Here is an 89,925-nt window from a genome sequence, read left to right as displayed (position 1 = left end):
CTGGACCGGCCACCCCCTCGACCGCACCCGAACCACCCACCTCCAACGCCTCAACTTCACCCTCGCCGCATAACCCCACCGAATAAACCAACAGGGTCTCCGCAGGCTACAAGCCGCGTCCCGTGGTGATCTCGCGCGCGACCGCTTCCCTCCGGCGCCGGCCGCGCGTCCCGGCTCGTGCCACTCGCCGCGCGACACCGCTCCCACCCCGGACCGTTGCGCGCCTCCGCGCGGCCGGCTGGTTCCTGGGGGTGTCTCCGGCTGCTTGAGGCACCCCCGCGAACCAGCCCGCGATCGTGAGCTGGTTGTCAGGGGTGACTCCGGCCCGCGGCGGCGTCTGTCAGGGCGTGGAGGAGCCGGGTGGTTCTCGACTGGTCGGCGGGGGTGCCGAACGGGGTGGCCATGAATTCCGTGACGCCGGATTCCTCGAGGCGCTGCAGCTGGCGGGTGATCGCGGCCTCGTCGCCGACGATCGCCACGTCGCCCGCGCCGGTGGCGTTCTCCAGGGCCAGGACAGCCTGGTACTCCGGGACCTGGGCGGCCATCGCGTACCGGGTCGCGATCTGCGCCCGGACACCCGGCTCGTCGTGGGTCACGCAGATCGGCAGGCCGGCCACCACCTGGGGCGCGGGTCGCCCGGCGGCTTCGGCGGCGGCCGTGATCAGTGGGACCACGTGCGTGCTGAGGGCTCGTGGGCCGGTCATCCAGGTGACGGTTCCGGCGGTGGCCTCGCCGGCGAGCTGGAGCATCTTCGGGCCGAGGGCGGCGAGCAGCACCGGTGGAGCCTCGGCGCCGGGGATCGCGGCGCTGCCGATCGCGGTCAGCATCTCACCGTGGTGCTCGACCGATTCCCCGCGCAGCAGCGGGTGCAGGACGGCGAGGTATTCGCGCAGGTAGCGGGCCGGGCGGTCGGCGGGCAGGCCATACATGCCGGTCAGCATGGCGCCGATGCCGGCGCCGATGCCCAGGGTGAGCCGGTTGCCGGTGGCGGCCTGCACGCTCAGCGCCTGCCCGGCCAACACGAGTGGGTGCCGCTGCCGCACCGGAACCACGGCGGTCCCGAGCCGGCTCGTGGCTGTCCGGGCGCCGACGAGGGTGAGGGTGATCAGGGCGTCCCAGCCGGACACCTGCGCGGACCACGTGGTGGCCAGGCCTTCCGCGGCGGTGGCCTGTGCGGCCAGGTCGGAGGCGGTGGCCGGGCCGCGGACTTCGCCGATCATGATGCCGATGCGCATGACTTCCCCTTCCGGAGAGGTTCTCCGTTTGATGGACGGTAATATACGGAGAGCTTCTCCATTTATCTACCCGGGGGTCCGGATGCGCAGCGACGCTCAGCAGAACCGCGATCGGGTGCTCGCCGCAGCGCGGGTGGAGCTCGCCGCTCAGGGCGCGGGCGCCTCGCTGAACCGGATCGCCCAGCGCGCCGGTGTCGGCCCCGGCACGCTCTACCGGCATTTCCCGTCGGTGCAGGCCCTGCTGGTAGCGATCATCTCGGACGAGGTGGCGGCGCTCTGCACGCGCGGCGAGGAGCTGCTCGAAGCGCCCGACCCGGGACTGGCCCTGCGCGCCTGGCTGCGCGCGGTAGCGGTACACGCGGCGGCGATGCGCGGCTTCGTCGCCGTCGAGTTGCTCGGCGCCGCGGAGAGCCCGGCACTCTCCGGCTGCCACGACGCCATCCGGGACGTCGGATCCCGGCTGCTGCACCGGGCCTCGGTGGAGGACGCCGTCGACGACGTGCTCGCGGCGGTCAACGCGATGGCCTGGGCGAGCGAGCAGCTCCCGGCCGACCCCGCCCGCCTCGACCGCCTGCTGACCCTGATCACCCGCGGCCTCCCACACTGACCCCGTGCGAGCGTGCCTCGCACCCAAACTCCCCACGCAAGCCCGAAACAGCAGCTGTGTGTGAAGTTAGGGTGCGCGGCGCACCGAAAGTCCCCACGCAAGCCCGAAACAGCAGCTGTGTGTGAAGTTCGGGTGCGCTGCGCACCGAAAGTCCCCACGCAAGTCCGGCACGGCGGCTGTGTGTGAAGTTCGGGTGCGTTGCGCACCGAAAGTCCCCACGTAAGTCCGGCACGGCGGCTGTGTGTGAAGTTCGGGTGCGTTGCGCACCGAAAGTCCCCACGCAAGTCCGGCGCGGCGGTCCGGGGTGGGAGCGGTGTCGCGCGGTGAGTGGCGCGGGCCGGGGGCGCGGCCGGGGTCGGAAACGGACGCGGCCGGGCGCGAGATCACCACGGGACGTGGCTTGTAGCCTGCGGACGTGCGCTCCCTGTTCGTACCGAAAAGGGGTTTCAGAACAGGGCGGTTTGGCCTGGGGTGGGGTCGCGGCGACCGGACATCGCGCCGTGCAGGACGCGTGGTTTGGGCGCGACCCAGGCAGGTTCCGGTTCCGGGGTGTCGACCGCCTCGGCCGGGGGGTTGCCGCCGGTCAGGGGCCAGAGGGAGGGGCCGAGGTTGATGCCGTGTTCGCGGAGGGCCTGGCGCATGGTGAGGCGGTCCAGCGGCAGGCGGGCCGACTCGGGGCTGGGGATCGGGAGGTCGCGGCGCATGGCCATCAGGCGACGGTTGCGGTCGACGATGTCCCGGGCCGCGGGATCGGTCAGGCTTGTCGCGGCGAGGTCACCGACGATTTTTCGTACGGCGTCGACGCCGGCCAGCCACGCCTGATCGACCGAGCCGAACGCTTCCAGCAGCCGCGCCGCGGTGCGCGCCCCGAACCGCCGCACGCCGGGCAGGTTGTCGGACGGGTCGCCGCGCAGTGCCGCGAAGTCCATGTACTGCCACGGGTGCACGCCGTAGAGCGCGGGCAGCGACTCGTGGTCGACGAGCACCGAGCGGTCGAAGCCGCCGTTGCGCACGCGGAGCACCGAGGTGGCGTCGTCGATCAGCGCGAACGCGTCCCGGTCGCTGGTCATCAGCACCGAGCGCCAGCCCAGCTCGCGGGCCCGGGTGGCGCAGCTGGCCAGGATGTCGTCCGCCTCGTACGCCGGTGGGACGACGGTGCTGACCCCGGCGGCGCGCAACAGGTCCGGGGCGATCTCCAGCTGGCGGGTCAGCTCGGCCGGTTTCGCCGGGCGGTGCGCCTTGTAGTCCGGATGGTCGACGCGCCGGGCGGAGTCCTTCGGGCAGTCGAAACCGACCATGACGGCGTCGGGGCGCAGGTGCCCGGCCGCCCGGGCGAGATACCCGAACAGGCCACGCAGCGCGGGCGACGGCTCCGGGGAACCGTCGCTGGCGTGGTACGCCCGATGCAGCAGGCTGTTGCCGTCCAGGACCAGCAACAACCCACCCGTGTGCGACACCCGACGAGCTTAGCGGCTCAGATCGTGCCGGCGGTGGGTGAGCTTCTCCACCACCCGTGCGGGGACGAGCCGGCGCAGGGTGAAGACGACTGGGGCGTTGCTGCCCACCGCGTACCGTTGCCGGGGTTTCTCCGCCTCGGCCGCGGTGACGATGGTGGCCGCGACGCGCTCGGCGGTGATCCCGGCCTTCTCGTTGCGATCCAGCGCGGTCAGCATCCGCTCGAAGTCGGCGCGGTGCGGGGAGTCGGCGGCGAGGTACTTGGTGCGCCGCTCGCTGATCCCGGTGTTGATCGAGCCGGGTTCGACGGTGGTCAGCCACACGCCGTACGGCGAGTACTCGTGCCGGGCCCCGTTCGCGAAGCCCTTGATCGCGGCCTTGGTGGCGACGTAGGACGAGCGGTAGGCGAGCGGGAACGACGCCAGCATCGACCCCACCATGATCACCCGGCCGTGGCCGCGGGTGCGCATGCCGGGCAGGGCGAGCTGGGCCAGCCGGACCGGGCCGAGCACGTTGACCTGGAAGAGCCGGCGCAGCGCGTCCATCGGCAGTTCCTCGAAGGGGCCGGACTGGCTCTCGCCGGCGTTGTTGACCAGCAGGTCGACGGTGGCCAGGGTGTCGGCGAGGGCCTCGATCGACTCATCCGAGGTGAGGTCGAGGGGGAGGTATTCGACGCCGTCGACGCGCTGTTTGATCGTCGCGGGGTCGCGGCTGGTGCCGAGGACGCGGTAACCGCGGGCGACCAGGGCGGCGGCGGTGGCCAGACCGATGCCGGAGGATGCGCCGGTGACCAGGGCGGTGCGCTTCATCCGTGCACGATACCGGGTGCACCAAGATCCACGAGCGGGATACAGTGCCGTCGCTCGATATCTGCTCGCGGGGGAAAAGCCACACGTGAATATCATGAAATCAGTCGTCGCCACGGCGGCCATCAGCGCCGCACTGCTCGCCGGATGCGCCTCGGAAACGCCGGAACCTGTCGCACCGTCCACACCGGCCGACAATGGGGTGGCCGCCCTGGCCGTGCCGGAGATCCTGGAGCGGGCCGAGCAGGCGCTCACCGCGGCGAAGTCCTATCACCTGGCCGGCCAGGTGATCCAGGACGGCCAGCCATCCCCGGTCGACCTCAAGAAGTCCGGCGGAAACACGCTCCTGTCCACGTCGCGATCCGGGATGACGCTGCAGCTGCTCACGGTCGACGGCCAGACCTACTTCCGCGCCGACGAGAAGCTGCTCGCGTCGCTGATCGGCCCCGAACTCGCCGAGCGTTCCGGCGCGATCATGGCCAAGTCGTGGATGAAGCCGCCCGCCGGCGACCGGACCTGGGCGGACCTGGCGAGCGAATTCCGCGCCGAGGCGATGCTGGCCTCGCTCAAGGGCTTCACCAAGGGCGGGACCAAGGTCTCCAACGGCCACCCGGTCGTGGTGCTGCAGGACCCGGCGAAGAAGGGGATCCTCTACGTCGCCACCACCGGCGAACCGTACCCGCTGAAGATGGGCGCCGAGCAGGGCGTCGGCAGCCTGCTCTTCACCGAGTTCGGCGCTGACTTCCCGGAGATCAAGGCCCCGGCCGCCAACGAGATCCTGCAGCTGCCGGCAAGGAAGAAGTGAGCCTGCGCGGGCCGGTCGCGGCGATGACGGCCGTCGCCGTGCTGCTCGCCGGTTGCGACGCGGGGGAGCCGGGTGGCGACGTCACCACGCTCTCCGCCCCGGACGTCCTCGAGCGGGCCACGGCCGCGCTCGCCGCCGCCGGCTCGTTCCGGGTGCGCGGCATGCTGCAAGAGGGGACCCTCGCGGTCGGCTATGACCTCAAACGGTCCGGTGCCGACTCGCTGGGCGTCTTCGAGGACGGCGAGACCGAGTTCGCCCGGCTGGTCATCGACGGCCAGGAGTATTTCCGCCTCGGCGAGGAGTTCCTGGCCACCAAGATCGGCGTGGCTGAGGCGCACGGTTACGCCGACCGGTTGCCGGACAGCTGGGTCAGGTACGACTCCCACCGCGACGACGGCCTGGCGAAGGCGTCGTCGGTCTTCGACGTCGAACGCTGGTTCACCAACGGTGGCAGGCTCACCAAGAGTGATCCGCCGGCCGTCGGTCAGCAACAGGTGATCAAGCTGTACGGCGTCGGTGATGTCGCCGACGGCGGGACACTCGCCGTCGCGATCGAGGGCGAACCGCTTCCGCAGGAGCTGATTCCGGCACGCGGCGGCCATCTGTGGTTCAGCGAGTTCGGCGCGGACTTCCCGGAGGTCACCGCGCCGGGCGCCGACGAGATCATCGAGATCCCGGTCTGACGAGACCGTGGGCCGGCGCGAGGTTCGCGCCGGCCCTTTTTTGTACGGCTACAGCGTCACCACCTTGCCGCCGATCGTCACCACCAGCGTGCCGGTGGACGAGAAGGACCAGGCCAGCGCGCCGCTGTAGGTTGCGCAGCGCGAGCCGTTCGTGCCCGCGTAGAACTGGTTCGAGCTGTCCGAGTTCCCGATGATCCGGTCGTTCGTCCCGCCGCTGAAGAAGCAGGATGTGTTGTTGCGGAACACCGACGTACCCGCGTCGAAGTTGAAGTTGCGTTCGCCGTTGTCGATGCTCAGGTTGTTCGAGATGGTCAGCGAGCCCGGGTTGCTGTTGTAGGTGAAACCGTGCTTGCCGTTCTGGTAGGCGATGCTGCGCCGCACGATGTGGTTCACCGCGATGTCCTCGCCGCCCAGCTTGTAGCCGTTGCGGTCACCGGCGCCGGCCTGGGAGCCGTCGGTGAGCGTGCCGTTGTCGTACGAAAGGGAATCCTCGATCGTCACCGGCCCGATCGCGCCGGTGTCGGTCTTGGTGTAGAGGTCCCAGCCGTCGTCGATGTTGTTGTGTGACACGGCGTAGCGGAAGACGTTCCCGGTGCCGACGGTCAGCTTGGCCGCGAAACCGTCCGCGTCCTCCCCGTCGGAGTCCGCGTTGTCGTGCGATTCGGAGCTCAGGATCAGGTTGTTCGCCGGCCACTGCGCGGTCGGGGTGTTCGACGCGATCCGGGAGATCTGCAGGCCGCTGTCGCGGTTGAACCTGGTCACCGTGCGTTCGACGGTGTTGTTGCTGCCACCGATGAAGATGCCGTTGTCGCCGGCGCGCTCGACGACCAGGCCGTAGACGCGCCAGAAGTTGCCGTTCAGCGCCAGGCCGCGCGCCGCGGTGTCCTCGGCTTGCGCCGAGAAATTCAAGACCGGAACTTCTCCGGGGTACGCCGACAGCGTCTTGAGCGCACCCGCCGTGCCGTTGTTCCCCGCCGCGACGGTGACTGTCTGTGCGTACGAATAGGTCCCGCCGCGCAGGTAGATCGTGCCGCCCGCGGCGATCCGGGTGATCGCGGAGGTGAGCGTGGTCGGCGCGGATTGCGTGCCGGCCGCGCTGTCCGAGCCGGTGGGGGAGACGTAGAGGGCGCCGGTCGCCGGACTCGTCGAGGGCGTCGGCGATGTCGAGGGCGACGGCGACGGCGACGTCGAGGGGGATGTCGACGAGGTCGGGCTGCTCGTGGGCGTCGTGGTGCCGCTGTCATCCACCACCACGTCGTCGAAGCGACCGGCCGCGTACTCGGTGAGCAGCCCGATCCGCCCGCTCGCGATCGACGTGTCGGTGGCCGTGCCGACCGTCGTACCGTTGACGCTGCCGCTGATCGTGCTGCCGTTCACGGTCAGCTTGAGCGTGTAGAACGTGCTGGTCGAGATGGTCTGGGCGAGGCCGGCCAGCACCGTGACGGCGCTGCCGTTCATCGCTTCCAGCTGCACCCGGCCGGCGCCGGTCAGCGACAGCCGGTACATCTTGGTGGCGCTGCTCGCGCGGGCGGTCAGCGCGACCACGCCACTGGTGGAGCCGAACGCGGTGGCCTTCACCCGCGCCTGCGCCGAGTAGTTCGTCCAAGTACTGGTGCCGCCGAACTCGCGGGCCCGGGCGCTGCTGGTGTCGGACTGCTGCAGCACCTGGCTGCCGTCGGTGACGATCGACCAGGTGCCGCCCGATTTCGACCACGCGCTTGTCGAGCCGGACTCGAAGTCGGCGCTGAACACGGTCGCCGCTTCGGCGGTGGCCACTGTGGCGGCGAGTCCGACAACGACCAGTGTGGCGAGTGCGCCGGCACCGGCCAGCCGGCGCCTGCGTACGGATGGTGACATGGGTTTTCTCCCTGTCGGAAAAGTGATCCCGCCGGCATTTATCGCCGTTGTCAAAAGGGCCGGCTTATCTGCGGCGCCTTTCGCGCAGCCCAGCTCTGACCTGGGCCGTTCCGGGGATGGAATGGGGTGCCGAGATCGAATCTCCCACCGTTGTCGCGGGCCCGTCAACGATTCTCATTTGCAGGTTTGTTGCAGGATCATCAGCCGGTCCGAGATCTGACTCTCCAGTGCCGATGAATCGGCTTATGGTGGGCGTGATTGGCGCTGGTCTATGCACCGAGAGCGCCTGCCGTCACGGGGAAGGGGAAACCATGCCACGCCTGCTGCACGGACGGATCGTCACCGAGGAGGAGCTGAACCGGGCCGCCGGCGACGTCGCGGAGTTCAGTGCCCGCTCGCCGGCCAGATTCGCGTTCACCCCACCGCTGGACTCGCACAGCTTCGACTACCTGTTCCCCTCGCTGCAGGACGACGAGGCGAACCTGCTGCCTGAGGCGGCGAACATGCCCGAGCTGCTGAAGAAGCTCGGCGCGTCGATGGCCCAGGCCGACGTGCCGGCCGGGGACAGCGCGATCCCGGCGGCGTACACGTACCTCGGGCAGTTCATCGATCACGACATCACCCTGGAGGCCGGCTCCGGGGCACTCGCCGATCTGCTCGACCCGGGCATGACGCCGCTGCCGGTGGCCGAGATCCGGCACGTCGTGCGCAACCTGCGGACCGGCGCGCTCGACCTGGACAGCGTCTACGGGCCGCCGGCGCCGCGCGACGGCGCGAAGATGCTGATCGGGAACGTCAGCTCGCTCGGTGGCACGCAACCGCCGATCAAGCGCCCGCCGGGCAAGGGCGACGACAACGACCTGCCGCGCGAGCCCCGCAGCGACGACATCGAGCACGACCGGGCGGCGTTGACCGGCGACCCGCGCAACGACGAGAACCTGATCATCAGTCAGCTGCACGTCGCGTTCCTCAAGGCGCACAACAAGCTGGTCGGCCAGGGGCTGTCGTTCGGCGAGGCGAGCCGGGTGCTGCGCCAGCACTACCAGCACATCGTGGTGCACGACTTCCTCAAGCGGATCGCCGAGCCGGCTATCGTCGACGACATCGTGACCAGCGGCAACCACTGGTTCGACCCGGCCGCCTACCCGTTCCGGATGCCGCTGGAGTTCTCGTTCGCCGGGTACCGGCTCGGCCACACGATGGTCCGGGCCGCGTACAACTTCAACCTGAACTTCAACCTGCACGGCGGGATCCCGGCGAGCCTGGAGCTGCTGTTCACGTTCACCGCGCTCAGTGGCGACCTCAACGACTTCGACACGATCCCGGACAACTGGATCATCGAGTGGGAGAACGTGATCGGCACCGGGCCGAACGTGTCGCACGCCCGCAAGCTCGACACCAACATCGCCAGCGTCAACGACAAGGCCCTCTACAACCTGCACACCCTCACCGGTGCGACCGAGACGCCGGTGGACGCGGCCCGGCTGCCGGTGCGCAACCTGCTGCGTGGCTACCGGCTGCGGCTGCCCACCGGACAGGCGGTCGCCCACCTGCTCGGTGTGCCGGTGCTCAGCAAGGACGAGATCCTCACCGCCGTGAACAGCCCGGCACAGGCCGCCGCGCTGCAGGCGGGTGGCTTCGAGTCCCGTACGCCGTTGTGGTTCTACGTGCTCGCCGAGGCGAACCACTTCCACCAGGGTGAGCGGCTCGGCCCGGTGGGCAGCACCCTGGTTGCCGAGGTGCTGATCGGCCTGGTCCGGCGCAGCGAGGACTCGATCCTGCGGTTGCCGGCCTGGAAGCCGTACCTGCCGTCGGCCCAGGCCGGCACGTTCGAGCTGGCCGACCTGCTGCGCTTCGCCGGGGTGCTCGGTGGCGCGCAGCCGCCGAGGACGTACACGGTGAAGAAGGGTGACACGCTCACCGCCATCGCGAAGTCGCAGCTCGGCGACGGCAACCGGTGGCCGGAGATCTACCTGATGAACCGCGGGACGATCCGCAACCCCAACCAGATCTTCCCGGGGCAGGTGCTGCTGCTGCCGCCGGCACAGCCGACCGGTCCGATCCCGAAGCTCTACACGGTCAAGAAGGGCGACACGCTGAGCGGCATCGCGAAGGCCAAGCTCGGCAACGCGAACCGGTGGCCGGAGATCTTCGCGCTGAACCGGGACGTGATCACCAACCCGGATCGGATCATTACCGGTCAGATCCTGGTGCTGCCCAACTGATCCTCGCTGTTCCCCGCCGCGCCGAGCAGAACCGCTCGGCGCGGTGGTGCGCGTGTGGGGGACCGGAAACCTTGAGGTTTCTTTACAGAAGTCTTGACTTCGTGTTACGACATCTAGTTAGGTCTATGTACCCCCATGTCCCCCTCGCGCCAGTACGTCAGTAGACGTACGGAAGGTGAGCCATGCCCAGAAGACGTCTTATGTCGATGGTGGCTACCGTCAGCGTCGTCGTGGCCGGAGTCGCCGCGGCCCTGCTGCCCATGACGGCGTCGAACGCGGCGGAAGCCTGCGTCGCCGCGTACAGCAGCTCGGCCGTCTACACCGGAAACCAGCGCGCCTCCTACAACAGTCACAACTGGACCGCCAAGTGGTGGACCCAGGGTGAGGCGCCCAGCACCGGCGGCTCCGGTGTGTGGGCCGACAACGGCGCCTGCGGTGGCGGCGGCACGACCACCCCGCCCGGCGGCACGTGCAGCTACCCGAGTTGGGTGGCCGGTCAGTTCTACGCGGCCGGGTCGATCGTGAAGTACACCAACGGGCAGTACTACCAGGCCTCGCACGAGAACCCGGGGTACGACCCGGTGATCAGCACCTGGTACTGGTCGCCGTACACCTGCTCCGGCGGTGGCACCACCACCCCGCCGCCCACCGGGTCCGGGAACTTCCCGGTCAGCGAGGCGCAGTTCAACCAGATGTTCCCGAGCCGGATCGGGTTCTACTCGTACGCCGGCCTGATCGACGCGATCAAGAAGTTCCCGGCGTTCACCACGACCGGCAGCGACACCGTCAAGAAGCAGGAAGCCGCGGCGTTCCTGGCCAACGTCAACCACGAGTCCGGTGGCCTGGTCTACGTCGAGGAGATCAACCAGGCGAACTGGCCGCTGTACTGCGACCGGAGCCAGTCGTACGGCTGCCCGGCCGGCCAGAACGCGTACCACGGCCGCGGGCCGATCCAGCTCAGCTGGAACTTCAACTACAAGGCGGCCGGTGACGCCCTCGGCATCGACCTGCTGAACAACCCGGACCGGGTCAAGAACGAGACCTCGGTGGCCTACCAGACCGCGATCTGGTACTGGATGACCCAGCGCGGACCGGGCACCATGACCCCGCACGACGCCATGGTCAACAGCCGCGGCTTCGGCGAGACGATCCGCAGCATCAACGGCTCCCTGGAGTGCAACGGCGGCAACCCCGCCCAGGTCCAGAGCCGCGTCGACGCCTACAACCGTTTCGCCGGCATCCTCGGCGTCACCCCGGGCGCCAACCTCTACTGCTGACCCCCTGATCTGGGCCCGCGGCACCTGCCGCGGGCCCATTTCCCTGCCCCGGCTGGTTCTCGGGGGTGTCTCGCGGGGTGCGAGGCACCCCCGAGACCCAGCCGACTTCCGCAACGCGCGCCGCTTCCGGACCCGGGCTGGTCCTGAGGGGTGTCTCGCTGTGCTTGAGGCACCCCTGGGAGCCAGCCGACTTCCGGGACGCGCGCCGCTTCCGGGCCCCGGCTGGTGCTGGCGGTTGTGTCAACGGTCGCGAAGCGACCGTGAGCACCAGCCGGGCGCTCGCGGCTACGGGGTGGGTTCGAGGGAGAGGGTGAAGCGGGAGCCGCCGGCCGGGTTGGGAGTGTGGCGGATGTCGCCGTGGTTGGCCTGGGCCAGGCCCCGGACTATGTAGAGGCCCAGGCCGGTGCCCTTGACCGTGGTGGCGTCGCGGTCGGCGCGGGCCAGGCGTTCGAAGAGGTGGGAGCGGAACTCCTCCGGGACGCCCGGGCCGTTGTCCTCGACCGTGATCTCGACACGGTCCGGGATGGCGAGCTGCCCGGCCACGACCGGGACGACCGCTACGTGGACGGCGGTGGCGCCGCCGCCGTACTTGCGGGCGTTGGAGAGCAGGTTGACCAGGATCTGCTGCAGGTGGCCGGCGTGGCAGAGCACGCCGACGTCGGGACCGTGCACCGGGACCGCGTCGGTGGCGTCGACCGCCAGCAGCGCCCGGTTGATCTCCTCGAGGACCATCAGCGGCTGCCGGTCGGCGCGGATCGTGCCGGAGTCGATGGTGACCATGGCGAGGACCTCCTGGACGATCTCGTCCAGGGCGCCGGCCTGCCGGGCGATCGCGCCGATCGCGCGGCCGCGGCGTTCGCCGGAGAGCTCCTGCCAGTGATCGGTGAGGATCTCGGCGTTGCCGCGGATCGAGGTCAGCGGGTTGCCGATCTCGTGGCCGAGCATCCCGATCAGGTCGAGTTTGAGCTGGTTGGCGGCTTCCAGCTCGGTGTTGCGCTCGGCCAGCGCCGCGGACGCCGCGTCCCGGGCCTGCTCGGCGGCGCGCCGGGCGGTGATGTCGGTGACCACGCCGATGACCAGCCGCGGGTAGCCGGACGGGTCGCGGACCAGCGAGATCGCCGCCTCGACCGGCACCCAGTGCCCGTCGGCGTGCGCCAGGCGGGCCTCGGTCGTGTAGGACTCGGTGTCCCCGGCGAACAACCCGGCCATCAGCCGACGGTGGGCGACCAGGTCGTCCGGGTGCAGCAGCTCGTGGTCGTGGCGGCCGGTCAGCTCGTCGTCGGTGCGGCCGAGCATGGCGGCGAAGGCCCGGTTGGCGCTGATCAGGCTGCCGTCCAGCGCCGAGATGCTCTGCCCGACACCGGTGTTGGCGAACTGGGCGCGCAGCCGCTGCTCGCTCTCGGCCAGGGCCCGCTCGGCCTCCCGGGTCGCGGTCACGTCCGAGTTCACCTCGAGGACCTGCGCGTTCTCCGGGTCCGGGTGGTGCAGCACCTGACGGCTCAGGACATTGACGGTACGGCCGTCGGCGGTGACGTGGTCGAGCTGGCCGTTCCAGAACCCGTCCCGGCGCAGCGCCTCCGCCTGGTCTTCGACGCTTCCATCGTACGAAAAAGTGGTGTGCAACAACCGGTGGGACGACTTGCCCGCGGCCGCGGCAAGCGGCCAGCCATAGAGCCGCGTCGCGCCGTCGTTCCACCAGCGGATCGTGCCCTGCAGATCGCGGACGATGACAGCGGCCGGGATCAGCTCGAAGAGCCGTGCGAAGCGGCGCAGCTGCGCGCCGGCCTCCCGGGCCGCGGTGATGTCCTCGATCTGGTTGACCACGTAGTTGGCCTGATCGTTCTCGTCGGTGACCACCGCGACCCGCACCGACACCCAGATGGTGTGCCCGTCCTTGTGCCGGTAGCGGCGTTCGACCGTGAGCGTGTCGATCTCCCGGGCGATCAGCTGGCGGGCGAACTCCCGGGTGCCGGCCACGTCGTCGGGGTGGGTCAGGTCGGCGACCGTCATCGCGGTCAGCTCGTCCTGCGACCAGCCGGTGATCGTGGTCATCGCCGGGTTGGCCTGCAGGTACCGTCCCAAGTCGTGCGGGCGCAGGCTGCACAGGGTGAGGCCGAGCGGCGAGTTGTCGAAGGTGAGCCGGAACCGCTGCTCGCTGATCTCCAGCTCGGACAGCGCGGCCGCGTTGCGGGAGGCGTCGTCGGCGTGCCGCAGCGCCGCGCTGAGACTGTCCGCGAGCAGGGCGAGTTGCTGCTCGTCGGTGTCGTCGAAGACGTTCGGCTGCCCGGCGGAGACCTTCAGGACGCCGATCACGTCCCGGCCGGCGTGCAGGGGCGCGATCAGCATGCTGCCGATCCCGAGCCGCTCGCACATGGCCCGGTTGACCCTCGGGTCGGTGCCGGCGTCCGCGCAGTGCGTCGGCGCGTCGGTGTCCAGCGCGATCCCGCTCAGCGAGCCGGCGCGCGGGATCCGGGTGCCGGTGTACGCGGACAGCGTGCCGGCGGTCGCGACGTACGTCAGGCCGTCGCCCTCGACCAGCTCGACCGCGGCGCCGTCGGCGGCCGGGAACAGGTCGACGGCCCGGGCCGCGACCACCCGTACGGTCGCCTCCCGGTCGGTGGCCGCCTCGGTGACCTCCCGCTGCACCGCCAGGGTGGTCCGCATCCGGCGTACCTGCCGATCGGTCGCCTCCTCGGCGGCCCGCTCGGCGGTGATGTCCTGCATCTGGATCAGTCGCCAGCTCTGCTCGTGCGGGCCGGGTACCAGGGCCAGGCTGATCCGGGCCCAGACCACGGTGCCGTCCGGGCGCAGCAGCCGGTTCGAGTACTGGGCGTGGCCGTGCTCTTCCAGCTCCTGCCGGGCGGCGCGGGTCTTGTGGTGGTCCTCGGGGTGGATCAGGTCCAGGGGTCCGAGATCGATCAGCTCCTCGACGCTGCGGCCGGTGAGCTGCTCGGCAGCCGGGTTGGCCTGCCGGATCCGGGCCTTCTCGTCGGCGATCAGCAGGCCGAGCGAGCTGCCGTCGAACGCGGTGCGGAACTGCGCCTCGCTGCGCGCGAGCGCGGCCCGGGCGGCCCGCTCGGCGCTCACGTCGAGCAGCTGGACGACCGCGTTGACCGGCGCGTTCTCGTCGGCGATCACCGAGGTGTGCGCGGCGACGGTGAGCGGGGTGCCGTCCTTGCGGTACAGCACGATCTCCCGTGCGCCCCGGGTCCGGGTGCCGGCCGCCATGATGTCCAGGTTGCGTTCCAGGTCCTCGGTCGGCCCGCCGATCAGCACCTCGAAGTGCATGCCGACGGCCTCGGCGTCGGTGTAGCCGAAGAGCAGGCAGAACGCCGGGTTCGTCAAGGTGATCCGGCCGCGTTGCTCGGCGCGCAGCCCGACCACGATCCGGGCGATCGGGCTGTTGTCGGCGACCTCGGCGAACTGCCGTTCGCTGCGTTCCAGCCGGGCCATCGCGGCCAGCGTCGCGGCCTGCTCGTGCTCCAGGGCCTGGACCGCGGCGGTGGTGCGCTGCAGCAGGTCCTGCCGGATCGCGGTGTCCTCGGCGTGCCGCAGCGCGCTGCCGACCGCGTCGGCCAGCAGGGTGAGCTGCTGCTCGTCGCTGTCGTCGAACGCGTCCGTCCGGTCGCTGCCGACCATCAGCACCCCGAACGGGCCGGTGCCCGGCGCCCGCAACGGCGCGATCACCATCGAGGCCATCCCGGTGGCCTGGGAGATGTCCCGGTTGATCCGCGGGTCGGTGGCCGTGTCGTCGCAGCGGACCGTGCCGCCGCTGGTGATCGCCACACCGGCCAGGGAGTCGGTGATCGGTACCTGCGTGATCGAGATACCCGACTCGGCCGCCGGGCGCAGCACGCCGGCCGCCACGTCGATGAGGAGCATGGTCGCGCTGGTCCCGGACGGCAGCACCCGCAGCGCCCGGTCAGCGATCATCCGGAGCAGGGCGTTCCGGTCGGCGGCCATCGCACCGATCTCACCCTGCACCCCGATGGTGGTGCGCAGCCGGGTGGCCTCGCGCGCGGCGACCTGCTCGGCGGCGACCAGGCGTTCCCGGTTGTGGTGCTCGACGGTGCGGTTGGTGAGCTGGACGAGCAGCTGCAGCGGGGCACCGGACTCCGAGCGCAGCGGCGTGGCGGTCAGCCGGCACCAGATCACCTGGCCGTCCTTGCCGACGTACCGGGAAAGGCCCGCGAATCCGGGGCTCGCGCCGGTGGCCAGGTCCCGCAGCATCCTCGCGCAGGCCGCGCGGTCGTCCGGATGGGTGACCTCGCCCAGGGTCAGGGCGGCCAGCTCGGGCCCGGTCCAGCCGAGCATCGCCGAGACCGCCGGGTTCACCCGCACCCAGGCGCCGTCGGTGCTCAGCACGGCCATCCCGGTCGGTGACGAGTCGACGAGGGTGCGGAACCGGGCCTCGCTGTTGGCCAGCGCCGGCCGGCTGCTGCTCTCCACGATCTCGGAGACCAGGTGCGGCTGCCCGGCGTCGTCGTGCACCAGCACGTTCTGGCTGACGATCCAGACCCGGGAGCCGTCCCGGCGCACCAGCACCCGCTCGGTGGCCATCACCGGCATCTCGCCGCGGACCATCGCCTCGAACAGCGTGGTGACCGGGGTCAGGCCGTCCTGGTCGAGCACCATCAGGCAGGACTGCCCCACGAGCTGGTCGCGGGCGTAGCCGACCAGCTCGCAGAACGCGTCGTTGACCGCGGTGAACCGGCCGTAGGTGTCCGGTTCCAGGGTGATCACGAGCTTGGGCACCGGGCTGCGGCCGAACGCCTGGGCGAGCAGCTCCGTCGGCTGCCCGTCCAGGCGGTCCCGGGACCCGACGCTCATATCGGTCTGATCGGCCGTTTCTTGTCGTCCGTGAGCGGCTGGCGTCTTTTTTGCCGCGGTTTGACCGGTCCGACCAGCTGTTCTGTGCGGATGATCGCCATCAGGAGATATTTCATACGGTCAATCTAGGAAGCCGCTGGCCCATGGATATAGTCCAGTTCTATGGCAGATCAGTGGGCCAGTTCGGGCCTGGATCTTCATCTGGTGGTGGACCGGGCGCACGGGCTGCGGGCCGGGCTGGAGCGGGCGTTGCGCGACGCGATCCGGGACGGCCGGCTGGCGCCCGGCGACCGGTTGCCGTCGTCACGGGCCCTCGCCGCGTCGCTCGGCGTCGCCCGCGGGACGGTCACCCAGGTGTTCGAGCAGCTCACCGCGGAAGGACACCTGTCCTCCCGGCCCCGCTCCGGAGTACGGGTGGCCCCGCGCCCCGAACCCGCACCCACCCCGAGCCTGGCCCCGGTCTCGCCGTTCCGGCCCCCGGCGGGCGGCTACGACCTGCGGCCGGGCCTGCCGGACCTGTCGATGTTCCCGCGCCGGGAATGGCTGGCCGCGACCCGGCACGTGCTGCAGCGGATGCCGAGCACCGCTTTCGCGTACGGCGACCCGACCGGTGACCCGGAGCTGCGCTCGGCCCTGGCGGACTACCTGGGCCGGGCCCGGGGTGTGCTCGCCACCCCGTCACAGGTCATCGTGTGCGCCGGGTACACGCACGCGCTGCGGGTGATCTGCCAGGCGCTGGACGGGACGATCGGGTTCGAGGAGCCGACGCTGCAGGACTATCCGGCGCTGGCGGCGCGGATGGGCCTCCCGGTCACCCGGATCGCGGTGGACGCCGACGGGATGCGCGTCGGTGATCTCGGGCCGGAGTCGGCGGTGGTGCTGACGCCGGCGCATCAGTTCCCGCTCGGGGTGACGCTCAGCCCGCAGCGGCGCCGGGACCTGCTCGACTGGGCGCGGCGGAGCGGGTCGGTGGTGGTCGAGGACGACTACGACGGCGAGTTCCGGTATGACCGGCAGCCGGTCGGTGCGTTGCAGGGACTCGCCCCGGACCAGGTGATCTACACCGGGACGGTGAGCAAGACGATCGCTCCGGGGCTGCGGATCGCGTGGATGGTGGCGCCGGTGCGGCTCGTGCCGGCGTTGCGGGAGGCGCTGCGGTTCGACGAGGCGTACGTGAATGTGATCGATCAGCTGGTGCTCGCCCACCTGATCCGGCGCGGCGATCTGGACCGGCATCTGCGGCGCTGCCGGATCCGGTACCGGCAGCGGCGGGACCTGCTGGGGCGGGCGGCATCTGCTTCGCTGCCGGGGGCGCGGTTGTCCGGGATCGCGGCGGGGTTGCATGCGGTGGTGCACCTGCCGGGCGGGGGTGATGAGGCCGCCGTGCTGGAGCGGCTGGTGGCGAGGGGCGTGGCTGTGGACGGGCTCAGCCGGTTCTATCGCGTGCCTGCGGAGGCGCCGCTCGGGGTGGTGGTGGGGTATGCGACGCCGCCGGAGCACGCCTTCGCCGGCGCGATCGGGGAGTTGATCGCCGCGCTGCGGTCGTCTTGGTGAAATCGGGCCTTGGGTGATCCACGGCCTGGTGATCCACGGCCTGGTGATCTGCGGCCTGGGTGATCAAAAACTGCTAATCTGCGCGGCGTGACCGACCTGCCGACGCGCCTGCTCGACCTGCTCAACGCGCCGAACCCGTGCCTGATCGCGACCACCAACCCGGACGGCTCGCCGCAGATGACCCAGACCTGGGTCGACACCGACGGCAAACACGTCCTGATCAACACGGTCCAGGGCTTCCGCAAACTGCGGAACATCGAGCGGGACCCGCGGGTGGCGGTCAGCATCCTGGACGGCGCTGACCCGTCGACGTACTACTCGCTCGCCGGCACGGTGATCAGCATGGACACCGAGGGCGCCCGGGAGAGCATCGACCGGATCGCGGAGAAGTACACCGGCAAGCCGTATCAGAACTACGGCGGCGGAGAGCAGGTCCGCGTCCTGCTGACAATCCGCGTGGACCGGATCATCCACGCGCCCTGGCACTGAAAACCAGCGGTTAGCTCACGGTCGCCGATCCCCACGTTCGATCATTTTGGTACGGGCAGGGAATCTGCGGGCGGCCGCTCGACACACTCGAAGTCCGTGCACTCGATCGGGTGAAATCTGGCCCGTCCCCTGCGAGCGCACCTGTCCTGCGATTTCGAACCGATAAGGTCGTGGCCGACTTTTGATCGCGCGACTCGGCTTGAAGGGGCTTCGGAGGGGTGTCAGGCTTCGTCTACATCGCCGAGATTCACATCAGCGAGCCGACCGAACGTAAGATAAACACTAAACACAACGTAACATCGCGCGAAGTTCGAGAAGCGCTTGTCTTGCGCAAGGACGTTGAAGCCGGGTGGGAAGACCACCCGCAGCACGGGCGACGTGTCGTCGCCCTCGGACGGACCGCCGTTGGCCGTCCGATCTTGGCCGTCCTGCAACCGGTTGATCTCTCCGACGGCAGATGGAACCTCAGGACGGCAAGATCGCCGAGATCATGAGGTTTCGGCGAGCGGAAGTGCGAGGCAGGATGGAGTACATGACCGACGAGGGGTATGACTGGGCGGACGACGACGAGCTCGACCTCGCCGCGACGCTCGGGCGCCTCCGTGAGCTCGAGCCCGCACCTGTTGTCACGACGCCTCCTGTGGCGGGCGAGTTGACTGATGCTGACTTTTCCGGCAAACCTGGCTCGTCTCGGCTTCGTCGAGAAGACAGTCAAGTTTTCGTGGAGATGCAGCACAGTATTGAGCGTGCGACTCAACTGGTCACCGAGGAAGCGCTTCACCATCGGCGACTTCAACAGCGATTGCTGGTTTTGATGGCGGCAATCACGGCAGTAGCGGTAGCACTTATCGCCGCTAGACTTTTTGCGCCGGCGGCGTGGGGTTCCGACTTCAGGATAGCCGCGTTTTTTGCCGTTACTACGATCGCGGCATTCTTGGTGGCAGCGACAGGCATAGTCCTTTCCCTCCGCAGGTTGAGTAATGCATTGTTCGCGGAGGCGTTCGAGGAGACCAGACGGCTCCAGTCTGTCTCCATAGCATTGTTGATCGATGATTCCGCTCGCCGAGACGAATTCCTGGAAGACTTGGCAGGGCGTCTTGTCAACCGCACTGAAAGGCTTTCCAGCAGGGGTGAACAGCCGCCCGGATCGCGCAGTCGGGTAGCGGCCAGATAGCGGATCTCCATCCAGATGGATGTGAGACCCCATCCGGCAGAACCCTCAGTGCGTCACGACCGGCGCAATCAGCCGGGATGCCGATCGTGTCCATCTCGGCGTGGGGATTCGGGCGGGTGGAGGTGCGGGTCGGCGTCCAAGGCCAGCGCCCACAGCGCGCTGCGGAGCGCCCCCATCCGCCGGGCGCCCAGCACGGTCTGCCAGTCGGCCTCGATCCGAGCTTCCTCGGCGACGGCGACGGGCATGATGCCCTGGCCGCGTGCTGTCAGCCGGATCAGTCTTGCTCGCCCGTCGGAGTGATCCGGCACCCGCTCCACGTAGCCGGCCGCCTCGAGGCCGTTGACCAGGGCGAGGGCGGTCTGCTTCGGGATCCGGGCGCGCTCGGCGAGGACGACCAGTCTGGTGCCGTCCAGGTCGATGCCGGCCAGCAGCCGGGCCTGTGTCCGGGTGATGTCGGCGTAGCCGGCCTCGGCGAGCGCAGCGATGACGCGATCCTCGGCCGCCCGGAAGCCGATGAACATCAGCCAACCGGATGAGATCTCACGCTCCACCCATCACCCTCCAGGCAGTCCCGATCAAGACCATATTTTAGTACCATAGTCGTACTAGATTCGGTCGGGTGGAGGGATCGAACATCGTGGACGACACCGAAGTCTGGTCGGCCGTCGACCGGCGACGCCGTGCCATCGTGGACCTCCTGACCGGCCTGGCTCCGGACGAGTGGGACACCCCCTCGTTGTGCGACGGGTGGATGGTCAGGGACGTCGCGGCGCACCTGACCATGCCGTTGCTGACCATGCGGCAGTTGGCGCTGCTCGCCATCCGGTATCCGGGCCGCACCAACCGCCTCATCCGGGACGGCTCGATCGATCTCGCCCGACGCCACGACCCCGGCCAGCTCGTCCATCGGCTCGATCTGCTGGTGGGTCGGCACCGCGCGTTCCCGGGTCTGACCTGCCGCGAGTCGCTCATCGACGCCGTCGGGCATACCTTCGACATGGCCATCCCCCTGGGCCGCGAGATCGCTGTCCCCGCCGGCGAGGTGGCCGAAGCGGCCGACCGGTTGGTCTCCTATCGCGGCCGCGGCAACGCGAAAGTCTTCCGTTCGCTGCCGTTGGCGAAGTTCCGGCTCACCGCGACGGACCACGCCTGGCGCACCGGAGACGGCGCGCCGGTGACGGGCACCATGACCGACCTGTTCCTGCTGCTCACCGGCCGCACGGTGCGGATCGGGCAGCTGCACGGAGCCGGGGCAGACGACCTCCGTCGGCTTGCCGCTGTCTGACCCGGCCCAGGGGGTGAGGGATCATTCGCTTCGACATCGAGACATCGGCCTCGCCCGGGCAGGTGCACCGGGCACTGACGGACTTCACCGAAGAGCGGTTGCGCATCTGGAATCGCACTCTCGACCCGACGACGTACGAGTTGCGTGAGCACGGGCACGGGTGGGCCGTGGCGAGGGAAAGCACCCCTCGGTCGCCGTTCTGGGTAGTCGCCCGTTACGACTGGACCGAACCGTCCGTGGTCCGCTGGAGCGTCGTCGAGAGCAGCTACGGCGGCGGTGGTCAGGGCTTCGTCCGGATCGTCCCCCGAGACGGCGGAGGCAGCCGGGTGCACGCCGAGTGGAGCAACACCGAGCCGCGGCGGCAGAAGCTCCTGCTCATTCTGCTGCACCTCGTTCCAGGCCGGATGATCGCGCAGATGTGGGCCGCCGCGCTGGACCGATATGCAATAGCTCAGGACTCCTGAGCTGAACAGGCGCACTCACGAGGTCGCGGCCTGCGGCCGGTCGAGGTCGGCACCGGCACGTGGTCCTGCCGTTGCCGGCAGGCGCCTGGATGCCCGTCGCCGGGAAGATCAACTAGTCCTATAGTGAGCGCCGCACCGTTCTTCGGCAGGGGAAGTCTCCATGGGTAAGGCACGTTCGGCCGCGGCCGCTGTCATCGCCACCACGTTGATCGCCGCGGGTGGCACGCCCGCCTACGCCGACGACCCGGCTCCCCTGGCGGTCACCTCGACCGGCCTCACCGAGGATCAAGCCATCGGGCCCTCGCTGCGCTTCCATCCCGTGTGGTCCGAGGGCGCCACGATCACCAAGGTCGAGGTGTATCGCGACGGCGTGCTCAACTACACGACGACCAACTGGACGGCGGGGCTGCGCCTGCAGCTGTTCGGCAAGCAGGACGCCGTCCCGGTGCTTCTCACCGTCCGTGCCTACGACGCGACGAACGCCTGGGCCGAGGCGAGCACCCACGTCGTCGTCGACGTGACGCCGCCGACCGCGACGATCTCCCCGGTCGGCGGCGACCTGGCGCAGGTCGGCGGCATCCTCACGGTGACCGCGTCCGACGCGTCGGACGACCTCGCCGAAGTGGCGCTGTACGACAACAACCGGGTAGCCGTCGCGTCGGTGACCTCGGCGCCGTGGACGATCACCTACGACACCGTCGGCGGCCCCGGGCACCTCGACGTCCGCGTCACCGACCGGGCCGGCAATGCGCGTCAGTACACCGGCTACCGGATCGACAACCAGCCGCCCACGATCGGAGATCCGACCGGCTTCCTCGGCCGGGCCGGCCGGGTGTCGGGTCCCAGCCGGCTGGAGATCCCGCTCTCCGGCGAGGCCAACCATGTCGAGCTGCGGGTGGACGGCACGCTCGTCAGGTCGTGGGACGGCGGCCACTCGCCCACTTCCTACGGGACCACCACCGGCATGGGGTTCGACTACGACTACGGGAAGACCCCGCGGACAGCGACGGTGACCGTGCTGGTCCGCGACGTCGCCGGCAACGTCGCCACCAGGACGTTCCCCCTGATCGTCGACCCGGCTGGGCCGACCATCACCTCGCTCACCCCGGCGAACGGCGCACTCGTGCGCGGCGCCACGATCTACGCCACGATCCGCGCGACCGACCCCGACGGCGTGGCCTTCCCCGAGGTCAACGGCTGCTACTGCAGCGGCGTCCCGGACAAGCTCTTCGTGGACGCCGGCGCCGACGGCCGCAAGACGCTGGTCTTCCGCGTCTACGACAAGCTCTTCAACGCCACCACCGTCACGCGGACCGTCACCGTCGACAACACCCGGCCCACCCTGGCGATCATCGCGGCGCCCAAGAGCGGCGCCCGGGTCAAGGGCACCGTCAGGGTCAGCGCGAAGGCCACCGACCGCAACGGCGTCGCCCGCGTCGAGCTGCTGATCAACGGCAAGGTCGTCGCCCGGGACGCCACGGCCGGCTACCGCTTCGCCGTCGCCACGAAGAAATACGGCAAGAAGTTCCGCGTCCAGCTGCGCGCCTACGACCGCGCCGGCAACGTCACGACCACCAGCACCCGCACCTGGCACCGCTGACGCGTCGACTTCGTGGATCTGACCGGATGGGAGGACGCCGAGCATTTACTCGTGAAAGTCAACGGTTTCGATTTTCCCTCGTGCCTGCTCCGGCTGGATGTCGCGGCGGACATTTCGAGACCGCCACCAACGACCATCCCGCCACCATGTTCATCTGGCCATGGCCAGCCGCTCATGAGTACGGAAACTAGTCGCGGCCGGCTCACGCCGGCGCAAGGAAGCGCACGCATCGGCGTTACGCCTTCGGCTACCAGGAGACGGTCAGCGTTCGCACCCCGTATTCGACTGCGACCAGCAGCGCCGAGATGGCGACCGTGGTCAGGGCCGCGGTTCGTCCTCGGCGCCCCAGCCAGGCCGAAGCGGCGACGCCCGCGCCCCACGGCAGCCCGTACATCAGTCCGGACTGTCCGAACATGGTCACCGGCTGGAACTCCATCGTGTACGTGGCCAGTGCTGTGGGCAGGCCCAGTGCCACGACCAGCGCCGCCATTAGGTAGCCCGGCCTCGGGGGCCTCAGGGCGCGCCATCCGGCGGTCGGCTCGCGCCACAGCAGCGCTGCGGTGACGCAGCCGGCTACCGCCCCGCAGATCGCCACCACCGCGGCGAGACCAACCACCCAGGCGAGATCGGTCTGCCGCATGCCGGCGCTGGCACCCGCGGTGTTGAACCAGTCCCGCACCGCCACGAGACCGTGCCCGCACACCTGCGCCGCGAGCACCGTCGCGACCACCGCCGCGGGGCGCTTCCACCGCGGCCTGGCCGCCACCGCGATCCCGGCTGCGGCCAGGCCCGGCAACAGCAGCCACAACACCCAGAAGTACTCCCAGAGGTAGTCCCACTCGCCCGGGACGGTGCGAACCCAGCCCGGCACCGCGGCGGCGGCTCCGGCAATGACGGCGCACGCCGTAACCGCCGTACCCGCGACGACCGTCGTCACCGGGCGTGCTGCCAGCACGTCTTCACGTATTGTCACCGCTGCTCCTAGGCCATCGTCGGGGCTTCTGCACAGCAAACGGCTCGCTGACGCCCACGACACGCCGTGGTCTTACTACGTGCTACGGCCACCGACGTCGACCGCAACGATCCGCGTTGCTCGGCCTGCCCGGATTGCGGATCTTCGAAGAGCAGCGGCCCGGTGTCACTGTTGGTTGAGGCTGCACTGACATGCGATGGTGATCGAGGCAAGGAAGCCCTGGGAGTCCTTGACCTCGACACCGATTCTCGTGCTGGCACCGGGTCGGCAGCCGAACTGCACCACTTCACGGTCGTTCAGATTCGAGTTGATCAGGTGGTTGACCCGCCATCGAATCGTGAACGGTCCGGTGCCGCCGCTGTAATGCATGACGCAGAAAGAACCGGGCTGCGCCGGTGTCGCAGTCGAACTCGGTGATCTTGAGCTGTGCGGCCATCGCTGCGACAGCGGGCGGCGGGCTGTGCCTGCGCGGCGGCCGCCGGGCTGAGCAGGCCGACAACGAGCGTTGTCAGGATTACGGCCGCGGTCGACAGCGGGCGGGCTGAGGACGTCAGCCCAGCGCTGCGGCTTTGCGCAACAGGACCGAGCGTTCGCGGTGGTTGGAGCACAAGCGGGCGGCCAGCTCCAGCTCCGCGCGGGCCTCGGGGTGGCGGCCCAGGCGGGTCAGCAGCTCGCCGCGGACCGTGGGGAGCAGGTGGGAGCCCGGGAGCCGGTTCGCGGCGATCAGGTCGTCGACGATCGGCAGGGCGTGCTCCGGGCCGGCGGCCATCGCCACCGCGACCGCGCGGTTCAGCTCGACCACCGGGGACGGGGCGAGGCGGCCCAGGGCCTCGTAGAGCAGGACGATCCGGTCCCAGTCGGTGGCCTCGACCGACGGGGCCGCGGCGTGCACCGCGGCGATCGCGGCCTGCAGGCCGTACGGGCCGAGGCCGTGGGACGACGCCCTGGTCAGGGCGGTCAGGCCGCGGCGGATGGCGGCGTGGTCCCACAGCCGGCGGTCCTGGTCCTCGAGCAGGATCGGGGTGCCGTCCGGGGCGGTACGGGCCGGGAAGCGGGCGGCGGTGAGCTCGCAGAGCGCGAGCAGGCCGTGCACCTCCGGCTCGTCGGGCTGCAGGGCGGCCAGGGCGCGGGCCAGACGGATCGCCTCGTAGGCGACGTCGGTACGCAGCAGGTGATCGCCCGTTGTGGCGGTCGCGCCCTCGGTGAAGATCACGTAGAGGACGCTGAGGACGCCACCCAGGCGGTCGCGGCGTTCAGCGGCCGGGGGCAGCTCGAACGGCACCCCGGCCGCCGCGATCGTCTTCTTGCCCCGGGTGATGCGGGCCTGCACGGTCGGCACCGGCACCAGGAACGCGCGGGCGATCTCCTCGCTGGACAGGCCGGCGACCACGCGCAGGGTCAGCGCCACCCGGGCCTCGCGGGACAGCACCGGGTGACAGCTGATGAACATCAACGCCAGGATGTCGTCGTCGATCGCGTCGGGGTCGATGTCCTGGTCGGCCGGGGCGCAGGCCGGGGGATCCGCGGCCAGCAGCACGTACCGGTCGTGCAGGGCGACCCGGCGGCGGATCGCGTCGATCGCCCGGCGCCGCGCGGTGGCCATCAGCCAGCCGGCCGGGTTGGCCGGAGCGGCCCGAGGCCACGACACCAGGGCCTCGGCCACCGCTTCCTGGGTCGCGTCCTCGGCCAGCCCGGCATCGCCGGTGAACCGGGTCAGCGCGGCGACGATGCGGGCCGACTCGATCCGCCAGACGGCTTCGACATCGGCCGTACCCATCAGATGTTGTTGTCGGTCTCGACGCCCGGCGGCAGTTCGTCTTCGCCGGCCACCCGCCGGACCTCGATCTTGGCGCCGCGGACCGCCGGGACCCGCTTGGCCCAGCCGATCGCGTCCTGCTTCGTGGCGACATCGATCAGGAAGTAGCCGCCGAACAGCTCCTTGGTCTCGCCGTAGGGACCGTCGGTGACCACCGGCGCCTCGCCGCTGAAGTCGACGACGGCGCCCTGCGCGGGGTCGTCGAGACCCTCGGCCGCGATCAGGACGTCGGCCTTCATCATGTCCTCGATGAACTGGTGGGTCGCGGCCATCAGCGCGGTGATGTCGGCCATCATGGCCGCGTTCGACTCGTCGGTGCCCCGCATGATCAGTGCGTATTTCGCCATCGTGTGCTCCTCGTCCGGCGGGGCCGCGGCTCGGCCCTCGCACTCACCCGTCGAACGAGCGATCCGCCGATCGACACGGCCCCGGAGAAACTTTTCCGCGGCTCTCCCGATCCTGTCAGACCGGCCCCGGGGCGAAGGCCGACACGGAGTCCCGGTCGATGATGACGCTGATCAACCGGGTGGCGCTGTTGACCAGGATGCCCTCGCACGAGTTCTGGAACATCGCGACGAATGCCGCGTAGGTCTCCGCGGTGTCGGCTTGCACGTGCGCGTCCATGAGGTTGGACAGGGGGGTGTCAGTCACGGGTGGGACGGTAACGGCCCCGCTGCGGCGGTATCGTGGCGGGACGCATTGACCGGCGTCGGTTCGAGGAGGAGATGACGGTGCACCCGATCTAGCGACGGCCCCAGGACGGGGCTGCGCGGAGCCGGAAGGTGCCCGTTGATGAGCAGAACCGACAAGACCCGGCCCTGGTGGGTGCAGCTGGTCGATGCGCCCGGAACGACCTGCGCGCCCGTGCACGATCACCGCTGGGGGCCGTGCACGCTGCCGCGCGAGATCGAAGCGGTCCGCGCCGTGCCCGGCAACCGCCGCGCCGGTTGCCATTGGTCCGGCACCCCGGCCTACTGGGTGCGGCGGTGCGAGAGCCAGGGCTACCGGGAGTGGAGCGTCCTGCGCCGCGAGGAGCGCCGGCGCAGCCGGCATGACGCCCGTCGTGACCTGCGCGCCGGGAACGACATCGACTGAGCCGGACAGGACGACGCGCTAAGGCATCACACCCGGGTGCCGATACGGACATGGTGAGCGGCGACGTGGCCCGGACCCCCGCGCGCACCGCCGGGTGGGCCGCCGCGTCCTGGATCGTGCTGGGCGCCGGTCTGCTCACCGCCGTGGCCGTCGGCGTCGCGGCGCCGGCCACCGCCACCCGGGTGTACCTGCTCGGCGTGCTGGTCTGCTGCGTCGCGGCGGCCGTCGGCCTGCGGCACAACGTCGCCGCCGGGCATCGCCGCCCGTGGCTGCTGCTGCTGTCCGCGCAGTGCCTCTCGCTCACCGGTGAGAGCGTGCGGCTGCTGGTCACCAGCGTCGACGCGCTGGCGCACACCGCGCTCACGATGATCCCGAACCTGGTGCTGCTGCCCAACTACCTGCTGCTGACCGCCGGTGTCCTTGACCTGCTGCGGCGCAGCCGGGCCGCCGCCGACGACCCGGCCCGGGTGGACACCCTGCTGGTCGGGGTCGGCGCGGCCCTGGTGGTCTGGTCGCTGTGGGTGGAGCCGTGGTTCGCCGCCGACGACCGCCGGTGGCAGAACCTGGTCGCGGCGCTGCTGCCGCTGGCCGCCGCGCTGCTGCTGGTGATCGCGATGCCGGTGCTGCTGCTGACCCGGGTCCGCACCCCGGCGCTGGCGCTGTTCGTGGCCAGCGGGGTGGCGCTGCTGGCCGCCGACATGGTGCTGGCCGTCCGCGGCTGGTTCGTCTCCGGGCCGGGCGCCATCCCGATGCACGTGATGGGCGCGCTGGTCTTCGTCGCCGACACCACGAACGCGGCCTGCATGCTGCATCCCAGCGTGCGGGTGCTGACCGAGCAGGTGCAGGGCCGGTCGCGGTTCCTGACCAAGGGCCGGACCGCGGCGATCACCGCGGCGCTGTGCGTCCCGACCGTGCTGTGGGTCGCGGCGCCGCCGGCCAACAACACCTTCGCTCTGGTACGGGCGGGCCTGTCCCTGGCCCTGATCGGCGTGGTCGTCGCCCGGGTGGTCCGGGCCAACAACTCCCGGGCGCGCGCCGAGCAGGAAACGCGCTGGCAGGCCGAGCACGACGCGCTGACCGGCCTGCCGAACCGGGACACGGTGGCCGCCACCATCGACCGCTGGGTCGCCCGGGGCGACGCGCCGTCCCGGGTCAGTGTGCTGCTGCTCGACCTGGACCGGTTCAAACTGATCAACGACCACTGGGGTCACGAGGTCGGCGACGAATTGCTCCGGGCGGTGGCCGGCCGGATCGCCGCCGCGGTGCGGGCCGAGGACCTGGTCGCCCGGGTCGGCGGGGACGAGTTCATCGTCGCGCTGACCGGACCGGCCGGCGAGCCGGTAGCCGAGCAGCTGGCCACGCGCCTGCTCACCGCGCTGGCCGCGCCGCTGCCCCTGTCGGTCGGCGCGGTCGACGTGACCGCCTCGATCGGGGTCGCCCACGCGGCCCCGCAGCCGCACGCCGCGGCCCCGGGAAACCACGCTTCGACCCCGGGAAGCCACCCCGAGCCCCCGGAGGACCACGCCGCGGGCCGGGAGAGCGCGCTCGACCTGTTCCGGGACGCGGACACCGCGATGTACCGCGCCAAGGACTCCGGCCGCAACCGCTACGCCGTCTTCGACCCGCGCCTGCGCCAGGGCATCCAGCGCCGTGTCGAGCTCGAAGGCGCGCTGCGCGGTGCCCTCGCCAACGGCCAGCTCGCCGTGCACTACCAGCCGCTCGTGCACCTGGTGACCGGCCGGGTCGACGGGTTCGAGGCGCTGATGCGCTGGACCCATCCGGAACTCGGCCCGGTGTCGCCGGTGGAGTTCATCCCGGTCGCCGAGGACACCGGCCTGATCGTCGCATCCGGCGCCTGGCTCCTCGAGGAGGCGGCCGCGCAGACCCAGGCGTGGCGGGCCGGCAGCCCGGTGCACGTCTCGGTCAACCTCGCCGTGCGGCAGCTGCGCGAGCCGGGCCTGGCCGACCAGGTGCGCGAGATCCTGGCCCGCACCGGCCTGCCGGCCGAGGGGCTCTGGCTGGAGATCACCGAGTCCGGGTTCATGGAGGACCCGGACACCTGCCTGCGGACCCTGCACGAGCTGGCGGCGCTCGGCATCACCCTGTGCATCGACGACTTCGGGACCGGCTACTCCTCGCTGAGCTACCTGCAACGACTCCCGGTGGCCATCGTCAAGATCGACCGGGCGTTCGTGACCGGGGTCGGTGACGGCGGCCCGGACGAGCCGATCGTGCGCGCGGTGCTGGCCATGTCGCACGCGCTGGGCCACCGGGTGGTGGCCGAGGGTGTCGAGACCACGGTCCAGCGGGACTGGCTGCGCGCCAACGGCTGCGACTTCGGCCAGGGGTGGTTGTACGGCAAGCCACTGCCGGCCGCGGACCAGACCGCGGCGCTGCGGGAACCCGTCAGCCGGCCATGACGACTTCGGTGCCGGCCCGGCGGATCGCCTCGACACCGGCCGGGTCGGCGCTCGGGTCGGTGACCAGCATCGCCACGTCGGTGATCGGGCAGATCCCGGCCAGGCACACCTTGCCGACCTTGGAACCGTCGGCCACCACGATCACCCGGTCGGCGCGCCGGACCATGGTGGCGTTCGTGTTCGCCTCGATCTCGTCGTGCGTGGTCAACCCGCCGCGCACGCTGATCCCGTCCACGCCGACCACCGCCACCGCCATGTTCAGGCCGCGCAGTGCCTGGTCCGCGATCGGACCCACCAATTCGTACGACTGGGTCCGCGACACCCCGCCCGTCATGATCAGTTTCAGTCGCGGGCGCAGGGACAGCTCGGCGGCGATGTTCAGCGCGTTGGTGACCACGGTCAGGTCGACCCGCTCGGCGAGCAGCCGGGCCAGCAGGTGGGTGGTGGTGCCGCCGGTCAGACCGAGGCTCAGCGGGCCCTTCGGGAGCAGCCCGGCGACCGTCTTGGCGATCAGCGCCTTCTCCTCGCGGTGCTGCCCGGCCCGGAAGCGGACCGGCAGCTCGTACGCCACGTCGACGGCGACCGCGCCGCCGTGGGTACGCGACAGCAGCCGCTGGTCCTCGAGGATCTGCAGGTCCCGGCGGATGGTCGCGGGGGAGACCTGGAACTCGTCGGCGAGCTGACCGGCGTCGACCGAGCCGGTGCCGGTGACGCGTTCCAGGATGGCCGACACGCGGTCGGCGCGGCGCAAGGAGGACATGGCACCTTTCCGGCAGAGAGCACACGCGCGGCAGAAACCCGCAAACGTGCAAGTGGAACCGTTCGTTTGCCCGCGATCCTTGCACGTTCGGCCATCCGCGACCAACAATCCGCGCATGACGGTGATCGCTTTCCTGGGCGCGGGCAGTGTCGTGTTCACCCGCGAGCTGCTGGCCGACATCCTCTCCTTCGACGAACTGACCGGCGTCACCCTGGCCCTGCACGACATCGACGCGGAACGGCTGGAGACGGCCGAGCTGATCGCCCGTCGTACCGCGGAGCAGCTCGGCGCGAAGCCGGCGGTGACCGCCCACCTGGACCGGCGCCGGGCGCTGCAGGGCGCCGACTTCGTGATCAACGCGATCCAGGTCGGCGGCTACCCGGCGACCGTGCGCGACTTCGAGATCCCGGCCAGGTACGGCCTGCGCCAGACGATCGCGGACACCCTCGGCGTCGGCGGCATCTTCCGGGCGCTGCGCACCTTCCCGGTGCTCGACGGGATCGCCGCCGACATGCTGGAGCTCTGCCCGGACGCCTGGCTGCTCAACTACACCAACCCGATGGCGATGAACGTCGCCTACCTGGCCGCCACGGCGCCCCGGCTCAAGGTCGCCGGGCTGTGCCACTCGGTGTTCTGGACCGTGCACGACCTGGCCGCGCTGCTCGGCGTGCCGCTCGACGAGGTCGACTACACCGGTGCCGGGGTGAACCACCAGGCCTGGCTGCTGCGCTTCGAGCACCGCGGCGAGTCGCTCTACCCCCAGCTCGACGCGCTCCTGGACCGGGAGCCCGAGCTGCGACGGCGCGTCCGGATGGACATGTACCGGCGGCTCGGCTGGTTCCCGACCGAGACCAGCGAGCACTCCTCGGAGTACGTGCCCTGGTACCTGCACCACGACAGCGAGGTCGACCGGCTGCGCATCCCGGTCGGCGACTACCTGCAGATCAGCGCGGACAACGTCGCCGAGTACCACACCACCCGCCGCTCCCTGCTGGCCGGCGAGGCCCTGGACCTGACCCGCCCGGCCACCGAGTACGCCCCGCAGGTCATCCACAGCATGGTCACCGGCACCCCGCGCCGGATCCACGCCACCGTCGCCAACACCGGCCTGATCACCAACCTGCCCGACGGGTACGCGGTGGAGGTCCCGTGCGTGGTCGACCGGCAGGGCCTGCGTCCGGAACACGTCGGCGCCCTGCCCCCGCAGTGCGCCGCGCTGAACCGCTCGTTCGTCAGCGTCGGCGAGCTCACCGTCCGCGCGGCCGTCGACGGCGACCCGCGGATGGTCCGGCAGGCCGCGATGGTCGACCCGAACACGGCGGCCACGCTGACCGTGGACGCCATCTGGGCGCTGTGCGACGAGCTGACCGCCGCCCACGGCGACCTGCTGCCGTCGGCGCTCAGATCCTGAAACGCGCAGCCGCGGATGCTCGTTTGCTGCGCGCATCTTGTGAAGCGAGCACAAACGAGCATAATCCACGGACATGAATAACACGTCCGCGGAGATCGCCAGTCAGCCCGCGGTGTGGCGCCGGGCCGCCACGCTCAAGCCGGAGGCGGTCCGGGAGTTGGCCGCGCCGGGGGAGCGGATGCTCGTGCTCGGCTGCGGCACCTCCTGGTTCGTCGCACAGAGCATCGCCGAGCTGCGCGAAGACGCGGGGCTGGGCGAGACCGACGCGGTCTGCGCCTCCGAGTACGTGCCGCGCCGGCACTACGACCGGGTCGTCGCGATCACCCGCTCCGGCACCTCCACCGAGGTCCTGGAAGCGCTGCGCCAGGTTCCGGCCGGCACCCGCCGGATCGCGGTCACCGCGGTCCGCGGGGAGCCGGTCGACGACCTGACCGACGCGCGACTGCTGCTCGACTTCGCCGACGAGCGCAGTGTGGTGCAGACCAGGTTCCCGACCTCCGTGCTCGCTCTCGCGCGTACGGCGTACGGCGTACGGAAAAGATCTTGAATCGGTTGTCGCGGACGGTGACGCCGCGCTGACCGCGCCCCTGCCCGCGGACCCGGCGGACATCGACCACCTGGTGTTTCTCGGCACCGGGTGGACCATCGGCCTGGCACACGAGGCGGCGCTGAAGGTCCGCGAGGCGGCGCAGGCCTACTCGGAGTCCTACCCGGCGCGCGACTTCCGGCACGGACCGGTCGCGGTGGCCGGGCCGCGCAGCCTGATCTGGTCGTTCGGCGACGTGCCCGCCGAACTCGACGACGTGGCCCGGGAGGCCGGCGCCACCGCCTACCGGGACGACCGGGACCCGCTCGCTCAACTCGTCCTCGCCCAGCGTTTCGCCCTCGCCCTGGCCGCCCACCGCGGCCTCGACCCCGATCGCCCCCGCCTGCTCACTAGATCCGTGGTGCTCACCTGAGGAAGAGGTCCCCCGTGATGAGACCTGGCTCGCTCGCCGGCGGCGCGGCCGCCCTGTTGTTGCTGACCACCGCCTGCATGGGCGGCACCGCCGAACCCGGCAAGGACGCGGCCGCGGGTTACGACCCGAACGCGACCGTCGAGATCACCTGGTGGACCGGGCAGACCGAGGAGGCGGAGAAGGTCGCGGAACGTCTCGCGGCCGAATACCACACCGCCCACCCGAACGTCACGATCAAGACCTCGACCGGCGCGCCCACCACCGACGACCTGCTGACCAAGCTGTCCGCCGGTTTCACCGGCGGCACCTATCCGGATATTTCCTACGCTTACGGTAGTTGGGCCGGTGACCTGGGGGCCAGTGGCAAGACCCAGGACCTTTCGGAGTACGTGCAGCAGCCGTCGTTCGGGTGGACCGAGATCCCGGAGGCGGCCCGCCAGACGGCCACCTCGGGCGGCAAGGTGATCGGGGTGCCGGCCCTGGTCGACAACATCGCGCTGATCTACAACACGAAGCTGTTCGATCAGGCCGGGTTGACGTACCCGACCGACGAATGGTCCTGGGACGACTTCCGCAACGCCGCTCGTCGCCTTACTGACGCCAAGACCAACACGTACGGCACTGCCTATTCCGTTTCGGGCAGTGAGGACACCACCTGGCACCTGTGGCCGCTGCTCTGGCAGCACGGCGGGCAGATCCTGGACGGCACGAAACCGGCGTTCAACTCCGACGCCGGGGTGGCCGCGCTGGAGACGCTGCGGCAGATGGCCGTCGACGACAAGTCGATGTACCTGGACCAGACCGACGAACGCTACTGGCGGCTGTTCAACAGCGGCCGGATCGGGATGATGCTCTCCGGGCCGTGGTCGCTGATCGAGCTCAAGGAGGCGAAGCTGTCCTACGGGGTGGCCGACCTGCCCGGCTTCAACGGCGACCACCAGACCGTCTCCGGGCCGGACCTGTGGGTGCTCTTCGACCACGGCGACGCGAACCGGGCCGGCGCCACCCGGGCCTTCACCACGTGGCTGACCAGCGCGGAGACCGACGCGAAGTGGAACCTCGCGGTGGGCAACCTGCCGCTGCGCTCCACCGAGGCGTCGACGCCGGAGTTCGCCGCCTACGTCAAGGAGTACCCGGGCGGGCAGAAGTTCTTCGACAACCTGGCCAACGCCAAGCAGGCCCGGCCGACCGCACCCGGGTACGAGGAGCTGTCCCGCAACGTCGGTGACGCGATCGCCGAGGTGCTGCAAGGGAAGTCCACGCCGAAGCAGGCTCTCGACGCGGCCGCGAAGAAGTCCGCAGACGCGCTGGTGAACTGATGGCGGGTCTGACGTTCGCGCTGCCCCGTACGGTGCCTGCGGTGAAGGTCCGCCGGCGTTTTGATGTGACCGGCTGGGCGTTCGTGGGGCCGGCCACGCTGATCGTTGTCGGACTCTCGCTGTTCCCGGCCGTGTGGGCGTTCTTCATCTCCCGGGCCAAGTGGAACGGGATCTCACCCGGCGTGCCGGTCGGCTGGACCAACTACGCCCGGCTCGCCCAGGACCCGGACATGCTCGCCGCGGCCCGGCACACGCTGCTGCTGGCGGCGCTGTTCGTACCGGCCTCGATCGGGCTGGGCATGCTCGTCGCGGTGGCGCTCAACCAGCGGATCCGGCTGATCGGGTTCTATCGGACGTGCATCTTCGTGCCGTACGTCGCCTCGGCCGCCGCCACCGGCATCCTGGCCTCGTTCGTCTTCAACCCGCAGTTCGGCGCGGCCAATGAAATGCTGCGCACGCTCGGGCTGCCCACCCAGCAGTTCCTGGAGAGCCCGTCGCAGGCGCTCTACGTGATCTGCCTGATCGCGCTCTGGGGCGAGGTCGGCTTCACCACGGTGATCTACCTGGCCGCGCTGCAGGACATCCCGGCCGAGCTGGTCGAGGCGGCCAAGATGGACGGCGCGAGCCGCTGGCGGGTGTTCCGGCACATCACGTTGCCGGAGCTGCGCCCGGTCACGGTCTTCGCCGCGGTCTGGCAGACGATCACGGCGGTGCAGCTGTTCGACCTGATCTACACGACCACCCGCGGCGGGCCGTTGAACAGCACCCAGACCGTCGTCTACTACATCTACGAGCTGGCCTTTCAAACCCAACGCCTCGGGTACGGCGCGGCAGCCGCCTACCTGCTGTTCGCCGTGACGCTGCTGCTCACCCTCGGGATCATCTGGTACAGCCGTCGTCGCGGCTCGGAGGTGTTCTGATGCGTCGTCTTCCGTTCAGTCCCTGGCACCTCCTGCTCATGCCGCTGGCGCTGCTGTTCGTGCTCCCGCTCGTACAAATGGTGCTGACCTCCTTCATGAGCAACGCGGAGATCAACCAGTTCCCGCCGAAGCTCATCCCGAGCAGCCTGCACCTGTCCGGCTGGACCGCGTTGCTCACCGAGACGTCCGCGCTGCGCTGGCTCGGCAACTCGATCGTCGTGTCGGCCGTCTCGGTGGTCGCGCACCTGGCCCTCTGCTCCACCGCCGGGTACGGCTTCGCCCGCCTCAAGTTCGCCGGCCGGGGCGTGGCGTTCCTGGTCGTGGTCGCCACCGTGATGGTCCCGATCCAGCTGCTGATGATCCCGACCTACCTGATGTTCGCCCGGATCGGCATCGTCGACACCCTCGCCGCGGCGTTCGTACCGTGGCTGGCCTCGGCGTTCGGCATCTTCTTGATGCGCCAGTTCTTCCTGTCCCTGCCGGCCGAGCTGGAGGAGGCGGCGCTGATCGACGGATGCGGCCGGTGGCGCACGTTCCGCAGCATCGTGCTGCCACTGGCCCGCCCGGCGCTGGCCACTCTCGCGGTCTTCACCCTGCTGTCCAGCTGGAACGACCTGCTCTGGCCGCTGGTCGCGATCTCCGACGACAGCCGGTTCACCCTGCAGGTGGGCCTGGCGACGTTCCAGGGCACCCGGCACACCGAGTGGTCCCAGCTGATGGCCGGCAACGTGCTGGCCACGATGCCGCTGATCCTGGCATTCTTGGTGGCCCAGAAACGCTTCATCGCCACCATGACCTTCACCGGCCTGAGGGCTGACCGCTGTCAGTGGGCGACAAGGCGTTTCGACGTCTGGGCGTGCTCGCGGCGTCCGTCCTGGGCGGCGCTGATCCTGCCCCTTAGGCAAGTGTCTAGTGCGCTTTACTTGATCTGTCTAGTTGGCTAGGCTAGGCTGCCGTGAAGCGGATCGACCTCATCAAGAAGATCGGCGCGGCAGCGATTGTGGCGGGCAAGGACTTCTCCCTCCTTCGTGAGGGTGGGAGCCATTCCATTTTCCAGTGCGGTGATCTGACTGTTGTCATACCGCGCCACCGGGAGATCAACGAAATCACCGCACGTGGCATCATGCGAGACCTCGATGGGCAACTCGGGGAGGGCTGGTGGAAGTGAAGACCTACTCCGTGACGTGCCAGCGGGTCGGCAGCTGGTGGGCGATCAGCGTGCCGGAGCTCAAGGGTTTGCACACTCAGGCCCGGCGGCTCGACCAGGTTGCCGCGATGGCCCGGGAGGCGATCACGCTGCTGCTCGACGTCGACGCGGCAACGGTGACCGTCGAGGTGCATCCCGAGTTCCCGGACACGGTCACCGAGGCGCTGAGTGCCCGGCAGGCGGCCCGGGACGCCGATGAAAGAGCCGAGCGGGCGACCGAGTCGGCCGTGCGCACGTTGCTGCGCGACGGATACACGGTTCGCGATGCCGGCGCCCTGCTGGGATTGTCGCCCCAGCGCATCTCACAGATCTCCGCACGGCAGAAGGTGACCACCACGCCCACGGCGGCGTGAGAAGCCTGCGGCGACCTCGGCCCGCTGAGGACAATGGGGTGATGAGCTCGCGGGATGACGCCACGGTGACCGAGGACGGCCGGTATCTCGTGGTGGCCGGGCGGCGGTGGCGGGCCACCGATCCGGCTATTCCCGAGGCGCTGCGTCAGGAGTTGGTGAACGAGCTGATGGCGGCGCGCCGGCTCGTGCGCAGCGACCCGGAAGCGGCCCGCCCGCGGGTGCAGGACGCCAAGGTGGCGCTGGGGGAGCGCGGTGATCCCTGGTGGGAACCGACCCTCGCCGGCCGGCGGGTCAGGCTGGCCGCGACGATCCGGGCGCTGCTGCGGCACCGCGACCCCGGCGCCACCATCTGCCCGAGCGACGCGGCCCGGGTCGTCGGCGGCGCGTCGTGGCGGGAGCTGATGGACCCGGCGCGCGAGGTGGCCGCCGGCCTGGCGCGAGACGACGTCATCGTGGTCCGCCAGCACGGCGAGGACGTCGACGTCACCACCGCCACCGGGCCGATCCGCCTCGCCCGCGGCCCCGGCTGGTGAGCCGGGCTTACCGATCGGTTCCGGTCAGCAGGCCGGCCAGACCGTGGGGCGCGCCGGTACCGAAGATCAGGTCGATGGTGTCGCGCGCGGCAACGGCTTCGGCTTCGCCTCGCCGGAACATCACTTTTTCGTACGCGGTGAGAGCCGCCTCGGGGGCACCGGGGTGCGCGGCGAGCGCCTGACCGAGTTCGGCGCCGTCGAGCATCGCGATGTTCGCGCCCTCGCCGCCGGGGACGGTCACGTGCGCGGCGTCGCCGAGCAGTGTCACGCCGGGGGTCCGGGGCCAGCGGTGCCGGTCGGGGAGCTGGTGGATGCTGCGCACGACCGGCGGGGTGTCGCTGTCGGCGATCAAGGAGACGAGTTCGGGTGCCCAGCCCTCGAACTCGGCGGCGATCCGTTCCTTCGTGGTGGGTGCCTCGAACCACGCGAGGGGGTGGTCGAGGATGACGTAGGTGTGGATGGTGGCGCCCGCTTCGCGGTGGGCCAGGAAACCCTTGCCGGGGATGAGGGCGTACATGGCGCCGTCGCCGACGACCTTCGCCGCCGCGGGGTGGCGCTCGTCGACGTCGTGCAGGTAGGTGTCGATGTAGGTCATCCCTGCGTACACCGGAATGTTTTGTGAAAGCAGTGGGCGGACCTTGGACCAAGCGCCGTCCGCGCCCACCAGGATTTCGGTGCCGACGGTCGAGCCGTCGGCGAAGGTCAACTCGTGCCGGCCCTGGTCCAGTGGACGCGCTGCGGTGAGCTTCTTGCCCCATCGCACGGTGCCGGGCGGCAGTGACTCGAGGAGGATGCGGCGGACGTCGCCGCGCAGGGCCTCGGGACGGGTCATGGTGCCGTCGTCGGGGAGTTCGGCGAGCACGGCGCCGTGCCGGTCGAGGACGCGTTGCGCGCCGCCGCCGTGGTGGATGATGCCGCGGTACTCCTCGGTGAGCCCGGCGAGGGCGAGGGCGAACTGGCCGTTGTGCTCGTGCAGGTCGAGCTGGCCGCCCTGGGTGCGGGCGCCCGCCGAGGTCTCCGCGTCGTAGACGGTGACCGTGATGCCGTTGAGGTGCAGGACCCGGGCCAGGGTGAGGCCGCCGAGGGCCGGCGCCGACGATCGTGACGTGCATGGGGCTCTCTTCCGTCGGTTGGACCGGCGGTCCAATGAACCCACTATTGGACCAGTGGTCCAACTCTGTCAAGATGACGTTCATGACCTCCCGACGCACCGACGCGCTCTCCCGGGAGCGGATCGTCGAGGCGACCATTCAGATCCTGGACACCGCGGGCGAGAGCGGCCTGACACTGCGCGCGGTCACCGCCCACCTCGCCACCGGGCGGGGCGCGATCTATCACCACGTCACGAACAAGGACGAGCTCCTGGCCGCGGCGGCGGACGGGGTGATCGGCCAGGTGGTCGCGGCGGCGGCCGGCGGTGATGACCCTCGGGGGTCGATCCGGGCGCTGGCGCTGGGCATCTTCGAGGCGATCGATGCGCGTCCGTGGGTGGGGGTGCAGCTCTCGCGGGAGCCGTTCCAACCCGCGGTCCTGCAGATCTGGAAGGCGGTGGGTGTGTCGCTGAGCGCTCTCGGGGTTGGCGGGACGGCGCTGGCTGACGCGGGTTCGGCGCTGGTGAACTACGTGCTGGGAGCGGCCGGGCAGCATGCCGCGGGGGCTCGGCGGGCGCCGGACGGGGCGGCGCGCAAGGAGTTCCTGGACGGTGTGGCTGCGGAGTGGGCCAGACAGGACTCCGACCCGCTTGTCCAGGAGTCGGCGGCGTTGCTCCGGGAGCACGACGACCGCGCGCAGTTCCTCGCCGGGGTGGATATCTTCCTCGCCGGCATCTTTTCTTCGGAGGCTATTGCTGCTGTTCGGCGAGACGCTTCAGATTGAGCAGCTGCCGCCGGGCCATGACCAGATCGCCGACCGACGCGGCCGGGGCGGCCCAGCGATGGTTCTGCATGACCACCTTGAGCAGCAGGCGCGTCGTGCCGTCCGGTTGCGGATCCAGGACGTAGGACATGAAGGCGCCCATGATGGTCGCGGTGAGGTGACTCCCGGCGTCGACCGCGACGATCCGGCCGGTCTGCCGCCCGCCGGCCGTGGTGAACGGATCCCCGGCACGCGGTTCGGGAAGACTCACGAGCTGCTGAGGCGACCGCCGCCCGAGGTTGTCGATCCAGTCATAGGAGTACGGCGCGAGTCTGATCTGAACGATCCAGGGCCAGACCGCGGTGGCGGGGGCATTCACCTGGACGCCTCGCCACGCTTGCAGCGCAGGCGAGACCACAAAGTCATCACACGGATAAGCCCGAGACACATCGCCGTCGCCCACACCCCACCGGTCCCCGATCATGCACCCATCGTCCCCCAGATCCAGCCGCGCACACATTCCGGAGGGGGCATCACCGGTTGCCGCGCGTCGACCAGGAGGAGCACAGCGTATTACCCTCGTAGTACGCTGGCGGGGTGCCATACGAATGGTCGTTGCGGTGTTCCACACCCGGGCTTCGCCTGGAAGTCATTGGTGCGCGCGACATGACGAATGAGGAGCTGATTGAGTTCAGCCGGTGGGAGGAGACGCTATGAGCCACGACAACGAGATCCCGCAGACAGCTGAACAGCTCGCCGCGTTCATGGGTGGCCTCTCCTTCGAATCCCCGGCCACCCCGCAGGATGAGCAGGCACTGTTGGACTCGCTTCCACCGGCCGGTTCGACCGTCATGGTCGTGCGATCACTTCGCCTGCCGATCGAGCTCGACGAAGCCGTTGCTGCAGCCGCCAGGGTGGCTGAGGTGCCCAAGACGACCTGGATCAGGCAGGCAATCGAGATGGCCTTGGCAGTTCAGGCCGAAGACGACCAGCCCATTTCCCGGGCCGAGGCACTACGCGCCCTGACCCTGCTGCGCCCAGCCCGCCACGTGGCCTGACCGAACAGCTCCCAAGGACAGGCTCAGCTGGTTTCGTCACGACCTCGCTGGAATACGGGCCCCTCGTGCAGCGCGTAGGCCAGGCGATTGAGGACTTCGGCCACGGTGAAGTCCCAGCCGACCAGGCGAGGGCCGGTTCAGTTGATTCCTACTCGGTAGCCCTCCTCGGCGAGGTCGGCGAGGTCCTTGCTCCGCCATTTCTCCAAGGAGACGGAGACGGGGCGCAGGCCGGCGCCCCAGATGTCGGCCGCCCGCTGGGCACGCGCCTGTGACGACCAATAGGGCATCGCCCGCGCGCCGCTGGAGGTCTCCGGTGCGGGGCTGCCTTGGTCGTCACGTACGTACCAAATGGTGTTTTTTTGGGAGATCTCCTGGAAGAATGCCGCGGCCTGGCTGCCACTCTGGCTCACCACCCGACGGTAGCAGCGTCTGATCAACGCCAGCGGTCGCATGCCACTCCGACGCTGTCGCGTTGCTGAGGGTCGCTCGACCTGTTAGACAGGGCCGGTGAGTCGCCGTCCATGCAGTGCATGACGACATCGGCGAGCAGGACAGCATGCGTTCGCTGGTGAACGGCACGGGCGTGGACAGTGAGAGTGGGTCATGGAGAGCAACAGTTCTGCCGCTGCCGTCGGCACCGCCGGCCGGATCCCGCGGACCTATCGAGCGGTCATGGCAGTGGCGGGCCCGATCGTCCGCTGGTGGGGCCGCCTCGAGGTGGAGGGCTTGGACACCCTTCCGATGCGCGGCGCGGTGATCCTCCCGGCCAACCACGACAGTGCGTGGGATCCCGTGGTCATCGCGTTCGCCGCTCGCCGGCGCCGGCAGATCCAGGCCCTCGCCAAAGCGTCGCTCTGGAAGAATCCGCTGCTCCGGCGGGTGCTCGACGGGATGGGGCAGATCCCCGTGCGGCGCGGCGAGGCCGACATGGACGCGCTGGATGCCGCGGTGCAGTGCCTCTCCGCGGGCGGCTGCCTCGGGATCTTCCCGGAGGGCAGTCGTTCACAGGGCCGGCAGTTGCGCGCCCGGAGCGGGGTCGGACGTCTTGCCCAGTCGGTGCCGGAGGCCCGCATCGTCTGCGCGGCGGTCTCCGGGACCGTCGACATCGCCCGGTTCCCTCGGCGCCCCCGGCTGAAGGTGACGTTCTTCGAGCCGACCCCGTCGTCGCCGTCGGAATCCGCGCTGAAGCTGGCCGTACGGCTGACCGCCGAGCTCCGGGCCGTCGCACCGGTCGCCGTGGCGGGACGACCCGAGTAGTCGACGAGCGCGGAACCGCGGTCCCGCGCTCGTACCGATGGGAGTGCCTGCGCGGCGGTGGGCCGGGTTTCTTGATCCGGTTGATCGGGGAGTGATGTTCGTTCAGCCCCGGTAGCTGACGCCGATCTCCAATTGGCCTGATCTGGGATGAGCCCACACGTAGACGAATCCCGGATCGAGGAGAGTGGGCCACTTGCGTTGCTCCGCGGCGAGACCCATTTCACGGGCCAGGTCCTCCGGCGACTGGCCCGCCGCCGGTGCGACGGTGATCTCCCACCAGCATCCACCGGAGGCACACTCTTTGCCCTGCTCGATGACGCTCGCTCCGGGCGGAATGTTCGGGATCCGCGACTTCGGCGGCACTTCGCCCTCACTGAACCAGCTCATCAGCAGCAAAAACCGCAGCACCCACAGGCACGCCAGCGCACCCAGCACGATGCCCACGATGACGAATGCGGTTCTGGCATTTTTCCTCGGCGTAGTGCGCGGCATCATCGCAGCAGCATAGCGATCTCGGTCCAGCGAAGTGCCCTCCATAATCGGAGATGCAATTTCTGTGGCCGATTTTATCGCTTTATCGTACGCAAGGCGGAGTGTGCTTCACCTGATATTCGGCTGTCGGTAGAATAAGCGGGGTGAAGACGTTCCTGATTCTTTTGCGCGGCATCAATGTCGGAGGCAAGAACAAGGTTCCGATGGCTGAACTGAGGAATTGCCTGGAGGGGCTGGGGTTCCTCGACGTCTCAACTTTCATCGCCAGTGGCAACGTGGTCCTGACGTCGGACCGGACAGCCGTCGAGGTGGCTGCTCAGATCGAAGCGGCCCTGCCTGAGGCTTTCAAGCTCGACAGCGAGCTCATCAAAGTCCTGGTCCTCACGCGTGATCAGCTCCAGAGCGTCGTGGACGACAGGCCGGAGGGCTTCGGCGACCAGCCGGACAAATACCACAGCGACGCGATCTTTCTGATGGGTGTCACGTCTGCCGAGGTGATGCCCATCTTCAATCCGCGCGAAGGCGTCGACCGGGTCTGGCCGGGCGATGGCGTCGTCTACGCGGAGCGTCTCAGCGCCCAGCGGACGAGGAGCCGGCTGAGCGCGATGATGGCGTCACCGCTTTACAAGTCGATGACTGTTCGCAGCTGGAAAACGACGGTCAAGTTGCTGGAAATTCTCCGTGCGAGAGGCACGTCGGGGGAGCGGTAGCGTCGCTCGCCACCCATCGCTCCCGCCCGCACCGGACCGGGCCGGGCAGTATCCGCTCCCCGGCGAGGTGATCGATTTCCGGTGAGCGCTGATCCCTGGAGCGAACCCGTCCGGTTTCGCCGCCGGTCAGAGGGGCCATGCGCGGGGCCACGGGGCTCAAGGGTTGCGCCCAGGCGCGATCATGGGCGGGTGCGGGGTGACGGCTTGACGACGCGGAAAGCGTTGCTGGTGTCGGCCGGCTTCTGGACGTTCGGTGTCCTCCTGCTGGTGGGGTCGCTGTACGGCTCGGTCGGCCTGGATCAGTTTCGGCATGCTCCCACCTGCTCGCCGGACCAGGTGTTCACCGCGACGGATTGTCGTGTCACGGTCGACGCGACGTTGACGGCGCTGACGCCCGACCAGGTCGGGATCGACGTCGGCGGCCGGCAGAGCTCGATCGAGGCGAATCTTCACGGGCCGTTACCGGATGACGCGGCCGGCCTTCCGGTGCGAGTGACGTTCTATCGGGGAACTGCCGTTCACATAAAAAGCGGCGACCTGAATTTCGACACGGAAGACGCACCCGTCGACAGGACCGATGAGTTGCGATTCGCCGGCTTGTTCATTCTGATCGGCGGTACCTTACTGGTCGGTATCCTCGCGCTACGCCGATCAGCCCGCCCCGCCGACTCCCCGTGACGCCCCGCCACCCGGCACCCCGGCAGGGTACTGCTGCTCGCACGTGCACAAGCTCTACCTGAGGCTCCTTCTTCGGCGCCTCAAAGGTCGCCGGCCGCTCAACGGCGCGCCGAGCCCCGCACTCGTCCCGGGCGTCCTCGTTTGCAGCCGTTCATCCCTCCCTGGCGCCTGCTCGAACGCTTAGTTACTGGCGAGGAATAAAGCATTCAGAGGGCACCCAGTCGGGCATGCTTAGATCGCTCATGGCCAACCCATCACCGCGCCGCACCAGTCACCCTGGGTCGCGCATCATGAGCGTCGCCTCCTACCGTCCGCGGACCGAGGTGGGCAACGAGACGGTCGCCGCCTTGATCGACTCGAGCGACGAGTGGATCCGCCGACGCTGCGGCATCGAGTCGCGCCGGCATGCCGCACCCGACGAGAGCCTGGTCATGATGGGCGCGGCGGCCGCCTCCAAGGCCCTTGCCAGCGCCGGCATCGACCCGCTCGACGTCTCGGCCGTCCTGGTGGCGACGATGTCCCACCGCGGTCGGGCGACCACCGTGGCACCCCTGGTGGCCGACGCGCTGGGCGCGACCGCAGCCGCCGCGATGGACCTGGGCGCGGCTTGCGCCGGTTTTCCGTACGCCCTGGCGACCGCCGACGCGCTCGTCCGCAGTGGCGCGGCCGGCTACGTGGTGGTGGTCGGCGCCGAGCGCATGACGGACATCATCGACGACCACGACCGCGGCACGGCGTTCCTCTTCGGTGACGGCGCGGGCGCTGTGGTTGTGGGTCCCGCGCAGACGTGCGAGATCGGCCCGGTGGTGTGGGGCGCCGACGGCTCCCACAGCGAGGTGCTGCGGTACGACGAGACGGGCATCCTGCGGATGGCGGGCCCGGAGGTCTTCCGCTGGGCGACCTCCGTCGTTCCCGACGTTGCCAAGCGCGCGCTGGACGCGGCGGGGATGTCCGCTTCCGACCTTGCGGCCTTCATCCCTCACCAGGCCAATCTGCGCATCACCTCGGTCGCGGCCAAGGCCCTGGAACTCGGCCCGCACGTCCAGGTGGCCACCGACATCGTCACCAATGGCAACACCGGCGCGGCCTCCATCCCCCAGGCCATGGCCGCCCTGCCCGACACTTCGGGCCCCGCGCTGCTCGTGGGCTTCGGCGCCGGCCTTTCGTACGCGGCTCAGGTCGTCACACTGCCCTGACCTCTCCCGCTGACGGCTTGGCCTGATGGTGCGCATCTGACCTGCATGAACGCTGGAACAAGAAGGTAGTCCGCTGAGTGCCGGTGCAACGGCTGGGCCAGTCCTCCTGGCCCAGCCGGACGAGGGCTGCAAACCGTTCAGGAGCTTTCTGGCATGTGGCAGCGGGAGCACGTGCGGGGCCTCGCCGAGGCAGGTGAGCTGGCTGCTCGGATGTGCTGACTAGTCTCAGAGTCATGGGATGGATCAAGGATGCCAAGGCGAACACGCTTGGCGCAGAGGCGCGGAAAGCGTTCGAAGATGGGGATTGGTACTTCGCGCCACGGCTTAACTCTCCGGCGACCGCTCACCAGCTCTCCGGCAACATCGGCGACTGGACCATGATGCTCGAATCCATCGCCAAGGCGGGTTGGGTTCTCCAGCACTGGAGTGTCGCTCAGGACAAGCATGGCCGGCCTGAGGCATACCCGCTGTTCGTGCGACGTCAGTAGCGCCTGTGACGTCGGGAGGGGCGACGAGGCGCCGATCCCGTCCGCCATTGAACGGCGCGGGTCACCGATCCCGGTGGAAGAGGTGATCCTCGGCAAGCACCATGAAATGCCAGCTGGCGTCGCGACGGCCGGCGCGGGGTGCGGGGCCGTTGAACTGGCTGAGGAGAGCGGGACCCCCGAAACGGTGGATCTCGGTGTTGATTGCGACCTGCTCACCGCACCAGGTGAAGTTCGTCGCCCACCTCGTGCATAGCCCGGGCCGAGCCTGACAGCAGCAGCGTGTCGGCGTGTTCGGTAGCTCGCAGCTGGTGGCGCTCGCGTTCCCACTCCTTCGCTGACTGCCGTTCCCCCGGTTGGAGGCGCGGAGCTGGCGTCCGCATGGTGGCGAGAGCGCCGACCTTGAGCCCACGTCGCACGCTGGATCGCAGGGTCGGCCAAGCGGACGGCCGGAGCGCCGTATCGCTGCGCGCGATCACCAGGTCGGCCAGTCCCTGACCGTCGGCCCAGTAGGTGACGGCTTCGCTCCGGACGTTTTCCCGCAAGGGCAGGTACACCAGGGAGTGTGGGCTGGCGGCGGCCAACCGGACCAATGCACCGAGGCGCAGCAGATCTGCCTGAGAGCCGATCAGCGCGCCGCTGTGGTGCCACAGGACCTTGGTGATGTGCATGCGACGCAGCGGAGTCGCCGGAACGAGGACGCGCCGCAATGAGCTCTCGCCAGGCAAGTCGTGAACGCGCATCCGTATGCGCATTCTTCCCACAGCTGGCGCATCGACCATTAGCGCACCGTAGGGCAGTATTTTTCCGTCTTCAAGAGAATTACCGTTTACGCCCAGCCGTAGAGCTACCACCTGTGCTGTGGGCGCGACCGCTTCTCATTCCGACTGCACCACGGTGAAAGGTGGCCGTACGCCCTCGGTGAGCTCGGCCGCCGCTTCGAGGGCCATCACCGCGCGTTCCCGGCTGCTGATCGGCGCCCGGGCCGTGGAGTGCAGCGAGCCCAGAGCGACCAGATAGCCGGACCCCACCGCGGCATAACCCGAGATCGTGTGCCCGATCTGATAGTCGTCGCCGACGACGTACAGTCGGCCGTGAATGCCGACGAGGAACTGTCCGCCCTGTTCCTGGCCGTTCTCGGTTTTCGCGTAGCCGCCCGTGGAGAGGCACTCGCGGACCGCCTCGATGAACGTGGTCACCATGAACCGGTCGACGTCCCAGGTGTCGGGTTCGCCGACGTCCAGGGAGTAGCGCAGGAGCTGGCCCATCCGATAGCTGGTCGTGAAGCCCATCAGGTAAGGCCCCACTTGAAACACCTTGGAATCCGACCGCACCGTGACGTGCCATCCGTCGCTTCCCGCCGAGTCCCCGCCAATGGTGACGGCAGTGCCATCCGTAATCCCGACGATGCACGTCATGACGCCGCTCTCCATGGCCGCCGAGCTCATGCCAACCACTCGGCGTAAGCGTATCCGCCGCCGACAATGCCCGATCTGAGCTGCACGGCGACAATCCGCCGTTGGTGTTGACGCCTTCGGTTCGGGGGTGCGTATGCTCCCGCCGTGCCGCTGACCTCGCCTGAACCCCCGCTCGACCTGGTGCGATTGTTTCCCGGCGTCGAGGCCTTCGCGCGGACCGCTACGCGGCTGCACCCGAGGCCAGGGGCTCCCGGCATTGCGGACAGCCACGTCGGCGGGATGCTGCTGTGGCCCAAGGACGAGCCCTGGCCGACCTGTCCGGGACCACACGTCGTCCCGACCGAGACCCCGGTGCCGCCGCAGTTCGCCGCGCAGCTGCGGATGCCGGGCCCCGAAGTGCTGGAGGGGCTGGCGCGGATGGTCACCGGGTTCGCCGGGATCCGGACGACCGAAGCCGGGACCGTCCTGCTGGGCACTGAAATCGTGTCGGAGCCGGCCGCGAGTCCGCTGGTACCCGTGGCGCAATTGCACGCCGCCGATGTGCCCGATCTCCGGTGTCCCGCCGGTACCGATGTGCTGCAGGTGCTGTGGTGCCCCAACGAGCACCCCACCGATGCCCCGGCGGGTCCACCGGTGCTGCTGAAATGGCGGGCGGCGTCAACCGTTGTCGACCAGCTCGACGCGGCTCCCGCACCGCTCGTCGTGAGCGAGGAGACGTACCTGCCGAATCCGTGTGTGCTGCATCCCGAACAGGTCACCGAATATCCCTGGTGGCAAGAGCTACCGAATGACCTCGGACGCCGGATAAGGGACTTCGACGACACACTTGGCTATGGCGAGCACGGCTATTTCTCGGTGTCACACGCGCCGGGATGGAAAGTCGGCGGCTGCCCGAGCTGGGACATCACTGATCTGGTTCCGATGGACTGCCCGCATTGCCGTCAGTCGATGGACATCCTGCTGACGGTGGACTCGACCGAATCCGGAACCAATCAGGCCTGGCGCCCCGTCGAGGACTCCCATCTGCAGCCCTCGCACATCGACCCGGAATGGGCGGCCGCCTACGAACCCACCGGCGTTTCCGTGGGCCGCCACGGCCAGCTGCGCATCTTCGTCTGCCTGACGTGCCCGGACACTCCCATTCGGCAGAATCTGCAGTAGTGCGAGGGTGAGGACCATTTTTCGGTACGGCCGAGAGCTGCCGGCGGTGAGGTCTTGTCACGGCCCAGGTGGCGGTAGCGGGTCCGCGTCCGGGGCGCGGTCGCAGATCAGCCACGTCCGCAGTCGACAACGGAGCCGCGTCGTGCCGAGGAAGTCACGCCACCAGGTACGCGGCCAGCCGCTCGGCGAGCTGTTTCGGGTGGCTGAGCGAAACACAATGGCCGCCGTCGATCTCGTCCGGCACGAGGCCCAGCCGGTCGGCGGCCACCCGGCGCTGGAAGTCGGGTAGGAAGAATCGGTCATCGCGGGCGAGGAGCACCCTCGTCGGCACGTCCGGCCAGGCGTCCAGCGGCCACGGCTCGCCGCCTTCGGCGCTGACCTGGTCCCGGCTGTGTTCCGCGGCCGCGGCGACGATCTCAGCCGGCACGCCGTTGAAGAACTGCTGTTCCTCGCTGAGCCCTTCGGCACCGTGATAACCGGTGTTGCCCCACCAGTCCGCGGGCTTCTCTCCGGGCTTCGGGATCATCGGCGTGAGCAGGACGATCATCCGTACCGGCAGCTTGCCGGCGACCAGCGGGGCGGTGAACCCGCCGTAGGAGTGCCCGACGACCACCAGGTCACTGCGGTCACCAATCGCAGCGACGACCGTGTCGCAGAACTCGGCGAACCCCGCCGACCTGTCCTCGATCGGCAGCTCTGGCACCACCACGTCGTGACCGAGAGCGGTCAGTTCAGGCACCACCAGATGCCAGTCCCACGCACTGCCGCCGCCGCCGTGAATCAGAACAAACGTCGCCATGGCAAAAGCCTTGCATGTGTACGACGGACCGGCGACCCCGCCGCGCCCGTCCCGTCAACCGCCCAAGACCTCACGCAGCAGGGCGGCAATTGTGCGCCAAGCGCTCGGTCTGAAATTTAGCGGTGAGACGCGGCGACGGGTGGGTCACTTGGTGAGCCTGGTCATGAGCCGGCCCATCAGTGTCCTCGCCCAGGGGTGGTACCGCGTGTTCTGGAAGGCCGTCACGCTCCATCCGGATCCATCGTGCCGGAGAACCGTGGTGTTGGTGGAGAGCCGCTTCGCGGACGGCGTCGTGCGGTTCTTCTGCCACCGCATGATGATCCCGGCCCGCTGCACGACGATCGCGGTGTCGGGAGCGGGAAAGTGCACGGTTCGTTCGACCACGGTCAGCCGGGAGCCCTTCATGATCCCGGCGAAGAGCGGCCGGTGCCCGTCGGCGATCTCGTCCCGCCCGGTCATGACGGTACCGTCGAACGCCACGTAGGTCGCATCCGCGGAATGCAGGGCGGCGTAAGCGGCCGCATCGCCGTCACGCCAGCTGGACTCCAAGGCGGTGAGTACGCCGGGCACGCTCGAGTGGGTGGTGGCGGTCATCTGCCCCTCCTGATTTACTTAGATGCATCGTAGTAATTGCTACGCCGAATCTAAGTATTGGCGGGTCGAGTGTCAACACCGGACGGACATGCCGAGCGCCATCTCGGCCGGGATCTCAGCAGCGCGGTCGTCCTGTACCACCAGGCCGTGGCGGCGCGCCTGGGGCTGTCGGCGGGCGACCTGAAGACCTTGGAGTTGATTGCCACGCACGGGCCGTTCAGCGCGATGGAGCTGGCCCGGCGCCTCGGTCTGACCGCCGCCGGGATCACCAGCGTCATCGGCCGCCTCGCCGCCGGTGGACACGTCGTACGAGAGACTGATCCGAACGACCGGCGGCGTGCCGTGATCCGGGCGGCGGACACGGACCATCCGGAGCTGGCCGAGGCGTTCGCCCGCCTCGGCGGCGCGCTCGGTGGTCTCATCGCCGAGTATGACCAGTCGCAGCGAGCCGCGATCGTGAGCTACCTGAACCGCATGATCGGCGTCCTGCGGGAGCAGACGATCCTGCTCGGCCCTGGCTGAGCAGACACGCCGAGACGCCCGCCAGTCCCGTGAAACTCGATGTCCGCATCTGCCGCCGAGCGCGGGAGCGCCGGTCTTCCCATGAGCGGCTGTCGGCGCCGTGCGATACGTTCTCCGGGATGCGTGCGATACGTTCTCCGGGATGACTGCCAGCGATCAGCGTCCCCTGCTCTTCCTGGACGTCGACGGCCCGCTGATCCCGTTCCGCTCCCGGCCGACCCAGCGCGTGTCCGTCACCGATCAGCCCGGCAACCCGCTGCTGGATCGCCTCGACCCGGCCGACGGACGCCGGCTGCTGGCCCTTGGCTGCCGGTTGATGTGGGCCACCACCTGGATGTCCGACGCGAACGACGTCGTCGCGCCCCGGCTCGGCCTGCCGCCGCTGCCGGTCGTCGACTTCCCGGACGAGGGCATCCCCGAGCGCGGCCTGCACTGGAAGACTATGTCCCTCATCCGTCGGGCCGCCGGCACCCCGTTCATCTGGCTCGATGACGAGATGACCGAAGCCGATCAGCGCTGGGTCCGCATTCACCATCCGGGACCGGCCCTGCTGCACCAGGTGGATCCGCTGATCGGCCTCACCGACACCGACTTCGCCACGCTCCGCCGCTGGCTCGCCGACCGAATCGGCCCATGACGCGCCGCGTTGGCCATGACCGCGCTGAGGTCACCGTCGCCTGTCGGTCGCTGCCGTCAAAGACCGATTTTGTACGCAGTGAGCACCGCCGGCCGGCAGGCCACTAAGGGGCATTCCGGGTGGAGCTAGCTCTACCTTCGATCGGTGGGCTGGCATCATCGTGAAGTTTGCTGGTGATCCGTACGGTCGTGGCATGGATCGACCAACGGGGGCTGCGGATGCTGGACCACCTCATGCCTCTGCTCACCTCACCGTGGCTGTACGTGATCGTGTTCGTGAGCGTGGCGATCGACGGATTCTTCCCGGTCGTGCCGTCCGAGGCCGTGTTGATCGGTGCGGCCGCTCTGTCGGCGACCGGTTCCCCGCACGTGGCGGGGCTGGCCGCGGCCGCGATGTCCGGCGGCGTGGCCGGCGACCGGATCTCCTACCTGATCGGCCGGCGCATCGCCCGGCGCGACCCCGCCCAGCGCCCGGGCTCACACGCTGACTCGAAAGCGGCCCGCGCCCGCGCGAAGGCGAAACAGGCCCTGCTCCGGCACGACGGCGCCGCGATCCTGGTCGGCCGGTTCCTGCCCTACGGCCGGGCGGCCACCACCGTGACCTCCGGCGTGGTCCGGCTGCCGATGCGGCGGTTCCAGCTGTTCAGCGCGCTGGCGAGCGTGGCCTGGGCGATCTACGTGATCACCCTGGGCCGGCTGGGTGGCGCGGTCTTCGCCCACTCACCGCTGCTGGGCGCCCTGGCCGGAATGCTGCTCGGCGTCGTCCTGGCCGCCGTGTGCGGCGTGGTGGAGAAACGCCGAAAGCACCAGTTCGGCGGCTGGCCGCCAGGGGTGTCTCGAGGGCGCGGAGACACCCCTGAGAGCCAGCCGGGGCCTGAGGCGCGCTGCGGTCCGGGGTCGAGCGGCGATCGCGAACTGGTCACGGGCGGCTGCGACTCGAACTGAAAGCGCGGCCGCATCAGCTCGCGAGCCGGGGAGGCGAGGCCGCGCTGGACCGTGAGGTGGTCAGGGGTGGGGGAGGTCCTCCGGGGTGGCCTGGGCGGCGGTGCCGCCGGCTGCTCGGGTGCTCAGGGAACCGGCGACCGCGGCCCAGCTGACCGCCGACGGCAGGTCGCGGCCGCTCAGGCGGGCTGCCAGGAAGCCGGCGTTGAAGCTGTCCCCGGCTCCGACCGCGTCCACCACCTGCACCGGGACGCCCGGCGCGGTGCACGAACCGCCCGGCCACCACGCTTGCGCACCGCGGGCGCCGTCCTTCATCACCACGGTGGCGCCGTTCGCCACCAGCTGCTCCGCGGCCTCTGAGGGCGAGGTCGCGCCGGTGACCGCCAGCAGCTCGGCGGCGTTCGGGAGGAACACGTCGGTGTGCGGGAGGATCTCCGGCATCCAGGACCACTCGCCGGTGGGGTCCCAGTTGGTGTCCAGGGACGTGGACACCCCGGCGGCACGGGCGGCCGCGAACACTCCGGCCAGACCGGCGGCTAGGACGGGCTGCAGGTAGAGGGAAGCCACGTGCACGTGCCGGGTGCGGGACAGCAGGTCGGCGGTGACGTCCGACGGGCGCAGGGCGGCGATGGTGCCGGGCAGGGTGAGCATGGCGCGGTCGTCGGGCTCGGCGAGGACCACGGTCAGCCCGGTCGGGGTGTCCCCGGACTCCACGGCGAGCACCTGCACACCCAGGGACGCCAGTTGGTCGCGGACCAACGTACCGAAAAAGTCCTTGCCGACCGCGGTGAGCAGCGCGGTCCGCAACCCTAGCCGCGCACAGCCCGCCGCAGTGATCGCGGCCGAACCGCCGAGGACCAGGTCGGCGCCGGTGAGCAGTTGTTCCTGCTGGCCGAAGCGCGGGCGCACGTCGCCGCGCAACAGCAGGTCCGGGTTGGCGTCGCCGACGACCAGCACGTCGAACTCGGGCATGCGTGCTCCAGATGTTCATATGGACAATCGATCAGCACCATACGCGCACGAACGGCTATTGACACATGCGCGTTCGATCAGTTGGAATCGTGCCAACGATCGTCGCCCAGCCGGTATCCAGTCCGGCAGTCAGGCGCCAGGGCCGCTCCATCCGGCCCGAGGCGGGGCAGATCCGGCAGCGGAGCCCTGACCATGATCGTTACTGTCACCCTGAATCCCGCGCTCGACCTGACCTATCCGGTCGGCGCGCTGGTCCCGCATCGCACCCACCGGGTCACCGGGGTCGCCGAACGTGCCGGCGGCAAGGGGCTCAACGTGGCCCGGGTGCTGCACGCGCTCGGCGAACCGGTGCTGGCCACCGGCCTGCTCGGCGGGCCGTCCGGCGCGGTGGTCGCGTCGCTGCTGGCCGCCGAGGGGGTGCCGGCGTCGTTCGTGCCGATCACCGGGGACACCCGCCGTACCGTCGCGGTCGTCGACCCCGGCGGCGCGACCGGTTTCTGGGAGCCCGGGCCGGTGATCCCGGCCGCCGAGTGGTTGCGGTTCGTCGACCACTTCCGCGAGCTGGTCGGCCGAGCCGCGGTGGTCACGCTGTGCGGTTCGCTTCCGCCGGGTCTGCCGATTGACGCGTACGCGGTACTGAGCCGCCTGGCCGCCGCCGAGCACGTACCCGTGCTGCTGGACACCAGCGGCCCGGCGCTGCGGCACGGTCTGGCGGCCGCGCCCACCGTGGCCAAGCCGAACGCCGAGGAGCTGGCCGAGCTGGGCCCGATCACCGCGCCGACCGGCGGGGCGCTGGTCGTCTCGCACGGACCCGAAGGGCTGCACGCGATCACACCGGACGGGGAGTTCCGGTGCGCGCCACCCCATCCGGTCGACGGCAACCCGACCGGTGCGGGAGACGCGTGCGCGGCGGCGCTGGCTCGAGGGCTGCGGGACGGAGTGGGCTGGCCGGAGTTGCTCGCCGATGCGGTGGCGCTGGGTGCCGCTGCGGTGGCGAGCCCGGTCGCCGGCTCCTTCGACCCCGATGTCTACCGTTCAACGCGCGCGGCGCTCGCCGTGACCAGTGGCGGTGCGGCGTGCTGACCCGGGCCGCGCTCGCCGCCGTCGTTGTCGGCGCTGGCGGTGCCGCGTGCTGACGCCGACCGGGGAGATCGTGATGGCGGCTCGGGCGCGGGGCGGTGCCGCCGCCGCGTTCAACGTGATCACCGTTGAGCACGCCGAGGCGATCGTGACCGGGGCCGAGGCGGCCGGGCGCCCGGTGATCCTGCAGATCAGTGAGAACGCGGTCCGGTTCCATCACGGCCGGCTCGCCCCGATCGCCGCGGCCGCCGTTGCCGTGGCGCGGGCGTCCACCGTGCCGGTCGCGCTGCACCTCGACCACGTCGAGTGCGCCGAGCTGCTGGACGAGGCGGCGCCGAACGGATTCGGGTCGGTGATGTACGACGCGTCGCGGATGTCGTACGCCGACAATGTCGCCGCCACCGCAGCGGCAGCAGCCCGCTGCCGAGCCCTGGGACTGTGGGTGGAGAGCGAGCTGGGCGAGGTCGGCGGTAAGGACGGCGCGCACGCTCCCGGGGTGCGGACCGATCCCGACGAGGCGGCCGCCTACGTCGCGGCGACCGGGGTGGACGCGCTCGCGGTCGCGGTCGGTTCCGCGCACGCGATGCGGGAACGGACCGCGCGCCTGGACCACGAACTGATCGCGCGGCTGCACGCGGCCGTGCCGGTGCCGCTGGTCCTGCACGGCTCGTCGGGCGTCCCGGACCGCGAGCTGACCGCCGCGGTGTCCGGCGGCATGGCAAAAATCAACATTGGTACGGCGTTGAACACGGCCTTCACCGCCGCGGTCCGGGCGACCCTGGCCGGGCGACCCGAGCTGGTCGACCCGCGCAAGTACCTGACCCCGGCCCGGATCGCGATGGCGGACACCGTCACGGCCGCGCTGCGTCTGCTGACCCCGCTCTGATCGGCCTCGACGGGTGGGCGATTGGTGATATTTTGGACTACCGATCTGCCCGTCGCCGACCTTCCTGGAGCAGGCATGAGTGACCAATCGCCGGACCCCGCTGTCGCCCGTCGCCGACTGTTGCAGCTGGCCGGGGCGGGTGGGGCCGGCGTCCTGCTGACGGCGTGCGGCTCCTCGTCGGACGACACCGACGACGCCGCGGTCAGCACGACGACGCCGGCCACCACGGAGACTTCCGCGGCGAGCGGCGCCGGGGACAGCGCGGATGTGGTGGCGGCGGTCGCGGACGTGCCGGTCGGTGGGGGTGTGATCGGCACGGATCTGGTCGTCACCCAGCCGACTGCCGGGGCGTTCAAGGCGTTCAGCAAGGTGTGCACGCACCAGGGCTGCCCGGTCAGCTCGATCACCGGCGACAAGATTAAGTGCAAATGCCACAACAGCCAGTTCTCCATCAAGGACGGCTCGGTGGTGCAGGGGCCGGCGACGAAGGCGCTCAGCGAGGTGGCCGTCAAGGTCAGCGGCACCAACGTGGTCAAATCCTGACCAGGTGGGTGTGTGCCTGTCTCTCTTGCGGTGGGCGGGTGGCTGGGGTGGCCAGCCAGGCGGGGTAGCCGTTGGTTGCGGTCCGCGACGCCGCTCGAGGCGACCAGCTTGGGCGGTGCGGCTGGTTGTGGTGGCCGTTATGGCGGGTGCGGAAGGGCCGTGAGGGCCAGCTGGAGCGGGGAGCGGCGGCTGGCCGGGGTCAGCGGGCGCCGTTGAAGGTGACGCGCAGGGTGTAGACCGACGTGCCGGCCGTGATGAACAGGTGGTTGAGAGCCGGGCCGCCGAACGTCAGGTTGGCGACCGACTCGGGTAGCAGCAGTTTGCCGATCAGCGTGCCGTCCGGGGCGAAGCAGTGCACGCCGTCCCACGCGGCCGCCCAGATGCGGCCCGCCGCGTCGGCGCGCAGGCCGTCGAAGCGGCCGTAATCGCAGGTGGCGAAGATCTTCCCGCCGGTCAGTGTGCCGTCGGCGGTGACGTCGAAGACTCGGATGTGGCTGGGTTCCTGGCGGGTGTCGGCGATGAAGAGTTGCTGCTCGTCGGGGGAGAAGGCCAGGCCGTTCGGGCGGCAGAAGTCGTCGGCGACGATGCGCAGGTCGCCGGTGGCCGGGTCGAGGCGGAAGACGTAGCAGGCGCCGCCGAACTCGCTGTCCGCCTTGTGGCCCTCGCAGTCGCTGGCGATGCCGTACACCGGGTCGGTGAACCAGATCGTGCCGTCGGAGCGGACCACCACGTCGTTCGGGCTGTTCAGGCGTTTGCCCTGATAGGAATCGGCCAGCACGCCGACCGCGCCGCTGGTCTCGTCCCAGCGCATCAGCCGGTCGTTGGGGATGTCGCTCCACACCAGATAGCGGCCGGCCGGGAAATATGCCGGGCCCTCGGTCTTGCGGGCGCCGGTGTGCAGCTGTTCCACCACGAAGTCGCCGTCGAGGTAGCGGAACCGTTCGTCGACCATCTTGAATTCAGCGAGAACCATGGATTGAATCGTAGCCATACCGAACCTGGTACGGTCAAGGCCGTCTTTTGGCGAACATCATTAGGAGTACGGGTGGATGAGGTGGATCGGCGGCTGCTCGTGCAGTTGCAGGAGGACGCGACGCGGTCCTATGCCGAGCTGGGCCGGGCGGTGGGACTCTCCGCGGCGTCGGCGCACGACCGGGTCCGCAAGCTGCGCGAGCGTGGCGTGATCCGCCGGACCACCGTCGAGGTCGACCCGGCCGCCGTGGGCCGCGGGGTCGCCGCGTACGTGATGATCGACGCCGGGGCGTGGATGGGTGATCCGCCGACCCGGGACGCGCTGCTCGCGATCCCGGCGATCCAGGAGGCGCACGTGGTGGCCGGTGCGTCGTCGCTGCTGGTCAAGGTGCGCACGGCGACCACCGAGGAGTTGCAGGCGACGCTGCGGGGGATCTACGCGATCGCCGGGGTGAGCGGCACGCAGACGGTGGTGGTGCTGGAGACGTTCTTCGAGCGCCCGATCGATCTCGGTTAGTTCTTGTCAGTGCGCTTGGCGTAGGCGCGCGCGGCCCGGGCCCGGTCGCCGCAGCGCACCGAGCACCACTGGCGCCGGCCGCTGCGCAGCAGGAACCGCTGGCACGGGCGGGAGTCGCAGGCCGTCAGGCGTTCCGCGTCCGCGCCGGTGAGCAGATCGGCGACGTCGGCGGCGAGCAGGCCGAGGGCGTGGTCGACGACCTGGTCGGTGGGGTGTGGCGTGGCCCGGTGCAGGCCGCGGGCCGGATCCCAGCGCAGCTCGTTCGCGGTCGGCACCCGGCTGAGCGCGGTATTGATGGCGCTCAGCGCCGCTGCCGGTGGCTCGGTCCCGTGCGCGCGTGCTGCGAGCAGCTCGCGGATCTGCTCGCGGAGACCGCGCAGGCGCCCCGCGCAGATCTCCCGTAGCTCGGCGTCCGCCGGAACGAGCTGCCGCTCGACCAGCCAGTGCGTCGCCGCCTCGGGGGTGTCGAGCAGGTCGACGGGCGGGCCGCCGGGGACGGCGAGGCGGCTGTTGGCGAGGTCCAGGCCCGGGTGCCGGTCCGCCCCCGGCGCAGTGTCAATCACGTTTCTCACGGTACTGGTTGCGCTCATCCGTGACAAACGGCTAGCGTCACGGATGAAACCACTGCTATCCGTGAGGTATCCATGATTTCCGTCAAGGTTCTTGGTGGTCCGACCGCATTTTTTGAGTACGGTGGCCTGCGCTTCCTCACCGACCCGACGTTCGACGAGCCCCGCAGCTACCCCTCGCCGAGCGGCACCACGCTCGTCAAGCTCGCCCCCGCCGCCGCCCAGCCGTCGGAGCTCGGCCGGATCGACGCGGTGCTGCTCTCGCACGACGAGCACGCCGACAACCTGGACGACTCCGGCCGGGCGCTGCTCGCCGACGTACCGGTGACGCTGACCACGCCCAGCGGCGCGGCACGCCTCGGCGGCACCGCCCGCGGTCTGGCCCCGTGGGAGTCCACCCGGCTCGGCGCGGTCACGGTCACCGGTGTCCCGGCCCGGCACGGCCCGGAGGGCTGCGAGCCGCTCACCGGCGACGTCACCGGCTTCGTGCTGACCGGCGACGGCCTGCCGACCGTCTACGTCAGCGGCGACAACGCGTCCCTGGAGATCGTCGAGGCGATCGCCGCACGGTTCGCGCCGATCCACACCGCGATCCTGTTCGCCGGCGCGGTCCGCACCGGGCTCTTCGACGGTGCCCTGCTCACCCTGGACAGCGAGCAGGCCGCCGAGGCCGCGCGCATCCTCGGCGCGGAGCAGGTGGTGCTGGTGCACTTCAATAGCTGGGCGCACTTCACTGAGGGCCACGACCCGCTGGTCAAGGCGTTCACCGCGGCCGGCCTACTGGACCGCGTCCAGCTCTAGGCCACCCACCACCAGCCGTCGCCCAGCTCGCGTCGCGGCCGGCCACGGTCGCCGTCGGCTGTGGCGGCGAGTTCGGTGCGGTGCGAGCTGACCTGGTACTCGGCGTAGTCGACCTGGGAACTCTGCCGCAGGGTGAATGCCATGCCGGCGGCGGCCAGGGCCAGGCTGACCAGGGCGACTCCCCACGACCGTTTCATGCAGGCGACCAGGATGGTCGTGGTCGACACCAGCGCGGCGAACAGCAGGGCCGACAGCCAGATCGGCAGGCTCAGATACGCCCCGCCGAAGCGCGGGTCCTGGGTGAGCCAGACGAGCGGTACCAGCAGCAGCCAGCCGGAGCAGCTGAGAGCGGTCTGCAGCAGGCCGCGCCGGCTCCACAAAGCCGTCCCGGGGTGTGGTCGGAGGGTCATGCCGACGACTCTGGCGTCCCCGGCCGCCCCGGTGGAAGGCCCGTCACAGAACCTCCACACGATCTCCCGGACGCCTTCGAGAAAGGGCCGCAGCGGGTAGCGGCCGTGGCTACACTGACGCCTCTCTATCCCCTGATCGGAAACGGAGGCACGGTGGGTAGTTCGCTGTTGGACGCCGAGGATGCGCGGGAGCGCCTGGAGGCGTGGCAGGCCGATGCCTCGCGCCGGGCCGCCGGCACGCAGGCCGCTGCTGCCGGCTTGAGTGCGTTGCGGGTCACGGCCGCCGACGCCAGCGGGGCCGTCGAGGTCACCGTTGACTCCACGGGGACGCTTGCCGATGTCCGGCTCTCCGCGCGGGTACAGCGGATGAGCCTGGAGCAGTCGCAGCTGGCGATCATGGGCGCCTACCGCAACGCGCGGGTCAAGCTCGCCGAGGCCGCCGCCGAGGTCGTGCGGGAGACGGTCGGCGCCGACTCGGCGACCGGCCGGGCCCTGCTGGCCGGATTCCGGACCGCCGACACCGAGGAAGAACAGGGGCGGTACTGATGGCCGGTGGGTTCGAGGTCGACATCGAGGCCCTGCGCGCGCACGCCACGGCCATGTTGGCCATTCACGACCGCTTCGCCGCGATCAAGGCCGCGAGCGGTGCGATCTTCCAGGCCGACGGTGCCTACGGGGAGCTCTGCCAGTTCCTCCCGCCCGTCATGGAGGAACGCCACCGGGACCAGGACAAGGGCGTGGGGATGCTCGCCGAGAACATCGAGCTGCTCGCCGCAGGAATCAAGAAGACCGCCGACGCCTACCAGCGGACCGAGGAGTCGACCACCGGCGTCTTCAACTCCTTCCGCTCCGCGACCTGAGCGGCCCCGGCGCCCTCTCATGAGCAACCCACTGGTCGCCACGACCTCCGACATCTCCTCGAGCAGCGACGCGCACCGCGACGGCTGGACCGGCCTGCCGCTCGCCGACGACTACATGGGCATCAAGCAGGCCATCGACTCCGGCAGCTGGATCGACGGCTCGATCGCGGGCATGGGCGCCGCTCTCGACGGGGCGTCCATCGCCATCGACCCGTTCAGCACGCTGCTGTCGATGGGCATCGAGTGGGCCGTCGAGCAGGTCGAGCCACTGAAGCAGGCCCTCGACTGGCTCGCCGGTGCTCCCGAGATCATCGAGACGCACGCCATGACCTGGGACAACATGGCTGATGAGCTGTTCTCCATCGCCGAGGACCTCAAGACGCGGCTGGTCGGCGACCTCAACGAATGGCAGGGCGCCGCCGCCGACGCCTACCGTTACATGCTTGCCGGCAACATCGACGTCGCCGGGATCTTCGCGGGCACGGCCGCCGGCATGGGTGCCGCGACCCGTGGCGCGGGAACCCTGGTGCAGACGGTGCGGGAGGTCGTGCGTGCCTTCATCGCCGACTGCATCGCCAAGGTCGTGGTGTGGCTGCTCGAGGAGGTCCTGTCCCTCGGCGTCGCCACACCGCTGGTCGTCGCCCAGCTCGCGGTCGCGGTCGTCCGCTGGACCGGCCGTATCTTCGGCTGGCTGATGGGCCTGATCACCAGCCTCTCCGCCCTCCGCGCCCTCCTCGACGTCTAGGCGGCCCTCGATGCGACAACTCTTGGCGGCTCTGCGGACCACCGCCGTCCTGGTGGTCCTGTTCGCGGTGGCGAGCCTCCACAACAAGCACCCCTCGGGCCCCACCCCACCGCACGGTGGTGGCGGTGACGGCGATGGCCCCACGCGTCCCAAGTTCAGCCCCGGCATGATGCCCAGGCGCGTGGGACCAGCCCAGCAGCAGGGCATTCAGAGCGCCGAGAAGTACCACCCGAAGGGCACCGAGACCTCCGGCACCTCCGGGCCGGAGGCGCCCAGGAGTACCAACCCCTGGGACGACCCCGACTTCGCCGACGCCATGTACGACATGGACCGCTTCGGTCAGATGGGCGACGGGGCGATGGACAAGGTCTGGGACGGCGACGGCAAGGGCAGTGGCGATCACAAGCCCTCGTCCACCGAGCCCGGCAAGACGCTCTTCCCGCCCGGCACCACCAGGGCGCAGGTCGAGGGCTGGTTCAAGAGCATCGCCGTCAACCCCGACAGTCGTCCTCTGGAGCGTCCCGCCGGCGACGGCTGGGTTGTCACCGGCACCCGCGACGGCATCACCTGCATCGTTACCCTGGACAAGGACGGCAGCATCTCCGGCGGCCACCCCCTCAGCGGCGAGGGCGTCACCATCAACCCGCCGGCCTGACCACCGAACCCACGGGAGACCCATGGAAGTCAACGATTTCTACCGGCGCAGCCGCCGGATCACCGACCAGCTCGCACCCAAGATCAGATCACCACGGCGGAGAAGGACGCGCTGCGGGAGCTCATGGAGTTCCGCCAGGAGCCTCTGACCTACCTGGAGCAGATCCGGACCTCGGACTGACGGCCCACGCCCGCGAGAACGGATCCATCGGCCTGCGGCGAGCGGGGAGTTGCTGACGTAGGGTGCGTCGGTGAGCATTGGTAACGGTGACATCGCGCCCGACTTCGAACTGCCTGATATGGAAGTCAACGAATACTTCTGGCGCAGCCGCGAGATCACCGACCAGCTCGCACCCAGGATCAGCCCGAAGTACCGGCCGATGATCCTGGCCTCCGCCGGCGCCGGGGCCTGGGACCTGGCGATCCCGGAGCTCGTCGGCGCCCTGTCGGAGGAGGACGTCGTGATCACCACGGCGGAGAAGGACACGCTGCGGGAACTCATGGCGGAACTCCGGAAGCCTCTGACGTACCTGGAGCAGATCCGGACCTCGGACTGACGGCCCACGCCCGCGAGAACGGATCCGTCAACGCCCACTGCGCCGACGGCCGGGAGGCGCGTGGCGGGCCGGGAGGCGGCGCGGCCGGGCGCGAGACTGGCACGGGACTCGGCTTGTAGCCTGCGGGCGGTCGCTCCGTATTCGTACCAAATAGGGGTGACACGGAGGGGAATCGGCCTGGCGGCGGGCGGGGAGTTGTTGACGTAGGGTGCGTCGGTGAGCATTGGTAAAGGTGACATCGCGCCCGACTTCGAACTGCCTGATCAGGATGGGACACCGCGGCGGCTGAGCGACCTCGTCGCGGATGGGCCGGTCGTGCTGTTCTTCTATCCCGGGGCGATGACTCGCGGGTGCACCGCGGAGGCCTGCCACTTCCGGGACCTGGCGACCGAATACCGCGCAGCAGGCGTGCAGCGGGTCGGGATCAGCAAGGACCCGGTCGAGAAGCAGAAACTGTTCGCCGAGACCAACACGTTCGACTACCCGCTGCTGTCCGACCCGGAATCGGTCACGATCGCGGCCTACGGGGTGAAGCGCAAGCTGAACCTCGGGCCGCTGAGCACCAAGCGGATGACGTTCGTGATCGGCACCGACCGCACGATCCTCGACGTGATCCACAGCGAGCTGGACATGAACCAGCACGCGGTGGACGCCCTCGCCGTGGCGGTCGCGGCCAAGGCCTGACCAGGGTCAGGGCAGTGCTCCGGCGACCGTGGCCAGGCGTAGTTTCGTCTCGTCCGCGGAGTCCGGGGCGGCGGTCATGATGACGATGCGCAGGTCGGTGTCGCCGCCGCTGAGCACGTCGCAGTCGACGGTGATCGGGCCGACCGCGGGGTGCTGGATCGTCTTGCGGTCCTCGCGGTGCGCGCCGACCGCGCCGGCCGCCCACAGCGCGGCGAACTCCGGGCTGCCGTCGGTCAGGTCGCGGATCAGGCGCGCCAGCCGCGGGTCGCGGGGGAACCGGCCGGTGGCCCGGCGCAGGTCGGCGACGACCGCGGCTCTTGTCGCGCCGTCGTCCCGCGAGACGACCAGCCACCGGGACAGCACCGGAGCCGGGTCGGACGCGGTGGGGAAGAGGTCGCGGGCGAAGTTGCGCCGGGCCGGTGGCGCCGCCGACGGGTCGCCGAGCAGCGCCGCCCAGCTGCGGTTCCACCAGATCAGCCGCCAGTCGGCGGCGAAGATCGCGGTGGCGGCGTCGCCGAGCCGGGCGGCGACCCGCTGCACGCCGGGCGGGATGTGGTCGCTGATCAGGTCGTCCGGTGGTGGCGCCAGGCGGGCCAGCCGGAACAGGTGATCGCGTTCGGTCACGGTGAGCTGCAGGGCGCGGGCCAGCGCCGCGGCGACCTGCGCCGACGGGGTGGTCGCGCGGCCCTGCTCCAGGCGTACGACGTAGTCCACCGACAGGCCGGCCAGCTCGGCCAACTCCTCGCGGCGCAGCCCGGCGGCCCGGCGCGCGTGCCGGGCCGGTAGGCCCGCCGCGGCCGGGGACAGCCGGTTGCGCCAAGCGCGAAGGGTCGCGCCCAGTCCCGCCGCCTCGGTCGTCATGCGCCCATCGTCGCGCACGGCGGCGGTGCGAGGGTGGTACTGGTCTTCCTACCGTCACGACGTCCCTGGTGGGTGCCCGGTCGCCCGGCGAACCATGGAACCCATGACGATCACCTTTATCACCGGGGCCAACAAGGGCCTCGGCCGCGAGACCGCCCGCCGCCTGATCGAGCTCGGACACACCGTTGTGGTCGGGGCCCGGGACCCGCAGCTCGGCGCGGCGGCCGCCGAGGAGCTGGGCGCGCGGTTCGTCCCGATCGACGTCACCGACGACGCCTCGGTGGCGGCCGCGGTCGCCGACGTGGAGCGGCACGAGGGCGCGGTGGACGTACTGATCAACAACGCCGGGGTGCACGGGCCGTTCGGCGACGCTGGCGCGCTGACCGCCGACGACTTCCGGGGCGTGTTCGAGGTGAACCTGTTCGGCGTGGTGCGCGCCACCACGGCGTTCCTGCCACTGCTGCGCCGATCGGCGGACCCGGTGATCGTGAACGTCAGCAGCGGCATGGGTTCGCTCGCACACACCCACGACCCGGACCGGCCCGAGTCGGGGGTGGTGGCGCCCGCCTACACGTCGGCGAAGGCGGCGCTGACCATGCTGACCACCCAGTACGCTAAGGGCCTGCCCGGCATCCGGATCAACGCCGCCGACCCCGGCTACACGGCGACCGACCTGAACGGTTACAGCGGCCCGCAGACGGTCACCGAGGGCACCGACGCGATCGTCGCGCTGGCCACCGAGGGGCCGGGGCACGGCTCCGGCCGGTTCGTCGACCGGCACGGCGAGATCGCCTGGTCCTAGCGCCTCACCCCAGGAATTCGGCGAGACCGGTGAGGAACCTGTCGATCTCCTCGGGGGTGTTGTAGGGCGCCAGGCCGACGCGGAGGGCGGGTTCGGGCAGCTTGAGCGCGGTGAACGGCTCCAGCGCGTAGAACGAGCCGGCCGGCGCCAGCACGTCGCGGGTGGCCAGGTGGCGCTGGGCCTCACCGGCGTCGCGGCCGTCCAGGCTGATCAGGGTGGTCGGCGTACGGTCGGCGGCCCGGGAGTGCACCGTCACCCGGTCACCGAGCGCGCGCAGGCCCGCTTCCAGCCGGGCGAGCAGGCTCAGCTCGTGCTCGTGCACCGCCTCGAACGACCGGGCCAGGCGCTCCCGGCGGGTCTCTGCGTCGCCGGGCGCGACCGCGGCGAGGAAGTCGACCGCGGCGGTCGCGCCGGCCAGCATCTCGTACGGCAGGGTGCCGAACTCGAACCGCTCCGGGACCACGTTCGTCGACGGCAGCAGCTTGTCCGGCTCCAGACCCTCGAGCAGGGCCGGCGCGGCGGCGAGCACCCCGCAGTGCGGACCGAAGAATTTGTACGGCGAGCACACGAAGAAGTCCGCCCCCAGCGCCGGCACGTCCACGAGCTGGTGCGCGGCGTAGTGCACCCCGTCGACGTAGAGCAGCGCGCCGGCCTCGTGCGCCAGGTCGGCGATCTCCCGGACCGGCGGGATGGTGCCCAGCACGTTTGACGCGGCGGTGACCGCGACCAGCCGGGTCCGCGGCGACAGCACCCGCCGGTACGAGTCGAGGTCGAGTTCGGCGCCGTCCACCTCGATCCAGTGCACGCTCACCCCGGCCCGCTCGGCCGCCTGCACCCACGGCCGGACGTTGCTGTCGTGCTCGAGCCGGCTGAGCACGATCTCGTCGCCGGCCTGCCAGGTCTTGGCCAGGTGCCGGGAGAAGTCGTAGGTGAGCTGGGTGGCGCTGCGCCCGTGCACGATGCCGGTCGCCGGCACGTTGAGCAGGTCGGCGTAGGCGGCGCGGAACTCGGCGACGGCCCGCTCGGCGTTGCGCTCGGAGACCGTGCTGGTCCCGCGGATCGAGAGCGGCTGCAACATGGTCGCGGCGATCGCCTCGGCGACCGGGCGCGGTGTCTGGGTGCCGCCGGGCCCGTCGAAGAACGCGATACCGGAGTCGAGGGAGGGGAAGTGCGAGCGCAGAGCCGCTGAGTCGATGGCCATGAACGACAGTCTGCCCGCCGCTGCCCGTCGTACTCAAAAGGTCCGGTCGGTGGCATTGCGGGCGAGCGTGGCGAGCACGGATCGGCTGCGCGGGTCGATGTCGATCGTGTGCAGGGCGGTCAGCGACTCGCGCAACCCGCTCGTGATCATTTCCTCGGTCGCGGCCAGGGCGCCGGTGGCCACGATGATCTCGCGGAGGCGGGCGACGCCGGCGGCGTCGAGGCCGGGGTCGCCGAAATGCGCGGCGAACACCTTCTTCTGTACGGGATCGGCATCGCGCAGGGTCAGTGCGACGAGCACCGTTCGCTTGCCCTCGCGCAGGTCGTCGCCGGCGGGTTTGCCGGTCAGCGCGGTGTCGCCGAAGACACCGAGAATGTCGTCGCGCAGCTGGAAGGCCTCACCGAGCGGCAGGCCGAACGCGGAGAGCCCGGCCAGCAGATCCGGGCCGGCGCCGGCCAGCTCGGCGCCGAGAAGCAGGGGCTGCTCGACCGAGTACTTCGCGCTCTTGAACCGGATGACCTGCCGGGCGCGGTGCAGCGCGCCCGCCGGATCGCGGCCGTCGGCGGCCTGCTCGATCAGGTCGAGGTACTGCCCGCCCATGAGCTGGGTGCGCATCAGGTTGAAGGTGGTGCGTCCCCGGGCGAGCGCGTCCGCCGGCAGGCCGCTGCTGGTGTAGAGCTCGTCGCTCCACGCCAGGCACAGGTCACCGACGAGCACGGCGGCGGACAGGCCGAAGTGGTCGGCGTCGCCGGCCCACCGGTTGGCGCGGTGCAGCGCGGTGAATCGCCGGTGCACCGCCGGTGCCCCGCGCCGCATGTCGGAGGCGTCCATCACGTCGTCGTGGATCAGCGCCGCGGCCTGGAAGAACTCCAGCGCGGCGGCGGCCGCCACGATGGCCGGTTCGTCCGGCGCGCCGGCCGCCCGCCAGGCCCAGTAGCAGAGCGCCGCGCGCAGCCGCTTGCCGCCGCTGAGCAGGTCCGCCGCGTAACCGACCAGGGGAGCGCAATCGTCACTGACCGCGGCCAGCGTGGCGGCCCGCGCGGACAGGAAGTGCTCGATCGCTTTGTGCACCCGGTCCTGGAGGTCGTCCACCGCCAGCGGTGAGGGCATCAGGCGTTTCGTGGAACCGTGCGGTGGCGAGATCATCGGGGCAGACCTTCCGGGGCGGCGGCGGTGTCAGGCGTGTGGCGGGCGGCGCGGGTCAGCCGGGCCGAGGCGAGCAGGCCGAGCAGCAGGAACCCGGCCGCGGTGAAAGCGGTGTACCGGGTGGCGGTCGACAAGGCCTGCGCGGCGTCGCCGGCCAGCGCTGCGGTGCGCGGGTCGGCGGCGAGGCCGGGGATCGCGGCGCCGGCGCTGTCCTCGACGGCGGACACGACCGCCGAGCGCTGACTCTCGGCTACGCCGTCGCTGTCCAGGGCCGTGGTCAGCTGGCCGGCGGTGGTGCTGAACAGCACGGTGCCGAGCACCGCGATGCCCAGCGCCGAACCGAGCTGGCGGGTGGTGCTCTGCGTGCCGGAGCCCTGGCCGCTCATCGCGACCGGCACGTCGGCCAGGACCACGCCGGTGATCTGCGCGGTGGCCAGGCCGACACCGATGCCGTACACGAAGAGCATCGGCGTGATCTGCCACCACGCGGTGTCCGGTGCCGCGACGAGGCCGGCACCCACCACCCCGGCGATCTCCAGCACGATGCCGGCGCGCACCGCGAAGATCGGCCCGCGGGCGGCGGTGAGCGGCACGGCCAGGCCACTGGCGAGGAAGCTGCCGGCCGCCAGCGGCAGCAGGGCCAGCCCGGTCTCGAACGCGCTGTAGCCACGGACGTTCTGCAGCCACAGCGGCAGGGAGAACAGCAGCCCGAACTCGCCGAGACTGACGACGCCGGCGACCAGGTTCCCGTTGCGGAACGAGGGGATCGCGAACAGCGACAGGTCCAGCAGGACCGGCCGGCCCGCCGCGTTGCGGCGCCGCTCGACGAGGATGAACACGACCAGGCCGATGGCGGCGAGGGCGAAACCGAAGGGTACGGGCGACAGCCGGGCGGTCCACGAGATGCCGGCCACGTCCACCGTCCCGGTGCGCTCGAACCAGCCGTAGCTGCGACCCTGGATGAGGCCGAAGACGAGTCCGGCCATGGTGACCACCGAGAGCACCGCGCCGGCCCAGTCGTTGCCGTGCCCGGTGCGGGGCTCGCGGGACTCGGTCAGCAGCAGTCCCGCGCCGACCAGCAGCAGGGCGCCGAGCGGGACGTTGACGCCGAACGCCCACCGCCAGGACAGGTCGGTGGTGAGCCAGCCGCCGAGCAGGGGGCCGAGGGCCGCGGTGCCGCCGATGGTGGAGCCCCACACCGCGAAGGCTATCCCGCGCTCGCGCCCGGTGAAGGTGGCATTGAGCAGGGAGAGCGAGGTGGGCAGGATCATCGCGCCGCCGATGCCCTGCACCAGCCGGCCGGTGATCAGCAGCGGTGGGGTGGGCGCCAGGGCGCATCCGATGCTGGCCAGTGTGAACACCGCGACGCCGGCCATGAACAGCCGCCGTCGTCCGACCTGGTCGGCGGTGCGCCCGGCGACCAGCAGCAGCGCCGCGAAGACCAGGGTGTACGACTCCTGGATCCACTGGGCGTCGCTGGAGGTGGCGCCGAGGTCGGTGATCACTGCGGGTACCGCGACGTTCACGATCGTCGCGTCCACGATGATCATCGCCACGCCGAGGCTGACCACGAGCAGGCTGAGCCAGCGGCGCCGAGAAGGTATCTCTGCTGTCATGAATCTTGTTATACAAGTAATTAGATTTTCTTGCTACCTGGTGGGCTTATGATCGTGGCGTGACCAGGCCACAGGAACGTCAGCACAGCGACATGGCGCTGGCCGTCCGGGAGCTTCTGCAGGCCAACGGCGAAGCTACCCAGGGTCTGGCCCGCAAGCTCGGGGTGAACCTGACCGACGCCCATGCCCTGGATCACCTGCTCGGCAGCGCGGACGGGCTCGGCCCCACCGAGTTGGGGCAGCGCCTCAACATCCGGTCCGCGTCGGCCACCACGCTCGTCGACCGGCTCACCGCGAACGGGCACGCCCAGCGGGTCCCGCACCCCTCGGACCGCCGGCGGCAGACCGTTGTCGCCACCGAGAAGGCGTACCGGGAGGTGCTCGACGCGCTGGGGCCGCTCTTCGACGGGGTCGAGCAGGCGGCGGCCCGGCTGACGCCGGAGCAGGCCGCCGCGACGGTGGGCTTCCTGCGCGAGGTGGCCGCCGTGCTGCGCGGTTATGCCGCCGAGCACCGCCGGCCCGAGTAGGCCCCTCCGGCACCCCGGGCCGGAGTCGTCAGGACGTCGCGACCGTCGTGTGGTCGTCGGTGTGCGCGACGTCGCTCGCCTGCTGGCGCAGCCAGGTGGTGAGCTGCTGCGGGGCCTGTGGCCGGCTGACGTGATAGCCCTGGGCGAGGTCGCAGTCCCACTGCCGGAGCCGGTCCAGCCCGGCCTCGCTCTCCACCCCCTCGGCGATCATGCGCATGCCGAGGTTGTGGGCCAGCTCGACGGTGCTCTTCACGATCGCTGCGCTGCGCGGGTCGGTGTCGCAGTGCGTGACGAACGCCCGGTCCAGCTTGAGGTCGTCGACCGGAAGCGCCTGCAGGTAGGCCAGGCTGGAATAGCCGGTGCCGTAGTCGTCCACCGCCAGCCGGATGCCCATCCGGCGCAGCTCCGCGAGGATCTCGGTGGTCCGGGCCGCGTCCCGGATCAGGATCTCCTCGGTGACTTCCAGGTGCAGCGAGTGCGCGGGCACACCGTGGCGCAGCAGTGCGTCGGCGACGTAGCCGGGCAGGTCGCAGTCCTGCAGGTTGGAGGCGGACAGGTTGACCGCGACGGTGAGCGCCAGGCCGTCGTCGTTCCAGGCGCGGCACTGGGCGAGTGCCATCTCCAGGACCTGGGTGGTCAGCCGGCCCATCAGCCCGGCGTGCTCGGCCAGCGGCAGGAACCCGTCCGGGTAGACCAGCCCGCGACTGGGGTGGTTCCACCGCACCAGGGCTTCCACCCCGGCGACGACGCCCTCGGCGATCAGCATCTGCGGCTGGTAGTGCAGGGTCAGTTCGCCGCGGTCCAGGCCGGCCCGCAGCTCCTCCAGCGTGGTCAGCCGCTGCCGCCCGCTGTCGTCGTCGGGCCCGCCGGTGGCCAGCGCCACGCCGCTCTGGTGGTCCTTGGCCTGGTACATCGCACTGTCGGCGTGCCGCATCAGGGTGCTGGAGTCGACGCCGTGTGCCGGGCACGCGGCCACCCCGATGCTGGCGTCGACGTGCAGGCCGATCTGCCCCAGGTGGAACGGGCGCCGCAGCACGGTCAGGAAACCGGTCGTGATCTGCTGCGCCTGCTCCGCGTCGACGCCCGGCAGCAGCACGCCGAACTCGTCACCGCCGAGGCGGGCCAGCGTGCCGACCGAACCGACCGCCTCCGCCAGCCGCTCGGCGACCAGCTGCAACAGGCGGTCGCCGACGCGGTGACCGAAGCTGTCGTTGATGTCCTTGAACCGGTCCAGGTCGATGATCGCCACGGCCAGCGCCGGGGCGACCGGACCCGGATCCAGACTGTGGTCGACGGCCTCCAGGAAGCTGCGCCGGTTGGGCAACTCGGTCAGGTCGTCGGTGCGGGCCTGATGGCGGGCGTCCGCCAGGGCCTCGACCACCCGGACGGTCAGCAGCATCCGGACGATCGCGCCGGCGATCGCCAGCGCCGCCAGCAGGCCACTGACCTGGGGCAGCGCGCCGACGGAGCGCCAGTCGCCGAGCAACAGCAGCAGCGACGCGCAGGCCAGCACCGCCGGCAGCACCGCGCCGACCACGGCGCTGGCCGGCCGCCGTTCGGTGGCCGGTTGGGGCCGCTGCCAGGCGGCCACCACGATGACCGCCAGCGCGACCGACCAGAGCAGGTCGGCCCAGCCACCGGGCAGGGACATCCCCACCGCGGTCTGGAACGCGTGGATCCCGTTGGCCGCCGAGTTGATCCCCATGCCGGTCAGCAGCAGCATCCAGACCCGCTCGGTACGCCAGCCGCTGAGCGCCCACGCGCCGAGCAACAGCCCGGCCAGCACGATGTCGGCGACCGGGAAGGCCACGCTGATCACGGCGGACCAGCGTGATCCGGTGCTGCCGGCGAAACCGGTCAAGAAGATCACCGATGCGAACGCCGCCGCACACGCCGCGGCGATCAGGCCGTCCAGCCAGGCCGCCGCGCTGAGCCGGCGCTGCCGGACCCACAACAGGCGCAGCACCGCGGCCAGCGCGAACGGGTAGTACGCCAGCCATAATGCGTCGGCCGGTGACGGGAACGGCGGGTGGTCCATCCGGCTGAAGAGGGCGACCCAGTAGACCGTGCCGGCCGCGTACGCGAACAGTCCGGTGCTCATCAGCAGCCAGGCCCCGCGGTCCTCGCGGATCAGCGCCGCCCGCGCCGCCACCAACGCCGCGGCCAGCAGATACACCCCGTCCTGCAGGCCGCCGTCGAGGATCGGGTGCCGGTCGGCCCAGGCCTGGGTGACCGCGAACGACATCACGACCTGTGCGGCGAGCAGCAGCACGCCCAGGCCGAACCCCGCGCGCAGCCAGGTGCTGCCTCTCGTCAGGGTCGCCCGCACCATTGCTATATCAGATCATGTCCGCCTCCCCGGGTACCTGACGAACGGGTCTACCGCCCGGCTTCCTAATGGCATTAGGTTAATGTATAACTGGTATAGGAATGCGGAGGTGGGGCGTGGCGCGAGCGGGGATCACCGCGGACCGGCTGGTCGAGGCGGCGGCGGAGCTGGCCGACACGGCCGGTTTTGATCAGGTCAGCCTGTCGGCGCTGGCGCGGCACTTCGGTGTGGCGGTGCCGAGCCTGTATGCACACGTCAAGAGCTCGCACGACCTCAAGACCCGGATCGCGCTGCTCGCGCTGGCCGAGCTCGCCGACCGGGGGATGGCCGCGCTCGCCGGCCGCTCCGGCCGGGACGCCCTGGCCGCGCTCGGCGACGTCTACCGCGACTACGCCCGCGCCCACCCCGGCCGGTATGCCGCGGCCCGGCTGCCGCTCGACCCGCAGACCGCCGCGGCCAGCGCCGGCCCGCGGCACAGCGAGATGCTCCGCGCCGTCCTGCGCGGTTACGAGGTGCCCGCGGCCGAGCAGAACCACGCGGTGCGGTTCCTCGGCGCCACCTTCCACGGGTACGTGAGCCTCGAGCTGGCCGGCGGCTTCGCCCACAGCTCACCCGATTCGCAACAGTCCTGGTCACGGGCTGTTGACGCGCTCGATGTCGCGTTGCGCCACTGGCCGTCCTGAGAAAGGTTCCCTTCGTGCACCCCTGTGAGATCACCCCCGAAATGCTCCGCGGCGCCGTTGAGGTGGAGCGGACCGCGCGCGGCCTGCGGCCGCATCGATTGCCGGCCGCGGCCCGCGCACAGACTCCCGATCCGCAGTTGGCCATGGTCGAGGCACAACCCTCCGGGGTACGACTGGTCTGCCGCACCGCCGCCACCACGATCGAACTCGACGCCGTGCCCACCCGGTTCGGGTACCGGGGCGTCCCGGCCCGCCCGGACGGCGTCTACGACCTGACCGTCGACGGCCGGCCCACCGCGCAGGGCAGCATCCCGGGCGGCATCCGGCACACCGTCGACATGGCCACCGGCGCCACCGAGACCACCGACAGCGGACCGGGAACGATCACGTTCACCGACCTGCCGGGCGGGGTGAAGGACGTCGAGATCTGGCTCCCGCACACCGAGACGACCGAGCTGGTCGGGCTGCGTGCGGATGCCCCGATCGAGCCGGCGACCCCGGTGACCCGGCCGGTCTGGCTGCACCACGGCAGCTCGATCAGTCAGGGGTCGAACGCGACGAGCCCGCTCGGGATCTGGCCGGTGGTGGCCGCCCGGGAGAGCGATCTGGAGCTGGTGAACCTGGGCTTCGGCGGCGGTGCGCTGCTGGATCCGTTCACGGCGCGGACCATGCGTGACATCCCGGCCGACCTGATCAGCGTGAAGATCGGCATCAATGTGGTGAACGCTGATCTGATGCGGGTGCGGGCGTTCGTGCCGGCCGTGCACGGCTTCCTGGACACGATCCGGGAGGGGCATCCGGACGTGCCGCTGGTCGTGGTGTCGCCGATCTTCTGCCCGATCCACGAGGTGACGCCGGGGCCGGGGGCGTTCGACGTGGAGGCGTTGAAGGAGGGGAAGGTGCGGTTCCGGGCCACGGGCGACCCGGCCGAGGTCGCCGCCGGAAAGCTGACCCTCACGGTGATCCGCTCGCATCTGGCCCGGATCGTGGCGGAGCGATCGGCGGGCGATCCGCACCTGCACTACGTGGACGGGCTGGAGCTGTACGGCGAGGCTGACCACGCGGAGCTGCCGCTGCCGGACGCGCTGCACCCGGACACGGCCGCCCATCGGCGGATCGGGGAGCGCTTCGCCAAGCTGACCCTGGACCGGCTGCGACGCTGATCGTCGTACCGGAAAAGGGGTGAACAGGGACCACCAGCGGCCCGGCGCCGGCCATAGGGTGGCGGGATGTCGCTGACTCTGGATGAAGCACGCCGCCGGGCCGCCCTGCTCGCCGATGTCTCCTACGACCTGGCGCTCGACATCACGGCGACGGACACCTTCCGCAGCCGGGTCACCGTGCGGTTCGACACGCGGGGCGGCGACACCTTCCTCGAGCTGCACCAGGCCGAGCAGTTGCAGGTCACGATCGACGGCGATGTCGTCACGACCGGGTACGACGGCAGGCGCATCCCGCTCGCCGGTCTCGCCCCCGGCAAGCACGAGGTGGTCGTCGACGCCCGGCTGCGGTACGTCGCCGACGGTGAAGGCCTGCACGTCTTCACCGACCCGGTCGACGGCGAACGGTATGTCGGCGCCTACCTCGGGCTGGACGCCACCCAGCGGCTGTTCGCCTGCTTCGACCAGCTGGACCTCAAGAGCCCGATCACCCTGACCGTCACCGCTGACCCGGCGTGGACCGTTCTCACGAACGCGCTGCCGATCACGGGCACCGCGTTCGCCGCCACCCCGCCGATCCCGTGCGACCAGCTGGTGGTGGCGGCCGGGCCGTACCACTCGGTGCGCTGGGAGCACCGCGGCCTGCCGATGGGCTGGCATTGTCGGCGCTCGCTCGCCGCCGACCTGGACCGGGACGCCGCCGAGCTACGCCAGGTCACCGAACTCTGCTTCGACCACTACGCGGAGATCTTCACCGAGCCGTACGCGTTCGACTCCTACGACCAGGTGTTCGTGCCGGAGCTGAACTGGGGCGCGATGGAGAACCCGGGCTGTGTGACGGTCAACGAGTCGATGCTGCCTCGAGGACGGGTCACCGACGACGACCGCCGGCGCCGGGCCATGGTGATCGCGCACGAGATGTCGCACATGTGGTTCGCCAATCTGGTCTCCCCCGTCTGGTGGGAGGACGCCTGGCTCAACGAGTCCTTTGCGGACTACATGGGCTTCCAGGTCGCCGAGACCGCGGCCGGTTTCCCCGGCACCCGGGTGTCGTTCGAGGCAGCCCACAAGCCCGGCGCCTACCTGGCCGACCGGCGGCGCTCGACACACCCGGTCGCCCCGGTCGCCGAGGACGTCCCGGATGTGGCCACCGGCCGGACCGTCTTCGACGAGATCTCGTACGGCAAGGGCAACGCGGTGATCCGGCAGTTGGTGACCTGGCTGGGGGAGAACGACTTCCTCGCCGGGGTGAACGCGCACCTCACCCGGCACCGTTTCGCCAACGCCACCCTCGACGACCTGCTGTCCGCACTCGACGCCGCCTCGCCGCGCGACGTGCACGCCTGGGCCGGGGTGTGGCTGCGGACGGCGGGTCACGACACGATCCGGGTCACCCGCCGCGACGACGGCGTGCCGGTGCTGACCCGTGACGGCGTCCGGCCGCACCGGTTCACCGTCACCGCGTACACCCCGGAGCTGGCGCCGGTCGGCTCGCGTCTGATCGATCTCGAGGCCGAGCCGGTGACGTTGCCGGACTTGGCCGGGCTGGTGGTGGTGCCGAACTCGCACGGCGAGACCTTCGCCCGGATCGCGCTCGACGAGCTCTCGTCCGATGCGGTGGCGAACGGGCTGGCCGATCTGGCTGACCCGCTGGTCCGAGCGGTGTTGTGGGCCACTGTGCCGATCGAGAGGCTGCTGCCCGGGCAGTTGCCTCGCGAGTCATCACCCACGCTGGTGACCGCGGCCCTCAACCGAGCCCTCGACGAACTGGTACGCCGGAGGTCGGTGCCCGGCGCGCTCGAGATGATCGCCGCGGCCTGCGTGCCCACCGGCGAGCCCGACCGGCAGCTCGCCCTGGCCGCCGGGCTGGCCCGGACCACCACCGACATCGCACTGCTGCGGCGCTGGCTGGACGTTGACGCCACCGACCTCGGTGTGCCGCTGCTACCGGATCTGCGCTGGGCGGTCGTGCACCGGCTGGCCGAACTGGGCGGCATCGACGCGCCGGGGATCGAGTCCGAGCGGCGGCGCGACGGCACTGCCACGGGTGAACTCGGCGCTCTCACCGCGCTGGCCGCCCGGCCCAGCGCCGCGGCCAAGGCGCAGGCCTGGACCACGATGACCGGGGACGCCGGCATTTCCGTGCGCCGGTTCGGGGCGCTCGCGGCCGGGCTCTGGTCGCCGTCGCAGCGGGAGCTGGTGGCGCCCTACATTCCGGCCTACCTCGAGGTTTCCCCGGGTCTGGCCCGGCGTGGCTCGGCGTTCGCCACCGCGGTGGGGCGGGCGTTCCCGGCTCTGCCGCTGACCGCGGCGGAACTGGAACTGGTCCGGGAGGCGTTGACCGGAGACGTCCCCACGGTGCTGCGGCGCCGCTGGATGGACGAGCTCGACGACCGTGACGGCGGGGCCGCTCACTCACTCAGTGACCAGGACCAGCCAGGAGGGCACGGCACGGCAGGGAAGGTCTGACGCTCGCGAGGGGCTGACGGCGCCGGGAGCGGGCGGCGCGCTGCGTTCCAGGCTGGGATTGGTGTCGCGGATGTGCCCGGACCGCCGGTGGCGGTGACCGGCCCGCGGTTTCTCAGGTGGGCTGGGGGGTCGGGTGGGTCTGGAGCAGGCTCTCGACGGCTTGCAGGAACGTTTCGCTGACCGGGGCCGGGTCGGAGAGGCAGCCCGACACCATGGCGCCGTCGCGGAGCATGACGAAGTGCCGAGCGGTGGGGGTGGCGCCGGACATCAGCGTGGTGATCGTGTCCAGGAACCACTGGCGGTGGTCGGTCACGGCCTGGTGGACCGGGTTGGCCGGGTCGGAATACTCCGCGACCGCGTTGAGGAAGGCGCAGCCGCGGAAGCCGGGGGACTGGATGTACTGGGCGATGCCGCCGGCGATCGCGCGCAGGATCTCGACCGGCGGCTGACCGCTCGCCACGGCGGCCTCGACGGCGGCGCGCTCCATCTCGTGTGAGGCGCGCAGATATGCCAGGACCAGGTCTTCCTTGCCGGGGTAGTGCCGGTAGAACGTGGCCCGGGTGACCTGGGCCTCGGCGATGATGCGATCGACGCCGACGGAGTGGATGCCCTCGGCGTAGAAGATGCGGCTGGCCGTGCCGAGCAGGCGGTCGCGGGCCTCGGAGGGCCGGGTCTCGGCGTCGCTGCGCTTCATGCGGCCATGGTAGCGGATAGAACGTTCGGTCTTGACAAGCGTCGAGCGAATCCGCATTGTTTGCGGAGACAGAACGTTCGTTCTACCAAGGGAAGTCGCATGACCACCACCGCCAAGCCGCACGTGAGCACCGCTGCCGACGCCCTGCGCCGGCTGTATTTCGTCCGGTTCGGGTTCGCGATCGTCTGGGCCCTCGTGATGTTCACGACCGCCACCCACCTCGGGCCGCTCGCAGTCGTGCTGCTGGTGATCTACCCGCTGTTCGACGTGGCCGCCGCGGTCGTCGACGCCCGGTCGTCGCGGAGTGCCGGGTCGCCGGTGCTGCTCTACGTGAACATCGCGGTCAGCACGCTCACGGCGATCGGCGTGGCCGTCGCGACCTCGTCCGGGATCCCGGCGGTGCTGCGGGTGTGGGGCGCCTGGGCGATCGTGGCCGGTCTGGTGCAGCTGCTGGTCGGGGTGCGCCGGCGGAGCATGGGCGGTCAGTGGCCGATGATCCTCAGCGGTGGCATCTCGGTGCTGGCCGGCAGTTCGTTCATCGCCGCGGCCGGTGCGGCCGACCCGGCCCTGACCAACATCGCCGGCTACGCCATCCCCGGCGGCGTCTTCTTCCTCATCTCGGCCCTGCGCCTGCGCCGGACCGTCTGACAATGAACCCCATGTCGTACGACGTGATCGTCATCGGAGCGGGACCGGTCGGGGAGAACGTCGCCGACCGGGTGGTGCGGGGCGGGCTGACCGCCGCGATCGTCGAACGGGAGCTGGTCGGCGGGGAGTGCTCGTACTGGGCCTGCATGCCGACCAAGGCGCTGTTGCGCAGCGCGGCCGCGCTCCGGGCCGTACGAAATCTTCCCGGAGCGAGTCAGGCGGTGACCGGCGACCTCGACCCGGCAGCGGTGTTGCGCCGCCGGGACGACTTCGCCTCGCACTGGAAGGACGACGGGCAGGCGGCGTGGCTGGCCTCGGCCGGGATCACGCTGCACCGCGGCCACGGGCGGATCACCGCCGACCGGGTCGTCGAGGTGACCGGCGCCGACGAGACGGTGACCACGCTGACCGCGCGGCACGCCGTGGTCGTCGCGACCGGGACCGCGGCGCTGCTGCCGGACCTGCCCGGGCTGCGCGAGGCGGCGCCGTGGACCAGCCGGGAGGCGGCGGCCGCCGCGACGGTGCCGGCCCGGCTGGCGATCATCGGCGGGGGTGTGGTGGCCGGTGAGATGGCGACCGCGTTCAGCGGGCTCGGCAGCGCGGTCACCGTGCTGGCCCGCGACGGGATCCTGCCCGCCGCCGAGCCGTTCGCCGGGGAGCGGGTGACCGCGGCGCTGCGCGAGGCCGGAGTGTCGGTGCGGCTCGGCGCGGAGGTCACCGCCGTGCGGCGGGACGGCGGTGCGGTGCGGCTCACGCTGACCGACGGCGAGGTGGTCGAGGCCGACGAGGTGCTGGTCGCGATCGGGCGGGTGCCGAACACCGCCGACCTGGGCCTGGAGACGGTCGGGCGCACGCCGGGGGACTGGCTCGAGGTGGACGAGACGCTGCGGGTCCGCGGTGTCGACTGGCTCTACGCGGCCGGTGACGTGAACCGGCGGGTGCTGCTGACGCATCAGGGCAAGTACCAGGCGCGGGCGGTCGGTGACGTGATCGTGGCGCGGGCCGGTGGCGCGGAGGTCGAGGACGGGCCGTGGGGCAAGCACGCGGCCACCGCCGACGAGCGGGCGGTGCCGCAGGTGGTCTTCACCGAGCCGGAGGTCGCCTCGGTGGGTCTGACCGCGGCGGCCGCGGAACGCGCCGGGCTGACGGTACGCGTGGTGGACTACGACCTCGGTGCGGTCGCCGGCGCCAAGCTGCACGCGGACGGCTATCAGGGCCACGCGCGGATGGTCGTCGACGAGCAGCGCCGGGTGATCGTCGGGGTCACGTTCGTCGGCCCGGACGTCGCCGAGCTGCTGCACGCCGCGACGGTCGCGATCGTGGGCGAGGTGCCGATCGACCGGCTGTGGCACGCGGTGCCGGCGTATCCGACCGTCAGTGAGGTGTGGCTGCGGCTGCTGGAGGCGTACGGTCGCCCGTGACCGTGGCGGGTCGCGTCCACTTGCGGGCGACGAAGTCGACGCCGGCGTACTCCTGGTAGGCGGCGAGTGTGCGGTGCCGGCCCATCGCCAGGTGGCCGACCTCCGGGAAGTACAGCTTGGTGAGGACCCGGCGGTGGCTGGCCCGGTCGAGCTCGTACCAGCTCGCGTCGGTGCCGTCGGCGCCGTGGTCGTCCCAGTGCCGCGGACTGTCCTGGCGGAGGTAGTAGTGCCAGGCCAGCACCTCGGCCGGGTGGAACAGGTCGTACCCGGCGGTGTAGGCGCGCGCGGCCAGGAGGATCTCCTCGCCCTGGAAGTAGATGGCCGGGTCGTAGCGGACCTCGCGGGCGAACGAGCCGGGCGCGAACAGGAAGCAGGCGCCCAGGAACCGGGCCGGCACCGTACCGTCCTGGTTCTCCCAGTCCTCGATCGTGCGTTGCCCCATGATCGGCAGGCCGGCGTCGGACCACCCCTCGATGACCAGCTCGGCCGGCACGTCGCCGGGCGGCTGGTCGCCGGTCGGGTCGTAGGTGGGCGGATAACACGTGATCAGCGGCTTGGCGGCGCCGGTGCGGGCGGCGAGCTCGATCAGCCGGGAGTCCCAGCCGGCCGCGAACCGGGTGTGGCTGTCGACCTGGAAGAACCAGTCCTCGCCGGCGTACTCGGCCATGATCTGGGCGCGGGCCCAGCAGGCGCCGCGGCTGTCCCGGGCATCCCGGTCGATCAGCTGCACGCGCGGGTCGGCGGCGATCGCCGACACGTCCTCGTCGCCGTGGTGCTGCCAGCACACCACGACCCGGATCTCGTCCGGCCGGTCCGCCTTGGCCAGGCAGTCCTGCACGGTCGGGACCAGCTGCGGGTCACGGTAGGCGGCCACCGACACGAAGATGGTCATGAGACGGTACGGAGGAAGTCGCCGGCCAGCCGCACCCATGCCGGGCCGCCCGGGTTGACCAGCACGTCGGCGTCGTCGGGCAGTGCCGCCAGCAGGTCGGCGAGGGTCACCTCGCGCCACTGCGGCGCGAACAGCTGCCGCCGGTGCGCCGGGCTGGACGCGATCAGCACGCACAGCCGGTCGTCGGGCGAGAGGGCGAGCAGCGGCCGGCCGTCGCCGTTGAACGCCATCTCGACCAGGCTGCCGGCGAGCATGGTGAGCACCTGGTCGAGTTCGGCGTCGCCGTGCATGGCCAGCCGGATCACCGCGTCGAGCGGGTCGACCGGCGAGTTCTCGAAACGCGGCCGGTAGTCCGGGTTGGGGCGGAACGGGCCGAGCGCGCCGTCCGGGCCCTCGGCCCACTCGCCGAGCACCGCCTCGGCGGGCGGCGTGTCGTCGTCGTCCGTGGCGTCCGACCATTCCGGGTCGATCAGCAGCATCAGGCGCTCCCGGCCGGTGACAGCGCGCCGGACTGGAACAGCGCGGCGAGCGCGCGGTGCTCGCCGACCGGGTCGACGGCCGGTGGGGCGGCGGCCGCGCGGATGTCGGCCAGCAGGTCCGGTTCCGGGGCCAGGCCGTGCTCGCGCAGGTAGTAGGTGACCATGTCGGGCCAGATCCACCGCCCATCGGTACGCAGGTCGAGCGGGACGACCGCGCCGCGTTCCGGGTCGACGACGTCGGTGCCGCGGTCGGTGGTGCCGAGCACGGCGGCGCCCGCGGTCAGGTAGGCGAGCACGTGGTCACGGCCGGGGCCGTCGAGTCGTTCGTGGTCCGGGGCGAAACCGCCGTCGGCGTCGAAAACCTGGGCCAGGCGCAGCGGCGGGGCGTCGGCGGCGGTCCAGAGCAGCGCGGACGAGCGGCGGGCTGCCCGGACGTACGGTGAAAGGTCGTCGCCGGGCGTGTAGCAGTGTGCCGGGAACGCGGGTGGTTTTCCGGTGGTGGCCAGCACGTAGACGCGGGTCGGTCCGTCGAGTTGCCAGGAGCGCCAGAGTGCGATCGCGCCCGGGAGCGCGGCGACGGCGGTGACCGCGGCCCGGTCCGCGTCGTCGAGCACCGACGAACGGCCGACCAGGTCGAGGACCGGTGCGCCGGGTGCGCCGAACGCGGGGGCGCCCGGTGGGGACGGGGCGAACACGTAGGTCATGGGCTGTCCTCCTGGGGGTCACCGATCAGCTGGGCCAGCGCACGCCGCGCGGCGGCCGGGTCGACCGGCGGGTGGTGATAGTCGCGGGCTCGCAGGTCGGCGAGCAGTCGTTCGTCCGGGCTCAGAGCGTAGGTGCGCAGGTAGTAGGCGGCCGCGTCGGTCCAGATCCACCGGCCGTCGGTGCGGTAGGTCAGCGGGACCACGGGGCCGGCTTCCGTGTCGTAGACGTCGAGCTCTTCGGTGCCGGTGGTGAGCACCGGGGTGCCGGCGTCGAGGTAGGCGAGCGCGCGGGACATCTCGTCACCGGTGGAGAGGAGCGGGTGGTCGGGGGTGAACTGACCGCCGCCGGTCGCGTCCCATGAGTCGAAGACCCGGGCGAGGTGGGGCGGTGCGGGTGTGGCTGCCGGGCCGGGGAGTTGCGGGGTGCCGTTCGCGGTGTAGGTGCCGGGGCCGGTCCGCACGACCGTGCCGTCCGGGGTCGCCCAGCGGCCAGTTTCCGGCATTTCCGGAATTTCCGGCTCAAGGGTAGGGGCAGTTGGCTCGAGCGGCTCGAGCGGCGGGGTTTCCGGTTCTTCCGGCACCGGGGCCAAGGCATGCGGCACGAACGCCGGGGCCGCAGGCGGGACCGCTGGCGCGTCCGGCGGCGGGATCGCCGGTGCGGCCGGGGGCAGGACCGCGGGCGGGTGGTGGAGCGCGGCCAGTTCGCGGTCGTGGGTGGCTCGTGCGTCCCACCACGCCGTCTCGGCGGCGGTGATCGCGTCGTCGGCGGCGGCCAGCGCGACCGGGTCCGGCGCCGGCTGGGCGGCCAGCCCGGCCCGCCGCCGGATCGCGGCGGTCCAGGTGGTGCCCTGCTCGGCGACGGCGATCGCGGCCTCCCGCAGCGCCGGCGGCAGCGCCTCCCCGGTCCGGGCCAGGGCGGACGCGTCGTCCATCCGCACCGACACCGCGTCGTCCACGGTCAGCTCGATCCCGGCCCGGTGCCGGGGCTGCCCGCCACTGGTGGAGTGCGAGCGCGCGATGAACCGGAACGCGACCCCGTATGACAACCCGCGGGTGACCGGGTCGTCGGTGTCCTGGTCCTCGACCGGCAGGTCCGCCACCGGGTCACCGTCGTCGCGGCGGGTCGCCACGCCCTTGCGCATCCGGTCCGGTGTGGTCGCGTAGAGCGGCTGCTCCAGGTGGTTGCGGTCGTTCACCGCGCCGAACGGGTGCCGCGCCTGCAGATCGTCCGGGCCGACCGCCTTCGCGCCGTGCGGGTGGTTCACGCCGCCGGCGATGATCGGCATCTGGGTGCGGATGCCGAACCGGTGGCCGGCGGTGCGCTCGACCGTGTCGCTGCGCAGCGTCCCGGCCGAGCCCTCGAGGTCGATGTCGGCGTCCACGCCGGCGAACCGGGGCCCGGACAACAGCCGCGCGTCGAGGATCAGGTCGCGGCCCAGCGCCGCCGGCAGCGGCAGCAGGAACCGGCCGTCCGACATGATCGCCAGACCGGCCTTGACCGTCGAGGTGGTGATGCCGTTGCGGATCGCGGTCCGGACGTTCTCGTCGATCGCCGCACCGGACGCGACGAGCGCCTGCTCGGCGGCCCGGTGCAGCACGGTCAGGTCGGCGAAGACGTGCTCGACCGCGAACCGGCCCGGCTCGGGCAGCGTGTCGTGCCCGGCCGCGTCGCGCCACCGCTGCCGGCTGTCGTCGCCGAGGCGGTTCGGTCGCACCCGGCGGACCCGGTGGGCCACGCCCAGCGGACCGGCCGGCCGGCTGGCGCCGGGATGCTGGTGCACGTCGACGACCCGGGTGTCGCTGACCGCGACGCCGTCGGCGGGCAGGCCGGCGCCGGTCACGGTCAGATCGACCCGCAGGCTGCCACGGTAGGTGGCGATCGGCCCGGACACGCTCAGCGACTGCTTCTGATCACGGGTGATCGACGCAGTGGACGTGGTGTTCTTGGTGCCGAGCGCGGCGGACGCCTGAACGCCACCGCCGCCGGCCATCGTGCCCGGCCCGGTGCCGGTGGTCTGGGTCAGCTCGGCGCCGGTCGGCTGGTGGGTGCCGGCGCCCTGGCCCACCACGGTCAGTGCCACCGAGGCGAGGGTGCGGCCCCGGGAGTCGGTGGTCGCCAGCGTCGAGGTGGCCCGGTCGGTGACCGACAGCTCGTCGACGTGCTCGATGCGGTCGAAAGCGGGCTCGGTGACGAACGCCGCGCTCAGCGTCGCGTGGTAGGTGTGCCCCTTCCAGCGTCCTTCGAGGCGCAGCGGCAGGCTCTGCCCGCCGTTGGCCGCGCTGCCGGCGTGGTGGTGCGCGTCGGCCAGGAAGCTCTGCAGCGCCCGGACGTTGTCGTGCGGCTGCGCGCCGGGGGAGTCGGGCAGCAGCGCGTTCGCGATCGGCTCACCCAGCTCCGCGGCGAGGCGTCGGCGCAGCGGTGCGATCTGGTCACTGAGGTCGATCGTCGAGGCGACACCACCGATTCCGTACGACACGGTGCCCGCCCCGGTGAGTCCCACCGGTGGCAGCTGCCGGGCCGGCGGGGTGACCGGAACGGCCGCCGGGGCGAGCCCGGCCAGCGCCGCGACCCGGCCGGCGTGGTGCTGCTGGGCCGCCGCCTGCTCGCCCTGCTGACGGGCGAGCAGCGTGGTCCGCCGCTGGACCTGTCGCTGGGTCAGGTCCTGGACCTGGGTGGCCTGCCGCTGCAGCAGCGCGTCGCGGGCCGGGCCGGCGGCGAGTGCGGCCAGCTCGGTGGCGTGCTCGGCGAGCTGGCGTTGCCGTTGCGTGCGTTCGTCGTGCTGCTGGGTCTCGGTCTCCTGGAGATGCTGCTCCCGCAGGGCCCGGTCGGCGGTCTCGCCGTCGCGGGCGAGGTCGGCGGTGCGCATCCGGTGCACCTGGTCCTCGGTCAGCCAGATCAGCACCGCGTCCGGCATGGTGAACTGCTGGCCCGCGCGGCCGGTCGTCGGCCGGCCGAGGCCGAACAGGTCGAGGTTGCTGGCGTGGCGGGCCTCCGCGACGATCTCGGCCTCGACGTCGACCTGCACCAGCACCCGGCGCTGCGGGCCCGGGTCGGTGCGCAGCTTGGCGCGGCCGGCGAGCACCTTCTCGGTCACCTTGCCCCAGGTGCGCTGCCACGGGGTGAGCGAGGCGGCGAGCCGGGCGCTGCCCTCGGAGGTGTGGTCGCCGCGGTCGGTGGCCGGCCCGCTGATCGCGGCGAAGGCGCCGGCCGACACGCTCGCGTCGACCGCCCAGCCGTGCCGCGACCGGCTGCTCGTCCCGCCGGAGCGGCCCTGGCGGGCCTTCTCGTATTCGGCGGGCGCCAGGATCCGCGGGTTGGTCGGGCGCAGCCGGACCTTCGCGTCGCCGATCGCGTCCGCGGCCCGCCGCGAGTGGGTCAGGTTCGCCAGCGTCACCGGCTTGCTGAACACCTCGGGGTGCCCGGTCAGCCGCTCCGGCGAGAGCACCTCACCGATCGCGGCGGAGATCCGGCCGTCCGGGAACCGGAAGATCGGGTCCTGGGCGGCGTCGACGAGCGTATTGCGCACCGCCTCCTGCAGGTGTTCGAGGCCGACGAACGACTCGATCCGGGCGCCGTCCAGGTCGTCGGGGTAGCCGCCGGTGATCTCGTTGAGCGGTGCCGGGTTCGCGATCGGCGCCTGGTTGGCCGGTGCCACCACCGGCGCGGCCGGCGGCGCGGTGGTGCTCACCCGGTGCTCGGGCACCAGGAAGCGCAGCTTCAGCGGGAACGTCCTGGGCGCGGTGCCACCGGTCGCGACCACGTCGGGCAGGTGCCGGCCGGGTGTGCCGAGGCTCAGCCGCCGGGCGTTCGCGTTGAGCCGCACCGACGAGCGGGTCTGCGCGGTGACCTGCAGGGTTCCGGCGAACTCGCGCATCGGCACGGTGCCGACGTCGCCGTCCTCGGTCAGCGCCGGCCCGGTGCGGGAGTCGACGGCGGCGCGCCGTTCGACGCCGATGTCGTTGCCCTTGACCCAGGTGTGCGACACCCGCGGGCCGCCGAACAGCGCGCCGCCCGCGGTGCCGACCGGGCCCATCACCGTCGCGTCGACGCCGACGTCGAGGGTGGTGCTGGTGTCCTTGCCACCGCCGGCCCCGGCGACGATCTTGCGTTTGGCGTCGGTCTCGATCGTGCCGCGGTCGGTCAGCTCGCCGTCGGAGAGGCCGTCCAGGGTGCCGCGGACCGTCACGACGGTGGTGTAGTCGTGCAGCTTGCCCTGCTTGATCAGCGGGAGCTCCAGGCCCGGGCCGACGATCCGGTCGAGCAGGTAGCGCAGCTGACGGTTGGACAGCTTGGTGCGCGCCGCCGAGTCCCGGGACAGGATCGCCTGCACGCCCGCGGTCAGGCCGCGGGCCAGCGTCGGGTCGCCGAACTGCTTGAGGAAGGTGTCCTCGTCGACCCGCAGACCCTTGTTCCCGGGTACGTTGCGCAGCACCTGCAGCAGCGAGTCGTACACCTTGTCGCCGCCGCTGAGGTCGTCGACGATCGCGCCGCCGAACGAGGTGCCCTGCTCCAGCTGGGCCGGACCGAAGTGGGTGCGGTTCGCGCCGGTACGGCCCTGCCAGCCGGTGTCGTCCGGGTAGAGCGGGGTGTGGCGCGCCCGGTCCCGGGTGGTCCACTGCAGCGCGTCGAGCCGGCCGGCCAGGAACCGCGGCGGGTGCCCGATCACGCGGACCTGCAGCTCGTAGACGGTCTGGTAGCGCACCGCGGGGCCCTTGGCGGTGACCCGCTTGGTGGTGGACACCCGCTCGGCGATCTCCTGCTTGTGCGCGCCGCGCCGGGTCACGCCGACCTTCGGCCCGACCACGAACGCGATCGGCGCCGCGTCGGCTCCGACGCCGGCCATCACGTAGCCGCCCCACTGCCGCTCGGCCGAGGTGCCCGCCGTGCCGGTGACGTCCATCCGCGAGTCGTCGTGGTGTTCGGCCTCGTCGATCTCGTCGACGACCTGGACCTGCCGGGCGACCGTACGGTATTGGATCGCCCGGTCCTTGCCCGGGAACAACCGTCGCCAGCCCTTCGGCGCCCGCAGCAGCGGGTCGGAGGTCACCCAGCCCTTGTGCGGGTCGGTGGTGTCGTAGGCGACCGACCGGCTCAGGTTGCCGGCCAGCCCGGTGTCGCTGAACATCTGCTGCAGCACGGTACGGCCGGGCGCGCCGATCCGGGTCACGTCGCCGAGTCCCAGCTCGCCGAGCAGCGTCTCGACCTGCTCGAAGTAGGTGCCGTCGGCGGCTGCGGTCCGGGCGGTGGCCTGCTCGACGCCGAACCGTTTCGGCGGCTCGCCGGCCAGGTCCGGTGCGTCGTCGGCGCGCGCCGGCAGGGCGGGCGGCTCGGTGAGCGCGGTCGCCACGCTCAGCCCGACCGACCCGTCGGCGGTGACCGGGCCGGTCCCGATGATCCGGCCGTCCGCGTCCACCAGGGTGGCGGTCAGGGTGACCGGCACGGTGATCTTCGTCTGCCCGCCGGCGACCACCTCGGTGGTGGTGCGGAAGGCTGCGGTCTGGGTGTTGGACTGGCTGGTGTTCGGCGCGGTCGGCACGGAGAGGCCGGCACCGAACACGGCCGGCGGCATGACCCCGATGCCGACCCGGCCCTCGATGTGGTGGTCCTGGGCGACCTTGATGCGGTTCGTGTAGGCGGCCCGGGTCTCGCCGGCCAGGGTGCGCTCGGTGTCCTCGTCGCCGGGGGCCGGCGGGTCGAGGGTCAGCCCGGTGAAGTCCAGCGTGGCGGTGACCCGCAGCTCGGCCGGCCGGCCGTTGACCATGGTCGGGTAAGGCCGCGGTGCGCCGACGAACTGTCCGAGACCGTTGCGCACGTCGTCGCGCAACTCGGCCAGGGTGGCCGCGGTGATGGTCGGTGCGAGCGCGCGCACCTGCGCGGCGATGTCGGCGTCCTGGGTGGCCCGGATCTGCTCGGCCATGCCGAGCGACTCGTTGCGGGTGAGATATCCGGGCAGGGCGGCGCGCAGCGTGTCGGCCTCGCTGGGCGGCGGGGCGTCGTCGGCGACCGGCGCGGCAGGCGCGACGATCTCGTCGTCGGCCGGCGGATCCTGCGGTTCCGGTTCCGGCGCGGCCGGGGGCACCGGCGGTTCCGGCTCGGCGGGCGGCTCGGCCAGCGGTTCCGGCTGTTCCGGCGCAGCGGGCGGAGCGAGCGGCGCCTCCGGCTCCTGCTGCTCCGGCGTGAGCGGCGCCTCCGGCTCCGGCGCGGCGGGGGCCAGCTCGGCGAGCATGGCCTGCCAGGTCTGCGGGCGATGGGCGGCCAGCCAGGTCATCTTCTGGTTGACGGCACTCTGGGCGATCAGCTTGTCCGCGGGGGCGTTGGCCCGGTGCTCGGCGACCTGGGTGCGCATCCAGTCGGCGAACGCTGCCGCGTTCTCCGGGCTCGACACCTCGGTCCCGGCGCGGCCCACCGCTGTCTTCCGGTTGTCGCCGAACGTCGAGGCCAGGTCTTTGATCACGAGCACTTGCTCGGGCCGGGACGGCACGAACGCCGCGACGTCGGAGGTGACCGTGCGATGCTCGAACAGCGCCGCCGGTTCCCCGCCGATGGTGGCGTCGTCGATGCCGTGCCCGGCGACGCCGTTCTTCTGGAACACGATGTAGGCGCGTGCGGCTTGCCACGCTGCCGGGTTGGCGGCCGGCGGGGGCGTTTCGCGGATCAGTTTGAGGGCCGCGATCCGTTCCGGGTCGGGCAGCAAGCTGATCATGTTGATCGGTGTGGTGCGGGGCAGCACCGCCCAGGCGTTCTTGACCTTCGGGTCGGTCAGCGTCGTGGTGCTGGGGCCGCCGGGCGGCACGTAGTCGCCGATGGCGATGCTGTGGTCGCCGACCAGTGTGGCGACGAAATCGATGGCCGACATCACGTAGGTGTAGGCGCCGGCGACCCGGTCCACGTCGAGGCCGGGGGCCGCCGTGTGCAGCTCGTCGCGGGCCCACGTGGCGTGGTCCTCGTGGTACCAGGGCGCGTTGCGGACGGCGGCGGCGACCGGGTCCGTGGAGGTGGCGATGTCGGTGGCCCGGATGCCGACGGTGACCTGCTGCATGGTCACCGGCATGGCGATCCTCGAGGCCGCCGGCTCGCCGTCCGCCGCGCCGGAGCCGATCTCGTGCTTCTTGTTGGTCACCACCAGCTGCAGGCCGTTGCCGAGGTCGGCCGACGTCAGGGGGCGGCTGCCGCCGGTGGCGAGGTGGGTCTCCAGGTGGTCGAGCAGGGTCAGCACGGCCTGTTTGCGCAACTCCACACCGCCCTCGGCGGACACCTCCACCGGGTAGGTGACCAGCTCCAGGGTGTGCGTCTTCCACTTCGCCCGCGAGGGATGGTCACCTGTCGACATGTCCTTGGTGATCATGACGAGCGGGGTGCCGTCGGTGGACGCGACGTAGCCGAACGCGCGTGCCGAGCCCGCTTCCAGGGAGCTGTTCACGCCGCTGAGCTCGATTTCGACGCCTACCGACGTACCCTCAAAGGTTTTTCCGAAGTCCGGCACGCCGCCGGAAACCAGCGGCGCCGGCGTTGCCGGCACATCAAGGCCGGCCGCGGGAAACTCTCGGTCGCCGGTGGAGACCAGGCTGATGCGACGGTACGAGGGGTCGAGCGTCGCGAAGTGCCCGGCCTGGCCGTCGAGGAAGACGACGCCGTTGTGGTCGTGGACGACGTTGAACGCGTGGCCGCTGCCGTCGTGGCGTTGCACGGTGACGATGCCGCGGGCGCCCGGTCCGGCGGTGGTGAGGATGTCGCGGATCTGGTCGAGGTCGCGCACGGTGTCGAGCGGTCGTCCGGCGTAGTTGGCCAGGTATTGGCTCGGGCTGGCGACCGCGCCGCCGGCCTGGAAGCGGTCGATGCCTCCGGTGGCCAGGGACATGTCGGTGGCGATCGCGGCGACGTAGCAGTTGGTGGCCAGCTCGCCGCCCTGCTCGCGCAGCGGGTTGACGTCGAGCAGGAACGGATAGTCGGTGTCCCGCAGCCGGTCCTGGTCCTCGGTGTGTGCCGGTGCGGTGTTCTGGCTGCCGAGGGTGGCGCCGGGCCGGCTCGCCGCGAAGTGCGACAAGCCTTGCAGGACCTGGTCGCGCCGCGGGTCGCGGGCGGCGGTGGCGACCCGGTCGAAGTACTGCTTGAGCGCGCTGTCCGGGTTGCGCAGGTCGGTGATGGCGGTGGCGATCGTGGTGATGGCCGCGTCGCTGGGTGCGTTGGAGTGGCCCCGGTATTTTTCGCTCGCCTCGGCCACCATCGCGGCGCGCCGGTCGTCCAGCAGGGCCTGCCACTGCTCGATCATCTGCTGGTCGAGAGGAATGCGGCGCCGTTGGCCGGCCATGAACTGCGTACCGTCGGTGGGCTGGTGCGCGAGGGCGGCCGCCACCACGGCGGTGTCGCCGAGGATCTGCGGGGCGTCGTCCTCGATGCTGTCCGGCAGCGCCCGGCGCAGCCGATCGAAGTCCTCCTGGGTCAGGTGGGCCTCGGCCGGGTCGGTGATCACCCGAGCCCGGCTCTTGAGGACGCTGGTGGCGGTGGCGATCCGGCCGATCGCGCCGAACGGGCCGTCGTCCTCGTCCTCCTTCACCGCCACGGACCAGTCGGTGCCGGCCTGGATCGCGGTGGTGACGTCGCCGAGCGTACTGATCGCCGCGGCATCGGCGGCGGGGTCGTCGGACCGGGGGAAGCGGGTGGCTTCGGTGCTGGTGGTGGGCCGGGGCGAGAAGTACGGCCGGTTGATCAGCTGGACCAGGTTGGCGGTGTTCGCGCCCTCCAGGACGGCGGGCAGCGAGCCGAGCTGGTAGACGGTGCGGAACACGTCCTGGGGCAGGTTGCCGGTGCGGACCACCACGACGTCGCCGGCGCCCAGGCCGGTCAGGTCGACCTGTTCGCCGGCGTTCAGGTCGACGGTGGTGAGCCACGGCGGGTTGTCGGTGGCCGGGGCGTAGTCGACGCGGGAGTCGCTGATCTCCAGGATCACGGCGGGGCGACCGAGGGCGGCCTCGTGCACGCCGTGGGCCAGGGTCTGCCCGGCGCTGGGGCGCAGCTCGTCGTCGAGGCGGTGCAGGCCGTAGACCGGCATCACGTCGATCTCGTCGGCCAGGGCGGCCTGGGCGATCGTGACCAGGCCGGCGGCGCGCGGGCTCGGATCGAGGGCGGCGTGGATCGTCGCCTCGACGGTGGCCGGCTCCGGGGCCGGCACGTCGGTGGTGAAGATCGCGTCGGGGGAGATCACCTCGTCCAGGTCGACCGTGGTGACGTCCTCGCCCGGCCCGGTACGGCTGAACGCCAGCCGGTGGGTGCTCTGCCAGGCGTAGGGCTTGAACACGATGGCCTGGTCGGCGCCCAGGTAGTCGAGGAGGTTCTCGCCGCCGTCCTCGTCGAGGGTGTCCGCCGCGCCGATGAGCACCAGGCGGTTCTGGTTCTGGCGTGCGTCGGTGTAGGTCTGCTCCGGGTCGAACTTGGCCTGGGTGACCCGGTTGATGCCGGTCGTGCCCGGCGGCAGCAGGGTGTCGAGCTTGTCCCAGACGTTCGTGGAGGCGACCACGGTGATGTCGCGCCGGTGGCCGAGCTGGCGCAGCGACTCGATGAGCGTGACCCCGGCGGTCTGGTGGCCGAAGTTGAGCGCCTCGTCGATCAGCACGGTGATGTCCGGCATCCGTTGCGGGTCGCCGAGCAGGTCGCGGATCGCCGCGTACTGGGCGTCGCCGGTGGCGGCCGGGCCGCTGACCAGTTCCATCTCCGCGTCGGCCGGTTCGCGGCGCTTGGCCGGCCGTGCCTCGGTCTCCGGGCTGAGGCTGCGCTGGTCCCGGGTCCGCTTGGCGATCGCGGTCGAGCGTTCCAGCCGGTCCGCCAGCTCGGCGACCTCGGTCTGTGCGGCGAGCAGCGGCCCCGGCGCGGTCGCCGTGGCGCTGAACCAGCCGGACTCGTGCCGGTGCACCACGATCGCCGGGCGGCCGGTGCCCGGCCCGAACGGTGCGAACCTCTCGGTGCGAGTGATCAGCGAGCCGGTCCCGGCGTGCCGGAGGTGCCGGACGTGCCGGACCTCGATCGGGCGGCCCAGCGCGGTGGCCAGGAAACGCGCGGCGTGCCCGTTCGCGCCGTAGCCGGTGCCGGCCAGGGCGTTGGCCAGGTGTTGCGGGCTGGTACCGGCCGCTACGGCGTTCGCGGTGACGGCCGTCCGGAACGCCGGGTCGCCGAACGCGGCGAGGGTTCTGTCGCGCAGCGCCTTCGGGTCCATGCCGGATCCGCTGGTGACCGCGTGGTAGAGCGAGTGGGCAGGCGGCGGCGTGCTGTCGTCGCGGACGAAGCCGATGACCTCGTTCTCGACGTAGCGCCACCAACGCTGGTCGTGCGCTTCCGGGCGCCCGGCGATCGACTCGTAGGCGGCCCGGACCCGGTGTTCCTCGGCGATGCCGTAGGTGATGCCGGCGAACGTGCCGTCCATCGGTTGCGCGATCGCCGGGCTGGGCGTGTTCACCGGTTGGTTGCCCAGGTGGGCCTGGTACCCCGGTGCCACGTCGGGACGTGTGACGCCGCGACGGGTCGGGCGCAGCGGCTCGGATGTCTGGTAGTCGCCGGTGCCCGCGGTGCCCGCCACGTCCTTGAAACTGGTGCCCTTCCTCGAGGGCTTGGACTCGTAGAACCGGGTGCCCGGGTGGTGTGCGGGGGCGTGGTCCTGCGGCAGCTTGCCGGTCTCCAGCACGCCACGGGCGAGGCGGAGCAGGTCGGTGCTGACCGCGCCGCCGGCGAAGTCGACGACGAACGCGGGTCCGCGGCCGGGCAGCGTGTAGTTGCCGGCGTGGACCGCCACCGACGCGAGGATCTCCGTCCTGTCCTGCGTGGCGAAGGCGTCCTCGACGTCGGTCGGTGTGGTGCTCGGCGGCACCGCCGTGGTGGCGGGGGCAGCCTGGTAGCTGCCGGTGAAGCGTTCCGCCAGCTCGCCGGCGGCGAACATGTTGAGCTCCTTGGCCAGGTTGGTGAACTCGGCGCCCTTCAGACCGAAGCTCAACGTGGGGTCGGCCATCACGACGAGGCCGTCCACGAACAGGTTGGGCTCCGGCGAGTACGGCAGCAGCGGGTGCACCTTGGCCTGCGCGTCCCGGGCGGCCATGTCGGCGCGGATCTTGTTGGAAACCTGGGTGACGCGGCCCGGCTGACCCAGTTGGACGAGGTCCGCGTTCGGGTTCGGCTGGGTGCTGGCCGCGGTGATCTGGGCGGCGAGGTCGTCGGGGCGGTAACCACCGGCGAACATCAGCGGCCGGAACGGCGGCTCCGGTGTTTCCGGCGGCTCTGGTGTTTGCGGGTCGCGGGTGTCCATCGCGTCGGGGTCGGCCGGTGTGGCCGGTGTGGCCGAGGCGTTCAACGGCGCCAGCAGGTTCTCGAAGTGGTTGAAGACGTGCGGCCCGGCCGGTGACACGAGCCGGCTGCTGAGGTCGAAGTCCTGCACCGCGACGTACGGGTGGTGCCCGTCCCGGTGGTAGGCGGCGAGCAGGGTGCGGGTCGCCGGGTGCTGCAGGACGAGGTTGCGCATCTTGCCGGGCTCGAAACTCTTCGTACCGAACGTCGACGCCACGAACGCGACCGGCTGGGGCAGGTCCCGGATTCGCGGGTTGTTGCGCAGCGCGGTGATGGCGTTCTCGGTCGCGGTGAACGCCGCCTGCCTGGCGCCCGGGTCGGTGGCCTTGACGTTGAGGTTGAAGACGAAGCCGACCCGGTCGGCGAAGCCCTGCTGGCCGGCCAGCACCTGTTGGATCATGTCGGGGATCTGGCCGATGTCCGAGGCCGGCAGGATGGCGTTGACCACGAACGCCAGCGGCCGCGCCTCGTCGAGGCTGCGGTCCACGGCGGCGAGGTAGCCGGTGCGGGTCACCGGGGTCGCCGGGGCCGCGGTGAGCTGGGCGAAGGCCGCATTGTTGGTGTGCGGGCGCGGTGCGGGCCGGGTGCCGAGGGTGCCGTCCGGGGTGCTGGTGGTGCCGATCGCGCCTTCCTCGGCGGCGGCGATCCGGTCCAGGTGCCGTTGCAGGATCTGCGGATTGTCATTCGCAACGGTCGTCGACATGAGCGAGTCGTCGGTGGCGTGCCGGGCGGTGTCGTCGCGGTTGAAGACGCGGATGTTGTCGATGTTCTCGTCGGCGAGGCCGAGGTAGTGGCCGATCTCG

At 70.9% G+C, this 89,925-nt stretch carries 83 protein-coding genes, 1 tRNA gene and 2 pseudogenes; 51 read left to right on the top strand and 35 right to left on the bottom strand.

Annotated features, from left to right (window positions below; genetic code table 11):
* Positions 1 to 308: 308 nt before the first annotated feature.
* Positions 309 to 1,235: a TIGR03564 family F420-dependent LLM class oxidoreductase gene (locus tag ADL15_RS38835; RefSeq protein ID WP_067702402.1), complete on the bottom strand. Its 927-nt coding sequence runs from the start codon at positions 1,233 to 1,235 to the stop codon at positions 309 to 311.
* A gap of 82 nt (positions 1,236 to 1,317) precedes the next feature.
* Here ADL15_RS38835 and ADL15_RS38830 point away from each other — a divergent pair, with 82 nt between their 5' ends.
* Positions 1,318 to 1,842, top strand: coding sequence for a TetR/AcrR family transcriptional regulator (locus tag ADL15_RS38830; protein WP_083972294.1), 525 nt, complete (start codon positions 1,318 to 1,320; stop codon positions 1,840 to 1,842).
* Positions 1,843 to 2,288: 446 nt separating this feature from the next.
* On the opposite strand, the gene ADL15_RS38825 is transcribed toward ADL15_RS38830, so the two are convergent.
* Both ADL15_RS38825 and ADL15_RS38820 read right to left on the bottom strand, forming a co-directional pair.
* Complete coding sequence (locus ADL15_RS38825) at positions 2,289 to 3,299, bottom strand: 5'-3' exonuclease (protein ID WP_232344818.1); 1,011 nt, start codon at positions 3,297 to 3,299, stop codon at positions 2,289 to 2,291.
* Positions 3,300 to 3,308: 9 nt separating this feature from the next.
* The gene (locus ADL15_RS38820) at positions 3,309 to 4,106 is read right to left on the bottom strand and encodes an SDR family oxidoreductase (RefSeq protein WP_067702397.1); all 798 of its coding nucleotides are present in this window, start codon (positions 4,104 to 4,106) and stop codon (positions 3,309 to 3,311) included.
* Positions 4,107 to 4,200: 94 nt separating this feature from the next.
* Between ADL15_RS38820 and ADL15_RS38815 the strand changes: the two genes are divergently transcribed.
* Positions 4,201 to 4,908, top strand: coding sequence for a hypothetical protein (locus tag ADL15_RS38815; protein WP_067702394.1), 708 nt, complete (start codon positions 4,201 to 4,203; stop codon positions 4,906 to 4,908).
* Positions 4,905 to 5,591, top strand: a complete 687-nt coding sequence (locus ADL15_RS38810; protein WP_067702391.1) for a hypothetical protein — start codon at positions 4,905 to 4,907, stop codon at positions 5,589 to 5,591. The genes ADL15_RS38815 and ADL15_RS38810 overlap by 4 nt, the downstream gene beginning before the upstream one ends.
* Positions 5,592 to 5,639: 48 nt before the next feature.
* Here the strand turns inward: ADL15_RS38810 and ADL15_RS38805 are convergent, their stop codons facing one another.
* Positions 5,640 to 7,448: a cellulose-binding protein gene (locus ADL15_RS38805; RefSeq protein ID WP_198171201.1), complete on the bottom strand. Its 1,809-nt coding sequence runs from the start codon at positions 7,446 to 7,448 to the stop codon at positions 5,640 to 5,642.
* A 116-nt stretch (positions 7,449 to 7,564) separates the two neighbouring features.
* Here ADL15_RS38805 and ADL15_RS57215 point away from each other — a divergent pair.
* Positions 7,565 to 8,611: pseudogene (locus ADL15_RS57215) on the top strand (hypothetical protein); the annotation flags it as partial.
* Positions 8,612 to 9,200: 589 nt separating this feature from the next.
* Here the strand turns inward: ADL15_RS57215 and ADL15_RS53520 are convergent.
* Positions 9,201 to 9,309: transfer RNA gene (locus ADL15_RS53520), tRNA-OTHER, on the bottom strand.
* Between the two features lie 37 nt (positions 9,310 to 9,346).
* On the opposite strand from ADL15_RS53520, the gene ADL15_RS56905 reads away from it, so the two are divergent.
* A complete protein-coding gene (locus ADL15_RS56905; protein WP_338025603.1) occupies positions 9,347 to 9,673 on the top strand; it encodes a LysM peptidoglycan-binding domain-containing protein in 327 nt (108 codons plus the stop codon).
* Between the two features lie 200 nt (positions 9,674 to 9,873).
* Positions 9,874 to 10,950 (top strand): glycoside hydrolase family 19 protein, encoded by a 1,077-nt coding sequence (locus ADL15_RS38795; RefSeq protein WP_232344816.1) that lies wholly within the window; start codon positions 9,874 to 9,876, stop codon positions 10,948 to 10,950.
* Between the two features lie 285 nt (positions 10,951 to 11,235).
* On the opposite strand, the gene ADL15_RS38790 is transcribed toward ADL15_RS38795, so the two are convergent.
* Positions 11,236 to 15,780: a PAS domain S-box protein gene (locus tag ADL15_RS38790; RefSeq protein ID WP_067702382.1), complete on the bottom strand. Its 4,545-nt coding sequence runs from the start codon at positions 15,778 to 15,780 to the stop codon at positions 11,236 to 11,238.
* Positions 15,781 to 15,942: 162 nt separating this feature from the next.
* Between ADL15_RS38790 and pdxR the strand changes: the two genes are divergently transcribed.
* The 3 genes from pdxR (at position 15,943) to ADL15_RS38775 (ending at position 18,997) form a co-directional block, all read left to right on the top strand.
* Positions 15,943 to 17,334, top strand: coding sequence for a MocR-like pyridoxine biosynthesis transcription factor PdxR (gene pdxR / locus ADL15_RS38785; RefSeq protein ID WP_067702379.1), 1,392 nt, complete (start codon positions 15,943 to 15,945; stop codon positions 17,332 to 17,334).
* Positions 17,335 to 17,421: 87 nt separating this feature from the next.
* On the top strand, positions 17,422 to 17,823 hold the full coding sequence (locus tag ADL15_RS38780) for a PPOX class F420-dependent oxidoreductase (RefSeq protein ID WP_198171200.1): 402 nt from the start codon (positions 17,422 to 17,424) through the stop codon (positions 17,821 to 17,823).
* A gap of 532 nt (positions 17,824 to 18,355) precedes the next feature.
* Positions 18,356 to 18,997 (top strand): hypothetical protein, encoded by a 642-nt coding sequence (locus ADL15_RS38775; RefSeq protein ID WP_157441866.1) that lies wholly within the window; start codon positions 18,356 to 18,358, stop codon positions 18,995 to 18,997.
* A 68-nt stretch (positions 18,998 to 19,065) separates the two neighbouring features.
* Here ADL15_RS38775 and ADL15_RS38770 read toward each other — a convergent pair whose 3' ends face one another.
* The gene (locus ADL15_RS38770; protein WP_067702432.1) at positions 19,066 to 19,518 is read right to left on the bottom strand and encodes a MarR family winged helix-turn-helix transcriptional regulator; all 453 of its coding nucleotides are present in this window, start codon (positions 19,516 to 19,518) and stop codon (positions 19,066 to 19,068) included.
* 98 nt (positions 19,519 to 19,616) lie between these two features.
* Between ADL15_RS38770 and ADL15_RS38765 the strand changes: the two genes are divergently transcribed.
* The 3 genes from ADL15_RS38765 (at position 19,617) to ADL15_RS38755 (ending at position 22,346) form a co-directional block, all read left to right on the top strand.
* Positions 19,617 to 20,282: a maleylpyruvate isomerase family mycothiol-dependent enzyme gene (locus ADL15_RS38765; protein WP_083972292.1), complete on the top strand. Its 666-nt coding sequence runs from the start codon at positions 19,617 to 19,619 to the stop codon at positions 20,280 to 20,282.
* Positions 20,283 to 20,380: 98 nt separating this feature from the next.
* Positions 20,381 to 20,746 (top strand): SRPBCC family protein, encoded by a 366-nt coding sequence (locus tag ADL15_RS38760; RefSeq protein WP_157441865.1) that lies wholly within the window; start codon positions 20,381 to 20,383, stop codon positions 20,744 to 20,746.
* 160 nt (positions 20,747 to 20,906) lie between these two features.
* Positions 20,907 to 22,346 carry an Ig-like domain-containing protein gene (locus tag ADL15_RS38755; protein WP_067702370.1) on the top strand — a complete coding sequence of 480 codons (1,440 nt, stop codon included), beginning with the start codon at positions 20,907 to 20,909 and terminating at the stop codon, positions 22,344 to 22,346.
* Positions 22,347 to 22,593: 247 nt separating this feature from the next.
* On the opposite strand, the gene ADL15_RS38750 is transcribed toward ADL15_RS38755, so the two are convergent.
* The 5 genes from ADL15_RS38750 to ADL15_RS38730 all read right to left on the bottom strand — a co-directional run bounded on the left by ADL15_RS38750 (position 22,594) and on the right by ADL15_RS38730 (position 25,786).
* Positions 22,594 to 23,319, bottom strand: coding sequence for a hypothetical protein (locus ADL15_RS38750; protein ID WP_157441864.1), 726 nt, complete (start codon positions 23,317 to 23,319; stop codon positions 22,594 to 22,596).
* Between the two features lie 165 nt (positions 23,320 to 23,484).
* Entirely contained in the window at positions 23,485 to 23,688 is a 204-nt protein-coding gene (locus ADL15_RS38745; RefSeq protein WP_067702364.1) for a hypothetical protein, read from the bottom strand.
* A 181-nt stretch (positions 23,689 to 23,869) separates the two neighbouring features.
* The gene (locus ADL15_RS38740) at positions 23,870 to 25,096 is read right to left on the bottom strand and encodes an RNA polymerase sigma factor (protein WP_083972291.1); all 1,227 of its coding nucleotides are present in this window, start codon (positions 25,094 to 25,096) and stop codon (positions 23,870 to 23,872) included.
* Positions 25,096 to 25,482: a YciI family protein gene (locus ADL15_RS38735; protein ID WP_067702361.1), complete on the bottom strand. Its 387-nt coding sequence runs from the start codon at positions 25,480 to 25,482 to the stop codon at positions 25,096 to 25,098. Before ADL15_RS38735 ends, ADL15_RS38740 begins: the two co-directional genes overlap by 1 nt.
* 115 nt (positions 25,483 to 25,597) lie before the next feature.
* The gene (locus ADL15_RS38730; protein ID WP_067702358.1) at positions 25,598 to 25,786 is read right to left on the bottom strand and encodes a hypothetical protein; all 189 of its coding nucleotides are present in this window, start codon (positions 25,784 to 25,786) and stop codon (positions 25,598 to 25,600) included.
* 141 nt (positions 25,787 to 25,927) lie between these two features.
* On the opposite strand from ADL15_RS38730, the gene ADL15_RS38725 reads away from it, so the two are divergent.
* Entirely contained in the window at positions 25,928 to 26,230 is a 303-nt protein-coding gene (locus ADL15_RS38725; RefSeq protein ID WP_067702355.1) for a hypothetical protein, read from the top strand.
* A 65-nt stretch (positions 26,231 to 26,295) separates the two neighbouring features.
* Positions 26,296 to 28,650: a putative bifunctional diguanylate cyclase/phosphodiesterase gene (locus ADL15_RS38720; protein ID WP_157441863.1), complete on the top strand. Its 2,355-nt coding sequence runs from the start codon at positions 26,296 to 26,298 to the stop codon at positions 28,648 to 28,650.
* Here ADL15_RS38720 and ADL15_RS38715 read toward each other — a convergent pair.
* Positions 28,637 to 29,410 (bottom strand): DeoR/GlpR family DNA-binding transcription regulator, encoded by a 774-nt coding sequence (locus tag ADL15_RS38715; RefSeq protein ID WP_067702350.1) that lies wholly within the window; start codon positions 29,408 to 29,410, stop codon positions 28,637 to 28,639. The two genes, ADL15_RS38720 and ADL15_RS38715, sit on opposite strands and share 14 nt — an antisense overlap.
* Positions 29,411 to 29,525: 115 nt before the next feature.
* Between ADL15_RS38715 and melA the strand changes: the two genes are divergently transcribed.
* The 8 genes and pseudogenes from melA to ADL15_RS38675 all read left to right on the top strand — a co-directional run bounded on the left by melA (position 29,526) and on the right by ADL15_RS38675 (position 36,112).
* On the top strand, positions 29,526 to 30,821 hold the full coding sequence (melA, locus tag ADL15_RS38710) for an alpha-glucosidase/alpha-galactosidase (protein ID WP_067702347.1): 1,296 nt from the start codon (positions 29,526 to 29,528) through the stop codon (positions 30,819 to 30,821).
* A 73-nt stretch (positions 30,822 to 30,894) separates the two neighbouring features.
* A pseudogene (locus ADL15_RS38705) lies at positions 30,895 to 31,780 on the top strand (SIS domain-containing protein).
* A 17-nt stretch (positions 31,781 to 31,797) separates the two neighbouring features.
* Entirely contained in the window at positions 31,798 to 33,099 is a 1,302-nt protein-coding gene (locus tag ADL15_RS38700) for an ABC transporter substrate-binding protein (protein WP_067702345.1), read from the top strand.
* Positions 33,099 to 34,019 (top strand): carbohydrate ABC transporter permease, encoded by a 921-nt coding sequence (locus ADL15_RS38695; protein WP_067702342.1) that lies wholly within the window; start codon positions 33,099 to 33,101, stop codon positions 34,017 to 34,019. Before ADL15_RS38700 ends, ADL15_RS38695 begins: the two co-directional genes overlap by 1 nt.
* Positions 34,019 to 34,963 carry a carbohydrate ABC transporter permease gene (locus tag ADL15_RS38690; protein WP_083972290.1) on the top strand — a complete coding sequence of 315 codons (945 nt, stop codon included), beginning with the start codon at positions 34,019 to 34,021 and terminating at the stop codon, positions 34,961 to 34,963. Before ADL15_RS38695 ends, ADL15_RS38690 begins: the two co-directional genes overlap by 1 nt.
* Positions 34,964 to 34,974: 11 nt before the next feature.
* Positions 34,975 to 35,187 carry a type II toxin-antitoxin system HicA family toxin gene (locus ADL15_RS38685; protein WP_067702339.1) on the top strand — a complete coding sequence of 71 codons (213 nt, stop codon included), beginning with the start codon at positions 34,975 to 34,977 and terminating at the stop codon, positions 35,185 to 35,187.
* Positions 35,178 to 35,579, top strand: coding sequence for a type II toxin-antitoxin system HicB family antitoxin (locus ADL15_RS38680; RefSeq protein WP_157441862.1), 402 nt, complete (start codon positions 35,178 to 35,180; stop codon positions 35,577 to 35,579). Before ADL15_RS38685 ends, ADL15_RS38680 begins: the two co-directional genes overlap by 10 nt.
* Positions 35,580 to 35,620: 41 nt before the next feature.
* Entirely contained in the window at positions 35,621 to 36,112 is a 492-nt protein-coding gene (locus ADL15_RS38675; RefSeq protein WP_067702336.1) for a DUF3253 domain-containing protein, read from the top strand.
* A 7-nt stretch (positions 36,113 to 36,119) separates the two neighbouring features.
* On the opposite strand, the gene ADL15_RS38670 is transcribed toward ADL15_RS38675, so the two are convergent.
* Positions 36,120 to 37,259 carry an FAD-dependent oxidoreductase gene (locus ADL15_RS38670; RefSeq protein ID WP_232344815.1) on the bottom strand — a complete coding sequence of 380 codons (1,140 nt, stop codon included), beginning with the start codon at positions 37,257 to 37,259 and terminating at the stop codon, positions 36,120 to 36,122.
* Between the two features lie 47 nt (positions 37,260 to 37,306).
* Here ADL15_RS38670 and ADL15_RS38665 point away from each other — a divergent pair, with 47 nt between their 5' ends.
* Positions 37,307 to 37,987, top strand: coding sequence for a TetR/AcrR family transcriptional regulator (locus tag ADL15_RS38665; RefSeq protein ID WP_198171199.1), 681 nt, complete (start codon positions 37,307 to 37,309; stop codon positions 37,985 to 37,987).
* Here the strand turns inward: ADL15_RS38665 and ADL15_RS38660 are convergent.
* Entirely contained in the window at positions 37,953 to 38,450 is a 498-nt protein-coding gene (locus ADL15_RS38660) for a polyketide cyclase (protein ID WP_067702333.1), read from the bottom strand. The two genes, ADL15_RS38665 and ADL15_RS38660, sit on opposite strands and share 35 nt — an antisense overlap.
* 229 nt (positions 38,451 to 38,679) lie before the next feature.
* Here ADL15_RS38660 and ADL15_RS38655 point away from each other — a divergent pair, with 229 nt between their 5' ends.
* Complete coding sequence (locus ADL15_RS38655; RefSeq protein ID WP_067702330.1) at positions 38,680 to 39,024, top strand: hypothetical protein; 345 nt, start codon at positions 38,680 to 38,682, stop codon at positions 39,022 to 39,024.
* A gap of 137 nt (positions 39,025 to 39,161) precedes the next feature.
* On the opposite strand, the gene ADL15_RS38650 is transcribed toward ADL15_RS38655, so the two are convergent.
* Complete coding sequence (locus tag ADL15_RS38650) at positions 39,162 to 39,434, bottom strand: DUF2750 domain-containing protein (protein ID WP_198171198.1); 273 nt, start codon at positions 39,432 to 39,434, stop codon at positions 39,162 to 39,164.
* A gap of 262 nt (positions 39,435 to 39,696) precedes the next feature.
* Between ADL15_RS38650 and ADL15_RS38645 the strand changes: the two genes are divergently transcribed.
* On the top strand, positions 39,697 to 40,281 hold the full coding sequence (locus ADL15_RS38645; protein WP_232344814.1) for a lysophospholipid acyltransferase family protein: 585 nt from the start codon (positions 39,697 to 39,699) through the stop codon (positions 40,279 to 40,281).
* Positions 40,282 to 40,383: 102 nt separating this feature from the next.
* Here the strand turns inward: ADL15_RS38645 and ADL15_RS38640 are convergent, their stop codons facing one another.
* Positions 40,384 to 40,776 carry a hypothetical protein gene (locus ADL15_RS38640; protein ID WP_157441861.1) on the bottom strand — a complete coding sequence of 131 codons (393 nt, stop codon included), beginning with the start codon at positions 40,774 to 40,776 and terminating at the stop codon, positions 40,384 to 40,386.
* A gap of 140 nt (positions 40,777 to 40,916) precedes the next feature.
* On the opposite strand from ADL15_RS38640, the gene ADL15_RS38635 reads away from it, so the two are divergent.
* From ADL15_RS38635 to ADL15_RS38620, 4 genes are all read left to right on the top strand, one after another.
* Positions 40,917 to 41,483, top strand: a complete 567-nt coding sequence (locus ADL15_RS38635; RefSeq protein WP_067702321.1) for a DUF1697 domain-containing protein — start codon at positions 40,917 to 40,919, stop codon at positions 41,481 to 41,483.
* A gap of 204 nt (positions 41,484 to 41,687) precedes the next feature.
* Positions 41,688 to 42,161: a hypothetical protein gene (locus ADL15_RS38630; protein ID WP_157441860.1), complete on the top strand. Its 474-nt coding sequence runs from the start codon at positions 41,688 to 41,690 to the stop codon at positions 42,159 to 42,161.
* A 290-nt stretch (positions 42,162 to 42,451) separates the two neighbouring features.
* Complete coding sequence (locus tag ADL15_RS38625) at positions 42,452 to 43,357, top strand: beta-ketoacyl-ACP synthase 3 (RefSeq protein WP_232344813.1); 906 nt, start codon at positions 42,452 to 42,454, stop codon at positions 43,355 to 43,357.
* A 233-nt stretch (positions 43,358 to 43,590) separates the two neighbouring features.
* Complete coding sequence (locus ADL15_RS38620; protein ID WP_067702312.1) at positions 43,591 to 43,845, top strand: hypothetical protein; 255 nt, start codon at positions 43,591 to 43,593, stop codon at positions 43,843 to 43,845.
* A 212-nt stretch (positions 43,846 to 44,057) separates the two neighbouring features.
* On the opposite strand, the gene ADL15_RS38615 is transcribed toward ADL15_RS38620, so the two are convergent.
* Complete coding sequence (locus ADL15_RS38615) at positions 44,058 to 44,513, bottom strand: hypothetical protein (protein ID WP_157441859.1); 456 nt, start codon at positions 44,511 to 44,513, stop codon at positions 44,058 to 44,060.
* Positions 44,514 to 44,720: 207 nt separating this feature from the next.
* Positions 44,721 to 45,149 carry a hypothetical protein gene (locus ADL15_RS38610; protein WP_232344812.1) on the bottom strand — a complete coding sequence of 143 codons (429 nt, stop codon included), beginning with the start codon at positions 45,147 to 45,149 and terminating at the stop codon, positions 44,721 to 44,723.
* A gap of 255 nt (positions 45,150 to 45,404) precedes the next feature.
* Here ADL15_RS38610 and ADL15_RS38605 point away from each other — a divergent pair, with 255 nt between their 5' ends.
* Positions 45,405 to 46,421 carry a YwqG family protein gene (locus ADL15_RS38605; protein WP_157441858.1) on the top strand — a complete coding sequence of 339 codons (1,017 nt, stop codon included), beginning with the start codon at positions 45,405 to 45,407 and terminating at the stop codon, positions 46,419 to 46,421.
* 154 nt (positions 46,422 to 46,575) lie between these two features.
* On the opposite strand, the gene ADL15_RS38600 is transcribed toward ADL15_RS38605, so the two are convergent.
* Both ADL15_RS38600 and ADL15_RS38595 read right to left on the bottom strand, forming a co-directional pair.
* On the bottom strand, positions 46,576 to 47,220 hold the full coding sequence (locus tag ADL15_RS38600) for an alpha/beta fold hydrolase (RefSeq protein ID WP_067702308.1): 645 nt from the start codon (positions 47,218 to 47,220) through the stop codon (positions 46,576 to 46,578).
* A 144-nt stretch (positions 47,221 to 47,364) separates the two neighbouring features.
* Positions 47,365 to 47,814 carry an SgcJ/EcaC family oxidoreductase gene (locus ADL15_RS38595; protein ID WP_067702305.1) on the bottom strand — a complete coding sequence of 150 codons (450 nt, stop codon included), beginning with the start codon at positions 47,812 to 47,814 and terminating at the stop codon, positions 47,365 to 47,367.
* Positions 47,815 to 47,883: 69 nt separating this feature from the next.
* Between ADL15_RS38595 and ADL15_RS38590 the strand changes: the two genes are divergently transcribed.
* The 3 genes from ADL15_RS38590 to ADL15_RS38580 all read left to right on the top strand — a co-directional run bounded on the left by ADL15_RS38590 (position 47,884) and on the right by ADL15_RS38580 (position 49,917).
* Complete coding sequence (locus ADL15_RS38590) at positions 47,884 to 48,336, top strand: MarR family winged helix-turn-helix transcriptional regulator (RefSeq protein WP_067702302.1); 453 nt, start codon at positions 47,884 to 47,886, stop codon at positions 48,334 to 48,336.
* A gap of 142 nt (positions 48,337 to 48,478) precedes the next feature.
* Positions 48,479 to 48,973: an HAD domain-containing protein gene (locus ADL15_RS38585; RefSeq protein ID WP_067702299.1), complete on the top strand. Its 495-nt coding sequence runs from the start codon at positions 48,479 to 48,481 to the stop codon at positions 48,971 to 48,973.
* Between the two features lie 188 nt (positions 48,974 to 49,161).
* The gene (locus ADL15_RS38580) at positions 49,162 to 49,917 is read left to right on the top strand and encodes a DedA family protein (RefSeq protein ID WP_198171197.1); all 756 of its coding nucleotides are present in this window, start codon (positions 49,162 to 49,164) and stop codon (positions 49,915 to 49,917) included.
* A gap of 60 nt (positions 49,918 to 49,977) precedes the next feature.
* On the opposite strand, the gene ADL15_RS38575 is transcribed toward ADL15_RS38580, so the two are convergent.
* Positions 49,978 to 50,886, bottom strand: a complete 909-nt coding sequence (locus ADL15_RS38575; RefSeq protein ID WP_067702293.1) for a carbohydrate kinase family protein — start codon at positions 50,884 to 50,886, stop codon at positions 49,978 to 49,980.
* Positions 50,887 to 51,078: 192 nt separating this feature from the next.
* Between ADL15_RS38575 and ADL15_RS38570 the strand changes: the two genes are divergently transcribed.
* From ADL15_RS38570 to ADL15_RS38560, 3 genes are all read left to right on the top strand, one after another.
* On the top strand, positions 51,079 to 51,969 hold the full coding sequence (locus ADL15_RS38570; RefSeq protein WP_067702290.1) for a 1-phosphofructokinase family hexose kinase: 891 nt from the start codon (positions 51,079 to 51,081) through the stop codon (positions 51,967 to 51,969).
* A gap of 46 nt (positions 51,970 to 52,015) precedes the next feature.
* Positions 52,016 to 52,852, top strand: a complete 837-nt coding sequence (locus ADL15_RS38565; protein WP_198171196.1) for a class II fructose-bisphosphate aldolase — start codon at positions 52,016 to 52,018, stop codon at positions 52,850 to 52,852.
* A gap of 75 nt (positions 52,853 to 52,927) precedes the next feature.
* Positions 52,928 to 53,395, top strand: a complete 468-nt coding sequence (locus ADL15_RS38560; RefSeq protein ID WP_067702287.1) for a Rieske (2Fe-2S) protein — start codon at positions 52,928 to 52,930, stop codon at positions 53,393 to 53,395.
* Between the two features lie 199 nt (positions 53,396 to 53,594).
* Here ADL15_RS38560 and ADL15_RS38555 read toward each other — a convergent pair whose 3' ends face one another.
* Entirely contained in the window at positions 53,595 to 54,368 is a 774-nt protein-coding gene (locus ADL15_RS38555) for an SMP-30/gluconolactonase/LRE family protein (protein WP_067702284.1), read from the bottom strand.
* Between the two features lie 72 nt (positions 54,369 to 54,440).
* Here ADL15_RS38555 and ADL15_RS38550 point away from each other — a divergent pair, with 72 nt between their 5' ends.
* Complete coding sequence (locus tag ADL15_RS38550) at positions 54,441 to 54,884, top strand: Lrp/AsnC family transcriptional regulator (RefSeq protein ID WP_067702282.1); 444 nt, start codon at positions 54,441 to 54,443, stop codon at positions 54,882 to 54,884.
* Here the strand turns inward: ADL15_RS38550 and ADL15_RS38545 are convergent.
* Positions 54,881 to 55,474, bottom strand: a complete 594-nt coding sequence (locus ADL15_RS38545; RefSeq protein ID WP_067702279.1) for an ABATE domain-containing protein — start codon at positions 55,472 to 55,474, stop codon at positions 54,881 to 54,883. The two genes, ADL15_RS38550 and ADL15_RS38545, sit on opposite strands and share 4 nt — an antisense overlap.
* A gap of 54 nt (positions 55,475 to 55,528) precedes the next feature.
* Here ADL15_RS38545 and ADL15_RS38540 point away from each other — a divergent pair, with 54 nt between their 5' ends.
* A complete protein-coding gene (locus tag ADL15_RS38540; RefSeq protein WP_067702276.1) occupies positions 55,529 to 56,254 on the top strand; it encodes an MBL fold metallo-hydrolase in 726 nt (241 codons plus the stop codon).
* On the opposite strand, the gene ADL15_RS38535 is transcribed toward ADL15_RS38540, so the two are convergent.
* The gene (locus ADL15_RS38535) at positions 56,251 to 56,664 is read right to left on the bottom strand and encodes a hypothetical protein (protein ID WP_157441855.1); all 414 of its coding nucleotides are present in this window, start codon (positions 56,662 to 56,664) and stop codon (positions 56,251 to 56,253) included. The two genes, ADL15_RS38540 and ADL15_RS38535, sit on opposite strands and share 4 nt — an antisense overlap.
* A gap of 153 nt (positions 56,665 to 56,817) precedes the next feature.
* Between ADL15_RS38535 and ADL15_RS38530 the strand changes: the two genes are divergently transcribed.
* The 6 genes from ADL15_RS38530 (at position 56,818) to ADL15_RS38505 (ending at position 60,164) form a co-directional block, all read left to right on the top strand.
* A complete protein-coding gene (locus tag ADL15_RS38530; protein WP_157441854.1) occupies positions 56,818 to 57,210 on the top strand; it encodes a YbaB/EbfC family nucleoid-associated protein in 393 nt (130 codons plus the stop codon).
* Positions 57,210 to 57,524 (top strand): type VII secretion target, encoded by a 315-nt coding sequence (locus ADL15_RS38525; RefSeq protein ID WP_067702266.1) that lies wholly within the window; start codon positions 57,210 to 57,212, stop codon positions 57,522 to 57,524. Before ADL15_RS38530 ends, ADL15_RS38525 begins: the two co-directional genes overlap by 1 nt.
* A gap of 19 nt (positions 57,525 to 57,543) precedes the next feature.
* On the top strand, positions 57,544 to 58,269 hold the full coding sequence (locus ADL15_RS38520; RefSeq protein WP_067702263.1) for a hypothetical protein: 726 nt from the start codon (positions 57,544 to 57,546) through the stop codon (positions 58,267 to 58,269).
* A gap of 10 nt (positions 58,270 to 58,279) precedes the next feature.
* Positions 58,280 to 58,924 (top strand): EndoU domain-containing protein, encoded by a 645-nt coding sequence (locus ADL15_RS38515; RefSeq protein WP_083972285.1) that lies wholly within the window; start codon positions 58,280 to 58,282, stop codon positions 58,922 to 58,924.
* A gap of 250 nt (positions 58,925 to 59,174) precedes the next feature.
* Complete coding sequence (locus ADL15_RS38510; protein ID WP_157441853.1) at positions 59,175 to 59,480, top strand: hypothetical protein; 306 nt, start codon at positions 59,175 to 59,177, stop codon at positions 59,478 to 59,480.
* 216 nt (positions 59,481 to 59,696) lie between these two features.
* Complete coding sequence (locus tag ADL15_RS38505; protein ID WP_067702254.1) at positions 59,697 to 60,164, top strand: peroxiredoxin; 468 nt, start codon at positions 59,697 to 59,699, stop codon at positions 60,162 to 60,164.
* A 6-nt stretch (positions 60,165 to 60,170) separates the two neighbouring features.
* On the opposite strand, the gene ADL15_RS38500 is transcribed toward ADL15_RS38505, so the two are convergent.
* The gene (locus ADL15_RS38500; protein ID WP_067702251.1) at positions 60,171 to 61,025 is read right to left on the bottom strand and encodes a helix-turn-helix domain-containing protein; all 855 of its coding nucleotides are present in this window, start codon (positions 61,023 to 61,025) and stop codon (positions 60,171 to 60,173) included.
* Between the two features lie 103 nt (positions 61,026 to 61,128).
* Here ADL15_RS38500 and ADL15_RS38495 point away from each other — a divergent pair, with 103 nt between their 5' ends.
* Positions 61,129 to 61,827, top strand: coding sequence for an SDR family NAD(P)-dependent oxidoreductase (locus ADL15_RS38495; protein WP_067702248.1), 699 nt, complete (start codon positions 61,129 to 61,131; stop codon positions 61,825 to 61,827).
* A gap of 4 nt (positions 61,828 to 61,831) precedes the next feature.
* Here ADL15_RS38495 and ADL15_RS38490 read toward each other — a convergent pair whose 3' ends face one another.
* From ADL15_RS38490 to ADL15_RS38480, 3 genes are read right to left on the bottom strand one after another with little or no spacing between them, the layout of a single operon-like run.
* Complete coding sequence (locus tag ADL15_RS38490; RefSeq protein ID WP_067702245.1) at positions 61,832 to 63,028, bottom strand: cysteine desulfurase-like protein; 1,197 nt, start codon at positions 63,026 to 63,028, stop codon at positions 61,832 to 61,834.
* Between the two features lie 33 nt (positions 63,029 to 63,061).
* On the bottom strand, positions 63,062 to 64,138 hold the full coding sequence (locus ADL15_RS38485) for a polyprenyl synthetase family protein (RefSeq protein ID WP_067702242.1): 1,077 nt from the start codon (positions 64,136 to 64,138) through the stop codon (positions 63,062 to 63,064).
* Between the two features lie 32 nt (positions 64,139 to 64,170).
* Positions 64,171 to 65,790 carry an MFS transporter gene (locus ADL15_RS38480; RefSeq protein WP_067702239.1) on the bottom strand — a complete coding sequence of 540 codons (1,620 nt, stop codon included), beginning with the start codon at positions 65,788 to 65,790 and terminating at the stop codon, positions 64,171 to 64,173.
* 59 nt (positions 65,791 to 65,849) lie between these two features.
* On the opposite strand from ADL15_RS38480, the gene ADL15_RS38475 reads away from it, so the two are divergent.
* On the top strand, positions 65,850 to 66,317 hold the full coding sequence (locus tag ADL15_RS38475; RefSeq protein WP_232344811.1) for a MarR family winged helix-turn-helix transcriptional regulator: 468 nt from the start codon (positions 65,850 to 65,852) through the stop codon (positions 66,315 to 66,317).
* 28 nt (positions 66,318 to 66,345) lie between these two features.
* Here ADL15_RS38475 and ADL15_RS38470 read toward each other — a convergent pair whose 3' ends face one another.
* Positions 66,346 to 68,649, bottom strand: a complete 2,304-nt coding sequence (locus tag ADL15_RS38470) for a putative bifunctional diguanylate cyclase/phosphodiesterase (protein ID WP_067702233.1) — start codon at positions 68,647 to 68,649, stop codon at positions 66,346 to 66,348.
* 113 nt (positions 68,650 to 68,762) lie between these two features.
* Here ADL15_RS38470 and ADL15_RS38465 point away from each other — a divergent pair, with 113 nt between their 5' ends.
* From ADL15_RS38465 to pepN, 3 genes are all read left to right on the top strand, one after another.
* Positions 68,763 to 69,329, top strand: a complete 567-nt coding sequence (locus ADL15_RS38465; RefSeq protein ID WP_067702230.1) for a TetR/AcrR family transcriptional regulator — start codon at positions 68,763 to 68,765, stop codon at positions 69,327 to 69,329.
* 14 nt (positions 69,330 to 69,343) lie between these two features.
* Positions 69,344 to 70,492, top strand: a complete 1,149-nt coding sequence (locus tag ADL15_RS56675; RefSeq protein WP_269748424.1) for an SGNH/GDSL hydrolase family protein — start codon at positions 69,344 to 69,346, stop codon at positions 70,490 to 70,492.
* A 66-nt stretch (positions 70,493 to 70,558) separates the two neighbouring features.
* Positions 70,559 to 72,958, top strand: a complete 2,400-nt coding sequence (pepN, locus tag ADL15_RS38455; RefSeq protein WP_067702224.1) for an aminopeptidase N — start codon at positions 70,559 to 70,561, stop codon at positions 72,956 to 72,958.
* Positions 72,959 to 73,070: 112 nt separating this feature from the next.
* Here the strand turns inward: pepN and ADL15_RS38450 are convergent, their stop codons facing one another.
* Positions 73,071 to 73,652 carry a TetR/AcrR family transcriptional regulator gene (locus tag ADL15_RS38450; protein WP_067702221.1) on the bottom strand — a complete coding sequence of 194 codons (582 nt, stop codon included), beginning with the start codon at positions 73,650 to 73,652 and terminating at the stop codon, positions 73,071 to 73,073.
* A gap of 99 nt (positions 73,653 to 73,751) precedes the next feature.
* Here ADL15_RS38450 and ADL15_RS38445 point away from each other — a divergent pair, with 99 nt between their 5' ends.
* Together ADL15_RS38445 and ADL15_RS38440 are read left to right on the top strand one after the other, a co-directional pair.
* Positions 73,752 to 74,300 (top strand): hypothetical protein, encoded by a 549-nt coding sequence (locus ADL15_RS38445; protein ID WP_067702218.1) that lies wholly within the window; start codon positions 73,752 to 73,754, stop codon positions 74,298 to 74,300.
* Positions 74,301 to 74,311: 11 nt separating this feature from the next.
* Entirely contained in the window at positions 74,312 to 75,721 is a 1,410-nt protein-coding gene (locus tag ADL15_RS38440) for a dihydrolipoyl dehydrogenase family protein (protein WP_338025601.1), read from the top strand.
* On the opposite strand, the gene ADL15_RS38435 is transcribed toward ADL15_RS38440, so the two are convergent.
* The 4 genes from ADL15_RS38435 to ADL15_RS38420 are packed head-to-tail and all read right to left on the bottom strand — an operon-like array spanning position 75,675 to position 89,825.
* Positions 75,675 to 76,613, bottom strand: coding sequence for a GlcNAc-transferase family protein (locus tag ADL15_RS38435; RefSeq protein WP_067702212.1), 939 nt, complete (start codon positions 76,611 to 76,613; stop codon positions 75,675 to 75,677). The genes ADL15_RS38440 and ADL15_RS38435 overlap by 47 nt on opposite strands.
* Positions 76,610 to 77,092: a type VII secretion system-associated protein gene (locus ADL15_RS38430; protein ID WP_067702209.1), complete on the bottom strand. Its 483-nt coding sequence runs from the start codon at positions 77,090 to 77,092 to the stop codon at positions 76,610 to 76,612. Before ADL15_RS38430 ends, ADL15_RS38435 begins: the two co-directional genes overlap by 4 nt.
* Positions 77,092 to 77,796, bottom strand: a complete 705-nt coding sequence (locus tag ADL15_RS38425; RefSeq protein ID WP_067702206.1) for a hypothetical protein — start codon at positions 77,794 to 77,796, stop codon at positions 77,092 to 77,094. The genes ADL15_RS38430 and ADL15_RS38425 overlap by 1 nt, the downstream gene beginning before the upstream one ends.
* On the bottom strand, positions 77,793 to 89,825 hold the full coding sequence (locus ADL15_RS38420) for an actin cross-linking domain-containing toxin (RefSeq protein ID WP_232344810.1): 12,033 nt from the start codon (positions 89,823 to 89,825) through the stop codon (positions 77,793 to 77,795). The genes ADL15_RS38425 and ADL15_RS38420 overlap by 4 nt, the downstream gene beginning before the upstream one ends.
* Between the last annotated feature and the right edge of the window lie 100 nt (positions 89,826 to 89,925).

This window comes from Actinoplanes awajinensis subsp. mycoplanecinus, from assembly GCF_001509495.1.
In the GTDB taxonomy this organism is placed as follows: domain Bacteria; phylum Actinomycetota; class Actinomycetes; order Mycobacteriales; family Micromonosporaceae; genus Actinoplanes; species Actinoplanes palleronii.
The sequence above is the reverse complement of the archived record's forward strand: the minus strand, read 5'-3'. Positions and strand labels throughout refer to the sequence as shown.

Excerpts from the sequence above, each read along its gene's own strand:
- ADL15_RS38835 (WP_067702402.1), bottom strand. The coding sequence starts at position 1,235 with ATGCGCATCGGCATCATGATCGGCGAAGTCCGCGGCCCGGCCACCGCC.
- ADL15_RS38830 (WP_083972294.1), top strand. The coding sequence starts at position 1,318 with ATGCGCAGCGACGCTCAGCAGAACCGCGATCGGGTGCTCGCCGCAGCG.
- ADL15_RS38820 (WP_067702397.1), bottom strand. The coding sequence starts at position 4,106 with ATGAAGCGCACCGCCCTGGTCACCGGCGCATCCTCCGGCATCGGTCTG.
- ADL15_RS38815 (WP_067702394.1), top strand. The coding sequence starts at position 4,201 with ATGAAATCAGTCGTCGCCACGGCGGCCATCAGCGCCGCACTGCTCGCC.
- ADL15_RS38805 (WP_198171201.1), bottom strand. The coding sequence starts at position 7,448 with ATGTCACCATCCGTACGCAGGCGCCGGCTGGCCGGTGCCGGCGCACTC.
- ADL15_RS38795 (WP_232344816.1), top strand. The coding sequence starts at position 9,874 with ATGTCGATGGTGGCTACCGTCAGCGTCGTCGTGGCCGGAGTCGCCGCG.
- ADL15_RS38790 (WP_067702382.1), bottom strand. The coding sequence starts at position 15,780 with ATGAGCGTCGGGTCCCGGGACCGCCTGGACGGGCAGCCGACGGAGCTG.
- pdxR (WP_067702379.1), top strand. The coding sequence starts at position 15,943 with ATGGCAGATCAGTGGGCCAGTTCGGGCCTGGATCTTCATCTGGTGGTG.
- ADL15_RS38775 (WP_157441866.1), top strand. The coding sequence starts at position 18,356 with ATGACCGACGAGGGGTATGACTGGGCGGACGACGACGAGCTCGACCTC.
- ADL15_RS38770 (WP_067702432.1), bottom strand. The coding sequence starts at position 19,518 with ATGTTCATCGGCTTCCGGGCGGCCGAGGATCGCGTCATCGCTGCGCTC.
- ADL15_RS38755 (WP_067702370.1), top strand. The coding sequence starts at position 20,907 with ATGGGTAAGGCACGTTCGGCCGCGGCCGCTGTCATCGCCACCACGTTG.
- ADL15_RS38745 (WP_067702364.1), bottom strand. The coding sequence starts at position 23,688 with ATGCATTACAGCGGCGGCACCGGACCGTTCACGATTCGATGGCGGGTC.
- ADL15_RS38740 (WP_083972291.1), bottom strand. The coding sequence starts at position 25,096 with ATGGGTACGGCCGATGTCGAAGCCGTCTGGCGGATCGAGTCGGCCCGC.
- ADL15_RS38735 (WP_067702361.1), bottom strand. The coding sequence starts at position 25,482 with ATGGCGAAATACGCACTGATCATGCGGGGCACCGACGAGTCGAACGCG.
- ADL15_RS38725 (WP_067702355.1), top strand. The coding sequence starts at position 25,928 with ATGAGCAGAACCGACAAGACCCGGCCCTGGTGGGTGCAGCTGGTCGAT.
- ADL15_RS38715 (WP_067702350.1), bottom strand. The coding sequence starts at position 29,410 with ATGTCCTCCTTGCGCCGCGCCGACCGCGTGTCGGCCATCCTGGAACGC.
- melA (WP_067702347.1), top strand. The coding sequence starts at position 29,526 with ATGACGGTGATCGCTTTCCTGGGCGCGGGCAGTGTCGTGTTCACCCGC.
- ADL15_RS38700 (WP_067702345.1), top strand. The coding sequence starts at position 31,798 with ATGAGACCTGGCTCGCTCGCCGGCGGCGCGGCCGCCCTGTTGTTGCTG.
- ADL15_RS38695 (WP_067702342.1), top strand. The coding sequence starts at position 33,099 with ATGGCGGGTCTGACGTTCGCGCTGCCCCGTACGGTGCCTGCGGTGAAG.
- ADL15_RS38690 (WP_083972290.1), top strand. The coding sequence starts at position 34,019 with ATGCGTCGTCTTCCGTTCAGTCCCTGGCACCTCCTGCTCATGCCGCTG.
- ADL15_RS38675 (WP_067702336.1), top strand. The coding sequence starts at position 35,621 with ATGAGCTCGCGGGATGACGCCACGGTGACCGAGGACGGCCGGTATCTC.
- ADL15_RS38665 (WP_198171199.1), top strand. The coding sequence starts at position 37,307 with ATGACCTCCCGACGCACCGACGCGCTCTCCCGGGAGCGGATCGTCGAG.
- ADL15_RS38660 (WP_067702333.1), bottom strand. The coding sequence starts at position 38,450 with ATGATCGGGGACCGGTGGGGTGTGGGCGACGGCGATGTGTCTCGGGCT.
- ADL15_RS38655 (WP_067702330.1), top strand. The coding sequence starts at position 38,680 with ATGAGCCACGACAACGAGATCCCGCAGACAGCTGAACAGCTCGCCGCG.
- ADL15_RS38645 (WP_232344814.1), top strand. The coding sequence starts at position 39,697 with ATGGCAGTGGCGGGCCCGATCGTCCGCTGGTGGGGCCGCCTCGAGGTG.
- ADL15_RS38640 (WP_157441861.1), bottom strand. The coding sequence starts at position 40,776 with ATGATGCCGCGCACTACGCCGAGGAAAAATGCCAGAACCGCATTCGTC.
- ADL15_RS38625 (WP_232344813.1), top strand. The coding sequence starts at position 42,452 with ATGAGCGTCGCCTCCTACCGTCCGCGGACCGAGGTGGGCAACGAGACG.
- ADL15_RS38620 (WP_067702312.1), top strand. The coding sequence starts at position 43,591 with ATGGGATGGATCAAGGATGCCAAGGCGAACACGCTTGGCGCAGAGGCG.
- ADL15_RS38615 (WP_157441859.1), bottom strand. The coding sequence starts at position 44,513 with ATGCACATCACCAAGGTCCTGTGGCACCACAGCGGCGCGCTGATCGGC.
- ADL15_RS38600 (WP_067702308.1), bottom strand. The coding sequence starts at position 47,220 with ATGGCGACGTTTGTTCTGATTCACGGCGGCGGCGGCAGTGCGTGGGAC.
- ADL15_RS38595 (WP_067702305.1), bottom strand. The coding sequence starts at position 47,814 with ATGACCGCCACCACCCACTCGAGCGTGCCCGGCGTACTCACCGCCTTG.
- ADL15_RS38585 (WP_067702299.1), top strand. The coding sequence starts at position 48,479 with ATGACTGCCAGCGATCAGCGTCCCCTGCTCTTCCTGGACGTCGACGGC.
- ADL15_RS38575 (WP_067702293.1), bottom strand. The coding sequence starts at position 50,886 with ATGCCCGAGTTCGACGTGCTGGTCGTCGGCGACGCCAACCCGGACCTG.
- ADL15_RS38570 (WP_067702290.1), top strand. The coding sequence starts at position 51,079 with ATGATCGTTACTGTCACCCTGAATCCCGCGCTCGACCTGACCTATCCG.
- ADL15_RS38560 (WP_067702287.1), top strand. The coding sequence starts at position 52,928 with ATGAGTGACCAATCGCCGGACCCCGCTGTCGCCCGTCGCCGACTGTTG.
- ADL15_RS38555 (WP_067702284.1), bottom strand. The coding sequence starts at position 54,368 with ATGGTTCTCGCTGAATTCAAGATGGTCGACGAACGGTTCCGCTACCTC.
- ADL15_RS38545 (WP_067702279.1), bottom strand. The coding sequence starts at position 55,474 with ATGAGCGCAACCAGTACCGTGAGAAACGTGATTGACACTGCGCCGGGG.
- ADL15_RS38540 (WP_067702276.1), top strand. The coding sequence starts at position 55,529 with ATGATTTCCGTCAAGGTTCTTGGTGGTCCGACCGCATTTTTTGAGTAC.
- ADL15_RS38535 (WP_157441855.1), bottom strand. The coding sequence starts at position 56,664 with ATGACCCTCCGACCACACCCCGGGACGGCTTTGTGGAGCCGGCGCGGC.
- ADL15_RS38525 (WP_067702266.1), top strand. The coding sequence starts at position 57,210 with ATGGCCGGTGGGTTCGAGGTCGACATCGAGGCCCTGCGCGCGCACGCC.
- ADL15_RS38520 (WP_067702263.1), top strand. The coding sequence starts at position 57,544 with ATGAGCAACCCACTGGTCGCCACGACCTCCGACATCTCCTCGAGCAGC.
- ADL15_RS38515 (WP_083972285.1), top strand. The coding sequence starts at position 58,280 with ATGCGACAACTCTTGGCGGCTCTGCGGACCACCGCCGTCCTGGTGGTC.
- ADL15_RS38500 (WP_067702251.1), bottom strand. The coding sequence starts at position 61,025 with ATGACGACCGAGGCGGCGGGACTGGGCGCGACCCTTCGCGCTTGGCGC.
- ADL15_RS38495 (WP_067702248.1), top strand. The coding sequence starts at position 61,129 with ATGACGATCACCTTTATCACCGGGGCCAACAAGGGCCTCGGCCGCGAG.
- ADL15_RS38490 (WP_067702245.1), bottom strand. The coding sequence starts at position 63,028 with ATGGCCATCGACTCAGCGGCTCTGCGCTCGCACTTCCCCTCCCTCGAC.
- ADL15_RS38485 (WP_067702242.1), bottom strand. The coding sequence starts at position 64,138 with ATGCCCTCACCGCTGGCGGTGGACGACCTCCAGGACCGGGTGCACAAA.
- ADL15_RS38480 (WP_067702239.1), bottom strand. The coding sequence starts at position 65,790 with ATGACAGCAGAGATACCTTCTCGGCGCCGCTGGCTCAGCCTGCTCGTG.
- ADL15_RS38470 (WP_067702233.1), bottom strand. The coding sequence starts at position 68,649 with ATGGTGCGGGCGACCCTGACGAGAGGCAGCACCTGGCTGCGCGCGGGG.
- pepN (WP_067702224.1), top strand. The coding sequence starts at position 70,559 with ATGTCGCTGACTCTGGATGAAGCACGCCGCCGGGCCGCCCTGCTCGCC.
- ADL15_RS38450 (WP_067702221.1), bottom strand. The coding sequence starts at position 73,652 with ATGAAGCGCAGCGACGCCGAGACCCGGCCCTCCGAGGCCCGCGACCGC.
- ADL15_RS38445 (WP_067702218.1), top strand. The coding sequence starts at position 73,752 with ATGACCACCACCGCCAAGCCGCACGTGAGCACCGCTGCCGACGCCCTG.
- ADL15_RS38440 (WP_338025601.1), top strand. The coding sequence starts at position 74,312 with ATGTCGTACGACGTGATCGTCATCGGAGCGGGACCGGTCGGGGAGAAC.
- ADL15_RS38435 (WP_067702212.1), bottom strand. The coding sequence starts at position 76,613 with ATGACCATCTTCGTGTCGGTGGCCGCCTACCGTGACCCGCAGCTGGTC.
- ADL15_RS38430 (WP_067702209.1), bottom strand. The coding sequence starts at position 77,092 with ATGCTGCTGATCGACCCGGAATGGTCGGACGCCACGGACGACGACGAC.
- ADL15_RS38425 (WP_067702206.1), bottom strand. The coding sequence starts at position 77,796 with ATGACCTACGTGTTCGCCCCGTCCCCACCGGGCGCCCCCGCGTTCGGC.
- ADL15_RS38420 (WP_232344810.1), bottom strand. The coding sequence starts at position 89,825 with ATGTCGACGACCGTTGCGAATGACAATCCGCAGATCCTGCAACGGCAC.